Source organism: Granulosicoccus antarcticus IMCC3135, from assembly GCF_002215215.1.
Classification (GTDB): domain Bacteria; phylum Pseudomonadota; class Gammaproteobacteria; order Granulosicoccales; family Granulosicoccaceae; genus Granulosicoccus; species Granulosicoccus antarcticus.
The window spans coordinates 6149670-6265012 of sequence record NZ_CP018632.1; the positions used below are offsets into that span (position 1 = coordinate 6149670).

The following is a 115343-nucleotide window of genomic DNA, read 5'->3' on the forward strand; positions in this document are numbered from 1 at the left end:
GATATCTGATCCCACCTCACCAGAGGGTTGGATTTTCCCTGATGACGTTCATAGGCTTCAAACACACGGTCGGTAAAACGTGACTCGGATTCCAGCTCCTCAAAGCGTGTCATGAGCAAGTTCGCTCGTCGAGCTGAGAATGAAGGTTGATAGAAATCGGCTGGTGCCGATTGAAAGGGATTGAAGAAGGCACCGGCAATCGGGAAATAGATGATGTCCCAGATAAACAGACCGAGCACGGCGTTGACCAGAGCATTTTCGGTGTAATAACAGTCACCGAGTCGCCCATAGAATGCACGGGCAGCATATTCTACTCGATCAGAAGACTCACTCAGGGTCAAGGCTGTAGTTTGCGGCTTGAAACGTACCTGCTTGATCGCCGGCAAACCAGCCGCCTTTCTATACTGCTGCTGCAAGCGATCGGCAACCTGGTCTTCGGCATCGTTGAACGGTGCTTCGCGCATCAGAGATAATAATCGGCCCGCATGATCCAGCTCGCCTCTGCCCAGGTGCAGGCGCACCCGTCGTTCCCTGGCAGGCGGATGCACGGAAACCGCATAGAGCTCCAGTGCATCATCCTGACAACCCAGACGCTCCAGCTGTCGAGCGATCCGGTTACGCAGGCGATCGACGCGACGCAGCAGATGATCGTCGCCGGCAATCATGACGGGTAATTGTGCAACCAGTGCCAGCAACGGCCGCACCTCTTTCAAACTGATGGTATCGAGCAAGGCTTCACATTCGAAATACCGCAGATGAGCATTCAATTGACTTCTGGTGGCGAAGGGTCTGGCAGGAGCATCCAATGCGTAGTTTTCGTAGATGACTGTACCCAGTTCCTGCAAAACGAACTCAGTGCTGTCCTGATACAAATTACCAAAATAACCCAGCCTGAACACCGACCAGTGCTGATGCCCATACAGCGTTATCCACTCATCAGCCTGCTGCAGAATGGTCGAAAAACGAGCCTGCTCACCGGCGTTCGCAGCGAGCAGCTCATCAATCAACTCGACTCGCGAACGAGGCCACTTCCCCCCGGGTATCAACAAAGCGCTGAGCTCCGGTTTGGTAAAAGCACTCAGCAGAATCTGCAGATTATCCGGTGGAAGCGTCTCGGCAAGTCCTCGGGTAGCCAGCTCTGAGGCTGCCGAGTCCAGTGATTCAATTTCCGGATAACTGATCCGGCTCAAGCGAAAAACTGATCCCTTTCGGCTCAGCAAACGAATATAGAGTTGCTGGGCTGATTCTGTCGATGCTTGCAACGAGTCATACCACTGCCGCTCGGCAGGGGTGAGAATATCGCGATAAGTGTCGACAACGAAATCTGCCAATCGGTGAAAGTTCGCCAGATAGTAGTTTTCTGCCAACGCCTCTGGGCGTCCTGTTTGCATGCTAGAGCTCTGATTCAATGAAAAATTATGATCGCCGCAAATGGCTGAGATATCTGCTTCTGGCACCCCTGATGCCGTATCCGGCAATGTCGCTGGCTGCCAATGAAATCCCCAACCCGATACAGTCTACTGATAATGAGGGCTGTCAGCCAATCCTGAGCCACACCATCCGCCCTCTGATGGGTCCCGATGAGCATCCGTTATGTGATGAGCACGCAGGAAAGGTGTTGCTGATGGTCAATACTGCCAGTCGATGTGGCTTTACCCCACAATTTGAAGCCTTGGAAGTGCTTCATCAACGCTACCAGTCACAAGGTTTCGAGGTTTTGGGATTTCCTTCGGACGATTTCCGGCAGGAGCTTGATTCGGAAGCCGAGGTCGCACAGTTCTGCGAACTGAACTACGGCGTCAGTTTCCCCATGTTCCAGAAGATTCATGTGACCTCCGGCGATGCTCATCCGATTTACCGTGACCTGGCATCCGCCTCAGGTACTTACCCTCGCTGGAACTTCAATAAATACCTGGTCGACCGGAACGGCCGTGTGATTGCTCACTTCGAAGCCAGTGAACTGCCACTGGGGCAGACCATGATCAGTGCAGTTGAGGCTTTGCTCTAGAAGCCTGGCCAGACATCGAACTACGTAATCCAATGTGCCTGCCGGCCAGCGCCTCCAACAGGATATTAGCCAGCGCTCTGTGCCACGACGAGATTGACGTTCAGCGTGCGCCGTCGCGTGCGCCGTCGCGTTCAGCGCCGCTTCCGTCCTGCCCGAGCTCCAGGAAATGCTTGAAAACTGTCTCGGCGCGCTGCCAGACACCCTGATCCAGCTGTTTGAGTGTCAACAGATACGGCAGCATTTGCCGGGAGAAGTCCTCACTGCTCTCTTTAGGCAGGAGTGAAGGCAGATGATCAATGGCAATCAGGTCCAGCGCGGGGCTCTGGGCTGCAGCCTCTATCAATCTGACTACCGGCTTATCCATCGTTGTACAGCTCTGGTAGATCGGCAAGGGATTGTATTCACCCGTCGGATCGCAACTGACATCGGCAATCACATTCAGGCGACGCTGAGTGCTATTGAGGTGCTCCAGATCAGTGAAAGGTGGATTAGGCGAATTGACAAAAACGCAGTTGATCAACAGATCATGTTGCAGAACCGCCTCAAACGGCCCACCTGCTGCTGTCTCCTGCTGATCCCACTGGCTTACCGTCAACCCGCAAGCTGTCAATAATTCACAGGCTCCACGTCCACACCGACCCAATGCACCAATAACCAATGCATTGGGCTGAGCACCCGTTTGTGCCAGTGATTCGCGAATCTGCGCAACCAGGGCATTCTTGTCGGGCCATGACTGCAAGGTATCGAGACTAGGCACTTTTCCCTGCGCCTGAGCGGCGTGCGCCAGAACCGCCATGGCCGCACCGACAAAACCAGCCCAGTAACCAAACGCTGCGACACGACGACCGGTGTCATCGACCAGATATTCCAGATCATAGAGAGTACCGCCACCAGCGCCGAATGCCTGCACGGTCTCACGCCAGCCGGTCTGATGTTTATACACATGCGCAAAATGTACATGCCGGCGCGTAAATGGGCCCAGCTCATCGTCCAGTTCCTTGAGCCCAAGAATGATTGCATGTGCCGCTGACTCACGCCAGGCACCGGCAGCCACCAGACGACAACCTGCCTCGGCATAGTCACTATCAGGAAATATCCGCGCCGGACTTCGCTCTACCACCAGTTCAAAGCCAGCCTCAATGAGCTCACGGGCAACACCCGGTGTTACCAGGGTTCGCTCTTCGAAGGCTTTGGTTTCAGCGCGCAGCCACAGCAATGTGTTGTCCATGAGCAATTTCTAATTGAGAGAATTGATGGTTGGCAACCTGATGCCAGCCGGTAGTTAAGGATCAATGTACGGACAAGGTGGGGGTAGAGTCAATCTGGCCAATGCTGGCAGCCTCATCGTAGCCAGCGGCGTGCAAGGCTGCAATACAGTTGACGGCCTGAGCCGCTGGCACAGCAGCCAGCAGCCCACCGCCGGTTTGCGGGTCACACAGAATTGCCAGACGAGAGTCGGCAAGCTCAGGATCCACGACAATCGTATCCAGTACCTGTTTGTTCTGAGGCCACAGCGAACTGCGAACACCCTGCTCTGCCAGTGTCAGTGCGCCTTGCAAGACGGGCACCTGTTGTGCATCTACGCTCGCCCCTGCCTGCAAGCCACGAAGCAGCCTGTCCAGATGCCCCAACAGGCCGAAACCGGTAACATCAGTCATGTAATGCGAACCCGCTGTGCGGCAGATTTGTGCAGCGCTACGATTGCTGTTCAACATATGCCCCAGAGCTGCATTAATAGTGGAGCCATTGGTTTTTTGCTGCATCAGACCCGCGAACAACGTGCCGATTCCCAGCGGCTGAGTCAGGATCAGAACATCACCCGCTTGCACCGATGGTTCAGGCATCTTGTCTTGTTGCCTGTTCAGTACGGCATTCACAACGACACCGATAGAGAGCTCATCACCCTCGACAGAGTGTCCGCCTGCCAGCAAGCAATTCTCCTCTGACAAGGCTTCCACGACCCCGGCCATCAGCTGAGTCAGGTCGCGCTCGACAATCGCAGGCACTGCGGTGGGCACCGTCACGATAAGCTGAGCCGAGTGCACGCGGACATCTACCGTCACGACATCGCTCAGCGCGTGCATGACGGCAATGCGGCCCAGCAGATAGGGATCGTCTACGATGGCATTGATGTGATCAATGGACTGCACCAGATGATCGCCCCCCAGATTCAGGACCGCCGTATCGCCAGCCGGCGACAACGTGGTCGTGCCTGCCTGCAGCGTGCTGGCACCGATGCTGTGCAGCACACGCTCCAGAAGTTGTTCGCCAACCTTGGAGCCACAACCACGGCAACGCATCGCCGGAAGTATCGTCGCATCGGTCGCGGTGCTGAGCGCATAGCGATGCTTCAATACATCGGGTAATCGTTGCAGATTCGCATTGATGTTCATGGGTGGTAAATCCCTGAATTTGCGCATGAAAGTCTGATCAATATGATCTTTCCAGCGCCAGATCCAGTCAGCCTCGATGGCCAGAGATCCCCTGCTGGCGATGGCACGCTTGCCGCCGGTCGCCATCAGACTCAGGAAGTCCTTCTGCGGGGAAAAGGCCTTCATCGCATCCCCCAGAATAAATCGGCGAATGTTCTCGTACAGATAAGGCGCCTGTCGTACGGCATAGACCCCCGCCTTGGCACTGGGGGTGTCTAGCTGTGTGCCTATATCACCCGTGGCAAATACAAAGTCGTGAGACACACTTTGCAGATAGGCATTGGTACTGACAAAGCCACGTTGATCCACCGACAGACCCGCTGCAGCTGGCCATGCAGGACCCGTGGCCGCGGTACACCAGAGAATTTCATCCAGCGCCACGACTCGTCCGTCCGCAGCATTCAGCTTGCCAGCCTCAACTCGAACGACATCAAAACCGGTATGCACCTGAATACCATCCCGGATCGCTGCAGCCAGCGCCAGTTCTCCCACACGCGCTGGTCGACCACTCAGCGGCAACTCACCGCGCAAGAACCAGTGAATGCTGGCGACCTGTGCCGGCAAAACGTGTCGCATGGCGGCGACTACTTCGTATCCACCGGCCCCTGAACCCACCACACCGATGGATACGGATTTGGCATCTGGCTGATTCAACCGATTCTGCAGATCCTGCCAGCGTGCATGGAAACCGTGCACCGGCTTGACCGGCACAACATGCTCGCGCGAGCCATCAATCGACAGGTCCGGCGTACTTCCTGTATCCAGTGAGAGCACATCGAAGCCAAGTGCCGGGCGCCCTTGCAGGCGCCCTTGCAGGCGCCCTTGCAGGCGCCCTTGCACGCGCCCACTCTCGAAGTGTACTTGGCGATTTTCCAGGTCCACAGAGGTAATGCTCTGCTCAATGAACCTGACACCTGCCCAAGCGCAAAGTTTGCGCAGATCGACATGGATATCATCGACATCGTAGTGACCGGCTATCAAACCTGGCAACATGCCTGAATAAGGCGTCTGCGCCGAGCTGGACACCAACGTCAGACGAACGCCAGGCAAGGGCCGCATGGCCCAACGACGAATCAGCAGAACATGGCTGTGACCGCCACCAACAAGAAGAACGTCACTGACAACAGGGACGTGCATCATTGCTTCGCGGTCCACTCGAGCAATTCGTCAGCACCGCCTTTCATGACCACTCGTTGCAGTTTCTTGCTCAGTTGATAGTCGTACATGGGATCGTAGTATTCGCGCAGCATCACCTCGATGAAATCACCATAGGCCGTGGTATCGCCATGAGTTCGGTGAAGCTGTAGCGCATGATCCAGCAGCTGCAAAGCACGCAGATAGTTCTCTTGCCCGAAGCGTTTCTTGATTCGGGAAAGACTGGAGCGATGATGCTCGGCATAGCCATTGAAGCCTGCCTCATTACCCTGCAAGGCCTGGTAACGGGCAAGCAGATCAGGCACGTAATCATCAAAGCAATTGATGATGCGCTGTTGCATATCGCATTCGAGTATCAACATGGGCGCGTCCTGCATCGCCAGACGAAGCGTGTCAGGTAAGCAGACGCGTCCTATCAATCGTGCTTCGTCTTCCAGATAGACCTGCTTCGAACCAGCCTCTTCCAGCTTCATCAGCTCGATGGTGACCGCATTTTCAAAGTCGATATTACTGGGCTGCGCGGCAGCCATGCCACCAAAACTGGACCCGCGATGGTTGGCGACACCTTCCAGATCTACCGTGCTGCCCAGACGCCTGATCAGCAGGGTCTTGCCATTGCCGGTTCGTCCACCAATCAATGTGAATTTCAGTGAGTCGCAGAGCGAGACAAGCGATTCAATAAGAAAAGTTCGCAGGGCCTTATAGCCGCCACTGACCAGAGGCAGATCGATACCAGCCTCGACAAGCCACTGCTGCGTGATGCGCGAACGCAATCCGCCGCGAAAACAGTACAGAGCACCGTGCGGGTTCTTTGCTGCGAATTCTGCCCACGCCGCAACTCGTTGCTGGCGAAGTTCCGGTGTCACCAGATCTGCACCAAGACTGATGGCCTGTTGCTGGCCAGCCTGCTTGTAACGAATTCCGACCAGATGCCGTTCATCGTCCGTCATGAGCGGACGATTGATCGAGCTGGGAAATGAGCCCTTGATGAACTCCACGGGTGCTCTTACATCGAGCAGCGGTGTGTCAGAAAGAAACAGGGCGCGATAATCTTCAATCGTGCGCCCTGGCTGCTGTGGCACCGTCACAGGTGCATCCTTTGTCGGTGACATGCCGGTACTCACAGCAGATGGGTAGAGAAAAGTCTGAATTGCTCAGTATTTGTCACTGAGCAATTTTTTCATCGCATCACCTGAAGGCAACACACCTTTTGCCGCGTAGGCATGCAGCTTGGTTCGCGAGTCATTGATATCAAGATTTCGCAATGACAACTGACCGATTCGATCCAGCGGACTGAATGCCTCGTCCTCGACCACTTCCATGGACAGGTTCTCAGGTGCATAGGTCAGAGAGTCGCTCTCGGTGTTGAGCAGCGTGTAATCATCACCACGACGCAGTTCCAGTGTCACGGTGCCATTGACACTCTGGCCAATCCACTTCTGCAGCGTATCGCGCAACATCAATGCCTGAGGATCGAACCAGCGTCCCTGATAAAGCAATTTGCCAAGTCGACGACCCAGAGAATGATAGTTGTCCAGCGTGTCTTCGTTATGAATGCCGTTCAACAGACGCTCGTAGGCGATATGCAGTAACGCCATTCCAGGAGCTTCGTAAATACCACGGCTCTTGGCTTCGATGATGCGGTTCTCAATCTGATCACACATGCCCAGACCGTGACGGCCGCCAATCGCGTTGGCTTCCTTGAACAGTTCCACTGCAGAATCGAAACGCTTGCCGTTCAGAGCAACCGGCATGCCTTCCTCGTAAGTCACAGTGACTTGTTCGGCAGCAATTTCGACCGCTGGATCCCAGAATTTCACGCCCATGATGGGTTGCACGATATTCATGCCTCGATCCAGAAATTCAAGATCTTTGGCTTCATGGGTCGCACCCAGAATATTAGCGTCAGTGGAGTACGCTTTTTCCTTGCTGGCACGGTATTCGAAACCGTTGGCATTCAGGTAATCGCTCATCTCTGCACGGCCACCAAGCTGGGCAACAAAGTTGGTGTCCAGCCATGGCTTGTAGATACGCAGATCAGGGTTGGTCATCAGCCCGTAACGATAGAAACGTTCGATATCGTTGCCCTTGTAAGTCGAGCCGTCACCCCAGATATGAACATCATCAAGCAACATGGACTTCACCAGGATGGTGCCGGTAACAGCTCGTCCCAGAGGCGTCGTGTTGAAGTATTTCTTGCCGCCGCTCTCAATATGAAAAGCGCCACACATGATGGCCACCAGACCTTCATTGACCAGTACATCGACACAGTCAACCGTGCGAGCTTCCTCAGCACCGTAGGCGCGAGCACGTCCAGCGATTTCTTCGAAATCATCCTCATCAGGCTGACCCAGATCAGCCGTATAGGCGTAGGGAACAGCACCCTTCTCTTTCATCCACGCAATGGCAGCGGATGTATCCAGGCCTCCAGAAAACGCTATGCCAACCTTCTGGCCCACCGGCAACGACAACAGAATCTTGTTCATGAACCCAAGTCAAACCCAATACCCTTCGATCCCCCCAGTCTACCAAACATACCCCCTGGGTCGGACCATCATTACTTATTGATTCTGTTTAAAGTTTCATGAAATTTGGCCCTATCAAGGCCACTAAACCCACATCAGACGGTAGAAAAAGGACTGTTTAGCGTCGGTTTCAACGCATTCTGCAGCCAGTTTTCGGTTCTATGCTTACCCAGCTGTCACCTGCAAACAGGTGATAGCTGAGTTTTGCAGACATCCCCTCCTTAAAAGCCTGTTTTGACTATGAAAAACAGGCTTTTAAGGGATAAAACGGGCAAGAAATCAGACTAAATATCTTTACAATCAGTAACTTGCGATGGTCCGACCCGTGGGTTAGCGTTCTTTTAGGTAGGGGATGCCGACGGCTTTGGGGGCGGTGGCGCGGCCGATGAAGCCGGCCAGCAGAATGACGGTCAGGACGTAGGGTAAGGCCTGAATGGCCTGTACCGGTACTTCACCGATAACCGGCAGCACAACGCCTTGCAGGCGAATGGCAACAGCGTCCAGAAATCCGAACATCAGACAGGCCAGCAGCGCAGGAACCGGGCGCCATTTACCAAAAATCAGTGCCGCTAGCGCGATATAACCCTGCCCGGCAGTCATCTCTCGAACAAATGAGGCGTTCTGGGCCGTCGATAAGTAGGCTCCCGCAACACCCGCCAAAGCGCCACAAATGGCCACTGCGCAGTATCTCAAACGACTGACCGACAATCCGGCTGTATCAACGGCGAGCGGATTTTCACCGACGGCACGCAGGCGCAAGCCAAAGCGCGTCCGGTAGACAACCCACCATGTTCCAAAGACAGCCAGCCAGGAGAGATAAACCAGCACATTGTGGCCACTGATGACGTCGCCGTAGAACTGCCCGATAAACGGTATGGAGCTCACAGCATCAACCAGTGGCAGGTCAATGGGCATGAAACGCGCATCGCTGCCCAGTGCCGGGGTCTGACCGCCTTGTGAAAACCAGGCGATACCCAGCACAACGGTCAGTCCAGAAGCCAGAATGTTGATCGCAAGACCACTGACTACCTGATTACCTCTGTGTGTAATACACGCAAAGCCATGTACCAGCGCCAGAGCTATACCGACGAGAATACCGGTGCCTAGTGCCAACCAGGCACTGCCGGTTACAGCAGCCACAGCAGCGGCGGCAAATGCCGAGGCCAGCATCTTGCCCTCCAGGCTGATGTCGACAATGCCCGAACGTTCAGAGAAAAGCCCCGCCATGGCGGCTAGCACCAGCGGTGTGGAGACCCGCAGGGTGGCATCGAGTACAGCGAAAAATCCGGAGAGTGCATCCATCAGGCAGCCACCACCTCATCCACGGGTTTGAACTTCAGGTACACCTTGACGACCCATGGCCGCAGCATCAGTGCCAATGCGCCAGAGAACAAGATGATCAGCCCCTGGATGGCAACCACCATTTCTCGGGTAATCGTCGGAATCTCAAACGCCAATTCCGCCCCACCCTGATACAGCACCCCAAACAACAGGCTGGCCATGATGATCCCTACCGGATGATTACGCCCCATCAGTGAGACGGCAATTCCGGTAAATCCATAACCTGCCGGAAAATTCAGCAACAAGCGATGATGTACGCCCATGATCTCGTTAACGGCAACAAATCCTGCCAGAGCACCCGAGATGCACATCGCGGTAATGATGACGGCTTTAGGCTTGATGCCGGCATAGCGTGCAGCATCTTCACTCTGACCGGATGTACGCAGCTCGTAGCCCCAGCGTGTTCGCCAGATGTAGACCCAGACAAAGACACTGCACAGCAGAGCAAAGAACAGCGACATATTCAATGGACTACGCGTGACTTCCATGCCGAACCAGCCCAGAAATTCGTGCATGAACGGCATCCAGGCCGATTCATCGAAAGCTCGGGTTTCCGGTGACATCTGCCCCGGCTTGATCAATACATTCACCAGCAGGTAAACCATGATCGAGGAGGCGATGAAATTGAACATGATGGTCGTGATGACGATATGGCTGCCACGATAGGCTTGCAACCAGGCGGGAATAAATGCCCAGGCAGCGCCGAAAACGCCGGCGGCAATAATGCCCAGTGGAATCAGGAGCAAGGTCGGCAGGTATTGATCCAGCGTCAGGAAGACAAGGCCCACACCCAGCCCGCCGATATAGGCCTGCCCTTCACCACCGATATTGAACAGATTTGCATGAAAGGCCACTGCAACGGCCAAACCGGTAAAGATAAAATTGGTCGTGTAGTACAGGGTGTAACCAATGGCCTCATCGTAGCCGAAAGCACCATTGATCATGATGCCCACCGCTTCGACGGGATTCACACCGATGGCCAGCATGATGAGACCGGAAAAGAACAGTGCCATCAGGATATTCAGCACTGGAATGAGGCCGATTTCCAGCCAGGCTGGTAACGGAATGCTGCTGGTATTGATACTCATGCTGCCGTTTCCTGATGCGCATTGGCCATCATCAGCCCCAGCTGAGTCTTGTCGGCGTCGCGTCCATTGATTTCAGCAACGACCTGACCTTCGTACATGACGATGATCCGATCGGCCAGGGTCATGATTTCATCGAGTTCGACCGACACCAGCAGCACTGCACAGCCGCCATCGCGCATCTCGATGATTTTTTCGTGAATGAGTTCGATAGCGCCGATATCGACACCTCGAGTTGGTTGACCCACCAGCAATACGTCCGGCTTTTTCTCCAACTCGCGGGCAAGGATCAGCTTCTGCTGGTTACCGCCGGAAAAGGATGCAGACTTCAGCTTGGGATCGCAGGGACGCACATCGAAGCTTTCCATGAGTTTGCGACAGCCATTGCGAATGGCATCCAGTCGCAGCAAACCTCTTGCATTGAATTGCTCGGAGCGTTGATAGCCCAACACCGAACTTTCGGCGGCTGTGAAAGATTTCACCAGACCCAGCTTCAACCGATCCTCGGGTACGTGGTGCACTTTCAGGGCTCGCATCTCCGATGGGTTGATAGGCTTATCGGCGGTCACCGTTCGGCCATTCAAGGTTACCTGGCCTGAGGTGGGGGAATTGATGCCTGACAACACTTCAAGCAGCATACTCTGACCATTGCCAGCGACACCGGCCACACCTACGATCTCGCCCCGCCTGACATTGAAGGACAGATTTTTCAGGCGTACCTTGCCGGTTCGATCAATGACACCCAGGTCGCGGACTTCGATGCCGAGCGGTGTATCTGCAGGCAAAGACTGATCGCGGTGATAATTTTTGGTTTCCAGCTTCCGGCCAACCATCAGCTCGGCCAGCTCGCTCATGCTGGTATCGCTGGTTTTCCTGTGAGCCACCATCTCTCCCATTCTCAGAACGGAGACAGTGTCAGTTATGTCCATGATTTCGCGCAATTTATGCGTAATCAGGATAATGGTTACGCCCTGCTCCTTCAGCGCGTTGAGAACGCGAAACAACTGGTCTGCTTCCTGCGGTGTCAATACCCCCGTAGGCTCGTCCAGTATGAGAATTTCTGCATGCCGGTACAGAGCCTTGAGAATCTCTGTCCGTTGCTGCTCGCCAACTCGCAGCTGGGAAACCAGGCTATCAACGCGAACCGACAGGTGATACTCATCGGCCAGACGCTGCAGCTCTGTGCGCGCTTTGGCGGCACTGTGGGACAGCAAGGCATGCCCTTCAGCCCCGAGCATGACGTTTTCAAGCACGCTGAAAGTATCAACCAGCATGAAATGCTGATGCACCATACCGATACCGGCAGCGATGGCATCTTGTGAATTGTGAATCGCGACCGGCTTGCCATTGATCAGCACCTCACCACTGTCAGCCTGATAAAAGCCGTACAGGATACTCATGAGGGTGGATTTTCCAGCACCATTCTCACCCACAATACCGTGGATGGTGCCGCGCCTGACCTTGAGGTCTATTTCATGATTGGCACGGACAGCACCAAAACGCTTGGAAATACCGCGCAGCTCGATAGCGTACGCGGCATCTGCTTCCACTGAGCTGGCAGACGAAGTCATAAGTGTGATTCGCCTGTTCCAGCGTCAATGAATGTCATGGCCTGGGATCTGATAACAGATCGCAAGCATGCGTCTCTGAGCAAAGGCTACGATCTCAATAAGTGCAGCTGTTGTCGCTCATGTAGTCATGTACTTCAATGTCACCAGACACGATGTCCGCAGACGCCTTGTCAACGGCAGCTTTCATGTCATCAGTGATGAGATCGGCATTATTTTCGTCCAACGCCCAGCCCACACCATCTTCGGCCAATCCCAGGTCCTTGATGCCAGCTTCCCAAGTGCCATTCTGTACTTCGTTGAATGCATTGAAGGCGGCCACATCCACGCGCTTGAGCATGGAGGTCAGCATGCTGCCCGGATGCAGGTAGTTCTGGTTGGAGTCGACTCCGATTGCCAGCTTGCCACCATCTTTGGCTGCCTGATAGACACCAATCCCCGTACCACCAGCAGCTGCATAGATAACATCAACACCCCGGTCGAACTGTCCCTTGGCCAGCTCGCTGCCACGACCCGGATCGTTCCAGGCAGAAGGCGTGGTGCCGGTCATGTTCTGAATGACACTGACTGATCCATCAGCGTGTTTCGCACCTTGCTCGTAACCACAGGCAAAACGACGAATCAGCGGAATGTCCATACCGCCGACAAAACCGACCATTTTGGATTCTGATGCTAACGCTGCCAGCAGGCCTACCAGAAACGAACCTTCCTGTTCCTTGAAGACAACTGACTGGACGTTAGGCAATTCAACCACACCGTCAATCAATGTGAATTTGGTATCCGGAAATTCTTTCGCAACTGTTTCCATCGGACCGGCCTGAGCGAAACCGACACCGACGATAGGGTTGGCGCCTCGCTGAGCCATGCGGCGCAAGGCCTGCTCACGCTGAGTTTCGTTGGTTACTTCAAACTCGCGATAGGAAATACCTGACTCTTCCTTGAATCGCTCTGCGCCCTCATAGACGCCCTGATTGAACGATTTATCAAATTTGCCGCCCATGTCGAACACGACCGCGGGCGATATGTCAGCTGCAGAAGCAGTTGTTGCAGCCAGCACCAGTCCGGCAATTACACCCAAGCGTGAGATTGTCATAGTGTCTTCCTCATAGAGTTGTTACCAGTTGAAGCCCGGTGGAACTGCGTTCCAGAACCCGCCACAACCGACTGAATCGAGTGTATCACGATAGTTTTTAGCACTAACAGCCCTGCGTTTGTACTGAGCAGCTGTTCCACCTGTTACTGACAATCAGGCCACCAGATATCAACGCAGTCACACTTACAGGTAACAAGCACGTGTTGCCGCCGTTCATCACGATCGCAAACTGCCGCAATTATTTACCAGCCGCCAGATCGGCCGCCAGCAACTGGGCTGCCAGCTCCGGAAAACTGTCCTTGTAATAGTAGGGAGAGGTCTGATCAGGACTCTGAGCGTTCTCTTCATTAACCCCATAGTCCAGCCCCTTCTCACTGAGGACCTTGTATTTCTTGATCACACCCGGACGCGTAGAGCTCTCTCGCGTAGCCTCTTCCAGTAATCCGATCTGCAACATCAGCTTGTTCGCCTTGACAGCAGACAGATCCACACCATGCTCCTTGAGCAGTTTGGTGAGCGATTCGACATCATTACCTTTCATACGTACTTTACATCCTCAATTGTGTCCAAAGAGCCCATCGCTCAGTTGCGCGGCTCCGTTGCTGTCGGTTGCGAGTCCAGCGCCGCATCCCTGAAACGTTCTGCCATGGCTTGAGCATCCAGTGGACTCAAGCCAACCAGTTCCAGTACATCTTCGCCGATCAGCAGAGCAGTTTCAAATGTCTCGCCATAAGTACGGTCAGCGCCATCGCGCAACAGCTGGTGTTCATCACTGATACCGATTGCCCGTGCCAGTACCGTCAGGTGCGGATATTCGCGCCGCACACGCTTGAGTAAATCAGAGGCTGCCTCTGGATCATCGAGCGCGATTACCAGGGCCGCCGCTCTGGCAGCACCCGCCGCATCCAGCAGATCCGGACGTGTCGCATCACCATAGAAGCCGACAAAGCCTGCGGCTCGCAAGGCGGTAAAGCGGTCCGGACTGTGATCAATGACAACGGCACGAAAGCCGTTTTCCTTGAGCATCATGGCAACCACACAACCGACACGACCGTAGCCTGCCACGATAACCTGCGAGTCTGCAATTTCACCGACCACCACGCCGGTATCGGATTGCTGGCGAGCTGGCAATGTGTCACGTCTGGCCGCGAAAAACAGCAAAATGGGCGTGGTGAGCATGGAAAGTGCCACGACCAGCACCAGCTGTGCAGCCAGTTTGTCCGGTATGGCCTTGTAGGTAATTGCCAGCGCTATGACGACAAACGCCAGCTCCCCACTCTGCGCCAGCACGGTCGCCAGCCAGATGCGTTGCTGACGAGGTACCTTCGAATAACGCAAAATATTGCGAACAATCCAGGCCTTGACGAAAACCAGCAAGGCAACCAGTGCAAAGGTTTCCAGCGGTTTGCGGATGAAGATTGCGAAGTCAATCTGCATGCCCGTAGAAATGAAGAACATACCGACCAGCAAGCCGGTAAAGGGGCGCATGGCAATACGGATGGCGGAACCGTATTCGGAGCGAATGAGCAGTAAACCACCCAACAGCGCCGCCAGCTCCAAAGGTAGATCAAGCGCCCGAACCACCAGCAACAGTCCGATAGTCAGTAGCAGGGCAAAGGCGGCAAAGACTTCATCCAGCCCGATGCTCACCACATAACGAAAAGCATGTCGCAGCATCAGATGCCCGAAAATGCCAAATCCACCCAGAAACAGCAAACCCATGATGACGCGTGGCCAGGGGCTGCCCTGGGTAATCGCCGCGCCAAAACCCAGCAGTGGCAGTAACACGAATACCGGCACAATGGCCATGGACTGGGTCAGCAATAACTGATAGCCAGCCTCGGTCAATGGCGAGCCGGTCGGATAGCGCTCATTGAAGCAATGACTGGCAACCGCTTCTGATGAAATTGCCAATGCCAGACCTGCAACCAGCGCATGGTGCCAGGGGTGCCCAATGAGCATGCCCACCAGCGTGATAACCAGCGCGGTCAGACAAAATTGCAGTGTTCCCAGCCAGATGGCCCCGTTCAACAGACGGTTAACCCGAGCAGGTGTTGCCTGTAACGCCACCAGAAACAACAGCAGAACTGTCGCGACACGTGAAAACAGGTCGATGTGCTGGACATCGCGAATCAGGGCCAGCCCCCAGGGGCCAATCAGAATACCTGCAAACAGATAGCCGAAAACAGGACCGAGCCCGAGCCGTTTGGCACTGGGCACTGCCAGCAAACCCGCCAGCAGATAAATGAAAATATTCAGCAGCAGGCTGTTGGTTTCACCCATCTGCCAACGCGCTCACAAGGACGAGGTACGCTTTCGCGAAAAGACCACTCTGCCTGGCACCATGGAGGCAAACACTATGCGCTCGCAGCCTCGTCCAATACCTTGATACCGGCCGAATGTTGTGCAACATAACTTCTGGGCAGGAACGAGCTGGAATCCGATTCGGCCATCTGTTGCTCAAAACGCGCTGGATAAGGCTGGCTCAACAGACTGCCCACATTGGTGTATTCGAAAATCTGATCGTAACGACAGACCTCACTCTGGCTGACGCGACGATACACATGCGTACGGTTAAGCTCACAAGGTGTACGCAGGCCGGCGGCGGCCACTATCTCGTTGACATGTTCGATAGTCTGGGCATGAAAGTTATGCACACGAGCCCGCTTATCAGAGACCACCAGGCCTTTGGCCAGCTTGGCATCCTGGGTTGCCACACCGGTGGGACAGTGATTGGTGTTACACACCAATGATTGAACGCACCCCAGCGACATCATGAAGCCACGAGCGCTGTAGCACATGTCGGCACCCACACTCAGGTTCTTCACGACATGGAAGGCTGTGAAAATCTTGCCCACAGCGATTACCCGCACATCCTTTTTCAAATCGAACCCGGACAGACAATCACAGACGAAGGCCAGCCCATCACGCAAAGGCATACCCACTGAGTTTGAAAATTCCAGCGGAGCGGCACCAGTGCCACCCTCACCACCATCAACGGTAATGAAGTCTGGCTTGATGCCGGTTTCCAGCATCGCCTTGCACAGCGCCACCACTTCACTTTCACGCCCGACACACAACTTGAAGCCGATGGGTTTGCCATTGCTCAGCGTGCGCAGTTTCGCAATGAAATGCATGAATTCGAGCGGTGTGGAGAACGCAGAATGAGCAGGTGGCGAGGCGACCATCGTACCTACCTCAACACCGCGTGCATCAGCGATTTCCTGGGTATTCTTGATCGCGGGCAGAATGCCGCCATGGCCCGGCTTGGCACCCTGTGACACTTTGATTTCAATCATCTTGACCTCTTTGCGGGCCGCGGTTGCTGCAAACTTGTCCGCATCAAAACCACCCTCATCCGATCGACAACCGAAATAGCCGGTACCCACTTGCCAGATGATGTCGCCGCCTTCAAGATGGTGGCGGGACAAGCCGCCCTCACCGGTGTTGTGCGCGAAACCTCCAAGAAAGGCACCGCCGTTCAGCGCACGAATTGCATTGGAGCTGAGTGCACCGAAACTCATGGCACTGATATTGAGCAGACTCGCCGAATAGGGCTGTGTGCAATCAGGGCCGCCAACCAGCACTCTCGGATCATTGTCCGTGCCGTGAATATCAATGGCTCCCATCGAGTGGGCAATCCACTCGTAGCCATTATTGTAGGTGTCGTACTTGGTACCAAATGGCACCGTGTCGCTCTGCCCTTTCGCTCTTTGATAGACCACCGAACGAAACATGCGCGGCACAGGCGCGCCATCGGTTTCTGACTCGAACAGATACTGACGAACAAAGGGTCGTAAACCTTCCATCAGCCACCGTCCCCGGCTGACCAGTGGAAAATTACGACGCAGTGAATGCTCGCTTTGCAGCATGTCGAACAATCCCACAACAATCAGGGGAACTGCCAATACAAGCAACCACAGTGCGGGCCTCCAGGCAATGCCCCAGAGCAGGATCAACAAGACACTGAGAATCGAAATAACGACAAACTTCGTGCGCATGCATTTTCCTGACTGCCAGAGGGGCGTTGAGCCGGACGCTATCGAGTCCAGCCTCTAAGGAAGATATCGAGCCACTGTGTAACGCTTTCATCATGCAGATGCGCATCGGCCATCATTCTGGCGCGCTGCTCATCACTGAGCTGTCCCGGAGACTTCAAACGATTACGTTCGTGCCAGATGGCCAGCACATCCGAATTGACTTCGGGATGAAACTGCACACCCAGCACATGGTCATTGAGCCGATACCCCTGGTTGGGAAAATCCTTCCCAGTGGCAATACGCTGCGTATCAGGCGGCAGATCAAAACCTTCTGAATGCCATTGCATGACCGTCAGCGGTTTGCTCAGAAATTCAGGATCCTCCGCTACCGGGTCTACCTGGTGAAAGCCGACCTCCTTGATATCATGCTCATGCGGACGAACCCGTGCACCGAGCACTCTGGCCAGGATCTGAGCGCCCAGACAAATACCAAAAAACGGGATGTCCTGCTTCAGGCACTCCTCAACAAAAACCAGCTCCCGCCGCACCCAATCGTAGTCGCTACAGTCGTTGGCACTGTTGGCGCCGCCAAAAACAATAACACCTGCATAATCATGCAGGTCGGGAAAGGACTCGCCGGTCACCGGATAACACCAATCGACGGTCTTGTCGTTGGCAATCATCCAGCGAGTACAGCGATCCACATTCCAGTTTGAGGAATGTTTGACAAACAGATAAGGCGCGGAACTACGAGTCATTCAAATCTATCGCACACGTATGAAAAATAAACCGGAGACTGCGGATTCACCGGAAGGATCTGTTGCCTCTATCCGCAAGTTCCTCACATTGGTGATCTCTTCAGGCTCACCGGAAATTACACCTGTGTCCTCATCAATTTCTACGCCATCCGGTAGATCGCTGCTACCGATAATCGCAAACGTCAACGTGTCGCCATCCTCATCGACAAAAGCAGGAGTGATCGGGATCATCGCATCACCCAGATCTACGGTACGGCTGATCACAGAGCCAGCGATGTATTCAGGCGCTGTATTTTCGACCTCAATCGGTGCAGGGTCGATCAGCAGAGTAATCAACGTTTCCACGCTGGCACCGCCATCACTGACAATCAACGTCAACACATGACTACCGACGTCGTCTTCATCAGGGATACCCGACAAAACGCCATCCACACTCAATGCCAATGTGCCGTCGTCAGGCAGTACAGAATCGTCTGAAAATTCAAAGCTCAGATCAGCCTCTTCAGGATCCACGAAATACAAACTCAGATTTTCTACAAAGGGCACCCCTTCGATGGCCTCCAGATCCGGAATGTCATCGATCAGCTCTGGTGCCTGATTGGCCGCAACAATACGAATTGTTGCCGTTGCGGTGGAAACATGCACGCCATCGCTGAGCTGGTATTCAAAGCTGTCGAACTGGTCGGTGACAATACCTGTCAGGCTGGATTCATAGACAAAGGAGCCATCGTCTCCCAGCTCGAACTCGGCCGCTTTGGTGGGCGCCTCTTCCAGCTCCGGTAAAATTTCAAGCGGAAAATTGCTGACATCCACATCATCACTGTCATTGCTCAGCAAATTGAGCTCATCTGCGGCAAAAACCGTGCGTTCACCTTCCAGCACCACAAAAGTATCGTTTTCCGCTACGGGTGCCTCATTGATCGCAATCAGACAGAAATCATAATCGCTGGTACTGCTTTGTGCTGACTCAGTCACAGTCAGCTTATACGTCAAACCCACGGATGCCTGGAGCTGCGGTACCGGCAGTTCGAACTCGCCCCCCTCACTACCGTTGCCATCTGACGACTCCTCACCGGCCTGATCGACCGGCTCGAAAGCCAAAGTACACTGTGTCGGATCTGTACAGGCCTCAGCCAGAGAATCCGCCGCCAGCTCGATATTGAATCCCTCAATCTCGGCGCAACTGGCAAGTTTGCCCTGCTCCAACGGCTCCTCGCTCCAGCTGTACGTCTTGTCAGTCTGGGAGCTGAAATCCCGATTTACCGTAAAACCGTGGGTTACCTGCTCTTGCAGAGACGAAGGACCATCTATTCGCAAATCACCCAGGTAAACATTAGTGACCGCAACAGTCTCGCTCTGTGACCCGGTTGAATCCACCCAGCCACAAGCACTTAACAGCAAGCATGACGAGGCAGTACTCAGGTATAGCGCAACTCGTTTTTTCACGGCAACCCTCATCTCTTGTGGTGTTTGATGATCGTCTGCAGAAAATGCTCACGTACCCGATCCGACTCGACAGCCATGCACACGGAGGTTGCTGGTCGATCTTGCCAATGGGGCACAGCATAAGCATAGCCCTTCCTGTCCAAAGCAAGCTGCCCAATTGCCATACCGTCAGGAATAACTCGTGCGCCGCCACGTACAACAGTAAAAGCATCAGGAATCAGCACATAGGCCACGGCAGCAGCATCGTGCATGGCGCACTGTGGCTCTTCGGCATCCTTGGCAGCACCACTTTGAGTGTAGAAATCCACATAGAAGCGGCTGCTGTTCCAGATCAGAGAACCGGTCTCACCCGCCTGCTCGTCAAGTTGCTTCAAGTGACTGTCGGTCAGCATGATGCGATGGGTAACATCGAGTCCGACTATCGTGGTGGGCCAGTCAGCGGCCAGCAAGGCATCAGCCGCGTGTGGATCATTCAGAAAATTGGCTTCACTGACCGGCGATACGTTACCAGGCTCATCCACCGTGCCGCCCATGATGACAAGACCCGCCACCAGACTCGGCAGTGCCGGTTCGCGGCGATAGGCTTCAGCCACATTGGTCAAAGGCCCGATGGCCACCAGGGTTACTTCCCCAGGAAACTGTCGCGCGCACTGGATGATGAAATCGGCAGCATCGACCGGTTCGATCGTTGCGTGGCGAGCATCGGCGCGCAAAGTTGCCGCTGTCGCTGCCGCCTTGCCCGGCTCACTGCCCGGGTACACATTGCCCAGACCATCGGCACCGTGAACGAAATCCGCATGAGGTAACGGTGACTGGACGCTGGGAATGGATGCCCCACGAGCAACCGCAACGGTTTCCGCCCCAAGCACGTCCAGAACATACTGACCATTACGGGTGGAATAATCGATATTGATATTACCAAAAACCGTTGTAAGGCCCAGTAGCTCGATATCCGGGTGCGCCAGCGCATAGGCAATGGCCATGGTGTCGTCCACACCGGGATCAGTATCAATAATAATCTTGTGCATAGCGATTCTATGAATTGTCCTGAGATCTGTCTACAACAGAGATGGTCGGAATGCTGGGCGTTGCGCCGGCTACGGTCACTGACAATGCAGCAGCCCGACACGCCCTTTGCAAGGCACTTGGCTCATCCAGCCCTTGAATGAGGCCCGCCAGGAAGTATCCCACAAAGGTATCCCCCGCCCCGGTAGTATCAACTACCTTGACAGGCAATGCCGCCTCACGGACCTGATTACCCGCATGTTGTAACAGGGCACCCTTTGAACCCAGTGTCAATACCAACCGTGTTTCAGGGTAACGCTCAGCCAGCACAGCCAGCGCCTCGTCGGCGTCTTGTGTTTCTGCCAGATCAAGCGCTTCGGTTTCATTAACAATCAGAACCGAGCAACGTTCCAGAGGTAGTTGACGAACGTTATCGGACATGGGGGCGGGGTTGAAAGCAATAGCCAGCCCTCGTTTCTGCGCAATATCAAAGGCAACCTCGATATCATTGCATTCGTTCTGCATGAGCAACCAGTCGCCGCGCTCAGCGCCTGCCAACTGTTTTTCCAGCACTTCGCGATTGAAGCTCTGATTTGCACCGCCGTGCAGAATAATGGAATTCTCACCATGGTCATCCACCTGGATAATGGCATGACCGCTGGGCCCTTCAATCTGCTCCACCGCCTCCATTCCCACGCCAGCCGCGGCCATCTGCTCTGTGGCCCACTGATCGCTGACACCAATACGTCCTATATGGTGCACTTCCACGCCGGCACGCGCCAGTGCAACGGACTGATTGGCACCCTTGCCACCCAACACCGTTTCCAGGGTTCGGCTGGCCAGCGTCTCGCCCGGTTGCACCAGGTGAGGAACCCGGTACACCATGTCTACATTGATAGAGCCGAAATTGAAAACTTTCATGGTTCGAGACATTTGCGCGGCCAAAAGACACAGATAAGTGTAACGCGGTATTCTAAAGTCTAACCACTTATCACAGAAGATTCAGACTCGTGAATTATCCTGACAAAGTCTGCCTGGTCGAAGTCGGACCACGCGACGGCTTGCAAAACGAAGCGACGGCATTGACGGCGTCCCAGAAAAGCACACTCGTCGATAAACTATCAGCCTGCGGCTTGCCTGTGATCGAAACCGGCTCCTTCGTATCCCCACGCTGGGTGCCGCAAATGGCTGATTCGTCGGCTGTTTTCGAGAAAATAAAGCGCCGCCCGGGTGTTCGCTATACGGCCCTGACACCCAATGAGCGAGGCCTGGATGCGGCAATTGATGCCAATGTCAGCGAAATCGCGATTTTTGCCGCGGTCACTGAAAGCTTCTCGCGCAAGAACCTGAATGCCAGCATTCAGGAAACACTTCAGCGGTTCGAGCCTGTGCTTGCCCGCGCCGCCGCCAGAGACCTGCCAGTGCGCGGTTACCTGTCTTGCGTTCTGGGCTGCCCCTATGAGGGAGAAGTGGAGCCTCAGGTAGTCAGTCAGCTGACTCGCCAGCTACTCGACAGTGGCTGTCATGAAGTCTCGCTGGGCGATACCATCGGCACGGGTACCGCTGGCAGCATGAGCCGCTTACTGGACACCCTGCTCACAGACAACATCCCCGTCGAACAGCTGGCCATGCATTGTCATGATACCTATGGCCAGGCATTGGCCAATATCGTGATAGCGCTGCAATACGGCATAGCCACCATCGATACATCAGTGGCAGGTCTCGGCGGCTGCCCGTATGCAGTCGGTGCGACTGGCAATGTGGCCACCGAAGATGTGGTTTATCTGCTGAACGGCCTGGGCATCGAACATGGAGTCGACATGCCCTTATTGCTCGAAGCCAGTCGCTATATCAGTGAGCAGCTACAGCGCGATACTCAATCTCGTGCAGCCAAGGCTCTGCTGACAGCGCAGAGCACGAGCGCGGCTTGAGACCCGCTGCCTCAGAGTCTTGATTCGGGCGGCGGTATCGAATAGGTACCCGTAACATGGGCGACCGGGTCGTCCGCCCCCAATTCTTCGCTGAACAGCGTGACCTCCCCCACCGCCAGGCGCTTGCCCAGTTTCAGCATGCGAGCATCTGCAACAAGGTCTGCGGGCATTGGCTTGCGCAAAAAATTGATGGAAAGACTGGTAGTGACAGCCAGCTCCACCGCGCCGATGCGTGACAGCACCAGCGCATACAGCGCCGCATCTGCCAGGCCCATCATCACAGGTCCGGCGATCGTGCCACCGGGACGCAGGAAGCGATCGTTGTATACAGCACGCAGCCGTACATGGTCGTCGGCAAAATAATCAACGTTGATGCCCATGGTTTCGGCAAACGGCAGACGCTCGGCCAGGATCAAGCGGAAAGACTCCACATCCAGCTGCAACGCTGGCGCTGATGCCTGCCTGGCCATCGACGGTTTCCCAGATTCTTCAGGGGGTTTGCTGCTCACGGCAAGTTTTCCGATTTCGTGGGTCGACCCAACCGGTGATACCCTAGCATTAAACCTCATTGATGGCATAACACGCTGTGTTCCGACGGCACTGTGCCCATACTCACGCCCTAGAGGCTCAAAGTCATGAATCAGGCAAATCCCTCCTCAGAGTCTCCCTTGCTTCTGGAACAACTGGACTCTCAAGGTATTCTGACGCTGACACTCAACCGCCCGAAGCAATTCAATGCCTTGAGCGAAGCCATGCTCGATGCGCTGCAAAGTGCTCTGCACAACGTCGATGAGCGAGTCCGCGTCATTGTCATCGCAGCCTCTGGCAAGGCGTTCTGCGCCGGTCACGATCTACGCGAAATGCGCTCGCATGTGGATGAGGCCCAAGGTGGTGAGCGGTGGCAACGCGAGTTGTTCGACAAATGTTGCCGTTTCATGCAAACCCTGACAGAACTGCCGCAGCCTGTGATTGCCCGGGTGCAGGGCCTGGCAACCGCAGCCGGTTGTCAGCTGGTGGCCAACTGTGATCTGGCGGTCGCAGCCGATCATTGCCAGTTTGGCGTTTCAGGAGTCAATCTGGGTCTGTTCTGCAGTACCCCATCAGTAGCCTTGTCCAGAAATCTGTCCCGCAAGCGAGCTTTTCAGATGCTGGTCACCGGAGAATTCATCAATGCCGAAACTGCTCTGGACTGGGGGCTGATCAATCGTCATGTGCCCGATGAGCAGCTCGATGCGGCCATATCCGTTCTTTGTGAACAGATCTGCAAAAAATCGCAAGTTGCCATCGCCACCGGCAAGACACTCTTTTATAAACAGCTTGAAAGTCCGCTTGCCGAGGCCTACGCCCTGGCCAGCGAAGCCATGGCCTGCAACATGATGTCAGAAGATGCCAGCGAGGGAATCGATGCATTTTTCGACAAGCGGGAACCACAATGGAAGCACCGCTGATGGAGTTTCACTAAAGCCCAGACGCTTTTTTCAGCCCTGTCTGCGTGTAGTCCAGCAACCAGCGCTCAAACTCTTCGGCCGGCATTGGACGGCCGATCAGAAAACCCTGAGCCTCGTTACAATCAAATCCGTGCAGTATGTCGTACTGCTGCTGCGTCTCGACTCCTTCAGCCACGACACTCAGATTCAGATTGTGACTGAGCGTGATGATGGCCGACACGATAGCCACGTCGCCCGAGTCGATGCCCAGATCCTTGACAAAGGAGCTGTCAATCTTGAGCTTGTCTACCGGCAGACGCTTCAGATAACTGAGTGAGGAAAAACCGGTACCAAAATCATCGATAGCGACCTGGATTCCCAGCGCCTTCATATCACGAAGAATCCGGATACCCAGCTCGGGGTCCTGCAATAGCAGGCTTTCTGTCAGTTCAATTTCCAACAGTCTGGAATCCAGCCCGCTGTAGGCAATCGCCTCGTTGATATCGGCAATCATGTCACTGCGGGTGAATTGAACCGACGAACAGTTGACAGCCATGACCAGGGGCGAGACTCCGCCATCGATCCACGCCTGCATTTGCAGGGATGCTTCACGCAGCACCCAACGACCCAGAGGCAGAATCAGCCCCGTCTCTTCAGCCAACGGTATGAAGTCAGCAGGATTGACTGCTCCATGCTCACCTCGATCCCAACGCACCAGTGCCTCTACGCCACTGACACTACCGTCACACAAGTTGACCTTGGGCTGATAGACCAGGGTAAGTAAATTGTTTTCGATGGCATCCTTGAGTTCATTTTCAAGTGAAAACCGGGCAATAGCCTGCTCGTGAATCTCCCGCGAATAGAATTGATAGCCATTGCGACCTGATTCCTTTGCATGGTACATGGCCACATCTGCACTTTTCATCAGATTTTCAGCGTTGTTTCCATCGGCCGGATAAACGCTGATACCAATGGTGGTGGTCAATGAGACCATCTGATCACCGAGCTGATAGGGCACTCTGATCGATTGAGCAATCCGTTCCGCTACCCGCGCCGCATCTTCGGCCCGATTGACCTGACCGAGCAACACAACGAACTCATCTCCCCCCAGGCGTGCCACCGTGTGTTGGGAGTCACTCTCATCCGTGATGAACTCACTTTCTGTACTAACCGTATCCGAGTCTCGTACAACCTGCGTCAATCTGGCAGACACCTGTTGCAACAGGTCATCACCGGCATCATGACCCAGCGAATCGTTTACCTGTTTGAAGTGATCAAGATCGAGAAACAACAAGGCAAACTTGTTGTCACTACGTTTGGCAAGTTTCAGTGTATAACGCAGCTGCTCATTCAACTGGGCCCGATTGGGCAAGCCTGTCACCAGATCAAAATAGGCCAGATTGTGAATCTGCTTCTGGGCATCAGTGCGTTCGGTAATATCCTGAATCGTACCCATCATATGGGTGCAAGGATCTCCTTCGACACCGTGAGGCTCTGCTTCCAGGCGAATACGCCGCATGGACTCATCATGGTTACCTGGCACAGAAAATTCGATGTTGAACGATTGTGATTCTTCAACAGCCTGCTCTGCCAGCATACGAACCGTAGGCCGATCGGCATCGACTATTTTCTCCAGAAAATCATCCCACACTTGCATTGTCTGATTTTCCTGCAAATGGAGAACCCGCCCAAATTCGCGAGACCATGACAAGTCTCCTGTGCACACACACCATTCCCAATTACCCAGCCTTGCAATTCGCTGGGCGTTATCAAGTTTGAACTGACTGGCTCGTAACTCATCAGCAGTCAGCTTGGAACGCAACATGTATTGCACACGATGAGGCAGAATGAAAAAATTGATGGGCTTGGTCAGAAAGTCAGTTGCACCTTCATCATAGGCGCGGGTGATGGAGTCCAGATCATCCAGCCCGGTGATCATCAGAATAGGCACATGCATGCCCAGAGGCAGTTTGCGGATACCATTGATGGCCGCAAAGCCATCCATTACCGGCATCACAGCATCCATGATGACAAGATCCGGTTCGAATTCACGGAATTTGTCAATCGCTTCGATGCCGTCTGCTGCGTGCAGCACATCGAAACCTGCATCTTCCAACGCACCTTCGGCCATCATCAAGCTGGCAATATCATCATCCACATGCAGCACGATGGGGCGTACACGTTGTACGAGTGGCATCACCATTTGCAATGATTGTGGCGACGAAGCACTCATCAAACAAACGCGCTCACATGGTTATCCAGCTCTTCGATACTGGCCTCGTACAATGCATCGACACCACCTCCCAACACTCTGCAGGCAGACAGGTCATTCTCATGTGCTGCATTTTCAATGTCCTGAAAACGCTCACTGAGTAATCTGGCCCCCAAATAGGCGCTGCTCGATTTCATGCAATGGGCCGCGGCACCCACCGCTTGCAGGTCGGCAGAGTCCAGCCCCAGCTGAAGTGCTGAGATCGATTCAGGTGATTCGGATTTGAACAGTTCCACTATTCGAGTTAACAAGTCAGGTTTACCGGGACGCTGCAACGAGGAAATCGCCTGGAGCGCATGCGGATCAATATGGATCGTCATCTCAGTGCCCTCGCGGACTTCTATGTCCGTGCCAGGAACCGAGACCTTTGCTATTGATTAACGACTGATCCCGTCCGAACTGAGCATATTGGAGCTTTAACTCCGATTTTAATGATTCAAGTCTCACATACGAGGCATCCAGGCCGGATGGCGATACCAAAGCAGCTGACTCGGGAACCGCGGCTTGCGATTCCCAGTCCAGCATCGTGACACCGAAACGTCCTTGCCTGGGAGCTTGCAGCCTGGTCAGCCGCTGTGACTCTGACACAATCGACACATCAGCGAATGACTCTGATACCCAGAAAACGAGCATGCTGCACATGATCAACGCCAGAAATGCCGCAAACCATTGAGCGGTAGGTAAAACGATATAACCCCACATCAGCAGCAGGTACATACCTGCTGCCATGGTGAAGCGTATGGCTTGCGAATTTTTTGACATCCCGGATCTCAAACCTATCTCATGCACACCATATCGACGCAGGTGCAAACAACTTGACAAGGGAGTTAGCGGGAATTCAGGGCGCAACCATTTCCGGGCGGCTCGCAGCCTCCTAGATCAGCTGACTTTCCCGCCACTGAGTCACTTTGGCAGCATCAACATCTAGCCAGTCCTGCAAAACCTCGTCGGTGTGCTGACCCAGCTCAGGACCTGCCCAACGTGTACTTGCCGGGGTGTCAGTCAATAGCGGGTGAACCGCTGGCATGAGACGAGGCTCGCCGTTGACCGGCACACTCTCGAACATCCCGCGATCCTTGAAATGCGGATCCTCCACCATGTCGGCAATGGAATTGACGGGACCTGCCGGTACATCCGCATCATCCAGGATCGCCAATGCATCCGTCGAATCCAGAGTGGCACTCCAGGCGGCCAGCACCTGATCAATTTGCTTTTCGTTGGCAATGCGGCCCTGGTTATTCGCCAACTTCTGATCTTCGGCCATCTGTGGTTGACCGACCGCTACCATCAGACGCTTGAAGATGGTATCCCCATTGCCACCGATAACGATATAACGATCATCTCTGCACTGATATGTATTAGTAGGGACGATCCCCGTCACCGTCGAACCCGACGGCTCCCGTACCACGCCAGCCCCATCGTACTCAGGCAGCACACCTTCGAGCATATTGAATACCGACTCCACAATCGAGACGTCCACAACCTGCCCTCCCTGCCCCAGGCGCTGGCGTGCGATGAGTGCCAGCAGTGCACCGATGGTGGCATGCATACCAGCCAGAGAGTCCCCCAGAGACAGGTTCAGACGTACCGGCTTCTCTCCGGGCTGCCCATTGAGGTAGCGCAAGCCACCTGCCGCCTCACAGGCCGAGGCAAAACCGGGCTTGACCGAATAAGGCCCGGTCTGTCCGTAACCGGACACGCGGGTGTAGATAAGCTCCGGGTGCATTTTTTCAAGAACATCCGGCCCCAGCCCCCAGGCCTCCATTCGTCCGGGACGAAAATTTTCGATCAGAATGTCAGCCTGCATCAGTAATTGCTTTGCTATCTCAGCACCGTCAGGATTTGACAGATCCAGCGTCACTGATTTCTTGTTGCGAGCCAGGCTGCGCCACCAGTAAGAGGTACCTTGTTCATCCAGTTCTCGCCATGTCCGCAGCGGATCTCCCCGACCCGGCGGTTCGATCTTGACAACCTCCGCGCCAAAAGCTGCCAGCATCTGTCCGGCAAAAGGCCCTGCGATCAGCTGCCCCATCTCCAGTACCCGTATGCCGGACAGAGGTAGATTACTCGTTTGCGTCATAGGTGGGGACTCTCAACTCTGGGCTGAACTATCAACGATTGGGCGGCACAACTTCCTAGCCGATCGAAAAACGGCTTTTCATCAGACGATCAAACCATTTGAGCAAGACACCATCCACGGTGCTCTGAACACCGATTGAAAAGCGCTCCATCAGGCCCTTTCGCACTTTGTAACTGATGATCAGTACTTCACGCTCTTCGCAGGCATCAATCAGATACTGATCACTGGTCGACAGATGATCCGCCAGATTCAGATCCAGGGTGTCCTGCCCAGACCAGATTTCACCGGTCGCCACCGCATCGATATCAAGGCTCGGACGACGCTTGCTGACGTAGGCCTTGAACTGGGTATGAATACGCTCGATATCCTCGATGAACTTCTGTCGTCCTTCTTCGGTGTTCTCTCCAAAAACAGTCAGAGTTCGCTTGTATTTACCGGCGGTGAGCATCTCGAAATCTATGTTCAGCTCCTTCAACAAGCGATGGAAGTTGGGAATCTGAGCCACGACGCCGATCGAACCCAATACCGCAAATGGCGCTGCCACCAGCTTGTCAGCAACACAGGCCATCATGTAACCACCACTGGCAGCCACTTTGTCGACACAGATCGTCAGCGGCACTTTCTTGTCGCGGATACGATCCAGCTGCGAGGCTGCCAGGCCGTAGGAGGTCACCATGCCGCCGCCGCTTTCCAGCCGCACCAACACCTCATCCTCCGGCGTCGCCGTGGTTAGCACTGCCGTGATTTCACGTCGCAGCTTTTCCACTTCACTGGCCCGGATATCACCATCAAAATCCATGACGTACAAACGTTTACGAGTTGTTTCAACGAGCTTGGTTTCACCACTGCCACGTTGTTTTCGAGCCATTTTCGCGGCTTTCCTGGCCGCCTTTTTTTCAGCCTTGTCGGCCGCTTTCTTGTCCTTTTCTGCCTGCTTGCGCTCTTCAGGCTCCATCAGGGAAAACGACAGCGCCTCCTGCATATCCTCAAGATTTTCATTGTATTTCTTGATCTCGATATGCCCCTCTCCTTCGCCGCCTCCTGACTCCCGACCTCGCATCGCCGCCGACACGATAGCCGCGATGATCGCCACCACGGCAATCACGAAGGTCAATGCCTTCAGGAAAAACAAACCGTACTCGTAAAAAAATTCAGCCACTCTCTACCTCTGGGTGTGTGTCATTTCAGTTTTCGCAGACCGGGACGGACTCAATGGTTATGACTCAAAACCACCCCGTCGGGTCTGCTCACTGGAAACTATAGTTTATGTATGAACCAGCACTGATGAATGCGCGGGTTTCTCTGGTAATCACGGTCAATGGACCAGCTATTGCGATCCTCCACCTTGATTCCTCGTGTTACATCATCAAGTAATTCGGGGTCCATCTTGAAGCGCCGGTAATTATTGGAAAAGATCAGGGTGCCTCCCGGTGCCAGCACTTTCAGGCATGCGTCGATGGCACCGACGTGATCACGCTGTACATTCCAGTCATCCTCAACCGCATTGGAGTTGGAAAAGGTAGGAGGATCGAGCAGAATCAGATCGAACAACATGTCATCACGAATGCCGACGGAGGCATGCTCCAGCCAGGTGATGACATCCTGTCGTACCACTTCATGTAGTTGCTGTGCGGCACCGTTGCGATCCAGATTGCGCATGGCCCATTGGCAATAACGATTGGAGGTGTCGACCGAGACGCTGCTGGCAGCGCCGCCCATGACAGAGGCGACAGTAGCACTGCCCGTATAGGCGAACAGATTGAGAAAACGCTTGCCTTCACTATTCTTGAACAGGTGGCGTCGCACCGGCCGGTGATCAAGAAACAGGCCGGTGTCCAGATAATCCGTGAAATTCACTTCCAGCCGCGCACCAAACTCTTCAACCAGAGAAACACTCGAAGAGGCGGGTTGTAACTTCTCATACTGCTTCAAGCCGCTCTTTACCTCGCGTACTTTCAGATGCACTCGATTGGGAGCAATATCCAGGGTCTCAGGAATGATGGCCATCAAGGCCTCCAGACGTGCCTCTGCCATGGCAACATTGACGGTGGCTGGCGCCTGATATTCCTGTACGACACAGTGCAACTGATCGGATTGGTACAGATCCACAGCCACTGCGAATTCAGGCAAATCGGAATCATATAACCGGAACGCCCGAATATCACTTTGTTTGCGCCAGCCTTTCAGGCCGCGCAAATTTTTCCTCAGACGATTGGCAAACGGGGTGGCATCCACACCCGGAACTTCTCGCGGGCCGCGATACAGCGACGCCTGTGGGTGCTCATCATCACCGACGAACCCACCCTCATTGTTCACATCTGTACTTCCGCCCTCCATACTGCCAGCATCGGCCCCACCAGCCAGCGGCGCATCGTAACCGAGCTCTACCGGGGCGGCGGTATGACTTCGTGCCTTGCCTGTTCTGGGGATTTCCCCGATCAGTAATACACACTCAATTCCGCCGTTTTTCGCCTTGAACTGCTTTGACAGAGGCAATCGTGCACGTGCATACGGTGCCGCTTCTGCCGTGAACAAGGCGACCTGCCAGCCGGCATACTGCCTGCTCAGACTGGAACCCAGTTCGGCATAAAAACGCGCATCACCCGCCAGCCGTTCGCCGTAGGGAGGGTTGGTGACCAGTAAACCGTCACTGATATCGCCCAGAGTCTGCGGCCGACCGTCGGCAAGCGCCACAACAGCCAGACTAACGCAGTCCTCCAGCCCGGCCTGAGCCAGGTTATGACGACAGTTATCAATCGCACGTGGATCCTGATCACTACCGGCAATGATCACAGGCGAGGGCCTGATGGCAGCCTCGGCGGCATCCAGTGTTCTCTGCCACAACTCGGCATCATGACCTTTCCAGCCCAGAAATCCATAGTACTCACGTAACAGTCCCGGCGCCTTGTTACAGGCCATCATGGCCGCCTCGATCAGCAATGTGCCTGAACCACACATTGGATCGGCCAGTGCCTGACCCCGCTCCAAGGCCTCCGGCCAACCCGCCGACAACAGCAGGGCTGCGGCCAGATTCTCCTTCAGAGGCGCCAATCCGCCCTCATCACGATAACCGCGCCGATGCAGACTACTGCCTGACAAATCGATCGCAATGCGTGCCTTGTCACGGAACAGATAGACGTTAATACGTAAATCAGGCGTTTCACGCTCGACATTCGGCCGCCGCCCCATGGCATCACGGAACTGATCGACCACCGCATCCTTCACTTTAAGGGCGCCGTATTGCGAATGCGTAATGGCTGAGTTGGCGGTAAAGAAGTCCACTGCCAGCGTGCCATCCACATCAACATGCTCAGACCAGTCAATCTCCTGCACCAGTGCATACAACGCCTCGGGTGTCGCTGCAGGGCCCTGATGGATAGGGATCAGAACGCGGTTGGCGACTCGCGACCACAGACAGGCGGTGTAGCCAGCGGCAAGACCGCCACTGAAACGCACCCCGGCTCCAGCGCTCTGAACATGCTCCAGCCCCAGCTCACGTAGCTCTGCCGCCAGCAGATGCTCCAGGCCGGTGCCACAGGTGGCATACAGCTCGGCGTGGGATAAGGAATCAAGCAGAGTGGGTGTTGTGGAAGAAGACAGCAAGACGGATGAACCCGGTTGAAAAAAAGACATGATCGACAATTCAGCTGGCAAGCCTGCAGGTCACCGTAGCTACGCCGTCAAGCGGCGAGTCGGTCCTTGCAGAATCATCAGAGCTGAACAGCCGCATTTGGATACAATGACCATTGTATACGGGGAAACCAATGCCGCGACGCTCCCGGCGGCTGACCTGAACAAATATGAAACTGACCAGTTACGGTGCAGCCGAGGAAGTAACGGGCTCCTGCCACCTTATTGAAACCAGCAATCACAAGGTTTTGTTCGATTGTGGCCTTATTCAAGGCAGACGAAAGGATGAATTACGTAACCATGACCCCTTCCCTTTTAATCCGGCCGAACTGGACGCGGTAGTCCTCAGTCACGCCCATATCGACCATTGCGGTCGTTTGCCGATGCTCATAGATCAGGGGTTCACTGGCAAGATCCACTGCCACGATGCCACGGCGGATCTGGTTCAGATTCTTCTGAAGGACTCTGCCAATCTTAACGCTCGCGATGTCGAGTACAGAAATCGCAAACGCAAGCGCGCTGGCAAACCCTTGCTGACACCACTGTACAACCAGGAGGATGTGGAAAACACGCTGGACAAGCTGGCGCCCATGCAATATCTCACATCGGTCAAAGTGGCTCCGGGTGTTTCCATCAAACTTTACGATGCCGGCCATATTCTAGGCTCAGCCATGGTTGAAATTACGCTGGTTGAGGACGATGAGACACGCACTGTTGTGTTCAGTGGCGATCTGGGACATCGTGGCTCGCCCATTCTGCGGGACTTCAGCTGCTTGCAGAAGGCCGACCTGGTGCTGATGGAAAGCACCTACGGTAACCGCCTGCATCGCGACTGGTCAGAAACAGTCAAAGAGGTACAGGAAATTGCCAGTGCTTTGAGCAGTACTCGCGGCAATATTCTGATTCCTGCCTTTTCAGTGGGCCGCAGCCAGATGATCCTCTACACCATGGCAAGATATTTCAAGGAATGGGATCTGGAACGCTGGAAAATATTTCTGGACAGCCCCATGGCCATTCGAGCCTGCGAGGTCTATCTGAAACATACAGCGCTCTACGACGAGCAAGCTGCCGCGTTCTACAAGAAGAATGGGCCATTGCTGTCCATGCCAAACCTGACATTTTCACAAACAGCTGACCAGTCTCGCGCCATCAATGCCATGCAAACTGGCGCTATCGTCATCGCCGGCAGTGGTATGTGCACAGGGGGGCGCATTATTCACCATCTAAAGCACAACCTGTGGCGGGCTGATGCCCATGTCATCATTGCCGGCTATCAAGCCCATGGCACGCTGGGTCGAAAACTGGTTGATGGCAAGAAAACAGTCAAGATCTGGGGTGAGAAGATCGTCGTGCGGGCCACGATCCATACCGTTGGTGGCCTTTCTGCACACGCCGATCAGCAGGGCATGATGGACTGGTATGCAAGCTTCGAAGACACACCTCCGGTATTACTGGTACACGGTGAAGTCAAGGCCATGCAGGTTCTGGCTGACCGACTGACAAGCGAACTGGGCGCACGTGCCCGAGCAGCGCAGCCGGGCAAATCGACAGATTTACTGGCTTTGGATAAATTTGGTCGCTAAGCATTCGTTCTGGTACGGTTCGACTTATTGGAAAACGAAGTCAATTAGCAAAACCGCCCAGTCAGTGGCCTGTCGCGTTTCTCAGGACCATGCTCCCTGTCAGCACCGGCCTGCAGTAACAACAAACCTTCCCTACAGATCGATTGTGAGATCAGAATAGATGAGTACAGAAGAAAGAGAGTCGATGGAGTTTGATGTCGTTGTCGTAGGTGCAGGCCCCGGTGGCCTGGCCACCGCCTGTCGACTGATGCAGATCGCCAAGGAAAATGAGCAGGAAATCAGTGTTGTTGTGCTGGAAAAAGGCTCTGAAGTGGGCGCTCATATCCTGTCTGGAGCCGTCATCGAACCACGGGCCCTGGACGAACTGTTCCCGGATTGGAAAGAGAACGGTGCGCCATTGAAAACAGCGGTCACCCGCGATGACATCCTGTTTTTCACCAGCCCGACGGCCTCCGTAAAAATGCCGCCATTTCTGTCCCCGAAAACCATGCATAACCATGGCAACTACGTGGCCAGCCTGGGTAACCTGACGCGCTGGCTCGGCGAACAGGCCGAGGCTTTGGGTGTGGAAATATTCCCGGGGTTTGCTGCAGCCGAAGTTCTTTACCATGAAGATGGTCGCGTCAAAGGTGTTGCTACCGGCGACATGGGTCTCGACGTTGACGGTAACCCCAAGGACAGCTTCGAACGTGGCATGGAACTGCATGCCAAATATACGGTGTTCGCAGAAGGTTGCCGGGGACACCTGGGCAAGCAGCTCATCAGCCAGTTCAAGCTGGATGAAGGCAAATCTCCGCAGCATTACGGTATCGGTGTGAAAGAGCTCTGGCAGATCGATCCTGCCAAACACGAGCCGGGCGTCGTTGTACATGGTGCTGGCTGGCCACTGTCTGAAACCAAGACCACCGGTGGTGCCTTCATGTATCACCTGGAAGACAACCAGGTCGTTGTCGGACTGATCATCGATCTCAACTACGCCAATCCGCACCTGAGCACGTTCGAAGAGTTCCAGCGCTTCAAATCACATCCTGTCATTCGCGATGTACTCGAAGGCGGCGAACGTATCTGTTATGGCGCTCGTGCCATTGCCAAAGGGGGCCTCAATTCCCTGCCACGTATGAGCATGCCTGGTGCCCTGCTGGTCGGGTGTGAAGCTGGCACACTGAATTTTGCCAAGATCAAGGGCACTCACACGGCCATGAAGTCCGGCATGGTGGCTGCAGAAACCATTGCCAATGCACTGGCCAAAGGTGATGAAGGGCGTGAGCTGACTGAGTTCAATGACGCTTTTCTCAGTAGCTGGGCTGGCGATGAACTGCAGCGCTCACGTAACTGGGGACCCGTCATGCACAAGTTCGGTATGTATCTGGGTGGCGCCTACAACTTTATCGACCAGAACTTCTTCGGCGGTAAACTCCCCTTCAACTTTCGCGATGACACACCTGACTACGCCTGCATGAAGCCGGCAGACAGCTGCCTCGCTCCTTCCTATCCGAAGCCTGACGGCAAGGTGACATTCGACAAGCCCTCATCGGTTTTCATGTCCAATACCAATCATGAAGACAACCAGCCAGTGCATTTGAAACTCACTGACCCCAGTGTGCCCATCCAGGCGAACCTGCCCAAGTATGCCGAACCAGCACAGCGCTACTGTCCGGTGGGTGTCTACGAAGTGGTTGTGAAGGATGACGTTCCGCAGTTCCAGATCAACTCGCAGAACTGTATTCACTGCAAGACCTGCGATATCAAGGATCCTGCTCAGAACATCACCTGGGTGGTCCCCGAGGGGGGCGGCGGACCGAATTATCCCAATATGTAGAAAGTAGAAATCGGCTGACCGGTCAGCTAGAACACTTCAGGTGTTCTAGCTGACTTTCAAATCAGTCGTCTGCCGGAGGCGGTGTCTTGGGCTTGGCAACCCTGGGAGCACGCTTGGCCTTGACCACCGGGGCCTCAGCACTACTGGCTGCTGGTGCTTTGGCAGCTGAAACCTTTGAACCATCCTCAGCTGCTACCTTGCGTGGAGCTCGCTTGGCAGCCGCTCTTGGCTTCTTGGGAACATCTCCAGCGCTCTCTGTCGCCGCACTTGTAGCCGCAACCTTGTTTTCTGCCGCTTCGCTGGCTGCTTTAGGCTTCCTGACTGCGGGCGCCCTTACCGCTCTGGCGCGTGGCTTATCGCCTGTTGCTTCAGGTGATGCAGCTTCGGCATTACCTTCACTGGCAACTCTGGGCTTGCGTGGTGCACGTGGCTTTTTCACGGCTGCCGCATCGCCACCACTTTGCGCTTCAACATTGCGTGTCTGTGGAGCAGTGGGTGCCGGTGCAGGCTGCGAAGCTCCCTGAGCTGGTGTCTGGGCAGGTGCCTGAGTAGTGGCCTGAGTAGTGGCCTGAGTAGTGGCCTGAGTAGTGGCCTGGACAGCTGTCTGGACATCATTCACAGCGGCTCGGTTTCTTCTAACCGGGGCCTGCTGAGCGTCATTGGCAACGGGTGTGTTTACTGTCGCATTGTCGGTAGCGTCAGAACCCCTGCCCTGCTGAGCATTGGTTGACGAATCCGCACCCTGCTGAGGATTGCGATTCGAATTTCGCCCCTGCTGATTGCGATTCTTGTTGCGATTGCGATTCTGATTACGACCACCGCGAGGGTTCTGGTTAGGATTCTGGGCGTTGTTCTGCCCCTCCTCACCCTGAGCCTGAGCCTGAGCCTGAGGCTGGTTGCGATTAGGATTGGGGTTACGTGCCTGTCCCTGCTGTGCCGAGTTGTTGTTGCGTTGCGGACGTCCCTGAGCATTGCGTCCCTGATTTCGCGGCTGTCCGGTCTGGCCTGGCTGACGACGAGTCTGCCCATTTCTGCCCTGCTTGCGATTACCCGGGTTACGAGCGGTATTTCCGTGCACCAGGCTACCGACTTGATAGGGATCTTCCATACCAATCAGATTACTGTCTGATGGAAAACGGTTATTGACGTTGCAACGATCCCGATTACCGAAGTTTTCATCTTCGTACTCGGTCTCAGCCGCCGGCTCTGGCAGAGCACGGTTGCCGATGTTATCCATCTCTTCGGTCAGTTCACGCTGTGGTGGCAGTGCCCGGTTACCCTTCTCAATACGGTTGCCCGCATTATCATCGTCGTTGCCACGACCGCGTTTTCCGGATCGACCACTGCGCTTCTTGCGGTTTCGACCAGCATTGCCGCCATCACCGCGAGGCGCATTGCTGTTGCTATTACTGTTGTTATTGTTTCGGGTTCGCGCTCCCCGATTCGGCCTGGGCGACCCGCCGTTTTCCCGGGAGGAACCTGACTGACTATCCGCTGACGCACCGCCTGAACCTGACGATACCGATGGCAACTCGCTATTGGTCATATATGTACTATCACTCTGGTTTTACAACTCAATTCCATCACCTATGGCAATCCGAATGCACAGAACCGGAGCTGTTAGCGACTCGGTTTGATTCAAACGAAGTGTGAGGCCACGACCATGATCGGGCGTCGAAATGCCAGCCTTTCATGTAACAGACGGAGAAGGCATGTTACCTGCTTGGCAAAGGTCAATCTCTCTCAGGTCTCACTGCGACAGTTCTGTATGGTCTACAGTCTGTATCAAACTTGACCCTGACGCGGCCTGAGTAATTGTTAGTATACGCCAGCTGGTCTCATTCGGTCGCATTAATGCCTCTTTGCCCTCCCAAGGGCTTACTTGGGGCCTGCATGGACCACCACAACCCGTAGACTTCAAGTTTACTGGGCTTTCCATTCAATTCGAAATCCAATTCATACTATTGTGAAAACAGAATCCATATCCCACTGGCAACACGAATGGTTTGGCAATATTCGAGCCGATATCCTGGCTGGCCTGGTCGTTGCCCTCGCTCTTATTCCCGAAGCCATCGCATTTTCGATCATTGCCGGGGTCGATCCGAAGGTTGGCCTCTACGCCTCATTCTCGATTGCTGTCATCGTATCCATTACCGGCGGCAGGCCTGGAATGATTTCGGCGGCCACCGCAGCGACAGCGGTTCTCATGGTAACGCTGGTCAAGGATTATGGATTGGAATACCTTCTGGCAGCCACCGTACTGGCTGGTTTACTGCAAATTGTTGCCGGTTTACTGAAACTGGGCATGGTCATGCGATTCGTCTCGCGCTCGGTCATGACAGGCTTTGTCAATGCATTGGCCATCCTCATCTTCATGGCACAGCTTCCCGAGCTCACTAACGTGCCCTACCTGACCTACATCATGGTAGCCGCAGGCCTGGCCATCATCTACTTGCTACCGCGGTTTACCAAGGCCGTTCCATCCCCCTTGATATGCATTATAGTGCTAACCATTATCACGCTGGCACTGGGACTGGATATTCGCAACGTGGGCGACATGGGTGAACTACCTGACTCGCTACCTATTTTTCTACTGCCTGACATCCCGTTTACGCTCGAAACCCTGATGATCATCCTGCCCTACTCGGTGGCTGTCGCGGCCGTCGGCCTGCTTGAATCCCTCATGACAGCCTCGATCGTCGATGAATTGACGGACACTCGCAGTGACAAGAACCGCGAATGTATCGGCCAGGGTATCGCCAACACCGCTACCGGTTTTATCGGCGGTATGGCAGGTTGCGCCATGATCGGTCAGTCAATCATCAATGTTAAATCCGGTGGTCGTGGTCGTTTGTCCACCTTCTGCGCAGGCATGTTTCTCTTGCTGATGATCGTTTTTCTGGGTGACTGGGTCAAACTGATTCCCATGGCAGCCCTGGTCGCCATCATGATCATGGTATCCATCGGTACCTTCAGCTGGTCGTCCCTGGTCAACCTGCGTGATCATCCACGCAGCTCCTCAATCGTCATGCTGGCAACCGTCATTGTTGTGGTTGCGACCCACAACCTGGCTATCGGCGTACTGGTTGGCGTGCTGTTCTCGGGCATTTTCTTCGCCTGGAAGATATCTCAGATATTCAGGGTCTCATCCACTCTCAGCGATGACAAACTCACGCGAACGTATCTGATCGAAGGCCAGCTGTTTTTCGCCTCCAGCGATGAATTCACAGCCGCTTTCGACTTCAAGGAAGCGTTGGAGAAAGTCGTCATTGATGTCAGCATGGCTCATATCTGGGACATTTCCAGCGTTCAGGCCATGGATATGGTGGTACTGAAATTCCGTCGCGAAGGCAGCGAAGTGGAAATAATCGGTCTGAACGAGGCCAGTGAGACTATTGTCGATCAGCTCGGTGTTCATGACAAACCCGGTGCTCTTGACGATATGATGAACCATTAGATTGAGAGGTTGAACTGATATGTCAAAAGTCGTAGCAGTCGTAGATGGCTCAGCCTATTCTGCCAGCGTGTGCGAACACGCTGCCTGGATGGCCAATCTCTCTGGCTCCCAAGTGGATGTGATTCATGTACTGACCCGCCGGGACACCTCCGGCGAACAGTCCAATCTGAGTGGCAGTATCGGGCTTGGTGCTCGTTCAGCCCTGCTCAGCGAACTGGCAGAACTGGATGCACAGCAGGCACGTCTTGCCCAGAAACGCGGCCGTGCCATTCTGGTAGATGCAGAAGCACTCATTTCGGAGCGTGGCGTGAGTGAGGTCCAGACTCGATTGAGGAATGGTGAAATTGTTGACACCGTCAAGGAGCTTGAAGAGGAAGCAGACCTGATTGTCATGGGAAAACGCGGGGAATCCGCCAATTTCGACACCCTGCACCTGGGCTCCAATCTGGAAAAGGTCATGCGTTCCATACACAAGCCGGTACTGGTCGCCTCGCGCGCCTTCAAAGCACCCAGCAAGGTTCTGCTAGCCTTTGACGGTGGTCCCAGTGCATTGAAAGCCGTGGAGTTCATCGCAGGCAGGCCCGAATTCAATTCCCTGCCCATTCACCTGCTCAGTGTGAGTCGTGATTCGACCAGCGATCAACGCCAGCTGGAAAGTGCGGTTACCACCCTGAAGAACGGAGGTTACGAGGCCACGGCAGAAAGTGTTGATGGCAATCCGGAAACAGCCATCGCCGATAAGGTGAACAGTGAGGGTTTTGATCTGGTTATCATGGGGGCCTATGGGCATTCACGCATTCGCAACCTGATCATCGGTTCGACAACCACAGAAATGGTTCGCTCTTGCATGGTGCCGATTCTGTTGTTCCGCTGAATCAGGCGAAGCACAGCTTGTGGCCAAGCGTCATGGAATTGAATAACGTGCAGTTGATCACTAACTTATCGTTACTGTCAGGCGTTTAAGGCCTGCTTTCCTGACAACAAACTTTTCACGGCAGATGGCAATTCAACGCCTCTGCCGGCTTTACCCAAAGGTGGTGATTACATGCATGACATCAAACAACAACTGGCTCCTGGCTGGAGTGGCGTCAATATCGGCCTGATAGTCCTATTGTTCATGTTCACAGCATGGCCTTTGGCGTTAGTGATGATCGCTTATGTTGTCTGGGGCGAGAAGCTCGGCCTCAACCTGGGACGTCCCGAAACCCTGTCTGTATTCGGTCGACGAGTGTCCACCGCCTTCAAGGCAGGCCTTGACAGCTTCTCCAGACATTCCTGATACCTACGGGGCTCGTGAGCCTGGTGAATTAGTCTTTTCACGAGCCCTGAGACCCCGGCATGAAACATTCGGGGCATTCACATTTGTAGAATCTGGCCGTTATACCTGAATCGTTGGGTAGTAACGCTTACAAATAATGCCTCGAGCTGTAAATTCGAATCTGCAACGGCGTTTCTGGTGGCAGATCAGCATTGCCTTAGCACTGGCCCTGCTTGCCAGTTTGCTGAATGCCAGCAGCTCTCCCCTGTGTTTGTATGTGTCCTCTTACAACCAGGGAGAAACCTGGTCCGATGGTGTTGAGCGTGGCCTTCGCGATGCCTTGGGTCATCGTTGCGAAATTGCCAGTTTCTACATGGATACGCATCGATACCGGCAAATTGAAGAGATGCAGCAAGCAGGTCTGGCCGCCTATGAACTAGCTCGTGATCTGCAACCGGACGTTATCATTACCTCCGATGACAATGCGGCCAAGTACCTGATTCTCCCCTACCTTGTTGATACCAGCACGCCGGTGGTTTTTGCCGGTATCAACTGGACCGTCCGAGAGTACGGTCTGCCAGCAAGTAACGTCACGGGCATGGTCGAAGTAGCGCCGCTCAAATCCATGCTGAGCAATACGCTTAATACCGTCTCGCACTCTCTGGAAGAGCGCACCTTCACGCAATACAAAATGAGAGATGAGGCGCGCATCCTGTTTCTGAGCAGCAATACTCTCAGTGAAAGAAAAATGCTGTTTCGCCTCAACTCGCTGGCCAGCAGATCCTTCGGCAGTAATGTGGACAGCATTCTGGTCGATGATTTTAAAAACTGGCTTGCCGGCTTCAAGGTCGCACAGCGATACGATCTTGTCATCATCGGCAACAATACCGGCATTCGCGATTGGGACGATAACGTCGCCGAGCTGCACGTGCGCTCACATACCAAGACACTCAGTGTCACCTTCAACACCTGGATGATGAGGTACTCCGTACTCGGCTTTACGCGGGTAGCAGAGGAACAGGGAGAGTGGGCAGGTCTGTCTGCTGTCGCCCTGCTCGACGGTCTTTCCGTCAGTGATATACCCGTTGTGACCAATCGCCGGGTAGAAACCTGGGTGAATCCGAAGTTGCTCAGCAACAGTGGCTTGCAGCTTAATCCGAGACTGATCAACAGCGCCAGAAAGTACTATTGACGTGCGGTCTCAAGCCTTCAACCCACGAACCTTGCGCTGGATCAAAGTCGCCCTCTGTGGCGCCTTGCTCATACCGGCCCTCTTGTTGACGGCCCATTCGATCAACGGATTGCAGCAAAAGGAAATCGCGGCGGAGCGCATGCGTACCGCCGCCTATGAAATCAGCGAAAAAGTGGGAGGTATCAGAACCCTCATGGCCTCACTGGTTGGCCTCTACCAGGCCTCCGGTCAACTCGACGATCAGGCGCTGATGCTGTTCTCCAAACAGATAATGGAGCATGCCGATCACGTCACCAGCATTGCCCGATACGAACACATCATCAATTCGGAGCGTCGGCAATTTGAAAAAAATCTGAGCGAAACAGGAATATTCAATTTTGAAATAGGCCATATGGACAGCCTGGGTAAAAGAACCATCAGAAGGTCTGCGTATCAGTACCACCCCATCACGATGCTCGAGCCTCTCAGGCCTGACAATGCCCGACTCATCGGTGCAGATCTGGCCTCTCTTGAAGGATTGGGGAAAACTCTGGACTTCATCGCAAGGAGGAACGAGTCTCTACTGACCACCTTTCCCGACGCCTGGCCTTATGGTCGGCAGATGGTCTTCTTCAGGCCAGTCTACCTTGGCCAGCAGATCCCGGCGACGGAGTCAGAAAGGCGCAGGCAGGCAGCCGGTGGGTTCTGGATAACCGTGGATGTCGAAAAATTTCTGGGAAAAATTGCAGACCGATTGAGTGATTTCGACATTAGCGTCCAAATCACTCAGGGTGACAGCACTCGCCTGCTGTTCGAGCAGAAGGCAGAAGTTGCAAGCCCACTCTACCTGCGCAGCCTGTACCCACGCCAGCAGTTTGTCGAAAAATGGGAATCTGACACCAGCACGCTGATCATCAGCTACCAGACACAGATCGGCTACTCTGGATATATATTGTGTTTATCGTTAGCTTCCATAATGGCATTGATGCTGGTGATTTCCCAGCTCTATGCACAGCGCAGGCAAAGACTGATACGCGAACAGGAACGTCAGAATGATCATGACGCTTTGTTCGAAATTCGTGAAATGGCTGAAAAAACGCTCAATGCCGTTCAGGACGCCATCATCACACTGGATGCCGATCTGTGCGTCTCGCACATCAACCCGGCGGCAGTCATACAGTTCAATGCCAAACCCAGCGCAACCATTGGCAAGCCTCTGGACCAGGTTGTGCGGTTCCAGATGGCCGATGAGCGCGAGAGCTTGTTTGATCTGGAAGCGGCGCTGCAGAATCTGTCTCACAATAGCAGAGGCGAATTTGACATTGTTCCCATCGGACATTCGCACGCAGACTTCATTCTTAATCTGACTCTGAGCAGCTCACGTAATCCCAATGGCGATGCCTCCGGACATGTCATGGTCATGCGCAACGTCAGTCAGGAGTATCGGCTGACTGCCAAGCTTGCCTATCAGGCCAACCACGACGCTTTGACCGGTTGCAGCAATCGTTATCACTTCGAGCAAACACTGGCAGGCCTTATTGACGAGCTGCCCTTCAACGATTGCCAACATGCACTTTGCTATATCGATCTGGACCAGTTCAAGGTAGTCAACGACAGTTGCGGGCATCGTGCGGGCGATCGTCTACTGGCTGAACTCTCCGAGCAGCTGCGCCCCCTTGTACGCAATGAAGATATTCTATCCCGATTAGGCGGCGACGAATTTGGTCTGCTGATGATCGACGTCAGCCCTGAGCTGGCAAATCAAATAGCCAATCGGCTGTTTGAATTTTTCCAGACACATACCTTTCGTCATGAAAACAAGGTCTTCGCCGTAAGAGCCTGTATCAGTGTCGTTCAAATCGACAGTGATTGTGACAATATGAAAGACGTTCTGGCAGCGGCTGATATTGCCTGCTTTACAGCCAAGGACTCAGGGCGCAACAGGCTGAATGTCTACTCAACCACCGACGTTGCCATCAATGAACGCTCAGCCGAACTGAGCTGGTTGCCACGCTTGCAAAATGCCTTGCAGAATGATGATTTCATGCTGTATCTGCAACCCGTCGCAAGCATTGCCCTGTTGGCGGATGATCCAACAGTGGCTTCTTCCATTCAGCATTTCGAATTCCTGCTGCGCATGAAAGGCCCTGGTGGAGAAGTACTGGCCCCCTGGCAGTTCATTCGTGCCGCAGAGCGCTACGACTTGATGAGACAAGTGGATCGCTGGGTCATACGTAATTCTCTGCGCACGGTTGCCGAGTTGAAGGGAGGCCCCGGCGGGACATGCAGCTACTCCATTAATCTGTCTGGCCAATCAGCAGCGGACCCAACGCTGAAAACGTTCATTCAGGAGCAGTACGATAACTATCAGATCACGCCCTCTCAGATCTGGTTCGAACTCACGGAAACTGCTGCCATTTCGCACATCTCCGTCGCCAACGAATTATTTCAGAGCATTCGTGCAATGGGCTCACTGATTGCTCTTGACGATTTCGGCTCAGGCTTGAGCTCGCTCGGGTATCTGAAAAACATGCCGATCGATATCATCAAGATCGACGGTCAGTTTGTCCGCGAAATAGCCAAAAACAAGATCGATCGCCAGATGGTGTTGTCCATACAGCAACTCGGGAACGTCATGGGCATCAAGACTGTAGCCGAATATGTCGAAGATCAGGACATCCTGGATGAACTGATCAAGATCGGTATCGACTACGCGCAGGGATATCGCATCGGCGAACCCGCACCGGTGGCCACCAGCTTGCGAGATATTTTCGGTGACCAGCGTGCTGCATGAGTTCAGCCGGCCCCACGCCCATGCCACCAATTTCCACGATACAGGCACAGCGAAAACCATCGAGCATGGGAGTTGTCACGAATCTCCCTTATCCGTGACAACGGTACTGATCTTGTCGTCAATCAGTTCAGAGAGAGGTGCTGACGACCTGACCGTTCAGGGAGACTGCATTCAGCATCGTCTGAGCATTAGGACTGTGTGCAACAGATATCTGGTGAAGCTCTTCAAAAGTAGCTGCCGAGGCATCCCCGGTTACATGGATGGTGTAATCAATTTGCGGGAATCCAACGGTAGAGTTGGACTCGACCCCCAGAAAACCTCGTAAATCCAGACTACCGGAGAAGTCAATTTCCAGCGTCTCCAGTTGAATTCCCTTGGCGGATGCTCCGGCCAGGAAGCTGACCATCATGCAAGCCCCAAGCCCTGACAAGAGTAGTTCCTGCGGATTTGCCGCATGGTTGGTGCCGAGCAACTGCTTGGGCTCGTCGGCTTTCCAGCTGAACTTGCGGCTGACTTTGTGTCCGCCAACCGTCATAGGTTTAGCTTCGATGCGGCTACGAGTTCCGCTTTCCCATACTATGTTGATACCGTATTCCATGGCAGCTTCTTCAGGGGTTTCGCGAACCTCGTTTACAAATTCGCTCAGGGCGGCGGTGGCTATTCCGTTACGCATTTTTGCTCTCCTTGGTGTTGGCGATCATGGCAAGCGCCTGATCAAAATCTGCAATGAGATCGGCCGCATCTTCGATGCCTACCGACAGGCGCACCGTTCCGGGCAAAATGCCCATGTCGATACGTTGTTTCTGGGTAAATCCGGCTTGCGATGAATTGAAAGGCAGACTGACCAGGCTTTCGACGCCCCCCAAGCTAGTCGCCTGTTTAGGTAGCTGCAGTGCATTCAGCAGAGCAAGCGCGGCCTCGTCGCCACCTTTCACCACAAACGTCACGTTACCCGTTGCGTTGCTCAGCAGACGGGCAGCAACCTCATGGTCAGGGTGACTGGGCAGCAGAGGGTAGAAAACCCTTTCAACCTGACCGTGAGCTTCAAGGTGCTGTGCCAGCGCATGTGCGCTTTCCTGATGGGCCCGCATCCGGATGGCCAGTGTTTTCAAACCCCGCTCCAGCAAGAAACAAGCATGCGGATCCAGCGATCCGCCATAGGACAGCATACGCGGCCAGATTTGATCAATCAGCTTACGCGGGCCCAGTGCGACACCGGCGATCAAGTCGCTATGCCCATTCAGGTATTTCGATGCAGAGTGCACAACGACATCAACACCTAGGTCGAGACATTTCATTCCTATGGGTGTTGCAAAGGTTGCATCAATAATCACTCGCAGCTTGTGACGCCGGGCGATTTCAACGATCCGTGGAATATCTACTACTGTCAGCAGTGGATTGGTGATGGCTTCGAAATAGAGGATTTGTGTATGTGGCTGAATGGCTGCTTCAATCGCCTCAAAATCTCGTGGATCGACCAGCGATGCCGACATTCCAAACGTCGGCAGCTCCTGATTGAACAGATTGTACGTGCCACCATAGAGTTCATTAGAGGCAACAACGTGTGCGCCCTTGTCCATGAACGTCAGAACCGCTGTGGTAATAGCGGCCATGCCTGAGCTGAACACGATCGCCGATTCTGCGCCTTCAAGCGCAGCGAGCTTCTCCTGAACGGCCCACTGCGAGGGATTGCCGTAGCGAGTGTAGATAAACCGGTCACGTGGATACCCGTCGTGAATCGAATCGTATTGGTCCTCATTCAACAGGAATGTTGAGGTCTGATAAATAGGCGTCCCCACGGCTCCGGTCCGAGGATCGTCGGTGGTACCCGCATGAACAGCGCAGGTCGATGCTCCTTGCCAGCTCCCCTGCTTTGTCGAAAAGGAAGGGCCCGCCATTCTCTTGCGTTTCAGATCAGACAACCAGGTTGCCTCCGGATCAACCGGAGAAAAACTTCTGGCATCTCCTCTTTTCATGTTGTCATCATTCATAAACTGTCCTCGTAGATGATATGGGCGAAAGCTATCGATGATTGGGCGTTGCAGCCGTTGCCATTGCCATTGGATCCACAGTGCTTACAGACTGATCCTGCGAAAATCCTGTAGCGTGGCTTGAACTGTTTTCAGAAAATGAGCTGCAGCAACGCCATCGACCACCCGGTGGTCCCAGCTCAGACTCAATGGCTGCATCAAACGAGGCTGGAACTGGACCCCGTCCCAGACGGGTTGAATCGATGACCTCACCATGCCAAGGATCGCCACCTCTGGTGCATTGATTATTGGGGTAAAGTTCTCCCCGCCGATTCCACCGAGCGAGGAAATAGTAAATGTGCCGCCCTGCATATCCGACAGCTTGAGCTTGCCTGCGCGTGCTTGCTCAGCTAGAACTATCATTTCAGCAGCGATTTCACGCAGACTTTTGCGATTGACATCCTTGATCACCGGCACCATCAAACCATCTGGAGTATCTACAGCCACACCAAGGTTGTAGTACTCTTTCAGAATCAATTCATCACCATCAAGCGATGAGTTGAATTTGGGATGCTGCTTCAACGCTGTGGCAGTAGCCTTGACAACGAATGCAAGAATGCTCATCTTCACAACGTCAGGTTCCGAATTTACATTCTTCCGGAATGACTCCAGATCCGTTATGTCGGCTTTCTCGAAATTGGTAACGTGCGGGATAAAAACCGAATTGCGTGCCAGAGCGGGACCAGAGATCTTTGCGATTCGAGAAAGTTTCACGCGTTCAATAGGGCCGAATTGGGCATAATCAACAATTGGCCATGCCGGAAGATCAAGACCAGAGCCACTCACAGGGGCGGTTGATGCAAGCGCTTTTTTGACATATTCAACGATATCATTCCGGGTAATACGCAACTTTGAGCCAGTCCCTTTTACAAGGTTGACATCGACATCCAACTCGCGAGCGAATTTCCTTACCGACGGTGAGGCATGCGCCAGGCGCCCCGCAGAGAAAACAGGCAACACCTCTCTTGGCTGACTGGTTTCCACGGGCGCAACTCGGTTGCATTTCACGCCACCCTCAGCTTGCTGCGATTCCTCAGGCACGGGTTCATCCACAGGCATTGAGTTACCTGCGATGATCTGGCCCTCTGAGCTAACGACTTCAAGCCGTGCAATCAGCGTCCCTCTGGAGACAACATCTCCTTCCACCAAAAGCAGTTCAACAATCTTGCCCCCCGATAAAGCAGGTACGTCGAGCGTTGCCTTGTCACCTTCCAACACCATCACCGTGTCGTTTTCCTGAATACTGTCGCCGACCGATAGCTGTAGCTCTATGACAGGAACATCGTTGAAATCCCCGATATCAGGAACACGCAATTCAATCAAGGCTGTCATTTCATAAACTCCTCATAGCGTCCAGGGCGCAGGCTTGCCCGCCGAGAGACCGAGTGTCTTGATTGCTCTCGTTTGAACGCCAGCAGGTATCTTGCCCTCACGTTCCAGCGCTTCGATGGCGGCCAGCGCAATGCTATGGCGATCCATCTCGAAGAAAGATCTCAGGACACTTCGCTGGTCGCTACGCCCAAACCCATCTGTGCCCAGTGCGATAAATCGTTGCGTCAGGTACGATGCGATCATTTGCGGAACTGCACGCACATAATCAGTCGCCGCAATCACAGCAGCTTCAGACCCAAGACATTTCTGCACATAGGTTTCACGCGGAATTACCTGTGGGTCAAGTCGGTTCTGGCGTTCGGTCTCTTCCGCCTCGCGGGCCAGTTCGCAGAAACTGGTAGCACTGAATACATCCGAAGCGATATCAAATTCCTGTTCGAGGATCTTTGCGGCAGCTCTGACTTCCATCAGGATTGTGCCTGAGCCGATCAGATTGACTATCGCTTTGCCGGTGCCGCAACTTTCCATTCGGTACAGCCCTTTGACAATACCCTCCTCAGTGCCTGGAGGTAGCGATGGTTGGGGATAATTCTCATTCATCACTGTCAGATAATAGAACTCGTCGATCTGATCCGTCATCATCCGACGGGTACCGTAATCCATGATGACTGCCAACTCGTAGGCAAAGGCTGGGTCATAACTGCGACAGTTCGGGACGGTTGCGGCAATCAGTTGACTGGTCCCATCCTGGTGTTGCAAACCTTCACCAGACAGCGTGGTGCGGCCCGCTGTAGCCCCCAGAAGAAAGCCGCGCGCACGCTGATCAGCAGCAGCCCAGATCAGATCACCGACACGCTGAAAGCCAAACATGGAATAGTAGATATAGATTGGCAGCATGGGCATACCATGAATCGAATACGAAGTTGCGGCAGCCGTCCAGGACGACAGTGCTCCAGCCTCCGTGATGCCCTCTTCCAGAAGCTGACCAGCTTCTGCCTCCTTGTAATACATCATCGAGCCTGCGTCTTCGGGCGTGTAAAGTTGCCCGTCCGGCGCGTAGATTCCGATTTGTCGAAACAGGTTATCCATGCCGAAAGTGCGGGCTTCATCCGCCACAATGGGCACGATACGCGGGCCAAAGGACTTGTCCTTGAGCAACCCGCCCATCATTCGTACGGCTGCCATCGTGGTGGACATCTGCTTGCCGTTCGCCTCCAGTGCAAATTTTCCGTACTGACTTACCGGAGGTACGGCAACTACCGACGCTTGTGGAGCTTTACGGACACGCTTAGGTAGATACCCACCCAGGGCGGCACGCCGCTCGTGCAGATATTCCATTTCCTCGCTGTTGGGATCGGGCACGAAGATATCGAAATCTTCGACAGCCTTGTCAGACATCGGTAAATCAAATCGGTCACGGAATTGATACAGCGCCTGGGTATCAAGCTTCTTGGCCTGATGGGCAATCATCCTGGATTCTCCAGCCCCGCCCATTCCATAACCCTTCTTGGTTTTTGCCAGGATGACCGTGGGACGCCCTTTTTCCGCTTTGGCAGCAGTGAAAGCAGCATGGAGCTTGCGCATATCGTGACCACCACGCTTGAGATTGTTGATCTCGGCGTCGCTCATGTGGCTGACAAGCGCCGCTGAGCGTGGATCGGCATTGAAGAACTTCTCACGGTTGTAGTCACCATCCTTGGCACCCAGGTTCTGGTACTCGCCATCAACGGTTTCAGCAAACCGGCTGAGTAATACATTGTCCTTGTCACGGGCGAATAGCTCATCCCACTCAGTCCCCCAGAGCACCTTGATGACATTCCAGCCTGCGCCGATGAAAAGCGATTCCAGCTCTTGAATCACCTGTCCATTTCCGCGTACCGGACCATCCAGACGTTGCAGGTTGCAGTTGACAATAAAGGTCAGATTGTCGAGCCGTTCACGGGCAGCGAGCGTCAACCCGGCAATCGATTCTGGCTCATCCATTTCGCCGTCCCCAAAAACACCCCAGACATGACGTTCTTGCGTGTCGCTCAAGCCTCGCGCCTCCAGGTAGCGCATGTAGCGGGCCTGATAGACCGCACTAAGAGGGCCAATGCCCATGGAGCCAGTTGGAACCTGCCAGAAATCCGGCATCAACCAGGGGTGTGGGTAGGAGCAGAGCCCGTTACCTGCAACTTCCTGTCGGTAGTTATCCAGCTGATCGCGACTCAAACGCCCTTCCAGATAAGCACGCGAATAGATACCGGGAGCTGAGTGTGGTTGAAAATAAACCAGATCTCCTCCGAAATCCTCGGTGCGTGCGCGAAAGAAATGATTGAAGCCAGTCTCGAAGATCTCGGCCGCCGAGGCATAGCTGGCGACGTGCCCTCCCAGCCCTCCATAGGCCTCGTTGGCCCGTACGACCATGGCCAGAGCATTCCATCGCATGATCGATGTCAATCGAGATTCGATCGCCAGGTTCCCCGGGTAAGCACCTTGCGCCTCAATGGGGACGGTGTTGCGGTACGATGAATAAGATTGTTCATCTTTCAAAAGCCCCTCAAGCCGGGCCGTATTCCTCAACTGTTTCAGAAGGAACTGCGCACGCTCATCTCCCGCCGATTGCTTGACACTCAGAAGAGACTCCACCCACTCACGGGTCTCCTCCGGATCCGCATCAACGAACCGGGTTGCCCAGTTCGGATTCTCTTGCATGTTCATGCTCTCCCTCCTCGTTGTGTCGCGAATCAAGCGCTCTTGCTGTATTTCACGGGTGGTAATGCTTGTGTCAGATCAGCCAGAATGTCATCGATGCCTTCCAGCCCTACTGACAAACGGATCAAGCCGTCGCTGATACCGTACACGGCACGTTCTTCGGGGGTGTAGGTTGAGTGGGTCATGCTGGCAGGGTGCTGAATCAGAGTCTCTGCATCTCCCAGTGATACCGCCCGCCCAATCATTGTCAGCCGGTTCATCATGGCGCGCCCCGCCGCAATCCCACCGTGCAGTTCAAACGCGATCATGCCGCCATACCCTGGCATCTGTTTTTGAGCAAGCGAGTGCTGGGGAAAACTCTCCAGACCTGGGAAGTACACCTCTGGCACCGCCGGATGCTCTTCCAGCATCCGGGCGATAGTCATTGCACTCTGGCAGTGGCGGTCCATCCGCAAAGCAAGTGTCTTGATTCCACGCATTACCAGCATCGCATTGAAGGGTGACATAACGGCTCCAGTCATGTCTTTCATGCCGATCAGGCGTATCTGCTTGACCATCTCGCCGCTGCCGACAACAAGGCCGGCTACCAGATCGCCATGCCCGCCCAGGTATTTGGTCGCTGAGTGCACGACTATATCTGCACCAAATTCCAGCGGTCTGGTAAGAAAGGGTGTTGCATACGTATTATCGACAACAACCGTTGCACCGTAAGATCTGGCAATAGTCGAAACCGCTTCTATATCTACCAGCCGCATGTTGGGATTGGCTGGTGTTTCAAAATAGATTACGCGAGTCTTTTCGCTGATAGCCTCTTTCAGATTCTGAGGCTCGGTCATGTCGATCGGTGTGACAGTAATTCCAAATTTTGTCAGCCCATGTTGCATGAAGGAAAAAGTGCAGCCATAAAGAGTTTTATCGATGATCAGCTCATCTCCTGGCGCTAACAATGTCCATAGCGTGGAGGTGATCGCGCCCATGCCTGAAGCGAGGGCCAGACCGGCCTCTGCCCCTTCAAGGCTTGCAATCCGACGCTCCAGAAGGTCGTTTGTCGGATTCGAGATGCGCGAGTAGAAATGTCCCGACCGTTCGCCAGCAAACATTTCTGCACCCACCTCGGCACTTTCAAATACGAAGGTCGACGTCAAATGCAAAGGCGGAGTGAGTGCCCCTTCGTTCTGTCTTGGATCGTACCCGTGGTGTATAGCGCGGGTAGCGAAATCGGATTGAGAGTCGTTCATCGGCGGATCTCCATTGCTTGCAGCAATATTCAAGGAGATGAACGGGTGTTTTTCACCAAATACGACGGGGTAATTATTGATTATTGGCAGATTATGCTGCCATCGGTCTGTTTTTGACCGGTTTCTACCTTTACCCCAGCACCTTGAACAGGCTCATGTCGATGCGCTGTCCACTGAGCGATGGTTACCTTGTTTGCAGGCTGTTTCAATAATTCTTGCCAAGTTTCAGAAAATGTGTCACATTTTTCCATAGGGAAGCCTACGGTTAAAAAATCAATACTTTTCCGCCACCTGCCAATCGACAGAGCCTTATGAGCACATCTTAAGTCCTGGCCTACCATCAGCACCGTTCTACCGATCTGTATCGCACCTCCTGGAGTTCAGCCAACCTTGAACCCCGCATCCAGCATTGTCGGGATATTGAAGTGGCCGCCCAATTCCGGCTGCCTGAAATCGAACAGCAAGACCATAAGGAAACAAAATGATGCGCTCCTATTCCGCACTCAAAGTCCTGCGTGAGGGACTACGAGGACATACAGGCTGGCAACCTCTCTGGCGTAGTCCTGAACCACAAACCAACTATGATGTGATCATCATCGGTGGTGGTGGCCACGGATTGGCTACTGCGTATTATCTGGCAAAAAACCATAACGTACGCCGTATTGCCGTGATTGAAAAAGGCTGGCTCGGTGGTGGCAATACCGGTCGCAACACCACGATCATCCGCTCGAACTACTTCTATCCTGAGAGCACGAGGCTGTATGACCTTTCGGTTCGGCTCTACGAAAACCTTGCACGTGAGATCAACTACAACGTGATGTTCTCGCAGCGCGGAATGCTGGTTTTGTCTCATTCCGAAGCCGAAATGGAAATTGCTGCGCGAACAGTCAACGCCATGCAGTTGAATGGGGCCGATGCCGAATTGCTCGACGCCAGAGATGTACAGAAAAAAGCTCCTATCTTGAATTTTCGCGATGACGCGCGTTATCCGATTCATGGTGCCATCTGGCAGGGTCGAGCCGGCACAGCACGCCATGATGCGGTGGCATGGGGCTACGCCCGCGCTGCGGATGAGTTGGGAGTCGACATCATCCAGAACTGCGAAGTCACCGGTTTTTCGATCCAGGGCGGTCGTTGTAATGGCGTAGAGACTACCAAGGGCAAAATTCATGCAGATCGAGTCGGCGTCGCAGTGGCCGGACACTCCTCTGTATTGGCCGAGATGGGAGGCTACACACTCCCGATCCATTCCTATGCACTTCAAGCATTCGTGACTGAAGCGGTCAAGCCGGTAATGGATACGGTTGCGTTTTCGCCGATGACGGGAAGTTATTTCAGCCAGTCCGACAAGGGTGGTCTTGTGATCGGCGGGGCGCTTGATCGCATCCCCTCCTACGCGCAACGAGGTAACACCCCCATGCAGGAAACAGTGCTGTCGGGAATTATCGAAATGGCACCAGCACTCGCTAAAGTCAAATTGCTTCGCCATTGGGCAGGTAACGTTGATGTCAGCCCCGACAGTTCGCCCTTGATCGGACCGTCAGGGACCGACGGCATTTATGTCAACTGCGGCTGGGGAACAGGTGGTTTCAAAGCTATTCCTGCTGGTGGCTATCTGTTTGCACACCTCCTGGCAACAGGCAGTCACCATGAAATCAGCCGTCCCTTCGATCTCGACAGGTTTAGTACCGGTCGCATGCTTGACGAAGCGGCCGGATCCGGCATCGCACACTGATACAAGGAAACCAGACATGCAAAGCTTCCCATGTCCTTTTTGTGGCCCTCGCGACGAGCGCGAATTCCACTTCGCGGGAGAGGCGGACAAGATTCGCCCGGACACAACTCAAACGATAAGTGATGCTGAATGGGCAGATTACCTGTTCAATCTCAAAAACTCCAGAGGACCGACTCGTGAAATCTGGGTCCATACACCTTGCCAGGAATACTTCGTCATGGAGCGCGATACTGCAACCATGGATGTCATTGGAGCGCACAGCCTCAGAAAGGACATTGCATGAGCGCACAACGTCTTGAAGGCCGCGGGATAATTGATCCCACGAGCAAGCTGTGCTTTCGTTTCGACGGACAGTCCTACACAGGCTTTAGTGGCGACACCGTGGCCTCTGCGTTATTGGCCTCTGGTGTTCGGATATTTGCACGTAGCTTCAAGTATCACCGCCCTCGAGGGGTCTGGGGTAGTTGGAATGATGATCCCAATGCGATCGTGGATATTCGCGTCGATGAGGTCACTTTTCCTAATTGCCAGGCGACGACGACACAGTTGATCGACGGCATGGATGTGCGATCGATCAATGCATGGCCCAACGCTTCATTTGACGTGAAAGCGATGCTGGACTTGGGTAGCCGCTTTTTGCCTGCAGGCTTCTACTACAAAATGTTCATGTGGCCCGACTGGCACCTGTTCGAACCAATGATTCGCAAAATGGCTGGCATGGGCACATTGAGCGACGAGGTTGTCGAAGGCTATGATGCAGTCATTCTGCACGAAAGCTGCGAGCTATTGATCATAGGTGGTGGCGCTGCAGGATTGGCCGCCGCACGCACCGCAGCCGAAGGCGGGCGCTCTGTGTTGATTGTCGAAGATCACGCAGACTTCGGGGGCAGAATACTAGCCAGAGCGGATCTGATCGATGGACAGAATCCAGTCGACTGGGTCAACGATCAAATTTCCGCCATCCGAGCCGCGGGCGGGCGAGCTCTTTCACGCACGACAGCAATTGGCATCTACGATCATCGGGCTATCTCCTTGATCGAGGATCGCGGTGTTGGTGTCGCCCCGGTTGTACGCAAGGTACGCCCCGATTCCGTAATTCTTGCAAGCGGTGCTATCGACCGGCCTGTCACGTTTACCAACAATGATCGACCGGGAGTGATGTCTCTGGAAGGAGCTGCCGATTTTCTGGCCAGGTACGGCGTGCTTGTAGGCGAGCGAATTGCAGTCTTATCCAACAGACCCGATAAACAGTTAATGGCACAGCTGTTCCGCGACGCCGGAGCACACGTTCAGGAATTCGACGCAACCCGAGAGACAGCTGAAATAAAGGGACGACGCGGCGTCAAGGCCTTGCAAATCGGCAGTGAGATATACCCTTGCGATACCGTTCTGGCCTCTGGTGGGCTGACTCCAGCAATACATCTTTGGCGGCATGCAGGAGGCAAACTCGATTGGGACGAGCCACGCCAGGCGTTCCTTCCCGGCAAGGGACCAGACTGGTTGCAGGCCATAGGTGCGGCAAACGGTACCTATGACCTGGAAACAGCGATCGACGAGGCAAAGTCTGTAGCACTCGGTATGCGTGTACACAGGCGTGCAAGCTATACACTTCCGCCTCTTTGGCCCGATCTGTCGGCAAAGGGTCGGCAATGGCTTGATTTTCAGCATGATGTTACGGTCAAGGACATTGCCCTCGCTAAACAGGAAAACATGGTGTCGGTCGAACACCTGAAGCGCTATACCACACTGGGCATGGCTGGCGATCAGGGCAAGATATCGAACATGCCAGCGTTGGCGACAATGGCGAAATTGCAGGGAAAACCCATTCCCGAAGTGGGCACAACCACATTCCGCCCGCCGTTTGTCCCAGTACCTCTTGAAACCTATAGTGGCGCTCATAAAGGCACGCGAATGGGGCCATTGAAGCGTCTAGCGCTAGAACCCGATCACCGGAAGCTTGACGCGGCCATGGGCGAATACGGCGGCTGGCTCAGACCCGCCTGGTATGGCGGCTCCGATGAGAAAACGGCAGTGCTTCGTGAATGCTGCATTGCCCGTAACGCAGCTGCCATCATGGATGGCTCAGCACTGGGTACGATCGAGGTTGTTGGCCCGGATGCGCGTGATCTGGTCAATTTCGTGTACTACAATACAATGTCGAATCTGCAACCCGGCCGTATTCGCTATGGGTTCATGCTGACCGAATCAGGGTTGGTTTTTGATGATGGCGTCATGGCTTGTGTCAACGACAATCGGTTCATCATCTCGTGCTCTTCATCGCACGCAGACAGTGTCATGGCTCACCTGGAGAACTGGCGCCAGGACAAGTTTGATCCCTCACGAGTATTCATTCATGACACCACGCAAAACTGGTCGACTGTCACCGTAGCCGGCCCCAAGGCAAGAGATATAGTAGCGGCACTGAACGTCCTGGATGAGCTGACCAACTTTGCGCACATGTCGCTGAAGATGGGTAGTTTCAATGGAAGACCCGCCCGTGTGGCACGAGTCAGTTTCACCGGTGATACCAGTTATGAAATTTCGGTCCGTAATGACTACGTCAAAGAACTTTGGGCAGCAGCATTGGAAATGGGGAAACCATTCGGGGCAGGCCCTGTTGGGGCCGAAGCGCTTACCGTGCTGCGTGCCGAGAAAGGATATATCCTCGTTGGCAAGGATACTGATGGAGAAACCATGCCGCATGATCTTGGCTTTACCGTACCGCGCCTGAAGAAAAAGGCGGCATTTGCAGGAGATCGTAGCTTGCACAACCAAAACGCCAATCGAACGGATCGCAAGCAGCTAGTCGGACTGCAAGTTGATCCTGGAGCCTGCATGCTGCCTGTCGGAGCTCATATTGTCGATGCTCGAAACGGTAGAAAGGTGTCGTTGGGCTATGTCACATCAAGCCATGAGAGCCCGACACTTGAACGTCCGATTGCGTTGGCATTAGTGAGTTCCGGAGCTGACTTGATGGGTCAGAATGTCAGTGTCTGGCATATGGGGGAAAGCTCAACAGCGCATGTCACCCTCCCCTGTGCCTTTGATCAGGAAGGAGAACGTCTCGATGCGTGACGATCGCAACCGATGGGCTGCGGCCCCATCAGAAGCAAGGCCAGAGCTGGTCGCTCAGGCAGTAACTGCACGGATTGTTGCAATAGAACGTCAAACGGTTCTGAGCGGCGATTATTCTTCTTGTCTTGAGCTTGCCGGTATGTGCCAGCCCGCGGTAGGAAGCCATGAGGTTGCCAATGGAGACAGCTATGCCATTCGACAACGTAGAGATCGAATTCTGATCATCAACGGCGTGCAGCTAGAGGATGGCTGGCATGAAGGTACCGGTGTCGCAATTGCCGATATGTCATCGGCCTACTGCGTCATTGAAATTTCCGGGACAGATGCCGAACGTATCATTGCCACCGGGACCGAGTATTCTGCAGCCACCTCTAGCCCATCGGCCGCACGCCTGTGGCATGGATTTTCTTGCCTGATTTACCGGCACGAGAACAAGTACCGCCTGCATATCCGATCAGCATATCTCGAAGCCGCTTGGGACATGCTTCAACAGCAGTTCGTGTTGGTAGCGCAACTTCAACGGGCGAACGCTGAGTCCTATAACCCTTAGGCGCCCACTATGACAAAAAAAAAGAGAGCCTCTAGAGCAGGAACCATATCTGCTGCTGACTGGGTGGCAGCATCGCGAAAGCGGCTGATCGCAGAAGGAATTTCAAGTGTGAAAGTCGAACCCTTGGCTCGGGAACTTGGTGTGACACCTGGCAGCTTCTACTGGCATTTCAAAAATCGCCAAAGCTTGCATCGGGCCTTGCTTCGTGATTGGTTGAATTCGAATGTCAAACCTTTTTTTTCAACATTTGAGTTGGCCGAAAAGAGTCCCAGAGAACAATATCTTGCGCTTGCTTATGTCTGGGTTCTAAGCCCGGATTTTAATCCCGGTTTAGATGTCGCGATCAGAGAATGGAGCAAGACATCCAGCCTGGTCGGTCGGATTATGCGACGTGTAGATGTTAGCCGGATCGGTCTTTACCAGGGAATTTTCGAAGACTTCGGACACGAGCCCATTGCAGCTCTGGTTCGAGCGCGCATGATGTACTATCACCAGATTGGCTATTACACAATGAAGGTCGAAGAGGATTTAGCGAGTCGGCTGATGCACTTGCCGCATTACGCCGCAGCCATGTCCGGGGATACCTGGCTGCTCGACTGTACTAAGCCTGAAGAGGTGCGTGCGGCCTTGACTGGCTTCCGTCACCGAGTAAACGTCGGGGCCGTACAGGCTTGCCGCAAGGCGCCATGAAGGCCTTTCTTAGACTGTGCCCTGGCCTGTGTTGCGAGCAACAACCGAACCGAGAACGATGATGGATTCAAAGGATCGACAAATAGTGCGTGCGCTGCAACGTGATGGCAGGATCACCAATCAAGCCCTTGCACAGAAGGTAAACCTCTCTCCTTCCCCTTGCCTGCGCCGTCTTCGTAATCTTGAGGAAAGCAATGTAATCCGCGGATACAGTGCCGAGATCGATCCCAGAAAATACGGCCTGTCTTTGCTGGCCTTCATTTCTGTTCGACTGACAAATCACACAAAAGAGACCGTTACAAACTTTGAAAGCCAAGTCAGATTAATCGATGAAATCCTGGCTTGTTATTTATTGACCGGAGTGCAGGACTACCTGCTCCATGTAGTTGTCAAAGATCTGGACGGGTACGATGACTTTATCAGAAACCGCTTGCATTCTATCGGCTGTATAGCCTCGATCGATACAAGCATTTCTTACAGTATCGTGAAGCATACAGCTGTTTATCCGGAAATATGAAGCGTTTTCCAATTAAAGAAAAAGACTCTGGCAAAGTGCATTAGCCATAGATAATACTGCGTACGTTGAATTAAAGAGTAGAGAGCTCACTCCGTAAATTGAAGCAAAGTGAAACCATCCCAAGCCCTGGTTCGGAAATACAAAAGTTTCACTGGATAAATACTGCGTTGGGCTTGCTGATCTCAGAAGGCAGGCAAAACGTCAAACTGCTCAGTTTTGAACCGATCAGCCCTGTTGTATTCAGGAGAATAATCAATGAAAAGCTCTTATCAGACGGTCGTTATAGGTGGCGGAGTCGTCGGTGTTTCCGTGCTGTACCATCTTGCAAAATTTGGATGGACTGACGTCGCCCTCGTTGAGCGTGCTGAACTGACAGCTGGCTCCACCTGGCACGCAGCAGCAGGATACTTTTCTCTGAATGCAGATCCGAATATCGCGGCGCTCCAGGCCTACACCATCAATCTTTATAAAGAGATCGAGGCAGCAAGCGGCCAGAGCGTCGGTATGCACGAAACCGGTGGGTTGATGCTGGCCAGTGACCCGCGCCGCTGGGAGATGCTCAAGGCGAGCCTGTCGACTTTTGAGGCTATTGGCATTGACACTGCGCGTTTGGTGACGCCTGACGAAGTACGAGAAATGACCGGGGGTTTTATCGTTACCGATGATCTTCAAGGTGCATTGTATGACCACAACGAAGGGTATCTTGATCCGAATGGTGTGACCTATGCTTATGCGGGCGCTGCGAAAAAACTGGGTGCTGAAGTTATCCTCCGCAACCGCGTTCTTGATTTGAACCAGCGGACTGACGGTAGTTGGGATATCGTTACCGAACACGGTACGATCCATACAGAACACGTCGTCAATGCAGCAGGCCTCTGGGCAAAGCAGTGTGGGCTGATGGCCGGTGTCGATCTGCCAGTCACGCCGATGGAGCACCACTATCTGGTAACTGAGGGTATTCCAGAACTGCGTAAGCGTGACGGCGAATTGCCGGTCATCATAGACTTGGACGGATTCACGTATTCTCGCCAAGAGCGCGATGGTCTGCTGCTAGGTGTTTACGAACGCAACTTCAAGCATTGGATGATGGATGGCGCGCCCTGGGACTATGGGATGGATCTGATCCAACCGGACATAGATCGCATCATGCCCGAGCTTGAAGTGGGCTTCGAACGTTACCCATCCCTGGCTGACACTGGGATTCGGAAATGGATCAATGGTGGATTCACATTCGCGCCAGACGGTAACCCATTGGTAGGACCGGTTGGGCCGCGTGGATATTGGGTCGCCTGCGGAGTAATGGCCGGTTTCAGCCAGGGCGGCGGTGTCGGCAAGGCTTTGGCTGAATGGATGATTCATGGCCAACCAGAAGGTGATATTTACGGAATGGATGTAGCGCGTTTCGGTCTGCACCAATCGAATCGTGAATATATTCGCCAAACCACTGGGCAGTTCTATGCACGGCGCTTCATGATCACTTATCCGAATGAAGAGCTACCTGCAGGACGGCCTTTGCGCACACCGGGAGCCTATGTCGACATGAGCGAAGCAGGTTGTCGCTGGACACAAAGCTGGGGCATGGAAGCGCCAGCTTATTTTGCTCCCTCCAGTAACTTTGTCGAACCTGGTACATTGCGCCGCAATGCAGCTTTCGATATCGTGGCAAAGGAGTGCGAGGCGGTGCAAAATGCCGCTGGTCTGATGGATATTTCAGCCTACGCACGCTACGAAATCACGGGCCCGAATGCGGAAGCATACCTCGACAAACTATTGTCCTGCCTGCTTCCCGAACCGGGCAAGGTCAAACTTGCTCCCATGTTGGCAGAAGATGGCCGACTCAAAGGTGACTTGACCGTTTTCAACTGGGGCGGTGGCATCTATTGGCTGATGGGAAGTTACTACCTGCGTAGCTGGCACATGCGGTGGTTCGAGGATCACCAGATTGAAGAAGCCATTATCCGGGACATGTCCGACTACATTGGCGGATTCTCGCTCAATGGCCCGAAGGCGCGCGAACTTCTCCAATCACTGACAGCTACCGATCTCACCTCTCTGAATATGATGAGTTGCAGGTCGGTGGATCTGGGCCTTTACCGGATCAAGCTTGCTCGCCTCTCACTGTCGGGCGAACTGGCCTATGAAATCAATTGCTCGGCGGTTGAACACGCAGGGTTACGCAAATGCCTGCTTGAGGCGGGCACACCCATGGGTATTCGTGAAATCGGGTTCCGCGCCATGTCGTCGCTACGATTGGAAAAGTCCATAGGTATCTGGAATGGAGAATTCACTCAAGCCTATACCCCGTCAATGACCGGGTTTGACCGCTGGATCGCTTGGGACAAGGGCAATTTCATCGGACGGGAAGCCGCAAGGAAAGCCTCCGCACCTACCCAGGTCTTGCGGATGATCGAAATCGATGCCAGTGACGCTGACGCCAGGGGGTTCGAGCCCGTTCGCAAAGATGGATGCGTTATAGGCATGACCACCAGCGGCGGGTATGGTTACAGAATGCAAGCGTCTTATGCAATGGCATTAGTCAACGTAGAGCATGCAGATATCGGCAACGATATTATTGTTGATATTGTTGGTGAACAACGCCCCGCCACTATTATTGAATTGTCTCCCTACGATCCAACAGGCGGTCGCATGCGCAAGTGAGAATATGGAATATATCCGTGAAATAGATTTTTACACGAGATTATGTTCCTTTTCCGTAACTATCCCAATAAAGGACATCAGCCGCGGATGAAAATATCTGTGGCTGATAAAAAACGGGATCATCACGAACATTATCAGGTATAGAGCAAGCCCGGAAGACGGCAACGAGCGCCATCACTGGCGCACAAATCACATTAGTCCATATCTCCAAGAATAATTTTTTCCAACTCCCTGACTCCGATATCTATCGGTATCAAACCTGGACAAAAAAGCTCGGCATAGTAAGGAATTCGCTTCAGACGTTCCTTTCTCGTTTCGGAATATTCAACCAGGTAGTAGCCGATTTGATGGAAGTAAATAAGATGCGCCCTAACCTCGGCTGCTGTCTCGCTGAGTCCCAAATCCAGGAATAATTCGAAGAACTGCTGCAGCCTGAGTGCATCAACTCTTTTCAAGGCTCGCGAAACATCCTCTGATGATCGCGCCCATTCGCGAATCGCTCCATCGTAGGACGGATCCAACAACTCGTTATTAAACAGGATTCGCACATAGGACAGATACCGCTCCTCTGCGCTCAGTTGCTTGTTTTTCAGGACGTTACCGACTTCACAGCCGTTGGTTTCCTCCCAGTGCTGCAAAACCGCGGCGTGCAATTCCTCAAAGTTCTTGAACTGATAATAGAACGCGCCCGTCGTGACATTCAATGTAGTAGCCAGTCGCCTCAAACCGAGATCGCGAATGCCTTTGGATACAAGAATTGCTTTTGCAGCTTCTATCCAGTCATTTCGAGTCAGCGTACCCGCTTTTCTTTCGCCGTTTCTTTCTACCCCAATACCCATGCCTGATATTTTCTTATTCCAGTGAATGCCACACATCAACGCGACCATAGCGATCGACAGCGTCTAATGCCGATCCCCGACTCATTTCAAATGATTAACGTAACCTGAGTCAAAAGACTGTTGGTTAGTGCTAATGCGGCACATATTGACCTGAAAGAGAAGGCCTGTACAAGCCGCGAGTAATGAGCGCAGACGCTCCGCAAGGCGTGCATCTTATCATTCGAGTCTTCTCGATGTTTTTAAAGATAATCACGTTTCCAGCGACGGAAACGATTGCCGACGTACAACACATGACAAGTTATCAAAAGCTATCAGACATCGATGATATTTGCACTTTATAACGATATTAAATAACAAGCGCCTGAATAAGGGTATTGACATAACATAACAGTCGTTATCTAATGCTACCTAGAAAAACGTGCGGCAATTCTGCTGCCCTGAAACAGAGAGGAATCCAATGAGAACTATTTTACTTGGCACTTCTGCCGCACTGATAATGTCTGCGTCCAACGTTATGGCAGATATTGAGTTGAAAATCGCAACTGACTCCGGAACGGCAGATGCGCCTTCAGGGTTGGCAATCGCAAAATGGGCCGAACGGATCGAAGAGGGATCCAACGGCGAGATCGATGTCAAAGTCTTTTACCAAGACGAACTCGGCGGCCAGCTTGAGGTTTTTGACCTCTTTGTCGCTGGGGAAGTCGATCTGATGTTGAGCTGGCCGTCGACCTCCTATGACAAGCGTATCGGGGTTGTCAACACACCGTTCATGGTCTCAAGCTGGGAAGAAGCTAACGAGGCGTTCCACTATGAGGGATGGGCAAGCACTATCATGAACGAGGTTTTCAGCGGCATTGGATTAAAGTATCTGGGCGCCTGGCCTGAAGGTTTTGCAGGGGTTGCGACGAAAGGTAAATACGCAACCAATATGAAAGATGCAGGCGATATCAAAGTTCGCGTTCAGCCGTTTTTTCCAATTCCCAATACCATGCAGGCTATGGGATATCAAACCGAGGCTCTAGAATGGGGTGAAGTATTTACCTCGATCCAGACGGGTGTCGTGAATGGTGATTCGGGCAATGTCATTTATTGGGACTATGAATATTTTGGCGAATTGCTCGATTACTTTGTCCACACGCGCCACGACTTTGTGACCGGTAATATTCTGGCAAACGAAGAATCGTTTGATGGACTCTCGGATGAACATCAAAAGCTGATCATCGAGACTTCCAACATGATGATGGACGAACGTTTTGCCAACGCAAAAACCGAGGATGAAGCCAATATCGCTCGAGCAGTGGCGGGTGGAATGGAATACATTGAACCCTCCACCGAAGAGGTCGCGGCAATGAAAGAAGCCGTTCGCAGCACTGTCTGGCCTCTTATGGAAGAACAAATTGGTGCAGATATCATGGCCAAAATCAGAGCTCAGGCGAACTGATAAAAAGTGGTCGTAGAAAACCTGCTGCGGCCGTCTTTACGGGAGAGAAACCATCAAACTACTTCACGAAATAGACCACTATATTCACGCAGCCGTGAGCGTGCTCATAGTCGTTTCAAGCATGGTCATGTCGGGACTGATTTTCTTCCTTGTGTTGTCGCGATATTTCTTTGGATCCTCAATGATCGGAATACTGGAGTTGGCAACAATATTTGCCCTCTGGCTCTATATGCTGGGCGCCATATCGACATCTCGGAACAAGGAACACTTGACGGTCGATCTCATTGAAACTTTTCTGACCAACCCGCGTGCGCGAGCATTCTACGAAGTAACCCGCTCGGTGATTGTGCTTTTAATAACACTTTTCATGCTCTCACTGGCCTATCACATGCTGGGTTGGTCACTGAAACGTCCGCAAACGACTCCAGCACTTTCCCTACCATTATTATGGCAGCAGGCCCCGATGCTGGCCGCTTCTGTATTTTTCGTCGCCTATGCCGTGCGAGATATTCTGCGTGCACTCGCAGGCTTGAACAAAACCCAAGAAACAGCTGAGGGATAAATGGAACCAATAATCGGAATTATTATTTTAGTTCTGTTGATGATCTTTGGCATACCCGTCGCCTGGTCGTTCGCGGGTGTCCTGGCCTATTTCGTCTGGGCATATGATACGAATACAAGCACACTACTTCTACAGGGTTTTCGCGGGCTGAACTCCGTAATTTTGCTTGCTCTTCCCTTGTTTATCCTGGCCGGCTACCTGATGGAATCGGGGGGAATCGCAAGGCGGCTTATCAACTTCATGGAAGCATCTGTTCGAGGCAAAAAATCTGGCTTGGGAGCCGCGATGGTCATGTCCTCCGCAGTATTCGGAGCTATCTCCGGAACAGCTACTGCAGCCGTCGCCTCGATTGGGACTATCATGATAGATCCTCTAGCGGCGCGTGGCTATCCTCGGGCTTACTCCAGCTCCCTACTGGGCATATCATCGCTGTTGGGTATCCTTATTCCCCCGTCAATCACGCTCATCTTGTTCGGCGTCATTACACGCCAATCAATCACTGCCTTGTTCGCCGCCACGATTGGACCCGCCATAATCCTGATAGTGGGATTGATAATCTACAATCAGATTGCCAGTCGAAAATTCATTCAAAAATTCGAAGAAGAACAGCTAGCGCTGGGACAGGATTCCAGTATCGAGAAAACTCAGGCCGAAATAGATGGATTCGTAAAATCAACCCTGAAAGCGATTCCGGCCTTGATGATGCCGATTGTTATTCTAGGCGGTATCTATGGTGGCTTCGCTACGCCTACCGAAGCGGCCTCTATCGCCGTTTTCCTGTCTATATTTATCGGTTTTTTTGTTTATAAAAACCTCACACTCAAAACCCTCTATCAAAGTCTGTTGAGCGCAGGTGAGACGACAGGTACGATAATCCTGATTCTGCTTTTTTCAATCATGATCGGTCGAATAATGGTTGCGGAGAGCGTGCCACAGGACTTAACTGTTTTTGTCACATCGCTGACAGATAACAAGATTGCGATTCTCCTGATTGTGAATGCATTTCTAATTTTTGTCGGCATGATCATGGATGACGTATCAGTCACGGTTGTAATTGCCCCCCTATTCATGTCCCTGATGGTGTCTGCTGGTGTCGATCCCATCCATTTCGGATCAATTGTTGCCTGCTCGGTCGTTATTGGGGCAAATAGCCCACCGATGGCTCCTATCCTGTATATGGCATGCAAAATTGGCAAGGCATCGATACATAGTGCGATAGCTCCTGCTCTGCGATTGATCTTTTATGTCGCATTGCCGGTCATGCTAATCGTCACATTTGTCCCGCAAGTCTCGCTCTTTCTGCCGAAGCTGTTTGGCGTCTACTGATCACACCTACAACAGATACTGCAAATCGGGCAAATCACTGGCACCGCCACGCCGGGTTACCGCTAATGCTCCACAGGCATTTCCCAATGACAGACAGGCGACCAGGTCGCGCTTCTGTAGCCAGGCTGTGATAAACCCGGCGTTGAACGCATCTCCTGCGCCAATGGTATCAACGACAGGAACTGGCTCCGCGGAGCCAGTAACACTGCGGCCTTTCACATGGGCTGTCGCCCCGGCAGCACCTTGCTTGACGACCGTCAGGGCTGCACAGTATTCATCGATGCCGTTGGCGCGAAGTTGCTCCATCTCGATCTCATTGGGCAGGAAAATATCTACCTGCGCGATGAGTTCACCAATGTGCGAATGCTCCAGACAAGCATCATCCCAGGCACAATCCAGCGACACGCTCAGGCCAGCGGCTTGTGCCAGCTCTACCAGTTGCGGATACTCCAGCAGAGTGGATAATTCGCCGATATGAAGATGTCTTATACCGGATCCGCCTATTGATGACTGAAGTATATCGGCATGATTGTCCGGTAATGCGGCACCCTGACGACTGGTCAGAAATGCCCGCTCTCCCGCCATCGACATGGCGACCGTCAGCTGCGGTGCTGCCTGTGTCGGCATTGAGCAATAGTGCAGACCAACACCGCGCTGCACCGCTTCGTGCTCGATTATACTGGCGAAGGGTTGCACCGGTAGTGTTCCCATCAGCACCGATGCACGACCCAGCGCTGCCACATAGGCCGCTGTGATAAACGCACCACCCCCAGCATGCAATGACAGTTCGTCGGCAAATACTTCCTGCCCCAGTACAGGCATTCGCTCGATGCCCGAAAAATTGAGGTCGCAATAAATACGACCTGCTGACAGGACACCCGTGTTACTCACCTCAATGCTACGCCACTGTCCTTGTCGAACAGATGCATGGTCTCGGCAGCAGCCCCCAAAAACAGGCGACTACCCGGCTCTGGAGCCTGTCTGCCCGGTCCGGAGGCAATAAACTCCATCCCGTCGACCTCGACATACAGCAGTGTTTCAGAGCCAAGTGGCTCGACAACCGTGATGACCCCACTCAACATGGCTTCGGATTCGTCTACCGGTATCAGATCCTCCGGACGAATACCCAGAATCACATCGTGCGAATGCTCTGTCGATGCCACATTCCACGGCACACGCGTACCGTTCCACAAGGTCAGCCCTTGTTCGTCGAGACTGCCTGGCAACATATTCATGGACGGTGCACCGATGAATTGCGCCACGAAAGTGTTGACCGGATTGTGATACGCCTCTGCCGGGGTGCCGACTTGCTGGATATGACCATCCTTCATGATCACGATCCGATCAGCCATCGTCATGGCCTCAACCTGATCATGGGTGACGAATACAATGGTTGTACCGACACGTTGATGCAGTTTCTTGATCTCCAGGCGCATCTGTGTGCGTAGCTGCGCATCCAGATTGGACAGCGGCTCATCGAACAGGAATACCGCCGGATCTCGTACCAGAGCTCGTCCGATAGCCACACGCTGACGTTGACCACCTGACAAAGCTCCCGGTTTGCGATCCAGATAGTCTTCCATGCCCAGAAGCGCTGCCACCTCAACAATGCGTGCCGCCTTTTCGCTCTTCGACAGTTTTGCCGTACGGAGTCCGAAACCGATATTCTTGCGCACGCTCATATGCGGATAGATAGCGTAGTTCTGGAAAACCATCGCGATATTGCGCTGCTTGGGTTCCAGGTTGTTGACCTGAGCTCCATTGATTTCGATACTGCCCGAACTCACCTCCTCCAGCCCTGCAATCATGCGCAAAGTGGTTGACTTCCCACAACCCGAAGGACCCACGAACACGATGAACTCACCGTCCTCAACCTCCAGATTGATCCCGTGGAGCACTTGCGTCTTGCCGTAGCGCTTGACCAGATCTCTTAGTGCCAGACTTGCCATTTGTCAGACCTCCAGCAATGCATCAAAGGCATCGCCTCGTCGCTGTGTTGCGGCCGCCAGTCTTGTCTGACTGTCAGTTGCCACCTCCAGCAGTTCTGCCATCTGTGTGCCGTAATGCCCCAGTGCTTCATCCATCGCAGCGGGTGCGGGACCACCAAATCGATCGCGGACCGTGACAAAGTTGCGTAATGACACTGCCTGCATGAATTGCTCTTCCGATAGTTGGGATGCACGGGATGTCTCTGTCTTGAAGGCCTCGGAGAACGCGGCAAATCCCTGTTGTAAAGCCAGGCCTTCGGCAATCACCGTATTGGCCGTGGCCGCTGCAATCTCATGTGCCTGACGAAAAGAGAGTGCCTCCTGTCGCACCAGCGAATCAGCCAGCTCGGTTATCGTAATGCAGGCTGCATCAGCATTGCTCGCAACACGCACCTCATTGATGGACACCGATGCCATGAAGGCACTGAGCAGATCCACCACTCGGGTTCCACTGTCAAAAGCAGCGTAACCCGCTGACTGGACTTCACCCTCACTGTCATTCATGTCAGTGAAGGGGGTGTTGTGCATGGTATTGACAATCATGTCGCAGCGCCCGGCAGTCAGGCTCGACAAGTGACGCATATGTTCAATAGGTACAGGGTTGCGTTTTTGCGGCATGATCGATGATATCTGCACCAGAGAATTGGGGACATAGAGCTGCCCCACTTCGAAGGCCGACCAGAACGCCATGTCCTGAATGACTCGCCCCAGATGCACGAAGATCAGCTTGATGGCCGAGTACAGGCCGGTGACATAATCTACCGAGGCAATACAACCGTAGCTGTTGCGCTTGGGAGCGGTGAAGCCCAACAGATCTGCCATGCAATCCCGGTCGATGGGAAAACCGGATGTGGTGATGGCCGCAGCTCCCATCGGACACAGATCCAGCGCCTTGCGTGCTTGCTGCAAGCGTGTGATATCAGCCAGCAGTACTTCCAGCACGGCACTCAGGTAGTGACCGAAGGTGCTGGGCTGAGCCGGTTGTCCATGAGTGTAGGCCACGATCAGAGTATCGCGCTCAAGCAAAGCTTTCTCATGGATAACTCCTGCCAGCTGCAAACACTGAGCCTCAAGCTGATCGCAGCGTTCACGCAGTACCATCTTGAAAACCGTATGATCCATATCGTTACGCGATCGGGCGGTATGCAGCATGCCGCCCATATCCGGTCCCAGACGCTTTTTCAGCTGTGATTCCACCAGGAAAAAGTAATCCTCATATTCACCGGTGTAGTTCAAGTCGGCAACGTTCACCTCATTGTCTATTGCCCGCAGTGCCTGGGCGATGGCCTGCACCGACTGACCCTCCAGAATGCCCGTGCGCGCAAGCATGAGCAAATGTGCCTGATTGATGGCCGCCATGGAGCCAGCGTAGTGTTGTTTGACGCCGTCGAACAACGGCGCAAGCACCGTATCCCGATAGACAGGGTCTGGAAATACCGATTTGTCCGGACTCATCCCTTCAACCCTGCCATGACTACTCCTCGAATGATGAATCGCTGAAAGATCAGAAAAACCACTAATGTGGGCAACACGGAGATGGCGGCACCCGTCATGACCAGTTCCCACTCCACCGCCTGTTCGACGCTGAATGTTGTCAGCCCGACAGGCAGGGTGTACATCTCCTGACTGTTGGTGACAATCAGCGGCCAGATGAATGCCGTCCAGTTACCCAGAAACACGAAGATGGCCAGGGCCGCCAGAGCTGGCTTGACCAGTGGCATGGCCACAATCCACCAGATCTGCAACTCATTGAGACCGTCGATTCTGGCCGCTTCAATGAAGTCGTCCGGCACTGTTTCAAAAAACTGCTTCATGAGAAACACACCGAATGCGGTCATAAGGCCGGGAAACATGATGCCCCAGGTAGTATCCAGCCAGCCAAACTGCTGCGCCATCAGATACCAGGGAATAACCAGCATCTCAGTGGGAATCATGAGCGTCGACAGGATGGCTATGAATACGATATAACGCCCCCTGAAACGGAACTTGCACAAGGTATAGCCGACCAGAGAATCGAATAGCACACTGGATATGGTCGTCAGTGTCGCCACGATCAAAGAGTTCACGAACCACTGCATGAAGCGTCCGTCACGCAGCACATACTCATAGTTCTCGAGCGTAGGCTCCTCGGGAATCAGGTTCAGATTGTAGACCTCGAAGGAATACTTGAACGAGGTGGACATCATATAAGCCAGCGGCATGACCATCAGCACGCCACCTGCGAATAGCAGAATCCAGCGAACGTATTGTCCCCAGCTGCGCTTTACGGGCGCCGAGCTGCCTTTTAGCAGGCTTTGCGCACTGGCGCGCACCTTGAGTTCTTCTGCAGTTGCTGACATGGTCTACCGGTCCTGCAACAGGCGCAGCTGCAGCAAGCTGACGATCAGAAGGATGACGAACAGCACGACTGTCTGCGCAGCCGCATATCCCATATCGAATGAATTGAAAGCGGTATCGTAGATCATCAGCACCAGTGGCTTGGTGGAATTGAGCGGCCCACCCGGATTGTTGGTCGTCATGTTGAAAACATGATCGAAGATACGCAGGAAACCGATGGAGGAAAACACCACCAGAAAGACAATGGTTGGTTTCAGCAAGGGCAAGGTGATCTCGGACATGATGGTCCAGCCAGAGACACCGTCAATATGCGCGGCTTCGTAATACGTCTTGGGGATGGCACGCAGCCCTGCCATGAAGATGATGATCTGAAAACCCAGACCTGCCCAGATGGCCGGTGCCAGCACCGCAGGCAGAGCATTAGTGGTGGAATTCAGGAAGGCGATTTGCGAGATGCCGAACGTTGCCAGCATATTGTTGAACAAACCAATGGGGACAGGCTGGTAGAACCAGCGCCAAACCCAGGCCATTGCAACTGCACTGGTCATGAATGGCAGAAAATACAGGGCACGAATGGTGCCGTGAAGAAATCTGACCCGATCCAGGTGATAGGCAATGATAAACGCCAGCACAAGACTCAGAGGTGTACCGATCAACAGATAGACGAAGGTATTGCGGAACACCTGCCAGAACACCGGATCATGATACAGAGTGATGTAATTGTCGAACCCTGCCCAGGTTCTGGCACCGAGCAGATTCCATTCCTGGAACGAAAGAATAATGGCATTGACGGTCGGGTAGAAGCGAACCACCACATAAAAGATAATGGGGATCGCCAGGAAACCCCACGCCCAGACTGTCTGCTTCTGCCTGACCGACAGTTTTTCGTAGAAGCTCATGGGCGCAGGTTTCCGATGCGATTTATCACAGATCCTTATTTGTAGAAGTCATCCAGTATGGCTTGTTCGCCCGCAGCGGCCTCACTCAGGCTCTCTGGTATCGATTGCCCTTCCAGTTCGATTCGACTGACCATATCTGTCATCAATTGACGCTGACCACTTTCGTCAACAAAGACGGTTGACTGCGCATAACCGAGCCCCTTCACAAAAGGCCCATAAATGGGGTCAGACTGATTTTTCTCTGTCAGTGCGGCAGAAGGTTTGGCAGGCAACTCACCCACCGTATCCAGCCAGATCTGCATGGCCTCATCCGATGTCAGGTAAGCCATGAACTTCAGCGCCGCATCGAATTTCTCACCCTTGGCCTTGCTGGTAACCGCGTTAACCCAATAGGATGAGTAGTTGGATTGTGTACCGTCCGGTCCCACTGGCAATTCTGCCACCCCCCATTTCAAGCCTCGCGTCTCATCCAGAGCGCCGATCCGAAACGAGCCATCAATGTGCATGCCAGCACGTCCGGCCTTGAACGCTGCCTGCGGCTCATCCATGAAAGTGCTGTCAGTCACACCGTGCTCCTGATCCAGAGCGACATACCATTCAAGCGCTTTCAGGCCTGCCTCCGAATCATAAGCTATCGATTTGAGGTCATCCGAATAGGGCTTGCCGCCAAATTGTCTGACCAGTACTTCACGCCACCAGTGGTGATCCTGCGCTGTCATTCCAGAGGTAATTCCCACCTGAGTCAGATTCCCGGCGCCATCCCGCTTGGTCAGCTTCTTTGCAATTTCGACCAGTTCATCCAGATTGGCAGGCGGTGCTTCGATGCCCGCCTCGTCAAACAGACGTTGGTTATAGAACAACGCCAATGAGCGAACAGCCGTCGGTAGAGCCATATACTGATCGTCGCGCTTCATGGCCTGCACCATCGGAAAAAATTCCTTGTCGATAGTCTCTACCGGGAAGATATCTGCAGGCAACGGTTGAATCAATTCAGCATCGACGTAGTCGTTCAACCAACCATAAAACAGTTGCACCACATCAGGGCCTTCACCTGCCGGAATGGCCGCAGCCACCTTGGTGCGGTAATCGGCATAGGGAAACTGGTTGGTCTTGACCGTGATACCCGGATTCGCTGCTTCGAAATTACTGATCAGCGTGTCCATGGCCGTAACACGTGCCTCGAAGAAGTATTGCCAATATTCGATTTCCACATCGGCCCGTACAACATTGGCCGCCATGCTGGAGCCCAACGCCAATACACCCGCCATGATGCCGGATGAGAATACCCGTCTGCCCTTGATCATTTGTGCTTCCTCTTCGGATTAGAGACTGGTCTGCGAACAATTATTAACTCAATCAAGTTGAACTTACAAGCGATTTGAGTTTATATCTATCCCTGAGAAGAATCCGCTTCTCGCTGACTATTGAATCCTGCCATTGAAATCCTCACTTTTCACCGGGTCCAATGCCGAACAGACACGTCGTCATAATCGGCGCGTCGTGCTGGGTCAGATCCGCACCTCCCGACGAATGGGCCGCGCAGAAATAGCGCGCATCAGCGGGCTCTCGGTGCAGGCTGTCAGTAATATCATTGCCAGCCTGCTGAGCGAAGGGTTGCTGATAGAGGACGGTCAGATCTGCCATGGACGTGGCCTGCCCGCCACCCAATACAAACTCAACCCCGAAGGTGGCTATGCCCTGGGCTTCGAGATCAGCCCGCGCTCAATCAGTGCCGCACTGTTGAATATCACGGGCGATCTGTATCTGAAAAAACGTCTGAAAATGGATAACTGCGAACCTGCCGCCATCAGCCAGCGCGTGCACAACCTGATGCACTCAATGCTCGAAGAGACTGGCGTACAGCAGGAACAGTTGCTGGGTGCAGGTATTGTCATGCCTGGCCCTTTCATACCCACAGGTCTTGCCAATACTTCGTCGGTACTGGCAGGTTGGGAAAACATTGATCCGGTACAACTGTTCTCGCACACATTGTCCGTACCTGTACTGGTGGAGAACGATGCAAATGCTGCCGCTGTCGGTGAACAGGTGTCCGGCTGTGCGGCGAAACTGCGCAACTATGCATTCATCTATTTCGGCACCGGGCTGGGCCTGGGCATTGTTCAGGACGGGGACCTGTTTCGCGGATGCAACGGCAATGCCGGAGAACTGGGACATATTCTGGTACCACAACCAGCGAGCCGGGCAACGATGCCGACCACAGAGCTGGTACCACTGGAAACGGTGGCCAGCCGTATCGCCATGCAACATAGCCTGAAACAAGTGGGCATCCAGGTGGACAGTATCCAGGATATCGAACAACTGGCCATCAGCCAGAGCCCTGAGCTGGATCACTGGCTATCTGACGCAGCCTCGGCACTGTCACATGCCATTCATGTCGTCGAGAATCTGTTCGATCCGGATACCGTCGTCATTGGTGGCGCCCTGCCCGATATCGTTCTGTCAGTCCTCATTGATCGTATCGCTCTGGCGCAGCAATCCATTGCTCATCGTGAAAACAGACAATACCCCCGAATAATGCAAGGCCAATCAGGCTGGCTATCGGCAGCACAGGGAGGTGCAGCACTTGTCATCAACCAACTATTTACACCTCGTAGCCTCTCGTGAACCAGGGATCTGAACCATGCCATTAGCTGATGTCGATCGATTGGATGCAGAACGCGCACAGCCGCGTATTGTCGCACTGCATTTTGCACTGACAAAACTGCGTTCCTGCGTCTCATTCATGAATTCGGGAGCACACCCTGATGACGAGGTCTCCTCCATGCTGGCCGCACTGGGCTTTCGCGATGGTCTGGATATCTCCTATGCCTGCGCCAATCGAGGCGAAGGTGGTCAGAATGACATCGGCACCGAGTCACTGGCAGCTCTGGGCACCTTGCGTACGGCAGAGATGGAAGAAGCGGCCAGGGTTCTGGACTTGCGTCTGTACTGGTTGTCGCAAACTGCCGATGACAGCATCTTTGATTTCGGGTTTTCCAAAAGTGGCGAAGAAACGCTGGAACACTGGCAGTATCAGCGCACACTGCATCGATTCGTCAGCATTGTCAGGCAGGAAAAACCCGACATCCTGTGCCCTACGTTTCTTGACATACCCGGTCAGCACGGACATCACCGTGCCATGACGGCATTGGCGCATGAGGTCATGGATGTTGCTGCCGATGCAAGCTATTCATGTGACTCTTTGGATCCCTGGCAGATCAGCAAGCTCTATCTGCCAGCCTGGGGCGGTGGTGGCACCGCCTATGATGATGAAGAGCCACCTCCGCCAGCAACCCTGCTGATACAGTCCGACGCTCACGACTCTGTGACTGGCTGGACCTGGGAGAACATCGGCCAACAATCAAGACGCTTCCACCAGACACAGGCGATGGGCAGGTGGGTAGAGTCAGGCACCGAGCGTAACTGGCCACTACACCTGGCGCGTAGTCGCCTCGCTGAGCCTGACACCTCGATATTCAGTGGTTTGGCATCAACGCTGGGCCAACTGGCTGAACAGATTACCGATTCGCCTCGGACCCAGGAAGCACTGCAAGCCACACATCTCTCAATCGAAGCATGTCTAGAGGCCTTTCCCGATTTCAGAACCATCGCGCAACAAGCCTCTCAGGCACTTGTCCACTTGCGTGCAGCGATGAAACTCTGCCCGGATCAGCATCGCAAGAACATGATGCACCGCCTGGAACGCAAGCAGAATCAACTCTCAACGGTCATTCGTCTGGCACTGGGCATTCGTGTACACACTCATCTGAACGGCTCCACAGCTTCCAGTCTGAGTCCGGATTTCTGGCAACCGGGCGAACAACACCCCTACAGCCTGGAAATAGATTCACGCGAATCAGAAGCTCTGGGGAATTGCCAGGTCCAGGCGACGCTGCGAACCGAGGCACCCTGGAGTGTCATGACGGATACTCTGGTACTGGATAGCTCAGCTGAACCATCCAATGCCTATCCTGATACCTGGCTGCCGGATCAACCAGCCAGCCCCTGTGTGCAAATAGACGTCAGCTTCAATGGCGTAGACAGCAGCACGCTGCAATCACTGGACAGTACGCCTGTTGTATTACCGGCGGTCAGGGCGAGCCTTTCTCCGGCACAAATACTAGTCAATACGGCATTACCCCTTACCTCACAGGTCCTGTCGATCGCAAGCAGAATTCCCGACAAAGCCCGTGCCCAACTGAATGCACCGTCACGATGGCAGGTCGCAGAACATGAGGATGGCTTGCAAATAGATTATCCAGAAAATCTGGAAGATGGGTTGTACGAGCTCCCCTTGAGCCTGGATGCTCTGGCTGCAAGTCAGGTAAGAACCATTGCCTACCCACACGTCAGCTCTCGTGTACTTAGCACACCCGCCATCGTGCGTATACGCGCTCTGAACATAAAACTCCCCGATGTACGAATTGCCTACGCAGGCGGCGGCAATGATGATGTTGCAAGCTGGTTGTCTGCCATGGGTCTGCCGGTAAAAATTCTGACAGAGACCGATCTGGAAGATGCCAGTAGCCTTGCCAGAGCCCTGGCAACGGTAGACACACTGGTGATCGGCCTCTTCGCCTATCGTAGCCGACCTCAACTGAGCTCATTGAGCAAGACGATCAACCTCTGGGTTGAACAAGGAGGCCATTTACTGACCTTGTATCATCGTCCCTGGGATAACTGGGATCCAGAACTCATCCCACCACGCAGACTGGAAATCGGCCAACCTTCGTTACGTTACCGAGTCACGAACCAGAATGCAGCAGTGAGCCACCTTCAGCCCGAACATCCGTTGCTGAACACGCCTAACCGGATCGGCCCCGCAGACTGGGTCGACTGGAAAAAGGAGCGCGGCTTGTATTTTGCAAAATCCTGGGACGACGCTTATACCCCACTGCTCTCCATGGCAGACCCTGGTGAAGAGCCTCATACGGGTGCTTTACTCAGTGCCGATATCGGTCAGGGCCGTCATATACATACTTCGTTGATACTGCATCATCAGCTTGATCAGCTGGTACCCGGAAGCTTTCGGCTCATGGCAAATCTTGTCAGTTGACACCCAACCCTTCTATCACAACCGAGAAGCGACACAATGGCGTGGCCGGTGCATGGCTGATCACGGACATGTTTCTGAACATCTCGACACTGACCCTTGTCAAATTGATAGGTGTCGAGCTACCGGCTTCGCAGCTGGTTTTCATCAGAGCCATTACCGGCTTGGTGCTGATACTGCCCTGGGTGATTCGCGAGCGTGCAGCGTTCTCGAAAATCCTGCACCCGGCACTGCATATAATACGAATATTGTTATCAGTAACGGCTTTGACTGCCAGCTATTTTGCCGTAGCCCGCCTGCCACTAGCACTGTTTACTGCTATCAATTTCACGCGCCCTCTGCTACTCATGATAATGGCAGCCTGGATCCTCAAGGAGTCCATTTCACGCAGCCGATGGCTATTGGCCATCATTGGCTTGTCGGGAGTCGGCATCGCCCTTAACCCGGGTAGTATTCAATGGTCATGGGGCATTCCTGCCCTGCTACTGACGATATTCAGCAGTACCCTTGCCACTATTGCAACACGTTACCTGAAAGGCACGCCAGCCGTTGTCATGATGCTTCTCTATACCGCAGGCCTGTCACTACTCACGCTTCCCATGGTCCTGTTCAACTGGCAACCGGTACCCAAGGAATTGATCTGGCCTCTGCTTTTTATCGGCGTGTTTGCGCAAGCAGGACAGTACTGCTTTATCAAGGCGCACTGGCTGGGAGAAGCCAGTATTCTGGGCCCTTTGGGCTATGTCAGCTTGCTCTTGTCGATCACCGCCGGCTACCTCGTGTTTGCCGAGGTACCAGATGCCTCCATGATGGTTGGCTCGGCGATCATTCTGCTGGCAACACTCGCCTTGTCGTTTACCAAAAACAACAGACACTGATCCCCGGCTCAGTGAATCATGTATTCGCTGGGCGTATTTTCAACAATGTACTTGGTCGCCTCATAGATACAGCTGCGAATTGCTTTTTCCATGGGCGTCTTTGCATATCCACCCAATGCACCGGACAAATTACCTGCTCCCGTCAATGCTCCCAGTGCGGCACCTACATTGACATCCTTGGCAATGCCTTCAACGCGTGTGGCTGCCAGCACCTCCGTGGTTGCCGCGTCCACGATGCGTATATCCATAGCCATCGTCGATTTACTATAACCACCAGAAACGGCTCCCATCAGCGCCGAAGCCCTCTTGCCCAGTAGCCCACTGACCTTGCCCGATGTGCCTGAGGTACCCGGGTCAAAGCCGGTTACAGATGCAATGACGGCAATATCAGCGCCTTTCACCGCACCACGCTTGACCCCAGTTGCATCGGTAAAACCATCTTCCTGCAGGCCGATTTCACTTTTCACCGAATCTATATTCTGCCTTTCCAGCACCCGATATCGCTTGCTCTGCACCAGGGCCGTTGTCAGCATGTCCTTCAAGCCATCAGAGATACCCGCATATTCACTGGAGGCAAATGAAATATCTGTCCCACCAATGCCTATCGTTGTCCGGTTGGAACCTATATTCCAGTCAAAATCGGTCACCGCCACCTTGGCACGTGGGCCGTTATAAGGAGGCAATTGAGTTTCCAGGCCCGTATCCACTGTTGCTTCCGGCTTGACCATGCTCTCGAGACAGCCTGCAAGTGAAAACGTGATTGGCAGAAGGAGCAGCAACACTTTCAATAAACCGTACATTCTCATCGCCTCATAATCATTCTATTAAGCTGGCAATAAAACACGGAAAATGATCGTAATACAGCTAATTCAATGCTTTTAATACCAAGGGCTAGTAGTCCAGCCTCTCGAGCACAAGTTTCTACCGTGCAGGCTCTTGGAGTGCCAGAAAAAGGGTTTGAACACGGCCAACAGTACGCACAGTCAACCTTGGTACTCCAGCCCCTGCACATCCTATCTAACTGAATTATTATGCGTCAGATGCGACGTCAGATTGCAGATTTAGTCTTCTCAGGTGAACACCAGCTATTTGTGATGCAATTCACGTTATTGCCACAATCAGATTATTCCTACAAAAGAAGAAGCGCTTTCCGATTGTCAGGAGCGCTGTAATTTTCAACAATGCACCTGCGGTTAAGGAAGACCGCAGCAATGAACAGGGAAGTCGGACGGCCTATCGCAGCAAGGTCACAATGACAAGGAAAGTCAGTACATTGCAGGTGGTTCTGGTTGCAAGGATGCAGTAGCAAGGCTCAGGGATCGAGCCAGGGGAGCATGGATGCTCACCGCCATAACCACCACTGCCAAGGACGGCACGACCCTCGGTTATCTTGCCGAGGGTCTTTTTTTGCATAAAATACAGGACATTGATTTTCCTGTTTGTCGGAGTCGATGAACTGACATGCAAAATGACTGACTCACGGTAGGTTTTACGACTATCTGTGATTCTTCAGAACATAAGACCTCAGGCAGACGATATCCCACGAGCCGTTGTCAGCATGATTGCTGGCATCTCTTTGATGGATGCCGTATTCATCGCCTCGACCGGCAATATCCCATGGATGCTGCTATGCACCCTCGACTTTCTGGCAACGCTGACATTCCAGAAGTGGATAGCAGGGAGCTGACAATTTCACCAACGCAACTTGAGAAGCATCACGAGATATCTGTCAAAATCCGATGAAATAGACGTGTAGCGTGAACTGAATCCATCAATTTCAGACGCATTGGGCGCTATCAACAACAGCCCGGGTACAAAGGGCTCGTGAAAAATTATTTCACACCCCCTAACCTGAATATTTCATCGGCCTCAAGTAATGCAACTACGTCACCTTGTTGAGCATAAATCAGTGCCGATAGCACCAAAAGTGACTATTTTTTTGAGTTTCGGGTACAGGCCCCCTTTCCCCCATCTCGGCTGGCCAGAGATTTCATAGCCAATGGCTACGCTGCTTCTAGACGTTGCAACGCAATCAGAAAATTCTCTTTTTCTAACGCCGCGCTACTCAGCTTTATCACAATCCGTCGCGTGTTTCTGATCACCACGGCACCGATATGGACCAGGCGCTGGCGCAACGTCCATACCTGGGCCCTGGCCAGTGAGGTTCCTGCCAATCCTTTCTCTCGCACCGTCTGCCATAACACATACCCCAGTGAGGAGAACATCACGCGCAGCTGGTTGCTCCACCAAGCTGTGCAACTTGTACGGTCAGCAAATAGACCCATCTGCAGCTCTTTGTGCCGATTTTCCATGGTCCCACGTTCGCAATAGACCTCGCTATAGAGCTGTTCAGCTTCGCCAACCAGATCCGTGACGATAAAGCGTTGATTGGGTCCTATCTCGTTGTATTCCATTTTGGCAATGACTCGGCGGGGGCGAACCCAGCTACCCGCCTGGTAGTCAATATCCTTGAATACCTTGAGTGCAGGAATATCCACATCCTTGTGCTCGAACCACAGCCAGCAACTGCTCAGTGTCTCCCGGCTGACCTGACACTCGCTCATCAGCACCTTGTTGGTTGTATAACCCACAATATAGCGAACATCATGACGCTCACACCAGCTCAGCAATAGCGGCCGGTAAAAGCCCCCATCGCCACGAAAAACGATGTTCACCTGCGGCCAATGGGCTCGAATGCCTTTAACCAGCAGCGACAGCACCGCTGCCGAATGAGTGGCGTCAGGGCGATTGATGGGGCGTAGGTAACTGACCAACAGCTTCTCTCCACAGTACACGTAGAGCGGCAGAAAGCCATAGCCATCGTAGTGTGTGTTGTATGCCCGACCTTGCTGTTCACCGTGAACACGATCATCAGTGCCATCAAAGTCGAGAATCAAAGACTTGGGAGGCTCATCAAACGAGGCGATGAATCGCTCCAGAATCAATCGATGCATCTCAAACACCGTTTTTCTCGCTTGTACCGTTGAATGCTGAGCGATAGCAGCTTCCATTCGGCAGAGTGTGGGAGCGCTACCCATGGGCTCAAGCACTCCGACCGCACTTTGCAAAGCGGCGTCATGACGCAACTGTTGATGGTCATTCAAATCGGCAAAGCCTGCCGCTATAGCGAAAATACGTTGACGCACAAGCGCATCCCACTGGTGTGTCACGCCACTCTGATCGCGAGGGTCGTGCATAAGCCTGGAAGCCGCCTTGCACAGTCCGAGGCGATCATCGGCTGCCCGCAGCAGTTCAACCCCTCCAATGCCACTGACATCTCCACCGCTGAAATCCAGTTGGATGCTACGTTTTTTCAGCTTGCGTTTGAGGGTACAATTTGACACTGGCGGGGCGCTCCTGTTTTTGATTGTAAAGCTTTGATCGGCCTACAATTTTACAGGTGCTCCGCCAACTCTTGGTGAAATATTCAGGCTAACCGGTGCAACCTGGCACCAGAGACGCACGACCAACCCGATGCTTTTCAACTCTTCATTATTTCTGTTTGTCTTTCTGCCGATTGTGCTCGGCCTCTTTTACTGGCTGCTCTGGCGCAATAGTTTCCGTCTCGCCATTGCCGCGCTCACCGCCTGTTCTCTGTTTTTCTACGGATTCTGGAACCCGGCCTACCTGCCCCTGCTGCTCATCTCGATCGTCTGCAATTATGCGATTGGCCGAAGCCTGTACTTACAACCCTCCCGCATCCTGTTATCGCTGGGGATTGCCTTCAATCTGAGTCTGATTGCCTACTTCAAGTATGCGCACTTCATGGTCTCAATCGCCAACGAGGTGACAGGCAATAGCTGGGTGATGCATCAGATACTGCTGCCACTGGGTATCTCCTTCTTCACCTTTCAACAGATCACCTGGCTGGTTGATGTCAACAAAGGCGGCAGCGAACGTCCGCGTTTCATCGACTACGTGCTATTTGTGTCCTTCTTCCCGCAGCTCATTGCAGGTCCCATCGTGCATCATCAGGAAATGATGCCGCAGTTCAAACGACTACAAAGCCAGAATGACACGCTGGGTACGTCGGGCGCATCGGGCCAACCAGGCATTTTCAGCGCTAACTTCATTGCCGGTAATATCAGTGTCGGACTCACCATCCTGTGCATCGGTCTGTTCAAGAAAGTCATCATCGCCGATTCACTCGCCCTGTATGCCTCCCCCATATTCCAGGCAGCAGAGCTGGGAATCACGCTGACAAGCTACGAGGCCTGGCTTGGCGCACTGGCCTATAGCCTACAGCTGTATTTCGACTTCTCCGGCTATTCGGACATGGCCATCGGCATTGCTCGTCTGTTCGGCATTACCCTGCCGATGAACTTCAACTCACCCTACAAATCACGTTCAATTATCGAGTTCTGGCGACGCTGGCACATGACGCTATCGCGTTTCCTGCGCGATTATCTGTACATACCATTGGGCGGAAGCCGGACCGGCAGCAGCCAGCGCTATCGCAACCTGGCCATCACCATGGTATTGGGAGGACTCTGGCATGGTGCGGGCTGGACCTTTGTTGTCTGGGGTGCATTACACGGGACATTTCTCATCATCAACCAGTGCTGGCGTGCTCGTACCAATGACAAGGATGAGCGTCATATGGCCAGCACCTTGGGGAGACGCCTGTGCGGGCATCTGACAAAACTGGCGGCGCAGGCATTGACTCTGATCTGCATCGTTTGCGCATGGGTGGTGTTTCGAGCCGTTGATATCGATGCGGCAATCGCACAGCTGGCCTCCATGGCAGGACTCAATGGCATCGCCCTGCCCGTACAGCTCGCTAGCCTCCTGCAAGGTAACCCCTGGCTGATATCCTTTGCAGACATCAGTTTCGGCAAGCTATTCGTCAACGAATTGATCCCACCCCTGACGGCCATCAGCTGGATTGCAGGCTCTGTCTGCATCGTCCTGTTCATGCCCAATACGCAGCAAATCATGCATCGATTCACGCCTGTTCTCGAACCGGTCAGCCCGGCCAGCGGCATCAGTCGACATATTCAATGGTCACCGAGCTGGCCGTGGTTTCTGGTCATCCAGCTGATGAGCCTCTACACATTGCTGCACCTATCCCGGGTCAGCGAATTTCTCTACTTTCAGTTCTGATGAAAATGCATCGCTATGCCAGCCTGAGCGTCATGGTGCCTCTCGTGGTGCTATTGGCGGTCGCTGCGTGCAACAGAGTGATAGACCCTTATCAGATCTTCAGCGCTCATCGTGAAGCTGTCTATAGCGACAAACCGGCACTACATCCGAATATTCGTCTGCACAAGGCCTATCAAGTCAGATTACAGGCACCCGATGCCCTGATTCTGGGCTCCTCGAAAGCCATCCAGGGCATCCCCGCCGATCACGATTATTTTGCCGGGAAGCGTGTCTACAATCTGGCAGCACCTCTGGCCAGCATGAAAGAACTAACGCTGCTGCTGCGCCATGCGCAGGCTGTTCATCCGATCACGGATGTTGTCCTGGCTCTGGACTTTCTCTCGTTCAATACCCTGGCACGTAGCGATGGTCCAGCCTCTGGCTTCATGCCAGAGCGATTACTGGGCAATGAGGATTCACAGAATATCCACTGGCAGGACTACCAGAGCGCACTCATATCAGCCGATGCCCTGAGTGCAAGTCTGGCCGTAGGCCGCACCCGGACGGCCATTCGGCATGCCCTTGAATCAGGCGCTGCAACAAGCTATACCGAGGATGCCGAAGGCGTACTTGGGCCTATACCGGCAATAGGCACTCACCAGATACTGACAGGCCTGGGAGCTCGTAACGATGCGGAAATTCGTTCTCGACTCAGTGATGGAGGACACCGCAGCAATACGCTGAAGATCGAAGAATTTTTCACCAGCGCAGTTTACCTGCCAGCCCCTCTACGCCAGTTTCAGTTTGCCACCGCCGGCGAGGATAGCCTCTACTGGTATGAGCAATTTGTTCGTGAACTGCATGAACATGACATCCGGGCCTCACTGGTCATCAGCCCCAGCCATGCCAGGCTGAACGAGCTGATCGACGTCGCAGGCTTGTGGCCACAGTGGGAATACTGGAAGCGAAGCCTGCTCGCAATCAACCTGAAACTGGCCGATGAATACGGCCAAACACCTTACACCCTATTCGATTTCAGCCTGCCCGGCAGCATAACGACTGAGCCCTTCCCGGAAGCTGGCGATAGCGATTACCGCATGCGCTACTACTTCGAATCCATCCATTTCAACCAGCATACCGGCGCCCTCATGCTTGATCGGCTGATGTCTCGGACTACGACTGAGTCCGAGTCATTCGGCACGCCCTTGACGGCTCAGAATCTGGAGGCAAGCTTGCGAGAAATACGTGAAAAGCAGGCCGATTTCCGAGACCTCCACCCTGATTATCGAATAGAGCTGGAAGCCATCGTCGCCGAACGTTAATAGCTCAACGCTTGAAATCAGGCGTTCTCTTGTCAATAAATGCCTGCATACCCTCTCGCTGATCTTCAGTGCCGAACAGTGAGAAGAACGAGCGCCTCTCCAGGTGCAAGCCTTGATCAAGCGTGGTTGTCAAAGCCGCATCGACTGACTCGCGAGCCAGTTGCACAGCAGTTGCCGAAAAGGATGCAATCTGCAAGGCAGCCTTGCGAGCTTCGTCCAGCAGCTCTGCCTGTGGGACGATACGCGATACAAGCCCGGCCCGTTCAGCCTCTTCGGCATCCATCATACGACCCGTCAGGCACATGTCCATGGCCTTGGACTTGCCGACCAGACGCGTCAGACGCTGCGTGCCACCCAGGCCAGGCAAGGTACCGATTCGCACTTCGGGCTGACCAAAACGAGCGTTGTCAGCAGCCAGAATGAAATCGCACATCATTGCCACTTCGCAGCCACCACCCAGGGCATAACCTGCCACCGCGGCAATGGTGGGTTTACTACTGTTGGCAATGCATTCCCATTCACCCAGAAAATCACCCTGCAAGGCATCAAGATATTCAACGCTCTGCATCTCCTTGATATCAGCACCTGCAGCAAAAGCCTTGTCGGAGCCGGTGATGATAATGGCGCGAATGGACTCGTCCTGATCCCAATTCTGCATCACCTCGCTGACCTCAAGCATCATTTGCCGATTGAGGGCATTCATGGCGGCAGGTCGATTCAGCGTCAGTGTGGCGACGTGCTCTTCCACGTGAGTCAGAATTGTTTCATAGCTCATCTTTTAGTGCTCCTGGATAGTCAATGTTGAATGCTTGCAGGCATTTGATAAGGTAGAGTACCGGCATGTCTGAAATAGCCCGTATATTCCATATAGCCCAGTCGGCCGATATCCTCCCTCTTGATCAGGGTAAGGACTATCGATGCGCCTCCCTGGATACCGAAGGTTTCATCCATTGCTGCGATCAGCGCCAGCTCTCAGGCGTGGTCAGCAGATACTACAATGAGAACGATGCGGTACAACTCATGATCATTGAGGTCGACAAGATCGAGGCTCCACTCATTCTGGAAAATACCGTCGGAGGAGCCGAATTGTTTCCGCATATCTACGGCCCGATCAATGCATCCTGCATTATCGATGTCGTGCCATTCGGTATCCATTCAGACGAACGCATGGGTTTGTTTGAATAGACGCCGCAGCTGCCCTGCGGGATAAGGGCAGGAACCGCAATTCGAATAGAACAAGAGTTCGTGCAACAGTCGATCATACTGATTGCCTGCTGCACGCCCCCTTGACCGGATCGTTTACAGCTGTGCGGTATCCAGAGCGATAGTAGACTCTGCGCCTTCGATGATAATCGTTGCGGCAGATTCAACCAACGGCAATGTGCGTTCTGCGTAATAGCGTGCAACCGCGATCCGCGCATTCAGATAATCGACATCAGCATCAGCATTCTGCTTGAGTCCAGTCGCTGCCAGTGCTCCGCGAGCCAGCATCCAGCCACCTGCCAATCGCCCCTGCATCATCAGGAATTCGACCGACACCGCCGCTGGCAGTGAGGCATCTTTCTGCTCCAGTAACCAGGCCGTCGCGCTTTCGGCCGCGCTAATGGCAGTCTCCAGACGCTTCATGACAGACTGCAGCTCGACATCGTCCAGCGCCTTGAGCTCTGCAACCGTTGTGCGCATATCGCTCATCAGTTCACCCAGTCCCTTGCCACCATCACGCGCCGTCTTGCGACCGATCAGATCGTTGGCCTGAATAGCTGTCGTACCTTCGTAAATAGTAACGATGCGTGAATCACGTAAATACTGCGCAGCACCCGTCTCCTCGATGTACCCCATGCCGCCATGAACCTGAACACCCAGAGAGCACAGCTCGACTCCCATTTCGGTAGACCAGCCCTTGACCAGCGGCGTCAACAACTCACCACGACGCAACATACGCTCTCTAACGGCCTCATCAGGATCACGGCGAGCCTGATCAAACGCCGCAGCGCATTCCAGTCCCAGGCCACGCATGGCTTCTATTGTCGATCGCATCGTCATCAGCATGCGACGCACATCAGGATGATTGATGATGCCCTGATCATCTTCACTCTGCCCCAATAGTGTCTTGCCCTGCTTGCGATCACGCGCATAGGACAGCGCCTGCTGATAGGCACGCTCGGCGATACCATAACCTTCAACACCAACCGCATGACGCGCCTGATTCATCATCGTGAACATATAGGCAAGACCATGGTTCTCCTTGCCTACCAGGTAACCGATCGCACCGCCTTTGTCACCGTATGACATCACGCAGGTGGGACTGGCATGGATGCCCAACTTGTGTTCGATGGACACACACGTCACATCGTTACGCTCACCCAGAGAACCATCATCGTTTATCAGAAACTTGGGAACGATGAACAGTGAAATCCCCTTCACACCTGCTGGTGCATCCGGCAATCGTGCCAGCACCAGATGGATGATGTTCTCAGTCAGGTCATGTTCACCGTAGGTGATATATATTTTCTGCCCGCTGACCAGGTAGTGATCCCCGGCAGGTTCGGCCTTGGTACGTACGGCGGCCAGATCGGAGCCTGCTTGCGGCTCTGTCAGGTTCATGGTGCCCGACCAGACGCCTTCTACCATTTTAGGCAGATAGCGCTGTCGCAGCTCCTCGGAGGCGTGATGTTCAATAGCATCAACGGCACCTTGCGTCAGCAATGGGCACAAGCCGAATGACATATTGGCGCTGTGCCACATTTCCTGCACGGCCGCAGCCACGGTCATCGGCAGACCCTGACCACCAAACTCCGGTGGAAAGGCCAGACTGCCCCAGCCACTTTCAATAAACTGGTTGTACGCATCACGCCAACCATCCGGGGTGGTAACTTCCCCGTCTTGCCATTGACTGCCTTGCTGGTCACCGCTCCAATTCAAAGGCGCCAGAACATCAGCCGTGAATTTTGCAGATTCTTCCAGAATGGCAGCAATGAGATCCGGCGTTGCATCTTCGAAGCCTTCAAGCTTCGCCAGACCAGCCAGATCTACAACGTGATTGAGAACGAAGGCAATATCCTTCACAGGCGCTGTATAAGTCATTTTTATTTATTCCGAGAGGCCGGTGGGGAACCGGGAACCAAATGGTGACCCCGGTTTGCCGCAAAGCGTAACGACGGTAAGTCTTTAACCGTTAGCGGACTTCTACTTTTTGTTCTTGAATTGATCGTTCCAGCTTTCAAAAGCCGTTTGCATATCGCTCATGGCCTTTTCGGCAAAGCTTTGCATCTTGGCTGTTGATTCCTTGAACTCTTCGGTGAGGCTGGCTCCCCGTTTTTCCCAGAAGTCCTGAGCTTCCATCATGGCCAGGTGTCGCTTCAATTCGACTTCATCAAGAAATTTCTTCGATTCATCAGTCGTGCGTGCAATGACATCGTCAACCACAGCGCGTGATGCTTCCAGCTTGTCTTGTGCTTCCATCAAACCCAGATGCGCTTGTAACTGGGCCTCATCGGCCTGGTCACCGGCTTGTTGCATGGCCTTGCTCAGAAGTGCATTGATCTGGCCCAACGCTTTCTTCGTTGTCTGCTTTATTTCCTGAGTATCGTCAGGTAAATCGTCGATGAAGTCGTCAACCTTATCCTGAACAACTTTCAGCTCTTCCAGTGAACGATCAATCGCTTCGCGAATTTTCTTTTCCATTAGCAGCTCCTGTGGTTAAACGAGTATTCAGTATAGACCGAACCGGGACCGCAGCTGCAAACTGGCAATATGGTAACCGGCGGAGCAACAGCAGCTCCGCCGGATCTACGCGTTACATCAGAGAGAAAACCGCTTAGCTATCGAGAGCGGCTGACAGCTCGGGTAATGCATCAAACAGATCTGCCACCAGACCATAATCAGCTACCTGGAAAATAGGCGCTTCTTCGTCTTTGTTGATAGCGACAATAACCTTGCTGTCTTTCATACCCGCCAAATGCTGGATAGCACCGGAGATACCAACCGCCAGGTACAGATCGGGAGCGACCACTTTGCCCGTCTGGCCAACCTGATATTCGTTGGGTACGAAGCCTGCGTCAACAGCAGCACGAGATGCACCGACAGCCGCATTGAGCTTGCCCGCGATGTCATCCAGCATGGAGAAGTTTTCACCACTTTGCATGCCACGACCACCGGAGACGACGATGTCGGCACTGGTCAGTTCAGGCCGATCCGACTGGGACAGCTCCTGACCAACAAACGAGACCTTATCGCTGATATCACCTGCATCAACAGTTTCAACGCTCGCTGATCCGCCTTCTTCTGCCACTGCATCAAAGGCCGTCGTTCGAACGCCTACAACCTTCACAGCATCGCTGCTCTTGACGGTAGCCAGTGCATTACCCGCATAGATCGGCCGGACAAATGTATCTTCGCTCTTCACTTCAATGATGTCGGAAATACCTGATACATCCAGCAAGGCGGCGACTCGTGGCATGACGTTCTTGCCCGCAGCAGTTGCTGCAAACAGAATGTGACTGTAGCCGCCGGCGTGCTTGACAACCAGTGCTGACAGATTCTCTGCCAACTCGTGAGCGTAAGCTGCGTTGTCAGCCAGCATGACTTTGTTGACGCCTGCAATAGCGGCCGCCTTCTGGGCAACACCACTGGCATCACTGCCTGCTACCAGCAAATCGACGTCTCCACCAATTTTGGCGGCTGCAGCGATGACACTGAATGTAGCCGGACGAATCTCGCCGTCTTCATGTTCAACCAGAACAAGTGTACTCATGATTGTGATCTCCTGTTATCGTCAGTTCAGATGACTTTGGCTTCGTTGCGCAGCTTGTCAACCAGCTCTGCAACACTCTTGACGATGACGCCGGCTTCACGCTTGGGCGGCTCATTGACTTCTACAACAGAAAGTCCGCTAGAGACGTCCACACCGGTATCAGCAACAGCAATGACTTCCAGTGGCTTTTTCTTGGCTTTCATGATGTTGGGCAGTTTTGCATAGCGAGGCTCATTCAAGCGCAGATCTGCCGTAACAATTGCGGGCATGGCAACCTTGATGGACTCCAGTCCAGCATCCACTTCACGAGTCACTTTCAGGTGATCACCGTCGAATTCGACCTTGGAGGCAAACGTTGCCTGTGACATGCCAGTCAGTGCGGATAGCATCTGCCCTGTCTGGTTGGCATCATCATCGATAGCCTGCTTCCCCAGCACAACCAATCCAGGCTCTTCCTTCTCAACCAGATGCTTGAACAATTTGGCGATGGCCAATGGTTCCAGCAACTCGTCTGTCTCGATCAGAATGCCGCGATCGGCTCCCATAGCCAAGGCCGTACGGATGGTCTCTTGGCTCTGCGAAGATCCAATGGAAACTGCAATGACTTCATCCGCATTGCCCGCCTCCTTGATTCGCAGCGCCTCTTCAACGGCAATTTCGTCAAAGGGGTTCATCGACATCTTGACGTTTGCCAGTTCGATTCCGGATTTGTCCGCCTTTACGCGAGCCTTGACGTTGTAGTCGAGAACGCGTTTGACGCCTACGATAATTTTCATGGGCAGCTGCCTGTGTGATTCTCAGATGAATAATGGCGCAATATTAACCGCTTAAAGGTCTCTACCGCGTAGCGTTAGGTTGAATTCTGGCGTAAATACGGCGCTTGGTAGTCGCATGCAGTGCATTCCAAGTCGGCACCAGCGTGCCGACCAGGAGCGACTAGTGCAACTCACTCACTGAAACTACTCGCCGATATCCTCATTCCAGAGGGTTGGTTCTGCCTCGATGAACTCTTCCATCATGGCAATGCATTCTGCATCATCCAGAACCTCGACATTGACACCGCGACTGCGAACGTAGTCCTCGGGGCCTTGAAAGGTCTTGTTTTCACCCACCACTACGTGTGGAATGCCGTACAACAGCACAGCACCGCTGCACATATCGCACGGTGACAACGTGGAATACAACGTGGATCGCTGATAGGTGCTGGCAGGCAATCTACCAGCTTCCTCGAAGCAATCCATTTCAGCATGACGAATGGTACTGCCCTTCTGGACTCGTTGATTGTGCCCACGGCCAATGATTTCGCCATCAAGTACCAATACGGAACCGATGGGTATTCCGCCGGCGGCTCGACCTTTGCGTGCCTCTTCAATGGCAGCCTGCATGAACGGAGCGTGATCCACCATTAACCTTTTCCTCAGCTTATCGAAACGTTAGTGTACCCAGTTCGGCACCCGCTTCGCAGCTTATACGAGGATGCCTATGAATACAGATATGTGTTGCGTATCAGTCCAGTTGCACCCGACCAAAGACCTGCACGCTTACACGGCTGGTTCCGGGCTCCACCACCGGTTCTGAGGCAACCGAACTTCGCATCACATCAGCCATTTCAGCTCGGGCGTTGAGCATCGGAACATTGCTCTGACCCGTCTGTATATTCACATCCAGAATTCTGTAACCGCTTGATCCCATGTTCTCCTGTACCAGGAGTGCTCGATCCTTGAATGCATCGAGCGCCTCGCCAATCAACTGATCAGACGCTTTTTCACGGGTAGAATCCTTGGTCATCAGGCGAATCCCCTGCACCTGAAGCTTTTCCTGCAATTGCTGGATAGCCTGCCCGGCAGCACCAAAGTCTTCCGTCTCCAACTGCAGAGTCTGAGTGGCGCGCCAACCGATCAGACGTCGCACCTGGCTGGTGTCGTAACGCGGGTAGGTCTGATAATCACGGGTCTTGACGTTCAGAGTCTTGAAGGGGCGCAGCAAATCAACGGCCCATGCCATTGTCGAATTGATCTTGTCCGCCAATACAGCCGGATCCCTGTGCTCCTGCTGCACGACCAAAGTGGCCATCATCAGGTCGTTATCAATTTCGGTCGTGGCCTCACTGGTGAGATTGAACACGTTGTATAGCGTCTCGCCCGAAGACTGCGCCTGGACAGGCAAGCCTGTCTGTAGACCGAACAAACCAGCCAATACCAACCACCGAGCTTTCACAATAAATGACTTCATGTTCACTGTCCTACGTTCTCTATAAAAACAAACACTTACCGGGGTCGGACCACGACGCCCACTAAATGGCCCTTTTCACCCCCAAGCAGGGCTGTTTAGTGATGTTTCCAGCTCAATATGGCATACAAAACATCTGGTAATCAAACAGTTACGATGGTCCGACCCGGTTATTTTTCGAGGATGGCGGTGACGCCCATGCCGCCTGCGGTGCAGATGGAGATGAGGCCTCGGCCGGAGCCCTTTTGATCAAGTTGTTTGGCGAGTGTGCCCAGAATACGGGCTCCGGTCGCAGCAAAAGGATGACCGACGGCAAGGCTTGAACCAACCACATTCATGCGTGTGCGATCGATACTGCCCATCGCGGTATCACGACCCAGCTCTTTGCGGCAATACTCAGGGTCTTCCCAGGCTTTCAAGGTGCACAGCACCTGAGCAGCAAAGGCTTCATGAATTTCATATAGCTCAAAATCCTGCAGTGTCAGTTCGGCTCGCTTCAACATATCGCTGACAGCGACCGTTGGTGCCATCAGCAACCCGGCTCCACCTACAAAATCAACAGCCGCTGTCGCCGAATGTGTCAGATAAGCCTGAATAGGCAGTCCACGTTCGCGCGCCCATTCTTCGGAGCACAGCAATACGCCTGCCGCGCCATCAGTCAATGGGGTGCTGTTACCTGCCGTCAACGTGCCGGCCTCGGTCTTGTCATAGACAGTGCGTAGTTTTCCCAGAGATTCCAGACTGGCATCGGCACGCAGGTTGTTATCGCGCAGAACACCTTCGCACTGAATCAACAGATCGTCGAAGAAGCCTGAGTCATAGGCTGCAGCCGTATTCTGGTGCGATAGCAATGCCAGCTCATCCTGTGCCTGTCGTGAAATGGACCAGGTCTTGGCCATCATCTCGCAATGCTGCCCCATGCTCATCAGGGTACGCGGCTCGTTGACGGACGGTGGCACTGGTGCCAGCTCCTTGGGACCAAAGCCCTTGAAGACTCCCAGACGCGATTTGATATCTCGCGCCTTGCCCAACGCCACCAGACGCTTCGAAAACTTGTTGTTAAAGACGATAGGCACATCGCTGACGGTGTCGCTACCGGCTGCAATGGCTGAGTCAATCTGTCCCGTGGCAATCTTGGCGGCGGCCGTCATTGCCGCCTGCAAGGAGGTACCGCATGCCTGTTGCATGGTCAGCCCGGGCGTCGTAGGTGACAACTTGGTGCTGAGTACCACTTCACGCGCCAGGTTCCAGTCACGCGAATGCGTGATGACAGCGCCTGCATTCACCTCACCGATATGTTGGCCTTCCAGAGCGTACCGCTGCACCATACCATTCAGAACCGTGCTCAACATTTTCTTGTTGGACAGCTCTGCATAGGAGGTGTTTGATCGGCAGAAGGGGATTCGAAGTCCGCCTACGATGACGACCGGCTTGAGTGTTTGAGCCATCAGGCATTTGCCTCCTGTTGTTCCAGATAATGCATCGGTCCGCCAAGAAAAGGCGCAAAACCGGTTCCGAATATAATTCCAGCGTCCAGAAGCTCATCGTCTGCAACGATGCCTTCGGCAGAGGCTGCCTGGCACTCGGCCAGAAATGGCTTCATCAGACGAGCAGCTATCTGATCGCCGTAAGGACTATCGACATTGAGCTTACGCCGGTTAGCCCGCCCCTTGGCCCAGACGTAGAACCCCTGCCCTGACTTCTTGCCCAGATGCCCTTCATCAAGTTTTTTCTGCAACAGCTCTCGCTGCGCCTCCACATCGCCGCTTGCCAGAGTCTCTGCCACTTTCATGCACACATCCAGACCGACCACATCGGCCAGCTCAATGGGTCCCATAGGCATGCCAAAACGAATGGCAGATGCGTCAATAAGCTCCTTGTCCAGACCTTCCAGCATCAGCGTGAAAGCCTCCATCAGATAAGGAGCCAGTACCCGGTTCACCAGAAAACCCGGCGAGCTCTTGGTCGGCAAGGGGAAACGATTGATCTGTGCGCTGAATGCGCAACCTCGGGCAATCCAGCTCTTTGCCGTCTGTTCACCATGCACCACCTCAACCAGTGGCATCTTGGCAACCGGGTTGAAAAAATGCAGTCCAATCAGTCGCTCTGGAGCCGCCATATCCCTGGTCAGTGATTCCAGCGGCAATGCTGAGGTATTTGTCGCCAGAATGGCATGGGCTGCCATACGTGGCTCGATCGAAGCATACAGGGCTCGTTTGGCGTCGGCATCTTCATAAATGGCTTCAATGATGACATCCGCACGCGGCACACCGTCACCCTCGACATCCGCCATCAGCCGCGACAAGGCAGCGCTGACAGCAGGCTTTTTGCGAAGACGTTTCCGGAACAGAGCCTTGGCCCGTTTCAAGGCAGGCTCAATATGCTTCAACTCGCGATCCTGAAGCGTGACCTCCATGCCCTGCAAGACACACCAGGCGGCGATGTCGCCCCCCATGACGCCGGCGCCCACTACATGCACACGCCGGACCTTGAAATCCTCGCCTTTACCAAGCGATTTCATTCGCTCTGTCATGAAAAAGACACGTCGTAGATTTCTTGCCGTATCGCTGACCATCAACTGGCCAACCTGCTCGGCTTCCGCCTCGAACATGCGGCGGCGATTATCACGATTTTCTGCCCACATATCGATCATCCGGAAAGGGGCCGGATAATGCTCAGGATTAGCCTTCTCGGCGGTCTTGCGCCGCAGTACCTGCGCCAGAACACTGCGTGCAGGCTGACGATTGGTCAGCGCGGCGGCAGCGGATGGCGTGTGTTTTTTGCGCTTTTGCAAAATGGCCCGTCTTGCCGCCCAGTGCAGCGAACTGAATTCATCCACCAGCTCGTCAATGACCCCGGCCTTGCGAGCGGCAGGTGCGCGCAACATGCGAGCAGTCAGCATCAGTTGCATACCTTCCAGCCCGCCCACGCGCTCTGTCAATCTTGTGGTGCCACCCAGGCCCGGGAAGATCCCCAGCTTGACTTCCGGAAAGCCAACTCGCGTTTCCGGCACATTCAACGCAACGATGTAATCACAACACAACGCCAGCTCAAGACCTCCGCCCAGCGCAAAGCCATGAATGGCCGCCACGGTAGGGCATGGCAGGTTCTCCAGGCGGGCGAAAACCTCATGGCCAGCCTTGATCATATTGGTGACGTCGGCGGCCTGCGTGAAACGATCGAACTCACGGATGTCAGCACCGAGTATGAAGCTTGCAGGCTTGGCGGAACCCACCACAACGCCTACCGGGTTCAATGACTCGATTTCTTCGACGATACCCCCCAATTCCCGAATCACAGCCTCGGACAGGGAGTTACTTCCCTCGCCTTGACGATCGCACAATAGCCACACGATGTTTTCGACATCGATGTCTATCTGCCAGTGATCATATGAGCCAAATCTAGTCGTCATGAGCAGTGCTCGTCGTAAGAATTGATAGTGAACGGCAGGAACAGATTTGTTCAAGCTGTTGCGGCTAGAAGACTATCAGACTTGAGACGCTAGCGAAGATGAGAGTCAGAAGGTAAGACTGGTGGATAGATAAGGTTTCACCTTGCCTTCAACCGGATCCCAGGCAAGATCCAGCCGCAGATCAGCATTGGTCAGAGCCTCAACCTTTCTGCGCAGCCCAACACCACCGCGCACGTGTTGTCTGAACAGATCGACATCACTTTGCAGGTAAACGTTCCCCGCATCCATGAACACTAACCAGCGCCAGGCAGGATAGGCAAAGAAACCAGAGAGATACTCAACGTTCAGCAACGTCAAGATGTTGCCGGAGTGAGCACCAGACTCCATGCCCCGTAGCAGCTCTCCCCCACCGATCTGATAGGAGCGTTCCCCGAATGGTGCCGAATCGCTCCATCGCAATCTTGCTCGAATATTGAAATTTGTCTGCGGCTTTTGCAAGGCCAGATACCAACGCCCCTCAGCTTCCAGACGCACATAACGAAAGTCTGCCCCCAGAACCTTGTCTGCAAAGGCCAGTGAGCCACCGTAGTAGTGACCTCGCCGACGATACGGCTCCTGATGTACTCGCTGAATACCAAAACCTGCCTCCAGTGCCAGATTTTCTCCATCACTAAAAGGGCCTTTGACGCCTGAGCGCATTTGGTAGTCACGAATCTCGAACCCGGCACCGCCAAAATAGCTCAGACCGCTGATGCCCAGGCTGTCATTGGCCCAACGTGTCAGTCTCAAACTTGCACGTCGCGACTTACGTAACGTTTCTCCATAGATCTCATCATCACGGGACAGTTCAGCATTACGCCGCTCTACAGAGGCATCGACACTCATGCCGTAACGACTGCCGAAAAAACGGGGCACGTTATATTCCAGACTATGCACATAGCCAGCTCTGCCACGGCCGTCATCTTCCTGTCTTTTCTCACTGGTCAGTTTTAGCTGATGCAGGCGGCCCATGAAATTATCCCAGCGTAGCTGTGCCCCCAAGCGCAATTCACCATCCGAGGTCCGGCTGATGCGTGGCAGCGGCAGAAAGAATATTTTCTCAACAACCAGGTAGCTCAAGATCAGTTGACCTTCAGCAAGATCCAGCTCTGCCCGAATCGATTTGAACAGCCCCAGATCCATTATGTTCTGCATGCCATCGATGATGTCATCAAGCGAACAGTACTGCCCTGGCTTCTGCATCAGCTCGCGTTCGATAACCTGTGCTCGTGTCACCTTGTTACCCACGAACCGTATATCGTCTACTGGCCGATCACACCACTGCTCACCGGGAACTGCATCCGCAGCTTGGGCATTACCCATTGATACACTCAAGCTTGCAAACAGCATCAGACTCAGAGCTGCAAAGCGCGTGTATCCAGCGCTCATGGACTTTTTCGGATCACGGTGATTCGCAAGAATCGCAGACAAGCAGAATCCTGAAGCCAGTAAGGCATTGCCGTTGAGCAGTCTGGCAACTGGTTGGATACACCTGTGTTCACTGACCTCGTAACTGATGCTGCGAGCCTGTTAGCGACTCTCCTGATCATCAGCACTCAAGGATCATGCCGAGCAGGCTGTTTAATCTGCCATCAGTACGGCACTGTCTACAGCACGCAGCTCGAGCCTGTCGCCCTCAGCATCGTTAAGTAGCACTAAGGGCGTCCGACAACTGACACGACATCAAAGCTCTGGCAAGCCTCGCCCGGCCTTGTCTGACAAAGCCTGCGTATGAGGGTATTTCTCTGCCTTGATCAGCCGCTTCTTGCCAGCCTGGGCCTTGGCCATATGTCCCGGTAATTCGCCCAAGCGCGATATCAGGTCGGTATTTGCCGACGCCCCCTGCGCACGACTGTAGAGCGAAGCATCCAGAGCTTTGATCAACTCGCGGGCTGCGCCTCCTTCATCAAACCTTGACGCCAATGCGGTGAGCGTCGCGGGTGATTGCTCCGGCCATTGTCGTGCGGCCCATTCCAATAGCGCCCCACGTACGGCAGCAGGATCTGATCCTGTACAGGCGGCCTCGACAGCGGCCAGGGGTGCCAGTGACTGATAAGCCGCATTCGCATGCTTGCGAACGGCTCCCAGCCTTTTACCGGCCACTTTTTCACGTCTGATCAAATCTCTTTTTCGCCACCAGACAAACGCAAGACTGGTGACCCAGAGTCCCAGTAACGTCAGCGCAGTGAGCTTCCATCGATTGCTTACAGTTTGCAAACTGGCGATCTGCGCCTGCAGTGCATCGGTACCGGAGATCAGCTGAGAACCCTCAGGATTACCGTTTTCAATCGACAGTGCTGTATCAGTCCTCTCTGCTTCTGTAACAGTCTTATCAGGCTGGGATGTTGAGCGCTCAGAGGTGATGGCCGCCAGTGTCGAATCCGGCAACTCGGCAGTCGTATCGACGGATAAGGGTGGTACAGACTCACCCGAACCTTCACTCAATGGTGCGGCTTGTGCCTCTTCAGTGCCGGAGCCGCTCAGCGCCGATGAAGCGTGCCCGGTATCGACAGCGGGTCCGACGCTTACGATTTCTTCTGGCAGCATTGCCGTTTCAGTTTTGCCGGTCTCCGTATTGAACCATTCGACACTAACCGCAGGCAAGACCAGCTCACCCTCTCGCTGTGGAATCAGAGCCCACTTGATGGTCTGCTCTGCCTGTAACCCAAGCTCATCGACGACCATGGCCTTGACGGGCTCCTCGGCATAAAGGCTGACCCCATCAATGGCCGGGATGCTGATATCCGGAAGCTGCGAATCCAGTATTCCAACACCTCGCATGGTGACGGTACGCGTCAGTGGTTGATCCACACGGGCATCCGTATTACCACCGGCCCAATTGCTTGCCAGCGTCAAACTTCTCGCAGGTAACCACCAAGCAGTACCCGTCGAGGGTCTGGCTTGCACCTCCAGCTGAAGGCTATCGGTACGCCGGGTGAGCTTTCGAGTCGATGAAAAAATGCCGCGCTGCCCAGCGTTCGCAGGCACGGACACGCTCAGGACAACCGGATCAATTTGCAGTGAACCACTTTTCTGCGGAAACAAGGCGAAGCGTCGTTCAGTCACGCTGTATCGGCGCCCATCACGCTCTTCGTTTGTATACACATCCTTGCCTATGCGTTCAACCTGAATGTCCTTGCCTGCCGGATCTGACAAACCGCCATCCACGATCTCGATACCCTGAAAAACACGAACTGACATCAGCACCTGGGACTGTACCCAGGGCGTTCGTGTATCCACCGTCGCCTCGACAAACACATCTCGCCTGGCACTGGCCGAAATTTCGTTCACCGTAAGACTCAGCAGTTCACTGGACATGCCACCAACAGTGACCGCAGGCACCGTAAACACACCGGCCTTGCGTGGCATCAACTCCAGCGTCCAGGTAACCACGCTGCTCACTGTCGATTGATTGTTACTACCGCCTATCGAATTGATCTGACGGGAACTGGAGCGCCCGACAATGTCAAAATCCTGATCCAGGGCCGACGTGTCAAGCTCACCCTCCACACCGATGGCAAAAATGGATAGCGTGACTGACTCATCTAGAGTCACGCTCGACGCGCTGAGCTCACTCTTGACGGTACCCTGCTGCGCTGACAGCGACGAAGTCATCGCCAGCAATACACTGAATAGAAGCCATCTCATGAGAGTGTCACGCCAACAATCGTTATTACCATGGTTCAAGCGCATCTCGCACCTCCGGATACTCACTTCGATGACTCTGCTCCAGTTTGCGACGCAGTAGCCCAGCCGGGTCATCCGGAATTCGGCGCAGGAGCTGTTCAGTTGCCTGCTCATTTTCTGTCAGTGGCCGCTCGGGCGCCTCGTTAGCGCCTTGCTGTGGCCCCTCTTCCGGATCACCATCCGGTTCATTACCTTGCTGTCGAGCTTCTGCAGCCAGCGCTTCGCGCGCAGCATTTTCGGCGGCCTGCTCATCAGCCTCACTCTGTCCGGGCGGAGTTGCATTGTCTTCGCTACCTGCCGTGGACTCACCCTCCTCGCCGCCACTCCCCGGCTCACCATCAGAAGGTTGATCACCTTCCTGATCACCTTCCTGGTCGCCTTCCTGGTCGCCTTCCTGATCACCTTCCTGATCACCTTCCTGGTCACCTTGTTGATCCTGTTCTTGCTGTTCCTGCTCAGCCAACTGCTTCAGCTGTTCTGCAATATTTCGATTGCCTACCGCATTCGTGAACTCCGGATCATTCTCCAGCACTTCATCAAACTGATTGATTGCCTCATCATAACGACCTGCTTTGACTTCACTCACACCCTGGTTATAGCGCATGCGATTCGCAGCATCGATATCACCCTCCTTCAACTGCTGTTCCACTTGCTGTGCAAAGGATGCAGCCGCCGCCTCGTAATCCCCCGCGCCATGCTGAGCCAAGCCGCTCCAGCCAGCATCCGGCGCCTTCTCCAGCAGCGTCTCGTAATCACCGTTTTCAAAAGCCTGCGCCGCTTGCTGCTCAGGTGTCTGCCACCACTCATCCCACGCAGCCTGTACGCTTGCAGCAGGTAGCAATACACAGGATGCAAACAGCCATATAGCTGAGAGCCGTTTCATGCAATCACTCCACGGCGAAAGGCAAACAACAGCGCGCCCAATAGCGGCCACAGCAACCAGGGCGAATACTCTACCCAATACACTTTAAGTGCAGTCGATTCCTCATCTTGAGCCGTGATGCCCAAGCTTCGTCTGACACTATCAAGAGCATCCAGATCCTTGCCCGATGTTGTAAGACTGACTGTCTTGCCGCCACCTGCGGCGGACAATCTGTTCAATGAATCAATATCCAGTTGTGAAACCACAATGGCCCCATCGGAGTATTGGAAAAACTGTCCATCTTCGGCACGCAAAGGCGCACCTGCAGCCGTACCGATTGCCAGCACTGACACGCGGTGACCCGCGGTCCTGGCATTCGCAGCAGCATCCAGATCCTGCTGGCTGGCAGCAGCATCCGTGATAAGCAATATATGTCCCGACCCCACACTGGCCTGCTTCAGCAATTGTACGGCCTGTTCAATGGCAAGATCCGGGCGACTACCCTGAGCCGGCATGATCTCAGGTTCCAGTGAGGGTACGAATGCCTCGATGGTATTCGCATCATCAGTCAATGGACTGATGACATAAGGCCGCTGTGCAAAGGCGATCAGTCCCGACTGCATGCCATCGCTACGCTGCAAGAGGTCGATCAGTTTGAAACGGGCACGCGTCAGTCGATCCGGTTTGACATCGTCAGCGCGCATGGAGAGCGACAGATCAAAAACGATGACTTCGGCTTTCTCGGCTTCAAATACCGGCACTTCTCGTTGTTGCCAGACAGGTCCCGCCAGCATCAGCAGGGCCAGAGCCCACGCAGCAAACATCAGTATCGGAGCGCCGTGTGTCGACGTTGACTGACCTTCAATCACATACGGTTGCAACGCTGGATCGACAAACGATTCCCAGGCTCCATTATTCGAACGCAAACGGAACCAGAAAAAAATCACCACCAACAGCGGCACAAATCCCCAAAGCCATTCTGGACGCATCCACTCGAGTGCAGTATCCATCATGGCCTCATGACCGCTCGTCGTGCCCCGTGAGGCAAACTACCCGCCAGGACCCACAAGATGGACAAGAACAGTGCCGCACTCAATGGCCAGAAAAACAGTTCCTGCAAAGGCCTGAAATCATTGCCTTCTTCATCAGTGGGCTCCAGACGATCAATCTGGCGATAGATGCTAGTGAGCTCCTGTTGGTTGCGAGCTCGGAAATACTGTCCGCCCGTTGCATCGCTAATGGCCCGCAGAGTGGTTTCATCGAGCTCACTGCGGGCACCACCAAACGGTGCATTGAAAAGATTGGCCTGCGCATCAGCACCCACGCCGATAGAGTGAATACGAATATTGTTCTGCGCCGCCAGACTGGCCGCCTCCAGTGGCTCGATAACACCGGCAGAGTTCTCACCATCAGTCAGCAAAATAATGACTCGAGCCGCTTCTGGCCTGTCTCTGAGACGTTTTACAGCTAGACCTATTGCATCACCGATGGCCGTCGAACGCCCTGCCAGCCCCACCGCGGCCTCTGCAAGAAAATGCTGCACAGTGTCATGATCACGGGTCAAGGGCGTCTGTAAATAGGCTTGCGAGCCGAACATCACCAGCCCGATCCGATCACCGGTGCGTCGAGCAACAAAATCGCGCGCCACCTGCTTTACAACAGACATTCTTGTCGCCCGCGTATTGCCAGCGTACAAATCCGCCTCGCGCATACTGCCCGAGATATCAATGCACAACATCAAATCCCTGCCACTCACCGGTATACCCACAGGTTCACCATAGCTTTGCGGCCGAGCCGTCGCCAATAACAAGGCAATCCACGCGAGTGTCAATAGCAGGATGCGTAACCCCTGACGCAGCCCACCACGCACCTGCTCCGTACTGAGATTCTCATACAAGGTCGCATCGGGAACCCGCAGTGCACGACCCTGAGTCACTTGCCGGACAGGTGCCAGGAAGTAGACCAGCAGAGGCAAGGGCAGCAACCAGAAAACCCATGGCATCAGCCAGATAATATCTTGCAGCCAGCTCATGATCAGCGTGTCGTTGTTGGTTGACGGCGCGCCGCCGAGCGAACCAGTTCTTCCAGAGCATCAAACAGGGATTCCAGATCATTCTGGCTGATTTGCGGATCTCTCTGATAAGGCCCTGCCTCCAGCAAACGCCCGAAGCCCTGGGCAAAAAGCGGTTGTTGGCACACAGAATCCAGCTCCTCCAACCAGGCTTTGCCCTGCAAGTTTGCAACATCACTACGGCTGCGTACCGCCAGCAGCACTCGCCTTGCCAGTCGTGAACAATCAGCCAGCGTGCTGTTAGTCGGCTGCGATACAACCTGGTCACGCAGACGCTGCAATTCTGTGAAAGCTTCACGCTGCCAACTGCGTGCCTGATACCGCCGCCAGCTCAGCATAGCAACGATAACCAGCAATATCAGACTCAACAGTAGTAACCACCATCCGGCAGCCGGCCAGGCACTGAGCTCTGGCAACTGGACGTCATGCAACTGGTCGAGCAAGGCCTGCCTGTCTTCTTCGTTCATCAGGCAGGTGGCAAGCCGCAACGCAGGTCAGGCTGGCGAGCGATGATCGCAGAGACCGTCTCACGCAAGGGTCCATCCGTCATGGCAGTCGTATAAAAATGATTATGCCGGGCAAAGAGTTCACGCAGAACCTGCTGGCGCGACATGAAGACATCACGATATCTTTGCTGCTCCGACTTGCTGCCTATGGCCATGACAAAGCGTTGCAGGTGCCCACTTGCATTGGAAATCATAGGATAGCGTCCCGGCTCAGGCAGGTCCACGTCAAGTGGATCGCATATATGTACCGCCATGACGTCCAGTGACTGCAAGGCGCTTCCCAGTGCGGAGCGGGCATTCTCATCCAGACCGTGGAAATCACTGAGCAGAACCACTGTGCTGCCGGCATGCACACCATGGCGCAATCGCTCCAGTGTTCTGGCCAGTTGTTCACCACCCTGAGTAGGAATACGCTGCTGGCCTTGATGAATAGCACGAAACAGGCTCATGAGCCCACGCCTGCCAGCTTGCGGACGAATCTCGCTGTGCCAGTCATCGGTAAAGACAAACCCTCCGACCCGGTCATTGCTGGCAACTGCACTCCAGCCCAACAATGCCGCCAGCCGAGCTGCCAATACCGATTTGTACATGCCACGAGTGCCAAAGCGCATGCCAACACGAAAATCCACGACCAGCAAGACGGGCCGCTCGCGCTCCTCGACAAACAGCTTGGTGTGCGCCTGACCGGTACGAGCCGTGACTTTCCAGTCAATCATGCGAACATCGTCGCCGGGCTGATATTCACGTACCTCGGCAAAGTCCAGACCACGACCCAGGCGCTTCGAGACGGAACCACCGTTCATGGGGGCGGCACTTTTCTTTCTGACTTGTCGCCGCATTGCCTGCGCCGTTGCACGCAAGCGCACCAGCTCATCAAGCGAGGTGCTGGCGGGCGAGGCAAAGCTTAAATGATCCCGCTCTGCCGACTGCCGAAGCATACCGGTACTCACGGCACCGCAATCATCCGCAACAGGCGATCAATCACATCGTCTGTTGTGATGCCATCAGCCTCCGCTTCAAACGAAAGCAGTAAACGGTGCCGCAGAACATCATGAATAATAGCCTGCACATCACCCGGAGTTACAAAGTCACGCCCATCCAGCCAGGCATGCGCCCGTGCACAGGCATCCAGACACAAGGTTCCACGTGGACTGGCACCATATTGAAGCCAACGGGCCAGGTCCTCGTCATGACGTGCCGGTTTGCGGCTGGCTACGATCAGACGCACGATGTAGTTCTCGACATCATCGGACATGAACACTTCGAGCACTTCCCGGCGTGCCGCAAACAGATCCGTCAGAGCAAACACTTCGTCGACCACAGCCTCCAGCTCTTCGGCCTGCTCAGCGCCACTGGCAGCCAGAGCCTCAGCTCGGACCAGCCTGAGAATCTTCAGCTCGTTCCTGCTATCCGGGTAGTCAATGACGACCTGCATCAGAAATCGATCCAGCTGCGCTTCGGGCAAGGGATAGGTGCCTTCCTGCTCGATCGGGTTCTGTGTTGCCATCACCATGAAAGGCGTTGGCAAGGGATAGGTCTGATGGCCGACAGAAATCTGCTGTTCGGCCATGGCTTCAAGCAGAGCAGACTGCACCTTGGCAGGCGCCCGGTTGACTTCATCCGCCAGAATCAGGTTATTGAACAAGGGGCCTTTCTGAAAGGCAAAGGTTCCATCAGCGGGTCGATAGACCTCGGTGCCGGTCAGATCCGCGGGCAACAGATCGGGGGTGAACTGGACACGCTGAAAGTCGGCCTCGATGCGATCCGCCAGAGCCTTGATGGCACGCGTCTTGGCAAGTCCGGGCGCACCTTCGACCAGCAAATGGCCATCAACCAGCAATGCAATCAGCAGTCTGTTAACCAGCTTGGGTTGACCAACAACAGAAGCCTCAAGCTGAGACTTCAGTCGGTTAACGGTTTCCAGCACGCTCAATTATCCGTTACCTCTATAAAGATGGTTTCACTATTTCCATCTGAATCGGTCACGGTTATGGTGCCGCTACCCACTCTTAACGGATCGACCTCACCCGCATCATCACCCGTGCCATCCAGAGAGATGGCATCACTGGTGCTGCTACTTGAATCAAATTCCCAGGTGAGATCGTCATTATCCAGAATATCGTCGGAGCTGTAACTGGAGCCGGAAGAGACATTCAGAGTAAAGGAGGCCGCATCAACGTCGACGCTAATCGAGCTACCTCGTTCAAAGGACAGTTCATCAGATGAGCTATCACTGATTGTCACGACAACAGCATCAGAAACCCGGTCAACACCGCAACTGACCGTCAGGTTGGCAACGCCGGACTCCAGGCCTGTCACCAGTCCCTTTGAACCGGTGGTGTTACTGACAGAGGCAACATCTTCGCCACCGTTGGTAATCTGCCAATCCACGGCAGAACTGACGTTGACCGATGTGCGTTGCGTGGTGGTATCAGTACTGCCGGGAGCCGCCCCTTCGTAGGTGCCAAAGGCTGCCAGCGTCTGAGTTCCATCCACGGACAGACTGACCGAGTCTGGTGAAATATCCAGCGCAGTCAGCGAATCGGAAATCTCAAGCGGCAACGGCAGAGTAAAGCCGGACAGTGCCGCAGTCAGCGTAATACTGGAGGCGTTGAGGCCCGTCACCTCGGCCGTGATGTCCGGATTATTCTGTATTCGAGCGTTGCTACTATCCGCGGCAGCCAATGACCAGGAGACTTCTGACAGATCACGAGTACTACCGTCATCAAACAAACCCGTTGCCGAGTATTCCTGTGGCAGACAGCGTTCGATAATGGCTTCACCTATAACCTCTGAAACATCTATCAGATCAGCCTGCGAAACCGTCAGATCATACTGGATAGTCTCCAACCCACCGATCGAGACGAAAACACCGACGATGCCATTGGCCTTGGCCGTCAGCAGGCCATTGCCATCGATGCTGGCAACCGACTCATCCGTGACTTGCCACTGCCGATCGTCGCTATCCAGTGTCAGTACTTGTCCGATGACCGTATTGCCTTGCACACCAAACTGAGCTGTATCGCCAATATTCATGAACAACGCAGGCACCGTTATGGTCGGCGGTACCACTTCTATCGAGGTCAGGTTCTCGGTACGAACCTCGACCGCCTCTTCGAAAGGCCTGGCATTGCCATCACAGCCAGCGACGATCAGTGCCAGCACAGCAGCACTGGCAAGCTTAAAGGTTCTCATGGTGCGTTCACTCTCAGTCCAAGTACCAGTGCATCCAGTCGCAGCGACTCACCCGAGTTGTAATGGCGATATTCGAAACTGACTTGCATATTCGGAATCCGCTCAAGACGTTGCATGATGCCCACGCTCACACGGGCGCCGGTAAAATCATCATTGATGGACGTCCCGGGCAGAGCACCACTGGCTTCGGAAGTCTGATCGAGCGTGTAGTTGACAGCGCCCAGAACAATGTAACCCTGCGTGCCACGTTGTGGAGGCGATTGGAAACGCAGAGCGATTCCGTAGGCCTGCTCCATCTCCATATCAAAATCACCTGCCTCGTCAGAGCTCAAGCCAGAGTCGGCGAACAGCTCCAGACCAATATTGGGGACCAGATACACGCCCACATTGAAGCCTGCGAAAGTGGGGTAGAAACCCAGATCGCCGTTATCTATGCGGCCCGCACCCAGCTGTAATTCAGCGTACACAGGCCCATCCGCGGAAGCGAATGAGGAAGATACTGCCAGTACACACGCAATAAGCCAGCGCACACGATACTCCAGAAGACTATGGTCAAGGACCGAGAAGATAGCACTGACAAGCGTAGTGCGTCATGTCGAGCAGGTCACCTGTGTTTCCTCCAGCAAGACAAGCCCGGAGGATTGTGCCCGTTCAGGGACATTCAGCGGCCGCCAGTACCGGCCCTGATGCACCTTGTTGCAAAATGACAACACAGCCCTCATCTGGTGCTGGCACAGGCACCGCATAACTCAGCGGGCTTTGGGCATCAAGCGTACCCAGTGCCTCCACAGCATGCACGATGTGGTGATTGGTCAGTTTCAGGTCTTTGTTTTCACCCGCCGTAACGGGGGTTACTGCCGAGTCAATGTAACGTACCAGCGACAGGCTCGCCCCTTGTACAGCCTCTAACTGAGCGGCTGAACCCTGGACCTTGATACCAAGTTCACGCCCATTGGCTGCCGATATTTCATCAATGCCGATATCCAGTTGCTGGCTACCAACCTGCTCCAGAGCCCGCTGCAAGCGCCCCCGGTCGGAGCCTACCGTCGCAAACTGCCCGTTGACAACAACCTGAGGTGTATAGACGCCAGCCTGGCCCGCCATACCTGCAGCGAAGTAGGCGCGCTGCCTGGCCGTGAATTCAGGGCTTGAAAAAGGATCTTTCCAGCTGCCATCACCGCCATGTACCAGAGTATCCCAATAGTCAACATGGTATTCCAGTGCCATGAGCGATGAATCGTTTTCCAGTAGCTCGCCCAATAGTCGATCCGCCGGTGGACAGGAGGAACAACCGTGCGAGGTGAACAATTCGATGAGACGCAATGGCTGTTCGGATGCCGTAGAGATGGCCGGGTGCAACATGGCGGCCACCACGGTCAAAGGCAAAATACGACGAACTGAAATCTTCATTGCCATGCGGCAACCCTGCTTGATGAGATGTCAATTTCGTCGCCTTCAGGCGGTTTTGGTTCCCTTGATAGCGGTAAAAGAGGTCAAAGCCCGTTCCCGAGACTGCTTCAGATCGACCAGCGGCTCGGGATAATCAATGCCGCTTCGCGTCTGCGCATCCAACTCCCACGGTTTGTGAACATACTTCTTCGCAACCTCTGCCAGCTCCGGCACCCAGCGCCTGACATAGTCACCCTGCTTATCGAACTTCTCGCCCTGCAGAACCGGATTGAATATTCGGAAAAATGGCGCAGCATCAGCACCGCAACCCGCTGTCCATTGCCAGCCCATGCAATTGCTGGCCAAGTCTGCATCCACTAGCTTGTCTCTGAACCACTGCTCCCCCGCCTGCCACGGAATCAGCAGATTCTTGATCAGGTAGGAGGCGACGATCATGCGCACCCGGTTGTGCATCCAGCCCGTGGCATATAGCTCGCGCATACCGGCATCGACGATAGGCACACCGGTCATGCCACGCTGCCAGCGTCGCAAATGCTCGTCAGTCTGCTCGGCCCACTCAAATTTGCGGAATCGCGGGTCCAGCGGTTCATCAATGGTCTGGGGAAAATGAAACAGGAGACTGTAGGCAAACTCGCGCCAGAGGATCTCCTTGGCAAACGTTGTCTCAGACTCCGATAACGCCGACAGGCGGCGTTCGAGTAACAGTCGATTGAGTATATGGCGCGGACTCACTTCGCCAAAATGCAAGTGTGGCGACAACCGGGAGGTGCCCTGCTCCGCCGGAAGGTTACGGCCTTCGTCATAACCATGAACAGCCGACTTCAAAAACCTCTCCACCTGAGCCTGGGCCGCATCTTCACCCACCTGCCAATCTTTCAGCATGGATTCGTGCCAGTCTCTGCACGGCAACAGCTCAAGCTGCTCCAGAGACACACAAGCTGCCAGAGCCTGGGCAGCCACATCGCTCAACGCGGGTATGTTGCGCGGCATGTTCAGGGTCTGCAATCGATCGGGTTCCTTGCCAAGAGCTGTCGCCGCGGCACGCCAATACGGGGTATAAACGCGGTAGGGACTACCGTCGGACTTCAGGTTTTCCCACGGCTCATGTATGAGCAAGCCGTTGAAAGTGCGTGGCTGCAAATCTGACAAGGCCGTCTTGATGCTCTTGTCCCGTTCGATGGTGACTGGGTCATAACACCGATTCCAATAGATACGCTGTGCACCGGACTGGCTAATCAGCTCTTCAAGTACCTCCTGGCTTGGACCCTGTGCAAAATAAAGCTCGCTACCTTTTTTTCGCAGCGAGGCCTGCAAGGCCGTCAGACTGTGATGTAACCAGACACGACTGGCGGCCCCCAGCTGGCTGATGGTCTGATCCTGCGGGTCATCGATAAACACGCACAGTAGCTCATCACATTCCTTACTGGCGGCAGCCAGTGCGGGATTGTCACGCAGTCGCAGGTCCTGACGGAACCAGAGAATCCCTCGACTCATTCGAGCTTGCTGACCAGGCTTGCAGCCCCGGTGGTTACTACCACGTACTGATCCACATCCACGTCTGACAATTCTCCCACTTGTTGGCGATTCAGTTCCGCCGCATTTGCCTCATCGGTATCGATATGCATCTCGAGTGCGTAACTATCCTTCACCCGAATCAAGACATCACCGAAAACCAGATCACGTCCACCACCCACTATCGCCACCGCCACTTCATCCTTGTCACTGAGCCCAAATCGCTCCGCATCATCAGGATGCATATGTATGTGACGCCGCGCACAGATCAGACCTTCTGCCAGTGTGACGCTACCTGCAGGACCTTCCAGCGTAATAGGCGCTGAACCCTGCACATTGCCTGAATCCCGCACTGGCGCATCAATTCCCAGGCGAAACTCATCGGTACGAGAGATTTCCACCTGATTGACCGAACGCAGCGGGCCCAGCACTCTGACCCTTTCAATACGATCATGCGGGCCAATCAGATTAACTCTCTCTTCACAGGCGAACTGTCCAGGCTGGGACAGAGGTTTGGCTATCGTTGGCGTCGCATCAGCACCAAATAAAGCTGCAAATGTTTCGCGGGTCAAATGGCAGTGCCTGCCACTGACCGCAATGGGAATATCCATGGAAGCACTGGGCCGCGACGCACTGACCAGACGACGTGCCTGACGGGCGATCATCAGCTCCTCGTTGGTTTTGACGACAATGGCTTCAACGCGAGAACGCGGTGTGGTAATCAAGGCGTAGTCATTATCCTTTTGTACACTGGCATCCCGGTTACGATCCTCATCCAGAACAACACCGAGAAATTCGAGTCGCTGCAGGATCCGGCCTCGCATACTGGCGCTGTTTTCACCGATACCACCCGTGAAAACGATGGCATCAACGCCTCCCATGGCCGCCGCATAGGCACCGATATACTTGCGTGCACGATGGGCAAATACATTGATCGCCAGTCGGCAACGCTCATTGCCATCGGCGGCCGCTATTTCGATTTCACGAAGATCATTACCCAGCCCCGAGAGTCCGGCGAGCCCGCTTTTCCGGTTCAGCAAATCATCAAGAGAGGCAACATCGTAGCCTTGCCGCAGCAGCGTTAACAGCACACCGGCATCCACATCTCCCGAGCGCGTCCCCATCACCAGACCTTCCAGAGGTGTGTGACCCATACTCGTTTCCGCAGAACGGCCAAATTCGACGGCACAGGCACTGGCACCGTTGCCCAGGTGCAAAGTCACGATGCGCAGTTCGTTCAGCGGTCGTTGCAGGAACTGTGCGGCAATACCGGCAGCGTACTCATGTGAAATGCCGTGAAAGCCGTAGCGTCGGATGCCGTGCTTGAGTGCAACCTCATAATCAATGGCATAGGTGGTTGAACGACGCGGCATACGCGCGTGAAACGCTGTGTCAAACAAGGCGACGTGAGGCACACCGGGCAAGGCGGTCTGTGCGGCATGTATTGCCGCCAGGCTATAGGGGTTGTGCATGGGCGCGTCTGGTACGTGGCGCTCTATATCAGCCAGCACTTGTTCGTCAATCAGGCAAGGGGCTGCATGTTTGCTCCCTCCATGTACGACACGATGCCCCACCACATCAACAGGATATCCACTGATCTCCTGCAGTATCTGCCCGACAGCGGATTCATGCGTCTGCTCGCCCTGACTCTCCCCCAGACGCTCGTGCTTGCCTGATAGCAGCAGCTTGTCACTACCGTCGATCAAGGCGTACTTGATGCTGGACGATCCGCAATTGATAACCAGTGTATTCATTCCTGCCATTTTCCCATGTGGTGCGCTGTGCCGCTCGATAGCTCTCAACCTGACTCGCCCGGAGGTCGATAACCAGTCTATATCGAACGACTTTTCAGGCTTTAGATGATTCAGGACCAATCGATTTTCGCAACCCACGCACAGAGCGCGCCATGAGCATCGTCATACTCGTGGGCGGCAGTACTGCTGATGGTAACGCTGAGCACCGTTATCTCGTTGATGCCTTCTTGCAACATTTTGGTGATCAGATCACACGAATCGTCACCGCCGAGCCTGTCAGAAGATCCTTCGGCACCCGTCTCAAGCGGATGCTCAAGCGTGGTGACTTCGCTGAGCGATTTGCCCGCTGGCGCTACCCGGGTGGCTATGGCCCTGATCCCGATGATCTTTTACGCCTGCTGCGCCCTGCAGAAAAAGACACTCTGATGCCAGGCGGTACAAGGCGTGCACACCTGTCATCCCACAACGGTGAAGCCTGCGAGGCCATTCTGGATGAAGACAAACCAGACGTCATCGTTGTCTACGGCACAACCATCATCCGGTCCAATATTTTCAGTCGGGCACGCACGATCACGCTGAACATGCACACCGGTCTGTCGCCCTGGTACCGAGGTGACAGCACCTTGTTCTGGCCTGTTTATTACAACGAGCCGGACAAGCTGGGAGTCACCGTGCATGAGCTGGTTGAATCCATCGATGGCGGAGCCATCGCCGCCACAGCACGGGTCAGCTATGAACCGGGTGACACCGAAGCCGAGCTTTTTGCCAAGGGAGTCAGAGCAGGCACGCAGATCTATATCGACAGTGTCGAGGCGGCACTGGCAGGAACCCTCAGCTGTACTCCTCAAGACCACTCCGCAGGCCGTGAATTTCGCTGGAAAGATCGAACTGTCGCCGCCGAACACCTGGTCAAGCAACACCTGAAAGAATGGCAGGAGCGTGCCCTATGAATTCACAACTGATTCATGTACAGCCCGAAGTGCGCACCAGAGCGCGCCCACCCTTCTTGCGCAAACTGGCACGCGCTCTACGACTCGCCCTTCGCCTGATGGGCATGCTTGCCTATCATCTGGGCCTGGCCCCTCTAGTCATCAGCCTGTCGCCAGGCCGGGTACGCACACTGTTGTATCACGCCGTCGAGGATCACCCCCTCAGCCATACAGCAGGACTGGGCATGAGCATCAGCACTCAGGTATTTCAACAACATCTGGATTACTACCAGCGCCATTATCAGGTTGTTTCAATGCACGACATCCTCGCTGGCCAGGCGGGACCGGCAGCTGCCATGCTCACGTTCGATGATGGCTATGCCAGCGTGGGAGAAAACGCGGTACCTGCCATGGAAGAGCGCGACATGCCCGCCACCATTTTTCTGATTGGCAAGGCGCTGCGCGGTGGAATGATCTGGGTTAATCAGCTCAATCATGCGCTTAACAGCTATCCACAGGTCTCCATGAGCATCATCAACAGCTTCCCGGGACTGGAACACGTCGAACGGCCCGCGGTTATCCATCATGTGCAGACCAAATTCAGTCCCCAGCTGATCGAACAACTGATCGCACGCCTGGAAGATGCCCTTCCCTTGCATACCGCTCAACAGAAACTTTTTCTGAACAAAGACGATGTCCGGCAATTGCAATCGCGAGGCATGTCATTCGGCTTTCATTCCAATGATCATTACAACTTGCAAACCTGCAATGAAGCTACTTTGCGTCAGCAGCTGGACAGCAGTGATCTGGATGAGCTACTGGACACACGAACCTTTGCCTATCCCTTTGGCTACTGTGGTGACAGGGAAGCTGACCGACTCGAGGCCAGGGGATTCCAGCGAGCCATGCTCGTCAGGAAGGACACACCTCACCCGCGAAAGACGAACATGATACGGTCCGAGCCAACGGGTCAGAGCGCCGCTGCGGTATTTTCTCAGCTGGAAGTGGAAGAGCCGCTGATGGGCTTGCTGCGCTCATTGATTCTCTAAGAATCACTATTTTCAGACTTCCAGATACAAGAAAGCCCCGCATGTAGCGAGGCTTTCTCGTCAAACAATGTCAGTTGACAGAGTTTACATAGCAGATACGTTGACTGCCGCTGGACCTTTTTGGCCCTGCTCGATGTCGAAGCTCACTTTCTGACCTTCGTCGAGAGTTTTGTAACCGTCGCCGGTGATTGCGGTGTGATGAACGAAAACGTCCTTACCGCCATCTTCTGGAGCGATGAAACCAAAACCTTTCGCCGCGTCGAACCACTTAACTGTACCAGTACTCAAGATAATACCCTGTATCAAAAAAACAACAATATGGACATGCCATTCAGAGAGCCAGAAGCTCTTTTGCTCCGCAAACCCTCTGCGCAGGAATGTCTCTAACAATGACCGTTCACGAATGAATTCGCTTCAAGCCGCTAACGTAAACAAGTCTTCAGAATACTCTGAGAACCGCTAACAGATTTAATATAAGTAGTTTGTCCGGCAAATACAAGCTTCGGGGAATTCAGATCTCAGCTGTAACATGACATTCAAGCTACAATTGCGTGTCAATTCACCCAAAATCCCACCACATCACCATTCGTGAGGCCTTTCTCCGAAAAGTCCCCGCTGCACCCATCGTAAATATAAATCATCAATGAGCAACGATTTTTCCGCAGGCCAACGCTGGATAAGCGATACCGAGTCCGACCTTGGACTAGGCACCATACTTGAGGTCGAGCACCGACAGATTACTGTGGTCTTTCTGGCCACTGGTGAAACCCGAATCTATGCCAAGGAGTCTGCGCCGCTGACACGCGTAGCCTTTCAGGCTGGCGACATCATCAGCAGTCATGAAGGCTGGCAGTTACGTGTAGAAAAGACTGACGATATCGACGGTTTGAGAATCTATAGCGGCACGCGCGAGGATACTGGCGAGAAAACCATTCTCAATGAAGCATCGCTGGATAACTTTCTGCAGTTCCGCTCTCCCAAGGACCGGCTGTTCGCTGGTCTGATTGACGGACAGCGCTGGTTCGCCCTGCGCCGCAGCGTCTTCGAATGTCGCCATCAATATGCTCAATCACCGGTTCGTGGACTCACGGGCGCCCGCGTCAGTGTTCTTCCACATCAGATCTACATTGCAGTGGAGGCCTTGAAACGTCATCACCCGCGCTTGCTACTGGCCGATGAGGTTGGACTCGGCAAGACCATTGAAGCCGGCATGATCGTCCATGGTTCACTGGCCAACAACCAGGTTAGCCGGGTGCTTATCGTGGTGCCTTCGGCCTTGTTGCATCAATGGCTTGTGGAAATGCTGCGCAAGTTCAATCTGAACTTCCGCATCATGGATGCCGAAAGATTTGATGAACTACGAGACACGGCCCCTGATGGCAATCCCTTTCTGGCCGAACAACTGGTTCTGTGTTCTCTGGACACCTTGCTGGAAAACGAAGAAATCGGCGATGCCGTAGCCGGTGCTGGCTGGGACATGCTGGTGGCTGATGAAGCCCATCACCTGAGCTGGGAACCGGAAGAACCTTCTGATGCCTATACGCTCATCGAAGAGCTGGCCATGGAGACACCGGCCGTCTTGCTGCTGACGGCAACGCCAGAACAACTCGGCCAGGCAGGCCACTTCGCCCGTCTACGCCTGCTGGATCCAGAACGTTTTGGCTCTCTGGAGCAGTACCTGGCCGAAGAATCATCCTTCGGCTGGGTCGCATCGGTTGCCGACAAACTGGCCGCCGACGAGCCACTGGATGAGGAGCAGATTGTCAGCCTGCAGACCCTGCTCGGCGAAGAATTTACCGACAACGAACTCAAGACCCTCAGCTCGACCACAACCATGGCACTCAGCGACCTGGGACAGCGCCTGATTGGCAAACTGGTGGACCGGCATGGTACTGGTCGACTCATGTTCCGCAATACAAGGCGTGCCATCACAGGTTTTCCAGAACGAGAACTGCATACCTACACGCTGGATGATGACTCTCTTGACAGCAAGGCTGTCTGGATACTGGAGTTCCTGCTTGAGCAATATCCTGAAAAAGTACTGGTCATCTGTTCTTCTCGGGATACCGTCCAGGAGCTTGCAGAGCATCTGCGCGTAGCCGGTGTGCAAAGTGCGCAGTTCCATGAAGACATGTCCATCGTTGAGAGAGACCGTGCAGCCGCCTGGTTTTCAGATCCTGAAGAAGATTGCCGACTGATGCTTTGCTCGGAAATCGGCAGCGAAGGTCGCAACTTCCAGTTTCTGCACCACCTGGTCATGCTGGAATTACCACAAAGCCCCGACCTGCTCGAACAGCGCATTGGTCGACTCGATCGTATCGGTCAGACAGAAACCATCAAGATTCATGTCCCTGCAGCACCAGGAACGCAAGACTCGCTGCTGCTGAGCTGGTACCACGAAGGTCTGAATGCATTCGAACGAATCTGTCGATCCGGCTCTGCGGTACGAGCACGCATCGCCGATCAGCTCGAACCACTACTGGCCAAGGCCGAAGCAGGCGACAACATTCCTGAAAAGGCCATCGCGACCCTTATCCAGGAGTCTCGCCAGCTAACCGAGCAATTGGACGCCGAGCTCGAATCCGGTCGTGACCGCCTGCTGGAACTCAATTCCAATCGCCCCGAACTGATCCAGGAACATCTGGACGAACTGGCACGCCTTGATCGCAACTATGCACTGCAGGATTTCATGGAAGCGGTATTCGATCGATTCGGGGTCGACATGGCTGAGCAGCGTGACCACTGGATTATCCATCCCAGTGATCACATGCAAGTTGATCACTTTCCCTTGCTGCCTGCCAGCGGCATGACACTCACCTTCGATCGCGCCACCGCGCTGACCAGAGAAGACTTCACCTATCTGACCTGGGACCATCCGATGGTCACGGCTGCCATGGACCTGATTCTGGATGAAGGCTTCGGACAGGCTGACTGTCAGGTCATCAAGACCGATGCACTACCGGCAAATCTGAGCTTCGTCGAAGCCAGCTATGTTCTTCAATGCACCGCTGATGCCCGCCTGAACATGGAGCGCTACCTGCCCGCACAGGTCCAGACCTGGAGCGTCGGCATTGATGGCAAGGACTACTCCGAGCAGGTGGCAGCTCTGGAGCTTGACAGCCTGAAACAGCGTTACGATCGTAATGCACTGCGCAAGGTTGTGCTCAAGAACCGCGATTCGCTGGAAAAACTCATCGATCGATCGGCGGCTCTGGCCGAAGAGGCACTACCGGAACTGGTTGCCATTGCCCGTGCAAAGATCGACGAGGAACTGTCTGAGGCACGTGAGCGCCTGCTATCGCTGTCTCGTGTAAATCCGTCGGTCAAGGAAGAGGAAGTCAGGGCGGTCGACGAGCGTCACCAGGCATTGATCGATGCGCTTGATGGCACCCATGCCAGACCGGTGTCCGCTCGAGTCATGTTCAATACCTGATCCAGCAAAGGCCAGAAAACACCATGATAATCGTATCCTTCAACGTCAACAGTGTCAGATTGCGAACGCATCAGCTGCAGGCTCTGGTCGACACCTGCTCGCCTGATGTCATTGGCTTGCAGGAAACCAAAGTGGTTGACGATGACTTTCCGGTAGATGCCATGCGCGAGCTGGGCTATGAGGCTGTTTTCACCGGACAAAAGACGCATTATGGTGTAGCTCTGCTATCCAAAACGCCCATGAGCAACGTCAGTTTCGGCTTTCCCAGCGATACCGCGGATGCTCAGAAGCGACTGGTTACGGCCACCGTGCAAAGCCCCGGTGGCGTTCCGGTTACCATCATCAATGGCTATTTTCCGCAGGGCGAAAATCGCAGTCATGAGACAAAGTTTCCGGCCAAACAAGCCTTCTACCAGAACCTGCAAGACAAGTTGCTCACACAGCATACGCCTGAGGAAAACCTGCTTGTCATCGGCGATTTCAATGTAGCACCGGTAGATGCAGATCTTGGCATCGGCCCTGACAATGTCAAGCGCTGGCTCAGAGCAGGCTCTACCAGCTTTCTGCCAGAAGAGCGTGAGTGGATGCAACGGCTCGCCGACTGGGGACTCGATGATAGCTATCGTGTCAAATACCCCGACCGCGACGATTTGTTCAGCTGGTTTGATTACCGCAGTAAAGGTTTTGATCGTGAGCCCAAACGTGGCCTGCGAATAGACCATCTGCTGTGCACGCGTTCAATGACACCCACCCTGGTGGACAGTGGCATAAATTACGATGTTCGCGCTATGGAGAAACCCTCTGATCATTGTCCGGTCTGGTCAGAGTTCGATATATGATGTGTTGGAACTTCCATAATCGTGAAGTGTCTAATTCGGGTGGCTAGTCACAACTATTTTGACGACTGTTTAGTATTATCTCGATGAAAGGGGACTCTTCCTCTTTATTGACTCCGAAAGCCCGTGTCGACTTGTTCAGACGACAATCGCGGTCGACAGGGAATGATCGAGTTGAGAATATTGAATTTTTCAAGCCAGCTTACAAAGCTGAGCGAGGCTAGCTTGCCTGGCGCACCGGACTTTGGTCCACTGGAGTGTTCCATGCTTGCGATGATATGTATTGGGCTGATAATCGTTGTGCTGCTGCTGGCGCTCTATTGCTGGCGCCTGCGCACTGTTCCGACTGCATCCGCCAAGCCGGTCAGCATAGGCCACAGAATAGGCGAAATACCCTACTCGGCAGAACTCGACCAGGTTGGGCCTGTGGTGCCGGAAACCGGCTCAAAGGCCTTTCAAAACAGCATTCACAAACTGGCCCAGTCGTGTTCAGACACACTCAAACCATCTGAGGGCAAGTCCATCGCCCTGACCAGTGCAGGCACCAGCGTCGGTGTGACCATGACGGCCATATCACTGGCACGCGAATTCGCTAATCAGGGCCAGCGTACCCTGCTACTGGATTTGAACCTGGCCAGACCAATGGTTCAGCAGGCAACCGGCACATTCAGCTTGCACGGCATCAGCAACTACTTGATGTCAGGTCTGTTTGACGACATCGTCGTGCAAGACACCCGCTCACCACTGGACATCATCGGAATCGGCAATGTACCGGCCCAGACTTTTCAGACATTCCTGCAGGGGGGCGAATTCAAGGAGTCTCTGACTGCCTTGATGGCGTTATACGACAGGATCATTGTGGATTGCCCTCCGATCACCGAGGCCGGTTCAGGCATCTCACGCCTGGCAGCCCTGTGCGATCTGCGACTACTGCTGATAGACATACAACTCGACACTGAATATTCCCCTCACGTTCAACAGGCCCTGAACGTGCACGGACGCTGGCAGCACGGTACAACACGGCTTCTCCACAACAAGGTTGTTTCGCAGGCGAATACTCCTGAACCCACCCCCGTTCAATCCTTATCTTCCAGTGAGGGCTTCAGACCGATTCAGGCAGAAGCATGGATTATTCAACAGCCGGACGAGTACTACACCCTGAAACTCACCGAGCTCAGCTACCGCCCCATCCTCACAAAACATCAGGTATCCATCTACGAAGGTCATCAGGTAGCCTGCTTCAAGCTGACCATACTGGGCAATCCCAACTACCTGTTGATTCTCGGCCAGTTCAGCAGCAAGAGCGAAGCCCAAAGCGTCGCCAGCTCTCTTGGCCTGACACAGGATTCCGTTATTCCTGTGACCTTTGCTACCGTCAAGCAAAGCATAAAACACGAGCTCAACCGGAAACCGAAAAGACAGCCACTTCCGATTCCAGAGCTTATTGACTAACCATTTCGACCAACCCTACCCTTGTCGCTAGTCACAGCACTCCACCTTAGTTTAGCAATGACTTATTTCACCCATTTGGGTGTAGCGAGACGCCAAGGCTCTCACTAGGATAGCGCCCTGAGGATTCGGGGAGCGTGTAGATGCGAGCGG

General features: G+C 54.0%; 95 protein-coding genes (2 of these 95 cut by a window edge). 33 read left to right on the top strand and 62 right to left on the bottom strand.

Annotation, left to right across the window (positions count from 1 at the left end; all coding sequences use genetic code 11):
• Positions 1 to 1391: the 5' portion of a VRR-NUC domain-containing protein gene (locus tag IMCC3135_RS26625; RefSeq protein ID WP_088920354.1), read on the bottom strand. 283 nt of this gene lie to the left of the window's left edge; the window shows 1391 of its 1674 coding nt (coding positions 1-1391); its start codon is at positions 1389 to 1391; its stop codon lies beyond the left edge, outside the window.
• Between the two features lie 17 nt (positions 1392 to 1408).
• Here IMCC3135_RS26625 and IMCC3135_RS26630 point away from each other — a divergent pair, with 17 nt between their 5' ends.
• Positions 1409 to 2008 (top strand): glutathione peroxidase, encoded by a 600-nt coding sequence (locus tag IMCC3135_RS26630; RefSeq protein WP_236994666.1) that lies wholly within the window; start codon positions 1409 to 1411, stop codon positions 2006 to 2008.
• A gap of 100 nt (positions 2009 to 2108) precedes the next feature.
• On the opposite strand, the gene IMCC3135_RS26635 is transcribed toward IMCC3135_RS26630, so the two are convergent.
• From IMCC3135_RS26635 to IMCC3135_RS26705, 15 genes are all read right to left on the bottom strand, one after another.
• Entirely contained in the window at positions 2109 to 3236 is a 1128-nt protein-coding gene (locus IMCC3135_RS26635) for a saccharopine dehydrogenase (protein WP_088920355.1), read from the bottom strand.
• A gap of 61 nt (positions 3237 to 3297) precedes the next feature.
• A complete protein-coding gene (gene selD / locus IMCC3135_RS26640; protein ID WP_157736287.1) occupies positions 3298 to 5580 on the bottom strand; it encodes a selenide, water dikinase SelD in 2283 nt (760 codons plus the stop codon).
• Positions 5577 to 6707: a tRNA 2-selenouridine(34) synthase MnmH gene (gene mnmH, locus IMCC3135_RS26645; protein ID WP_088920357.1), complete on the bottom strand. Its 1131-nt coding sequence runs from the start codon at positions 6705 to 6707 to the stop codon at positions 5577 to 5579. The genes selD and mnmH overlap by 4 nt, the downstream gene beginning before the upstream one ends.
• A gap of 42 nt (positions 6708 to 6749) precedes the next feature.
• Entirely contained in the window at positions 6750 to 8081 is a 1332-nt protein-coding gene (gene argG, locus IMCC3135_RS26650; protein ID WP_088920358.1) for an argininosuccinate synthase, read from the bottom strand.
• A gap of 369 nt (positions 8082 to 8450) precedes the next feature.
• On the bottom strand, positions 8451 to 9422 hold the full coding sequence (locus tag IMCC3135_RS26655) for an ABC transporter permease (RefSeq protein WP_088920359.1): 972 nt from the start codon (positions 9420 to 9422) through the stop codon (positions 8451 to 8453).
• Positions 9422 to 10549 (bottom strand): ABC transporter permease, encoded by a 1128-nt coding sequence (locus IMCC3135_RS26660; protein ID WP_088920360.1) that lies wholly within the window; start codon positions 10547 to 10549, stop codon positions 9422 to 9424. Before IMCC3135_RS26660 ends, IMCC3135_RS26655 begins: the two co-directional genes overlap by 1 nt.
• The gene (locus IMCC3135_RS26665) at positions 10546 to 12117 is read right to left on the bottom strand and encodes an ABC transporter ATP-binding protein (protein ID WP_088920361.1); all 1572 of its coding nucleotides are present in this window, start codon (positions 12115 to 12117) and stop codon (positions 10546 to 10548) included. Before IMCC3135_RS26665 ends, IMCC3135_RS26660 begins: the two co-directional genes overlap by 4 nt.
• Before the next feature lie 94 nt (positions 12118 to 12211).
• Complete coding sequence (locus tag IMCC3135_RS26670) at positions 12212 to 13207, bottom strand: BMP family lipoprotein (protein WP_088920362.1); 996 nt, start codon at positions 13205 to 13207, stop codon at positions 12212 to 12214.
• Between the two features lie 238 nt (positions 13208 to 13445).
• Positions 13446 to 13748: a hypothetical protein gene (locus IMCC3135_RS26675; RefSeq protein WP_088920363.1), complete on the bottom strand. Its 303-nt coding sequence runs from the start codon at positions 13746 to 13748 to the stop codon at positions 13446 to 13448.
• A gap of 41 nt (positions 13749 to 13789) precedes the next feature.
• Complete coding sequence (locus tag IMCC3135_RS26680) at positions 13790 to 15490, bottom strand: cation:proton antiporter domain-containing protein (protein WP_088920364.1); 1701 nt, start codon at positions 15488 to 15490, stop codon at positions 13790 to 13792.
• A gap of 74 nt (positions 15491 to 15564) precedes the next feature.
• Positions 15565 to 17208 (bottom strand): FMN-binding glutamate synthase family protein, encoded by a 1644-nt coding sequence (locus tag IMCC3135_RS26685; protein WP_088920365.1) that lies wholly within the window; start codon positions 17206 to 17208, stop codon positions 15565 to 15567.
• Between the two features lie 38 nt (positions 17209 to 17246).
• Complete coding sequence (locus tag IMCC3135_RS26690; protein WP_088920366.1) at positions 17247 to 17945, bottom strand: type 1 glutamine amidotransferase; 699 nt, start codon at positions 17943 to 17945, stop codon at positions 17247 to 17249.
• Between the two features lie 6 nt (positions 17946 to 17951).
• Positions 17952 to 19391, bottom strand: a complete 1440-nt coding sequence (locus IMCC3135_RS26695) for an Ig-like domain-containing protein (protein ID WP_157736288.1) — start codon at positions 19389 to 19391, stop codon at positions 17952 to 17954.
• A gap of 8 nt (positions 19392 to 19399) precedes the next feature.
• Positions 19400 to 20419, bottom strand: a complete 1020-nt coding sequence (locus tag IMCC3135_RS26700; RefSeq protein ID WP_088920368.1) for a nucleoside hydrolase — start codon at positions 20417 to 20419, stop codon at positions 19400 to 19402.
• A 7-nt stretch (positions 20420 to 20426) separates the two neighbouring features.
• Entirely contained in the window at positions 20427 to 21317 is an 891-nt protein-coding gene (locus tag IMCC3135_RS26705) for a ribokinase (RefSeq protein WP_088920369.1), read from the bottom strand.
• An 89-nt stretch (positions 21318 to 21406) separates the two neighbouring features.
• Between IMCC3135_RS26705 and IMCC3135_RS26710 the strand changes: the two genes are divergently transcribed.
• Entirely contained in the window at positions 21407 to 22327 is a 921-nt protein-coding gene (locus tag IMCC3135_RS26710; RefSeq protein WP_088920370.1) for a hydroxymethylglutaryl-CoA lyase, read from the top strand.
• An 11-nt stretch (positions 22328 to 22338) separates the two neighbouring features.
• Here IMCC3135_RS26710 and IMCC3135_RS26715 read toward each other — a convergent pair whose 3' ends face one another.
• Entirely contained in the window at positions 22339 to 22836 is a 498-nt protein-coding gene (locus tag IMCC3135_RS26715) for a PaaI family thioesterase (RefSeq protein ID WP_236994667.1), read from the bottom strand.
• Between the two features lie 126 nt (positions 22837 to 22962).
• Between IMCC3135_RS26715 and IMCC3135_RS26720 the strand changes: the two genes are divergently transcribed.
• The gene (locus tag IMCC3135_RS26720) at positions 22963 to 23775 is read left to right on the top strand and encodes an enoyl-CoA hydratase (RefSeq protein ID WP_088920371.1); all 813 of its coding nucleotides are present in this window, start codon (positions 22963 to 22965) and stop codon (positions 23773 to 23775) included.
• A 10-nt stretch (positions 23776 to 23785) separates the two neighbouring features.
• Here the strand turns inward: IMCC3135_RS26720 and IMCC3135_RS26725 are convergent, their stop codons facing one another.
• The 6 genes from IMCC3135_RS26725 to rlmKL all read right to left on the bottom strand — a co-directional run bounded on the left by IMCC3135_RS26725 (position 23786) and on the right by rlmKL (position 31739).
• Positions 23786 to 25951 (bottom strand): putative bifunctional diguanylate cyclase/phosphodiesterase, encoded by a 2166-nt coding sequence (locus IMCC3135_RS26725; RefSeq protein ID WP_169727532.1) that lies wholly within the window; start codon positions 25949 to 25951, stop codon positions 23786 to 23788.
• 35 nt (positions 25952 to 25986) lie between these two features.
• Positions 25987 to 26346 (bottom strand): Hpt domain-containing protein, encoded by a 360-nt coding sequence (locus IMCC3135_RS26730; RefSeq protein ID WP_088920373.1) that lies wholly within the window; start codon positions 26344 to 26346, stop codon positions 25987 to 25989.
• 1 nt (position 26347) lies between these two features.
• Positions 26348 to 26788 (bottom strand): hypothetical protein, encoded by a 441-nt coding sequence (locus tag IMCC3135_RS26735; RefSeq protein WP_088920374.1) that lies wholly within the window; start codon positions 26786 to 26788, stop codon positions 26348 to 26350.
• A 112-nt stretch (positions 26789 to 26900) separates the two neighbouring features.
• Entirely contained in the window at positions 26901 to 28106 is a 1206-nt protein-coding gene (locus tag IMCC3135_RS26740; protein WP_088920375.1) for a CaiB/BaiF CoA transferase family protein, read from the bottom strand.
• A gap of 55 nt (positions 28107 to 28161) precedes the next feature.
• The gene (gene sohB / locus IMCC3135_RS26745) at positions 28162 to 29265 is read right to left on the bottom strand and encodes a protease SohB (protein WP_088920376.1); all 1104 of its coding nucleotides are present in this window, start codon (positions 29263 to 29265) and stop codon (positions 28162 to 28164) included.
• Between the two features lie 98 nt (positions 29266 to 29363).
• Positions 29364 to 31739, bottom strand: coding sequence for a bifunctional 23S rRNA (guanine(2069)-N(7))-methyltransferase RlmK/23S rRNA (guanine(2445)-N(2))-methyltransferase RlmL (gene rlmKL, locus IMCC3135_RS26750; protein WP_088920377.1), 2376 nt, complete (start codon positions 31737 to 31739; stop codon positions 29364 to 29366).
• Positions 31740 to 31906: 167 nt separating this feature from the next.
• Between rlmKL and IMCC3135_RS26755 the strand changes: the two genes are divergently transcribed.
• A complete protein-coding gene (locus IMCC3135_RS26755) occupies positions 31907 to 33319 on the top strand; it encodes an MBL fold metallo-hydrolase RNA specificity domain-containing protein (protein ID WP_088920378.1) in 1413 nt (470 codons plus the stop codon).
• Positions 33320 to 33479: 160 nt separating this feature from the next.
• The gene (locus IMCC3135_RS26760) at positions 33480 to 35138 is read left to right on the top strand and encodes an electron transfer flavoprotein-ubiquinone oxidoreductase (RefSeq protein WP_205737724.1); all 1659 of its coding nucleotides are present in this window, start codon (positions 33480 to 33482) and stop codon (positions 35136 to 35138) included.
• Between the two features lie 61 nt (positions 35139 to 35199).
• Here the strand turns inward: IMCC3135_RS26760 and IMCC3135_RS26765 are convergent, their stop codons facing one another.
• A complete protein-coding gene (locus IMCC3135_RS26765) occupies positions 35200 to 36684 on the bottom strand; it encodes a hypothetical protein (RefSeq protein WP_088920380.1) in 1485 nt (494 codons plus the stop codon).
• A 435-nt stretch (positions 36685 to 37119) separates the two neighbouring features.
• On the opposite strand from IMCC3135_RS26765, the gene IMCC3135_RS26770 reads away from it, so the two are divergent.
• The 5 genes from IMCC3135_RS26770 to IMCC3135_RS26790 all read left to right on the top strand — a co-directional run bounded on the left by IMCC3135_RS26770 (position 37120) and on the right by IMCC3135_RS26790 (position 43818).
• Entirely contained in the window at positions 37120 to 38595 is a 1476-nt protein-coding gene (locus IMCC3135_RS26770; RefSeq protein ID WP_205738179.1) for a SulP family inorganic anion transporter, read from the top strand.
• 19 nt (positions 38596 to 38614) lie between these two features.
• A complete protein-coding gene (locus tag IMCC3135_RS26775) occupies positions 38615 to 39469 on the top strand; it encodes a universal stress protein (protein ID WP_088920382.1) in 855 nt (284 codons plus the stop codon).
• A gap of 171 nt (positions 39470 to 39640) precedes the next feature.
• Positions 39641 to 39874 (top strand): DUF2852 domain-containing protein, encoded by a 234-nt coding sequence (locus IMCC3135_RS26780; RefSeq protein ID WP_088920383.1) that lies wholly within the window; start codon positions 39641 to 39643, stop codon positions 39872 to 39874.
• Between the two features lie 136 nt (positions 39875 to 40010).
• Positions 40011 to 41045: an ABC transporter substrate-binding protein gene (locus IMCC3135_RS26785; protein WP_088920384.1), complete on the top strand. Its 1035-nt coding sequence runs from the start codon at positions 40011 to 40013 to the stop codon at positions 41043 to 41045.
• A 1-nt stretch (position 41046) separates the two neighbouring features.
• A complete protein-coding gene (locus IMCC3135_RS26790) occupies positions 41047 to 43818 on the top strand; it encodes an EAL domain-containing protein (protein ID WP_088920385.1) in 2772 nt (923 codons plus the stop codon).
• A 127-nt stretch (positions 43819 to 43945) separates the two neighbouring features.
• On the opposite strand, the gene IMCC3135_RS26795 is transcribed toward IMCC3135_RS26790, so the two are convergent.
• From IMCC3135_RS26795 to IMCC3135_RS26815, 5 genes are all read right to left on the bottom strand, one after another.
• The gene (locus IMCC3135_RS26795; protein ID WP_088920386.1) at positions 43946 to 44491 is read right to left on the bottom strand and encodes an OsmC family protein; all 546 of its coding nucleotides are present in this window, start codon (positions 44489 to 44491) and stop codon (positions 43946 to 43948) included.
• Entirely contained in the window at positions 44484 to 45809 is a 1326-nt protein-coding gene (locus tag IMCC3135_RS26800) for a trans-sulfuration enzyme family protein (RefSeq protein ID WP_205737725.1), read from the bottom strand. Before IMCC3135_RS26800 ends, IMCC3135_RS26795 begins: the two co-directional genes overlap by 8 nt.
• Positions 45810 to 45893: 84 nt before the next feature.
• Positions 45894 to 47180: a 2-oxo acid dehydrogenase subunit E2 gene (locus tag IMCC3135_RS26805; RefSeq protein WP_088920387.1), complete on the bottom strand. Its 1287-nt coding sequence runs from the start codon at positions 47178 to 47180 to the stop codon at positions 45894 to 45896.
• 12 nt (positions 47181 to 47192) lie between these two features.
• Entirely contained in the window at positions 47193 to 49874 is a 2682-nt protein-coding gene (mdeB, locus tag IMCC3135_RS26810) for an alpha-ketoglutarate dehydrogenase (protein WP_205738180.1), read from the bottom strand.
• Between the two features lie 32 nt (positions 49875 to 49906).
• A complete protein-coding gene (locus tag IMCC3135_RS26815; RefSeq protein WP_088920389.1) occupies positions 49907 to 51112 on the bottom strand; it encodes a methionine gamma-lyase in 1206 nt (401 codons plus the stop codon).
• A gap of 481 nt (positions 51113 to 51593) precedes the next feature.
• On the opposite strand from IMCC3135_RS26815, the gene IMCC3135_RS26820 reads away from it, so the two are divergent.
• The 7 genes from IMCC3135_RS26820 to IMCC3135_RS26850 all read left to right on the top strand — a co-directional run bounded on the left by IMCC3135_RS26820 (position 51594) and on the right by IMCC3135_RS26850 (position 60337).
• Positions 51594 to 52847 (top strand): sarcosine oxidase subunit beta family protein, encoded by a 1254-nt coding sequence (locus IMCC3135_RS26820; RefSeq protein WP_088920390.1) that lies wholly within the window; start codon positions 51594 to 51596, stop codon positions 52845 to 52847.
• A gap of 16 nt (positions 52848 to 52863) precedes the next feature.
• The gene (locus IMCC3135_RS26825) at positions 52864 to 53130 is read left to right on the top strand and encodes a sarcosine oxidase subunit delta (RefSeq protein WP_088920391.1); all 267 of its coding nucleotides are present in this window, start codon (positions 52864 to 52866) and stop codon (positions 53128 to 53130) included.
• On the top strand, positions 53127 to 55922 hold the full coding sequence (locus tag IMCC3135_RS26830) for a 2Fe-2S iron-sulfur cluster-binding protein (RefSeq protein ID WP_088920392.1): 2796 nt from the start codon (positions 53127 to 53129) through the stop codon (positions 55920 to 55922). Before IMCC3135_RS26825 ends, IMCC3135_RS26830 begins: the two co-directional genes overlap by 4 nt.
• Entirely contained in the window at positions 55915 to 56472 is a 558-nt protein-coding gene (locus IMCC3135_RS26835) for a hypothetical protein (protein WP_088920393.1), read from the top strand. The genes IMCC3135_RS26830 and IMCC3135_RS26835 overlap by 8 nt, the downstream gene beginning before the upstream one ends.
• 9 nt (positions 56473 to 56481) lie before the next feature.
• Positions 56482 to 57162, top strand: a complete 681-nt coding sequence (locus IMCC3135_RS26840; protein ID WP_088920394.1) for a TetR/AcrR family transcriptional regulator — start codon at positions 56482 to 56484, stop codon at positions 57160 to 57162.
• Positions 57163 to 57220: 58 nt separating this feature from the next.
• Complete coding sequence (locus IMCC3135_RS26845) at positions 57221 to 57679, top strand: Lrp/AsnC family transcriptional regulator (RefSeq protein WP_205737726.1); 459 nt, start codon at positions 57221 to 57223, stop codon at positions 57677 to 57679.
• 255 nt (positions 57680 to 57934) lie between these two features.
• A complete protein-coding gene (locus IMCC3135_RS26850) occupies positions 57935 to 60337 on the top strand; it encodes a GcvT family protein (RefSeq protein WP_088920395.1) in 2403 nt (800 codons plus the stop codon).
• A 194-nt stretch (positions 60338 to 60531) separates the two neighbouring features.
• On the opposite strand, the gene IMCC3135_RS26855 is transcribed toward IMCC3135_RS26850, so the two are convergent.
• Positions 60532 to 61224, bottom strand: coding sequence for a TetR/AcrR family transcriptional regulator (locus tag IMCC3135_RS26855; RefSeq protein WP_088920396.1), 693 nt, complete (start codon positions 61222 to 61224; stop codon positions 60532 to 60534).
• Positions 61225 to 61633: 409 nt separating this feature from the next.
• Between IMCC3135_RS26855 and dctP the strand changes: the two genes are divergently transcribed.
• The 3 genes from dctP to IMCC3135_RS26870 all read left to right on the top strand — a co-directional run bounded on the left by dctP (position 61634) and on the right by IMCC3135_RS26870 (position 64505).
• On the top strand, positions 61634 to 62617 hold the full coding sequence (gene dctP, locus IMCC3135_RS26860; protein ID WP_088920397.1) for a TRAP transporter substrate-binding protein DctP: 984 nt from the start codon (positions 61634 to 61636) through the stop codon (positions 62615 to 62617).
• Between the two features lie 127 nt (positions 62618 to 62744).
• A complete protein-coding gene (locus IMCC3135_RS26865; protein WP_157736289.1) occupies positions 62745 to 63179 on the top strand; it encodes a TRAP transporter small permease in 435 nt (144 codons plus the stop codon).
• On the top strand, positions 63180 to 64505 hold the full coding sequence (locus IMCC3135_RS26870) for a TRAP transporter large permease (RefSeq protein WP_088920399.1): 1326 nt from the start codon (positions 63180 to 63182) through the stop codon (positions 64503 to 64505).
• A gap of 6 nt (positions 64506 to 64511) precedes the next feature.
• Here IMCC3135_RS26870 and IMCC3135_RS26875 read toward each other — a convergent pair whose 3' ends face one another.
• From IMCC3135_RS26875 to IMCC3135_RS26900, 6 genes are read right to left on the bottom strand one after another with little or no spacing between them, the layout of a single operon-like run.
• Positions 64512 to 65396, bottom strand: coding sequence for a carbohydrate kinase family protein (locus tag IMCC3135_RS26875; RefSeq protein WP_205737727.1), 885 nt, complete (start codon positions 65394 to 65396; stop codon positions 64512 to 64514).
• Positions 65393 to 66454 (bottom strand): ABC transporter ATP-binding protein, encoded by a 1062-nt coding sequence (locus tag IMCC3135_RS26880; protein WP_088920400.1) that lies wholly within the window; start codon positions 66452 to 66454, stop codon positions 65393 to 65395. The genes IMCC3135_RS26875 and IMCC3135_RS26880 overlap by 4 nt, the downstream gene beginning before the upstream one ends.
• A 3-nt stretch (positions 66455 to 66457) precedes the next feature.
• Positions 66458 to 67948, bottom strand: a complete 1491-nt coding sequence (gene argH, locus IMCC3135_RS26885) for an argininosuccinate lyase (protein WP_088920401.1) — start codon at positions 67946 to 67948, stop codon at positions 66458 to 66460.
• Positions 67945 to 68832, bottom strand: a complete 888-nt coding sequence (locus IMCC3135_RS26890) for a carbohydrate ABC transporter permease (protein WP_088920402.1) — start codon at positions 68830 to 68832, stop codon at positions 67945 to 67947. The genes argH and IMCC3135_RS26890 overlap by 4 nt, the downstream gene beginning before the upstream one ends.
• 3 nt (positions 68833 to 68835) lie before the next feature.
• Entirely contained in the window at positions 68836 to 69729 is an 894-nt protein-coding gene (locus tag IMCC3135_RS26895) for a carbohydrate ABC transporter permease (protein ID WP_088920403.1), read from the bottom strand.
• 35 nt (positions 69730 to 69764) lie between these two features.
• On the bottom strand, positions 69765 to 71033 hold the full coding sequence (locus IMCC3135_RS26900; RefSeq protein ID WP_205737728.1) for an extracellular solute-binding protein: 1269 nt from the start codon (positions 71031 to 71033) through the stop codon (positions 69765 to 69767).
• A gap of 133 nt (positions 71034 to 71166) precedes the next feature.
• Between IMCC3135_RS26900 and IMCC3135_RS26905 the strand changes: the two genes are divergently transcribed.
• Genes IMCC3135_RS26905 through IMCC3135_RS26915 form a run of 3 tightly spaced genes read left to right on the top strand, consistent with a single transcriptional unit; the run spans position 71167 to position 75660 of the window.
• On the top strand, positions 71167 to 72354 hold the full coding sequence (locus tag IMCC3135_RS26905) for an ROK family transcriptional regulator (RefSeq protein WP_088920404.1): 1188 nt from the start codon (positions 71167 to 71169) through the stop codon (positions 72352 to 72354).
• Positions 72355 to 72370: 16 nt separating this feature from the next.
• Entirely contained in the window at positions 72371 to 74785 is a 2415-nt protein-coding gene (locus IMCC3135_RS26910) for a PIG-L family deacetylase (protein WP_088920405.1), read from the top strand.
• Positions 74782 to 75660: a DMT family transporter gene (locus IMCC3135_RS26915; RefSeq protein WP_205737729.1), complete on the top strand. Its 879-nt coding sequence runs from the start codon at positions 74782 to 74784 to the stop codon at positions 75658 to 75660. Before IMCC3135_RS26910 ends, IMCC3135_RS26915 begins: the two co-directional genes overlap by 4 nt.
• Positions 75661 to 75668: 8 nt before the next feature.
• On the opposite strand, the gene IMCC3135_RS26920 is transcribed toward IMCC3135_RS26915, so the two are convergent.
• Positions 75669 to 76460 carry a CsgG/HfaB family protein gene (locus IMCC3135_RS26920; protein ID WP_157736290.1) on the bottom strand — a complete coding sequence of 264 codons (792 nt, stop codon included), beginning with the start codon at positions 76458 to 76460 and terminating at the stop codon, positions 75669 to 75671.
• A gap of 433 nt (positions 76461 to 76893) precedes the next feature.
• Complete coding sequence (locus IMCC3135_RS26925; RefSeq protein ID WP_088920407.1) at positions 76894 to 77073, bottom strand: hypothetical protein; 180 nt, start codon at positions 77071 to 77073, stop codon at positions 76894 to 76896.
• 88 nt (positions 77074 to 77161) lie between these two features.
• Here IMCC3135_RS26925 and IMCC3135_RS26930 point away from each other — a divergent pair, with 88 nt between their 5' ends.
• Positions 77162 to 77347, top strand: coding sequence for a hypothetical protein (locus IMCC3135_RS26930; protein WP_088920408.1), 186 nt, complete (start codon positions 77162 to 77164; stop codon positions 77345 to 77347).
• 316 nt (positions 77348 to 77663) lie between these two features.
• Here IMCC3135_RS26930 and IMCC3135_RS26935 read toward each other — a convergent pair whose 3' ends face one another.
• The gene (locus IMCC3135_RS26935) at positions 77664 to 79004 is read right to left on the bottom strand and encodes an IS1380 family transposase (protein WP_088917058.1); all 1341 of its coding nucleotides are present in this window, start codon (positions 79002 to 79004) and stop codon (positions 77664 to 77666) included.
• 130 nt (positions 79005 to 79134) lie between these two features.
• On the opposite strand from IMCC3135_RS26935, the gene IMCC3135_RS26940 reads away from it, so the two are divergent.
• A complete protein-coding gene (locus tag IMCC3135_RS26940; RefSeq protein ID WP_088920409.1) occupies positions 79135 to 80763 on the top strand; it encodes an MBOAT family O-acyltransferase in 1629 nt (542 codons plus the stop codon).
• A complete protein-coding gene (locus tag IMCC3135_RS26945) occupies positions 80763 to 82064 on the top strand; it encodes a hypothetical protein (protein ID WP_088920410.1) in 1302 nt (433 codons plus the stop codon). The genes IMCC3135_RS26940 and IMCC3135_RS26945 overlap by 1 nt, the downstream gene beginning before the upstream one ends.
• A gap of 4 nt (positions 82065 to 82068) precedes the next feature.
• Here the strand turns inward: IMCC3135_RS26945 and IMCC3135_RS26950 are convergent, their stop codons facing one another.
• Complete coding sequence (locus IMCC3135_RS26950) at positions 82069 to 82839, bottom strand: enoyl-CoA hydratase (protein WP_088920411.1); 771 nt, start codon at positions 82837 to 82839, stop codon at positions 82069 to 82071.
• A 65-nt stretch (positions 82840 to 82904) separates the two neighbouring features.
• Here IMCC3135_RS26950 and IMCC3135_RS26955 point away from each other — a divergent pair, with 65 nt between their 5' ends.
• The gene (locus tag IMCC3135_RS26955) at positions 82905 to 83249 is read left to right on the top strand and encodes a DUF952 domain-containing protein (protein WP_088920412.1); all 345 of its coding nucleotides are present in this window, start codon (positions 82905 to 82907) and stop codon (positions 83247 to 83249) included.
• Between the two features lie 114 nt (positions 83250 to 83363).
• Here the strand turns inward: IMCC3135_RS26955 and IMCC3135_RS26960 are convergent, their stop codons facing one another.
• The 21 genes from IMCC3135_RS26960 to IMCC3135_RS27060 all read right to left on the bottom strand — a co-directional run bounded on the left by IMCC3135_RS26960 (position 83364) and on the right by IMCC3135_RS27060 (position 107494).
• Positions 83364 to 85148, bottom strand: coding sequence for an acyl-CoA dehydrogenase (locus tag IMCC3135_RS26960; protein WP_088920413.1), 1785 nt, complete (start codon positions 85146 to 85148; stop codon positions 83364 to 83366).
• Between the two features lie 102 nt (positions 85149 to 85250).
• Positions 85251 to 85748 (bottom strand): hypothetical protein, encoded by a 498-nt coding sequence (locus tag IMCC3135_RS26965; RefSeq protein ID WP_088920414.1) that lies wholly within the window; start codon positions 85746 to 85748, stop codon positions 85251 to 85253.
• Positions 85749 to 85881: 133 nt separating this feature from the next.
• The gene (locus tag IMCC3135_RS26970; RefSeq protein WP_088920415.1) at positions 85882 to 86817 is read right to left on the bottom strand and encodes an electron transfer flavoprotein subunit alpha/FixB family protein; all 936 of its coding nucleotides are present in this window, start codon (positions 86815 to 86817) and stop codon (positions 85882 to 85884) included.
• 26 nt (positions 86818 to 86843) lie between these two features.
• The gene (locus IMCC3135_RS26975; protein WP_088920416.1) at positions 86844 to 87593 is read right to left on the bottom strand and encodes an electron transfer flavoprotein subunit beta/FixA family protein; all 750 of its coding nucleotides are present in this window, start codon (positions 87591 to 87593) and stop codon (positions 86844 to 86846) included.
• A 183-nt stretch (positions 87594 to 87776) separates the two neighbouring features.
• Positions 87777 to 88223, bottom strand: coding sequence for a nucleoside deaminase (locus tag IMCC3135_RS26980; RefSeq protein ID WP_088920417.1), 447 nt, complete (start codon positions 88221 to 88223; stop codon positions 87777 to 87779).
• A gap of 100 nt (positions 88224 to 88323) precedes the next feature.
• Entirely contained in the window at positions 88324 to 89049 is a 726-nt protein-coding gene (locus IMCC3135_RS26985) for an SIMPL domain-containing protein (RefSeq protein ID WP_088920418.1), read from the bottom strand.
• Between the two features lie 167 nt (positions 89050 to 89216).
• Positions 89217 to 90494, bottom strand: a complete 1278-nt coding sequence (locus tag IMCC3135_RS26990; protein WP_088920419.1) for an acetyl-CoA C-acetyltransferase — start codon at positions 90492 to 90494, stop codon at positions 89217 to 89219.
• The gene (locus tag IMCC3135_RS26995) at positions 90494 to 92458 is read right to left on the bottom strand and encodes a 3-hydroxyacyl-CoA dehydrogenase NAD-binding domain-containing protein (protein WP_088920420.1); all 1965 of its coding nucleotides are present in this window, start codon (positions 92456 to 92458) and stop codon (positions 90494 to 90496) included. The genes IMCC3135_RS26990 and IMCC3135_RS26995 overlap by 1 nt, the downstream gene beginning before the upstream one ends.
• Before the next feature lie 105 nt (positions 92459 to 92563).
• The gene (locus IMCC3135_RS27000; protein ID WP_157736291.1) at positions 92564 to 93886 is read right to left on the bottom strand and encodes a BamA/TamA family outer membrane protein; all 1323 of its coding nucleotides are present in this window, start codon (positions 93884 to 93886) and stop codon (positions 92564 to 92566) included.
• A 294-nt stretch (positions 93887 to 94180) separates the two neighbouring features.
• Positions 94181 to 96145: a BatD family protein gene (locus IMCC3135_RS27005; RefSeq protein ID WP_157736292.1), complete on the bottom strand. Its 1965-nt coding sequence runs from the start codon at positions 96143 to 96145 to the stop codon at positions 94181 to 94183.
• A gap of 25 nt (positions 96146 to 96170) precedes the next feature.
• Positions 96171 to 97067, bottom strand: a complete 897-nt coding sequence (locus IMCC3135_RS27010; RefSeq protein WP_088920423.1) for a tetratricopeptide repeat protein — start codon at positions 97065 to 97067, stop codon at positions 96171 to 96173.
• Complete coding sequence (locus IMCC3135_RS27015) at positions 97064 to 98059, bottom strand: vWA domain-containing protein (RefSeq protein WP_088920424.1); 996 nt, start codon at positions 98057 to 98059, stop codon at positions 97064 to 97066. The genes IMCC3135_RS27010 and IMCC3135_RS27015 overlap by 4 nt, the downstream gene beginning before the upstream one ends.
• Entirely contained in the window at positions 98056 to 99078 is a 1023-nt protein-coding gene (locus IMCC3135_RS27020; RefSeq protein ID WP_236994668.1) for a vWA domain-containing protein, read from the bottom strand. The genes IMCC3135_RS27015 and IMCC3135_RS27020 overlap by 4 nt, the downstream gene beginning before the upstream one ends.
• A gap of 2 nt (positions 99079 to 99080) precedes the next feature.
• Positions 99081 to 99584, bottom strand: coding sequence for a DUF4381 domain-containing protein (locus IMCC3135_RS27025; RefSeq protein WP_088920425.1), 504 nt, complete (start codon positions 99582 to 99584; stop codon positions 99081 to 99083).
• Positions 99584 to 100573: a DUF58 domain-containing protein gene (locus IMCC3135_RS27030; protein ID WP_088920426.1), complete on the bottom strand. Its 990-nt coding sequence runs from the start codon at positions 100571 to 100573 to the stop codon at positions 99584 to 99586. The genes IMCC3135_RS27025 and IMCC3135_RS27030 overlap by 1 nt, the downstream gene beginning before the upstream one ends.
• Complete coding sequence (locus tag IMCC3135_RS27035) at positions 100570 to 101550, bottom strand: AAA family ATPase (protein ID WP_088920427.1); 981 nt, start codon at positions 101548 to 101550, stop codon at positions 100570 to 100572. The genes IMCC3135_RS27030 and IMCC3135_RS27035 overlap by 4 nt, the downstream gene beginning before the upstream one ends.
• Before the next feature lie 2 nt (positions 101551 to 101552).
• On the bottom strand, positions 101553 to 102818 hold the full coding sequence (locus tag IMCC3135_RS27040) for an Ig-like domain-containing protein (protein WP_088920428.1): 1266 nt from the start codon (positions 102816 to 102818) through the stop codon (positions 101553 to 101555).
• Entirely contained in the window at positions 102815 to 103348 is a 534-nt protein-coding gene (locus IMCC3135_RS27045; RefSeq protein WP_088920429.1) for a porin family protein, read from the bottom strand. The genes IMCC3135_RS27040 and IMCC3135_RS27045 overlap by 4 nt, the downstream gene beginning before the upstream one ends.
• A gap of 121 nt (positions 103349 to 103469) precedes the next feature.
• The gene (locus tag IMCC3135_RS27050) at positions 103470 to 104234 is read right to left on the bottom strand and encodes a DUF1223 domain-containing protein (protein ID WP_088920430.1); all 765 of its coding nucleotides are present in this window, start codon (positions 104232 to 104234) and stop codon (positions 103470 to 103472) included.
• A gap of 39 nt (positions 104235 to 104273) precedes the next feature.
• Positions 104274 to 105722, bottom strand: coding sequence for a cryptochrome/photolyase family protein (locus IMCC3135_RS27055; protein ID WP_088920431.1), 1449 nt, complete (start codon positions 105720 to 105722; stop codon positions 104274 to 104276).
• Positions 105719 to 107494, bottom strand: a complete 1776-nt coding sequence (locus IMCC3135_RS27060; RefSeq protein WP_088922101.1) for an acetate/propionate family kinase — start codon at positions 107492 to 107494, stop codon at positions 105719 to 105721. The genes IMCC3135_RS27055 and IMCC3135_RS27060 overlap by 4 nt, the downstream gene beginning before the upstream one ends.
• 152 nt (positions 107495 to 107646) lie before the next feature.
• On the opposite strand from IMCC3135_RS27060, the gene IMCC3135_RS27065 reads away from it, so the two are divergent.
• Both IMCC3135_RS27065 and IMCC3135_RS27070 read left to right on the top strand, forming a co-directional pair.
• Entirely contained in the window at positions 107647 to 108444 is a 798-nt protein-coding gene (locus IMCC3135_RS27065) for a formyl transferase (RefSeq protein ID WP_088920432.1), read from the top strand.
• Complete coding sequence (locus IMCC3135_RS27070; RefSeq protein ID WP_157736294.1) at positions 108441 to 109472, top strand: polysaccharide deacetylase family protein; 1032 nt, start codon at positions 108441 to 108443, stop codon at positions 109470 to 109472. The genes IMCC3135_RS27065 and IMCC3135_RS27070 overlap by 4 nt, the downstream gene beginning before the upstream one ends.
• 84 nt (positions 109473 to 109556) lie before the next feature.
• Here the strand turns inward: IMCC3135_RS27070 and IMCC3135_RS27075 are convergent, their stop codons facing one another.
• Positions 109557 to 109760 carry a cold-shock protein gene (locus tag IMCC3135_RS27075; protein WP_088922102.1) on the bottom strand — a complete coding sequence of 68 codons (204 nt, stop codon included), beginning with the start codon at positions 109758 to 109760 and terminating at the stop codon, positions 109557 to 109559.
• 355 nt (positions 109761 to 110115) lie between these two features.
• Between IMCC3135_RS27075 and rapA the strand changes: the two genes are divergently transcribed.
• The 4 genes from rapA to IMCC3135_RS27095 all read left to right on the top strand — a co-directional run.
• The gene (rapA, locus tag IMCC3135_RS27080) at positions 110116 to 112905 is read left to right on the top strand and encodes an RNA polymerase-associated protein RapA (RefSeq protein ID WP_088920434.1); all 2790 of its coding nucleotides are present in this window, start codon (positions 110116 to 110118) and stop codon (positions 112903 to 112905) included.
• 23 nt (positions 112906 to 112928) lie between these two features.
• On the top strand, positions 112929 to 113744 hold the full coding sequence (gene xthA, locus IMCC3135_RS27085; RefSeq protein WP_088920435.1) for an exodeoxyribonuclease III: 816 nt from the start codon (positions 112929 to 112931) through the stop codon (positions 113742 to 113744).
• Positions 113745 to 114005: 261 nt separating this feature from the next.
• Positions 114006 to 115193 carry an AAA family ATPase gene (locus tag IMCC3135_RS27090; RefSeq protein WP_157736295.1) on the top strand — a complete coding sequence of 396 codons (1188 nt, stop codon included), beginning with the start codon at positions 114006 to 114008 and terminating at the stop codon, positions 115191 to 115193.
• A gap of 140 nt (positions 115194 to 115333) precedes the next feature.
• A protein-coding gene (locus IMCC3135_RS27095) for a DMT family transporter (protein WP_088920437.1) crosses the window boundary here: on the top strand, positions 115334 to 115343 show its start. 1004 nt of this gene lie beyond the right edge of the window; the window shows 10 of its 1014 coding nt (coding positions 1-10); the start codon lies at positions 115334 to 115336; its stop codon lies beyond the right edge, outside the window.

Bases quoted from the DNA above. Each gene is read 5' to 3' on its own strand.
- IMCC3135_RS26730 (WP_088920373.1), bottom strand. From the start codon at position 26,346: ATGACGATCCATATTGATCCGCATGCGCTCCAGGCGATTTCCTCGTTG.
- IMCC3135_RS26840 (WP_088920394.1), top strand. From the start codon at position 56,482: ATGACAAAAAAAAAGAGAGCCTCTAGAGCAGGAACCATATCTGCTGCT.
- IMCC3135_RS26725 (WP_169727532.1), bottom strand. From the start codon at position 25,951: ATGCCACTCGTACAACGTGTACGCCCCATCGTGCTGCATGTGGATGAT.
- IMCC3135_RS27010 (WP_088920423.1), bottom strand. From the start codon at position 97,067: ATGAAACGGCTCTCAGCTATATGGCTGTTTGCATCCTGTGTATTGCTA.
- IMCC3135_RS26855 (WP_088920396.1), bottom strand. From the start codon at position 61,224: ATGGTCGCGTTGATGTGTGGCATTCACTGGAATAAGAAAATATCAGGC.
- selD (WP_157736287.1), bottom strand. From the start codon at position 5,580: ATGATGCACGTCCCTGTTGTCAGTGACGTTCTTCTTGTTGGTGGCGGT.
- IMCC3135_RS26980 (WP_088920417.1), bottom strand. From the start codon at position 88,223: ATGGTGGATCACGCTCCGTTCATGCAGGCTGCCATTGAAGAGGCACGC.
- mnmH (WP_088920357.1), bottom strand. From the start codon at position 6,707: ATGTCACCGACAAAGGATGCACCTGTGACGGTGCCACAGCAGCCAGGG.
- IMCC3135_RS26735 (WP_088920374.1), bottom strand. From the start codon at position 26,788: ATGTCAAAAAATTCGCAAGCCATACGCTTCACCATGGCAGCAGGTATG.
- dctP (WP_088920397.1), top strand. From the start codon at position 61,634: ATGAGAACTATTTTACTTGGCACTTCTGCCGCACTGATAATGTCTGCG.
- IMCC3135_RS26965 (WP_088920414.1), bottom strand. From the start codon at position 85,748: ATGGAAAAGAAAATTCGCGAAGCGATTGATCGTTCACTGGAAGAGCTG.
- IMCC3135_RS26760 (WP_205737724.1), top strand. From the start codon at position 33,480: ATGAGTACAGAAGAAAGAGAGTCGATGGAGTTTGATGTCGTTGTCGTA.
- IMCC3135_RS27005 (WP_157736292.1), bottom strand. From the start codon at position 96,145: ATGAGATGGCTTCTATTCAGTGTATTGCTGGCGATGACTTCGTCGCTG.
- IMCC3135_RS26670 (WP_088920362.1), bottom strand. From the start codon at position 13,207: ATGACAATCTCACGCTTGGGTGTAATTGCCGGACTGGTGCTGGCTGCA.
- IMCC3135_RS26990 (WP_088920419.1), bottom strand. From the start codon at position 90,494: ATGGCTCAAACACTCAAGCCGGTCGTCATCGTAGGCGGACTTCGAATC.
- IMCC3135_RS26720 (WP_088920371.1), top strand. From the start codon at position 22,963: ATGAATCAGGCAAATCCCTCCTCAGAGTCTCCCTTGCTTCTGGAACAA.
- IMCC3135_RS26795 (WP_088920386.1), bottom strand. From the start codon at position 44,491: ATGCGTAACGGAATAGCCACCGCCGCCCTGAGCGAATTTGTAAACGAG.
- IMCC3135_RS26880 (WP_088920400.1), bottom strand. From the start codon at position 66,454: ATGGCAAGTCTGGCACTAAGAGATCTGGTCAAGCGCTACGGCAAGACG.
- IMCC3135_RS27050 (WP_088920430.1), bottom strand. From the start codon at position 104,234: ATGGCAATGAAGATTTCAGTTCGTCGTATTTTGCCTTTGACCGTGGTG.
- IMCC3135_RS26845 (WP_205737726.1), top strand. From the start codon at position 57,221: ATGATGGATTCAAAGGATCGACAAATAGTGCGTGCGCTGCAACGTGAT.
- IMCC3135_RS26815 (WP_088920389.1), bottom strand. From the start codon at position 51,112: ATGAACGACTCTCAATCCGATTTCGCTACCCGCGCTATACACCACGGG.
- IMCC3135_RS26780 (WP_088920383.1), top strand. From the start codon at position 39,641: ATGCATGACATCAAACAACAACTGGCTCCTGGCTGGAGTGGCGTCAAT.
- IMCC3135_RS26850 (WP_088920395.1), top strand. From the start codon at position 57,935: ATGAAAAGCTCTTATCAGACGGTCGTTATAGGTGGCGGAGTCGTCGGT.
- argG (WP_088920358.1), bottom strand. From the start codon at position 8,081: ATGAACAAGATTCTGTTGTCGTTGCCGGTGGGCCAGAAGGTTGGCATA.
- IMCC3135_RS26870 (WP_088920399.1), top strand. From the start codon at position 63,180: ATGGAACCAATAATCGGAATTATTATTTTAGTTCTGTTGATGATCTTT.
- IMCC3135_RS26970 (WP_088920415.1), bottom strand. From the start codon at position 86,817: ATGAGTACACTTGTTCTGGTTGAACATGAAGACGGCGAGATTCGTCCG.
- IMCC3135_RS26995 (WP_088920420.1), bottom strand. From the start codon at position 92,458: ATGACGACTAGATTTGGCTCATATGATCACTGGCAGATAGACATCGAT.
- IMCC3135_RS26705 (WP_088920369.1), bottom strand. From the start codon at position 21,317: ATGAAAGTTTTCAATTTCGGCTCTATCAATGTAGACATGGTGTACCGG.
- IMCC3135_RS26830 (WP_088920392.1), top strand. From the start codon at position 53,127: ATGAGCGCACAACGTCTTGAAGGCCGCGGGATAATTGATCCCACGAGC.
- IMCC3135_RS26920 (WP_157736290.1), bottom strand. From the start codon at position 76,460: ATGTACGGTTTATTGAAAGTGTTGCTGCTCCTTCTGCCAATCACGTTT.
- rapA (WP_088920434.1), top strand. From the start codon at position 110,116: ATGAGCAACGATTTTTCCGCAGGCCAACGCTGGATAAGCGATACCGAG.
- IMCC3135_RS26740 (WP_088920375.1), bottom strand. From the start codon at position 28,106: ATGACGCAAACGAGTAATCTACCTCTGTCCGGCATACGGGTACTGGAG.
- IMCC3135_RS26630 (WP_236994666.1), top strand. From the start codon at position 1,409: ATGAAAAATTATGATCGCCGCAAATGGCTGAGATATCTGCTTCTGGCA.
- IMCC3135_RS26685 (WP_088920365.1), bottom strand. From the start codon at position 17,208: ATGCGCACGAAGTTTGTCGTTATTTCGATTCTCAGTGTCTTGTTGATC.
- IMCC3135_RS26665 (WP_088920361.1), bottom strand. From the start codon at position 12,117: ATGACTTCGTCTGCCAGCTCAGTGGAAGCAGATGCCGCGTACGCTATC.
- IMCC3135_RS26955 (WP_088920412.1), top strand. From the start codon at position 82,905: ATGTCTGAAATAGCCCGTATATTCCATATAGCCCAGTCGGCCGATATC.
- IMCC3135_RS26925 (WP_088920407.1), bottom strand. From the start codon at position 77,073: ATGCAAAAAAAGACCCTCGGCAAGATAACCGAGGGTCGTGCCGTCCTT.
- IMCC3135_RS26690 (WP_088920366.1), bottom strand. From the start codon at position 17,945: ATGACTCGTAGTTCCGCGCCTTATCTGTTTGTCAAACATTCCTCAAAC.
- IMCC3135_RS27025 (WP_088920425.1), bottom strand. From the start codon at position 99,584: ATGAACGAAGAAGACAGGCAGGCCTTGCTCGACCAGTTGCATGACGTC.
- IMCC3135_RS27020 (WP_236994668.1), bottom strand. From the start codon at position 99,078: ATGAGCTGGCTGCAAGATATTATCTGGCTGATGCCATGGGTTTTCTGG.
- IMCC3135_RS27040 (WP_088920428.1), bottom strand. From the start codon at position 102,818: ATGAGAACCTTTAAGCTTGCCAGTGCTGCTGTGCTGGCACTGATCGTC.
- IMCC3135_RS26680 (WP_088920364.1), bottom strand. From the start codon at position 15,490: ATGGGTGAAACCAACAGCCTGCTGCTGAATATTTTCATTTATCTGCTG.
- IMCC3135_RS27070 (WP_157736294.1), top strand. From the start codon at position 108,441: ATGAATTCACAACTGATTCATGTACAGCCCGAAGTGCGCACCAGAGCG.
- IMCC3135_RS27060 (WP_088922101.1), bottom strand. From the start codon at position 107,494: ATGAATACACTGGTTATCAATTGCGGATCGTCCAGCATCAAGTACGCC.
- IMCC3135_RS26755 (WP_088920378.1), top strand. From the start codon at position 31,907: ATGAAACTGACCAGTTACGGTGCAGCCGAGGAAGTAACGGGCTCCTGC.
- IMCC3135_RS26945 (WP_088920410.1), top strand. From the start codon at position 80,763: ATGAAAATGCATCGCTATGCCAGCCTGAGCGTCATGGTGCCTCTCGTG.
- rlmKL (WP_088920377.1), bottom strand. From the start codon at position 31,739: ATGTCTTTTTTTCAACCGGGTTCATCCGTCTTGCTGTCTTCTTCCACA.
- IMCC3135_RS26910 (WP_088920405.1), top strand. From the start codon at position 72,371: ATGCCATTAGCTGATGTCGATCGATTGGATGCAGAACGCGCACAGCCG.
- IMCC3135_RS26635 (WP_088920355.1), bottom strand. From the start codon at position 3,236: ATGGACAACACATTGCTGTGGCTGCGCGCTGAAACCAAAGCCTTCGAA.
- IMCC3135_RS26895 (WP_088920403.1), bottom strand. From the start codon at position 69,729: ATGAGCTTCTACGAAAAACTGTCGGTCAGGCAGAAGCAGACAGTCTGG.
- IMCC3135_RS26960 (WP_088920413.1), bottom strand. From the start codon at position 85,148: ATGACTTATACAGCGCCTGTGAAGGATATTGCCTTCGTTCTCAATCAC.
- IMCC3135_RS26890 (WP_088920402.1), bottom strand. From the start codon at position 68,832: ATGTCAGCAACTGCAGAAGAACTCAAGGTGCGCGCCAGTGCGCAAAGC.
- IMCC3135_RS26675 (WP_088920363.1), bottom strand. From the start codon at position 13,748: ATGAAAGGTAATGATGTCGAATCGCTCACCAAACTGCTCAAGGAGCAT.
- IMCC3135_RS26950 (WP_088920411.1), bottom strand. From the start codon at position 82,839: ATGAGCTATGAAACAATTCTGACTCACGTGGAAGAGCACGTCGCCACA.
- IMCC3135_RS27000 (WP_157736291.1), bottom strand. From the start codon at position 93,886: ATGAGCGCTGGATACACGCGCTTTGCAGCTCTGAGTCTGATGCTGTTT.
- IMCC3135_RS26785 (WP_088920384.1), top strand. From the start codon at position 40,011: ATGCCTCGAGCTGTAAATTCGAATCTGCAACGGCGTTTCTGGTGGCAG.
- IMCC3135_RS26655 (WP_088920359.1), bottom strand. From the start codon at position 9,422: ATGGATGCACTCTCCGGATTTTTCGCTGTACTCGATGCCACCCTGCGG.
- IMCC3135_RS26820 (WP_088920390.1), top strand. From the start codon at position 51,594: ATGATGCGCTCCTATTCCGCACTCAAAGTCCTGCGTGAGGGACTACGA.
- IMCC3135_RS26765 (WP_088920380.1), bottom strand. From the start codon at position 36,684: ATGACCAATAGCGAGTTGCCATCGGTATCGTCAGGTTCAGGCGGTGCG.
- IMCC3135_RS26975 (WP_088920416.1), bottom strand. From the start codon at position 87,593: ATGAAAATTATCGTAGGCGTCAAACGCGTTCTCGACTACAACGTCAAG.
- IMCC3135_RS26805 (WP_088920387.1), bottom strand. From the start codon at position 47,180: ATGACAGCCTTGATTGAATTGCGTGTTCCTGATATCGGGGATTTCAAC.
- IMCC3135_RS27055 (WP_088920431.1), bottom strand. From the start codon at position 105,722: ATGAGTCGAGGGATTCTCTGGTTCCGTCAGGACCTGCGACTGCGTGAC.
- IMCC3135_RS27015 (WP_088920424.1), bottom strand. From the start codon at position 98,059: ATGATGGATACTGCACTCGAGTGGATGCGTCCAGAATGGCTTTGGGGA.
- argH (WP_088920401.1), bottom strand. From the start codon at position 67,948: ATGAGTCCGGACAAATCGGTATTTCCAGACCCTGTCTATCGGGATACG.
- xthA (WP_088920435.1), top strand. From the start codon at position 112,929: ATGATAATCGTATCCTTCAACGTCAACAGTGTCAGATTGCGAACGCAT.
- IMCC3135_RS26775 (WP_088920382.1), top strand. From the start codon at position 38,615: ATGTCAAAAGTCGTAGCAGTCGTAGATGGCTCAGCCTATTCTGCCAGC.
- mdeB (WP_205738180.1), bottom strand. From the start codon at position 49,874: ATGCAAGAGAATCCGAACTGGGCAACCCGGTTCGTTGATGCGGATCCG.
- IMCC3135_RS26865 (WP_157736289.1), top strand. From the start codon at position 62,745: ATGTCGGGACTGATTTTCTTCCTTGTGTTGTCGCGATATTTCTTTGGA.
- IMCC3135_RS26700 (WP_088920368.1), bottom strand. From the start codon at position 20,419: ATGCACAAGATTATTATTGATACTGATCCCGGTGTGGACGACACCATG.
- IMCC3135_RS26985 (WP_088920418.1), bottom strand. From the start codon at position 89,049: ATGAAGTCATTTATTGTGAAAGCTCGGTGGTTGGTATTGGCTGGTTTG.
- IMCC3135_RS26835 (WP_088920393.1), top strand. From the start codon at position 55,915: ATGCGTGACGATCGCAACCGATGGGCTGCGGCCCCATCAGAAGCAAGG.
- IMCC3135_RS26900 (WP_205737728.1), bottom strand. From the start codon at position 71,033: ATGATCAAGGGCAGACGGGTATTCTCATCCGGCATCATGGCGGGTGTA.
- IMCC3135_RS26800 (WP_205737725.1), bottom strand. From the start codon at position 45,809: ATGAATGATGACAACATGAAAAGAGGAGATGCCAGAAGTTTTTCTCCG.
- IMCC3135_RS26940 (WP_088920409.1), top strand. From the start codon at position 79,135: ATGCTTTTCAACTCTTCATTATTTCTGTTTGTCTTTCTGCCGATTGTG.
- IMCC3135_RS27090 (WP_157736295.1), top strand. From the start codon at position 114,006: ATGCTTGCGATGATATGTATTGGGCTGATAATCGTTGTGCTGCTGCTG.
- IMCC3135_RS26825 (WP_088920391.1), top strand. From the start codon at position 52,864: ATGCAAAGCTTCCCATGTCCTTTTTGTGGCCCTCGCGACGAGCGCGAA.
- IMCC3135_RS27065 (WP_088920432.1), top strand. From the start codon at position 107,647: ATGAGCATCGTCATACTCGTGGGCGGCAGTACTGCTGATGGTAACGCT.
- IMCC3135_RS26660 (WP_088920360.1), bottom strand. From the start codon at position 10,549: ATGAGTATCAATACCAGCAGCATTCCGTTACCAGCCTGGCTGGAAATC.